The organism is Streptomyces albus subsp. albus, from assembly GCF_000725885.1.
Taxonomy (GTDB): domain Bacteria; phylum Actinomycetota; class Actinomycetes; order Streptomycetales; family Streptomycetaceae; genus Streptomyces; species Streptomyces albus.
In genome coordinates this window covers 56,136-168,832 of the sequence record NZ_JODR01000004.1, presented here as the reverse complement: position 1 = coordinate 168,832, position 112,697 = coordinate 56,136, and the positions used below count along the sequence as shown (strand labels likewise).

The window sequence follows — 112,697 nt, the reverse complement described above, 5'->3', positions numbered from 1 at the left end:
CTGGCGGCGGGGTGTCGGCATGACCCGGCGGGGTCCCAAGTTCGACACGGTGGGCGGCCCGTCGACGTACGCGGTGGAGCTGACGAAGCGGTATTCGGAGCTGTCACTGACCAAGCAGGGTGCCGACACGGGCAGCATGCGGGTCAACCTGTCGTGGCGGATGCGCAGTTCCGACCTGGACGGCAGGCCGCGGCGCACCGCCTCGCTGCGGCATCCGCTCCGGGCGCTGAAACCCGAGGTGGTGCAGGCGCACACGCAGGGTGTCGTCAATGTGGACCTCGACCTTGCGTGCATGTACGAGCTGGCGGACGGCAGCAAGGGCGTCGTCCAGCCGCTCGGCAACTTCCTGGGCGACTGGAACGGGCCGCCCTACGTCAAGCTGACCGGTGACGACCGCTTCGGCTCGCCGTCGGGGGAGACGCTCTACGTCAACCTCGACCACCGCGACGAGATCAAGCGCCTGTTGTTCTTCGTCTACATCTACGACGGCACCCCGGCGTTCGACCGTACGCATGCCATCGTCTCGCTCTTTCCCAGCAGCGGGCCGCGGGTCGAGGTCGGCCTCGACGAGCGGGCCCCGCAGGCGCGTTCGTGCGCGGTGCTGTTGCTGGAGAACAACAAGGGCGAGGTGAAGGTGCGCCGCGAGGTGCGCTACGTCTACGGGTTCCAGGCCGAGTTGGACCGCCTCTACGGCTGGGGCCTCCAATGGGGCCGCGGCTACAAGACGCAGAACGTGTGAGGCAGGACGTCTGAGGCAGGACATCCGGGGCGGGCCAGCGTGACACGGAACGCCTGAGTGCCCGGGAAGGGCCGCCCGGGCGCATCCGTGATCCGCGGACGCGTCCGACCCGTGGCGCCCCACGGACAGCCCGGGCCCGCAGACGGCTCGGGTCCGGCGGCCTGCGGGCGGGGTGCATCCGCCGCCCCGCGGACGCGTCGGACGCGCGCCACGGCGTGCCCGCCGTTGCCTGGCTGCCCGCCTCCCGGGGCTGGACGCGGGAGCCCCGTACGTACCGCCTTCCGGGTGAACGAGAGGGCCCTGGCCGTATGCGCGGCCAGGGCCCTCTCGTGCTGCCGCGCTGTGGCGGCCCGGTGCACGCCGTACGGATTCCGCTCAGCGCTGCTGGGCGAGGAACTGCGGGCCCTGCGGCGGCAGCGTGAAGGACGGGTCCGGCTGCGGGTAGCCGTAGGTCGGCTGGGGATAGCCGTAGGCGGGCCCGGTGGCCGGGGGCTGCTGGGGCGGCTGGGGGTAGCCGTAGGCGGGCTGGTGGGCCGGTGGCGCCGGGATGCCGGGCAGGCCCGGCGGGGCGAACGCCGGCGCTCCCTGGGGCGGGGGCGGCGCCACGACGGCCGTCACCGCTCCGGCCGGGTCCGGCTCCGGTGCGGGCGGCGGCGGGCCCGGGTCGGGCGCGGGCCCCGGGCCGGGGGTGGGTCCGGGCGGCGGGCCGGGCGGCACCGGCTGGGGGCGGGGTCCGGGACCGGGTGGTACGGGCTCGGGCTCCGGGGAGGGTTCGGGCTGCGGTTCGGGCGGCACCGGGTGCGGCGAGGGCTCGGGGTGCGGTTCGGGCGGCGGCTGCGGCACGGTGCCCGAGGGTGGCCGCAGCCGGAAGTCGTCCGCGCCGACGGTGTCGGGCCCGGGGACGTGCGCGACGGTGGCGTCCGGGTCGTGCTCGGGGCCCGGCCGGGTGCCGGCGCCGGTCGTCCGGCCGGCCCCTCCCTCGGTTCCGGATCCGGCGGCCTCGGCTTCGCTCTCGTCCACCGAGATGCCGAACTCCGTGGCCAGTCCGACCAGGCCGGTGTCGTAGCCCTGGCCGAGCGCGCGGAACTTCCAGCCGTCGCCGCGCCGGTACAGCTCGCCGCAGACCATTGCGGTCTCGGCGCCGGTCTCCGGCTCGATGTCGAAGCGTGCCAGCAGCTGTCCGCCGCCGTCCGGGCCGCCGGCGGTGCCCTCGCCGCCGCCCGCGTCCTGGAGCAGCAGCCGCAGCTCGCGGACGCCGGCGAAGGTGCCGCCGTCGGCCGATGCGGCCAGCAGCACCCGTTCGACGGAGGGGTCCAGCGCGGCCAGGTCGGCCTCGACGGTGTCCCGCAGTCCCTCGGGCTCCCGCTTCTTGGCCAGGTGCCGCACCAGCCCGGAGGGGTGCCGTGGCTGGTTGTAGAAGACGAAGTCGTCGTCCGTTCTGACCTGGCCGTCGGTGCCGAGCAGCAGCGCCGAGGCATCGACGTCCGGCACGCCGGTACCAGGCGTCCAGCAGAGCACGGCCCGTACGGCCGTGGTCTCCAACTGGATGTTCGATCCCTTCGTCATCGCGTGCGTCATGTCTTCATCCTGCCCCCGGACGGACGGCATCGACAACGCGGGACACCGCCACCGGCCGAATGTGTACACGACACCCAGTGCCGTTCCGCCCCCGGTCGGACGGCTTTCGGGCGGTCCGCACGGTGGTCCCGGAGGCCCCCGCACGGCGGTCCGGGAAGCGCCCGCACGGCGGTCCCGGACGGCGTGCCAGGAGGGCGGGAGGTGCCGTGCGGCCGGGGCGCCCGGGTGGACGCCGGGAACTTGTGACCGGTTCTCGTACGTACGATGAGCAGCCGTGCGGCCACCGCGGCGGCCCGGCGGGACACCGCGCGGGCAGCAGCGCGGCGGCCGCCAGGAACGCACGACGGTGAGACGGGGATCCCATGCGGCACTTCCGGCAGCTGACGCCTGAGCGCCTCAGCGCGCTCTTCCACCGGGCGCCGGCCGAGTTCACGCCCGACGCGCCCGCGAGCACTCTCGCGGTGGCGCTCGGCGCCACGCTCTACAGCCCCGCCACCAGACCGGCCCTGGCCGAGGACGTGCGCAAGCAGGCGGCGCGCGGGGTGGTGTCCATGGTGCTGTGCCTGGAGGACTCCATCGCCGACAGCGAGGTGCCGGCCGCCGAGGACAACCTGGTGCGCCAGCTGTGCGCGCTGGCGGACGAGGGCCGGGACGACGAGTTGCCGCTGCTGTTCGTCCGGGTGCGGGACGCCGGTCAGATCCCCGCACTGGTGCGCCGGCTGGGCGCGGCGGTGCGGCTGCTGTCCGGTTTCGTGCTGCCGAAGTTCACGGAGGACCACTCGGTGCCGTTCCTGGAGGCGCTCACCGAGGCGGAGTCGTCCTGCGGGCGGCGGCTGTTCGCGATGCCCGTGCTGGAGTCGCCGGAGCTGCTGCACCGCGAGACCCGCACCGACACGCTGGCGGGCATCGTGCGCACGCTCGACAAGTACCGCGACCGGGTGCTGGCGCTGCGCCTGGGCGTCACCGACTTCTGTTCCGCGTACGGGCTGCGTCGTACGCCGGAGATGACCGCGTACGACGTGCAGATCGTCGCCTCGGTGATAGCCGACGTGGTGAACGTGCTGGGCAGGGCCGACGGCACCGGATTCACCGTCACCGGACCCGTGTGGGAGTATTTCCGGCCGCAGGAGAGGATGTTCAAGCCCCAGCTGCGGCAGAGCCCGTTCCGCAGCGGCCGTGCCGAGGACGTGCGGGCCGCGCTGATCGAGCACGACATGGACGGACTGCTGCGCGAGATCGAACTCGACCGTGCCAACGGTCTGCTGGGCAAGACCTGCATCCACCCCTCGCACGTGGCTCCCGTGCACGCGCTGTCGGTCGTCAGCCATGAGGAGTTCTGCGACGCGACCGACGTGCTGCGCCCCGAGCGCGGCGGCGGCGGAGTGCTGCGCTCCGCCTACACGAACAAGATGAACGAGGTGAAACCGCACCGGGCCTGGGCCGAGCGCACACTGCTGCGCGGCGAGGTCTTCGGGGTGGCGCGCGAAGGCGTGAGCTTCGTCGAACTGCTGGCGGCGGGAGTCAAGTGAACGGAAGCGTACGGGAGCACAGCAGCCAGGCCACAGGCGGTGACCCGGCACAGCCGTCCGCGCCCTGGTCCGGCACCTGGGTGGCCGAACGGCTCGGGGTGCGCCTGACCGGCGACGGGATGCGGCAGCTGCTCGGACTGGCCCTGCGCCGCAACCCCAAGCGGGCGCATCTGCTGGTCTCCACCGTTCTGGGCAAGCACGTCCCGCAGCGGCCCTCGGTGGTGCTGGAGGCCGGCACCCGGCTCGGCGCCCGGGTGCGCGAGCTGCTCGGCGCAGGACAGGCCGCCGACGCCGTCGTCCTCGGCTTCGCGGAGACCGCCACCGGGCTCGGCCTCACCGTCGCGTACGGAATGGGCAGCCGCGCCGGAGCGCTGCACTCGACACGGCGCGCCGTCGCGGAGGTGGCCCGGTTCGGCGCCTTCGAGGAGGAGCACAGCCACGCCACCTCCCACCTGCTGCTGCCGAAGGACCCCGGTCTGCTGCGCGGGGACGGCCCCCTCGTCCTGGTCGACGACGAGCTGTCCACCGGGCGGACGGTGCGCAACACCATCGCCGCGCTGCACGCCGCGCACCCGCGCCAGCGGTACGTGGTCGCAGCTCTTGTGGACACCCGCGGGGGCGACGACGTCGCGGAGCTGGAGAAGTTCGCCGCCGACCTCGGCGCCCGTATCGACGTGGTGGCCCTGGCCGCCGGCCGCGTGCGGCTCCCGGCGGACGTACTGGAGCGCGGCAGCACACTGGTCGCCCGCCACGGCGGCACCCCGGCACCGGCGCCCGCCGCGGAGCGGGGCACCGTCGAGCGCGTGGAGCTGGGCTGGCCCGCCGGGCTGCCCGACGGCGGACGGCACGGCTTCGGCCCCCGCGAGCAGATCCGCCTGGAGGCGGCGCTCCCGGCCATGGCCGCACGCCTCGCGGACGCACTCGGCCTGCCCGCCGCCGGCGACAGCACGCCGGGAGAGGTGCCGCGCGTGCTGGTCCTCGGCACGGAAGAGCTGATGTACGCGCCGCTGCGCCTCGCCTGCGCCCTGGAAGAGCGCACCGGAAGCCGCGCGGAGATCCGTTTCTCCACCACCACGCGCTCGCCGGTGCTGGCCGTGGACGACCCCGGCTACGCCATCCGCACCGCCCTGCGCTTCCCGGCCCACGACACACCGGACGCGACACGGGACGCGACTCGCACAACGGCGAGTACAACGGCGGCGGACCCCGCGACCGAAACGGCGCAGCCCCCCGTGGCGGGCGCGGCGCCGGAGGACCGTTACGTCTACAACGTGGCCGGTCAGGGCTTCGACGCCGTCGTCGTGGTGACCGACAGCGTCGGCGACACCCCCGCCCTGCACGCCCCCGGCGGGCTGCTCGACCAGCTCGCCGGCTGCACCCCGGCGGTCCTGCTGGCCGTCGTCCCCTCCTACGTCCCGGCCCCCGACGAGCCGGCCCCGCCGCCCGCACCGCTGCACGGCCCCGCGTTCTCCTCGTACGACCCCGAGGACGTCGCATGGCTGCTGCGCGATCTGTCCGACGTCCCCCTGGAGGCCCCCACCGAGGAACGCGAGGAGGCCATCCAGGCGGGCGGCGCCCACTACGCCGAGTCCCTGCCCGTCGAGTACCAGCCCTCACCGGAGTACCAGCGGCTCTTCCACAGCGCCCTGGAGTCCTCCGCCGCGCGGCTGGCCCGCGCCGTGGGCACCGTGACCGAGACGGTGCTCGCCGAGCGCGGCCCCCGCCCCGTCCTGGTCTCGCTGGCACGGGCCGGCACGCCCGTCGGTGTGCTGATGCGGCGCTGGGCGCGGCAGACCCGCGGCCTGGACCTGCCGCACTACGCCGTCTCCATCGTGCGCGGCAGGGGCATCGACACCAACGCGCTCGCCCACCTGGCCGCCCACCACGACCCGGCCGACATCGTCTTCGTGGACGGCTGGACGGGCAAGGGCGCCATCACCCGCGAACTGGCCCAGGCGCTGGCCGCCCACCCGCGGTTCGTCCCCGAACTGGCCGTCCTCGCCGACCCCGGCTCGTGCGTGAGCACCTTCGGCACCCGCGAGGACTTCCTCATCCCCTCCGCCTGCCTCAACTCGACCGTCTCCGGGCTGATATCGCGCACCGTGCTCCGCGCCGACCTGATCGGCCCGCACGACTTCCACGGCGCCAAGTTCTACCGCGAGCTGGCCGGCAACGACGTGTCCCGGCACTTCGTCGACACCGTCGCCGCGCACTTCACCGAGGTCCGGGACGGCGCTGTCCGGGACGCCGCCGCGCTCGCCGCCGCCGACCGCACCCCCAGCTGGGCGGGGTGGCGCGCGGTGGAGGAGATCAGCGAGGCGTACGGGATCGGCGACGTCAATCTGATCAAGCCGGGTGTCGGCGAGACGACGCGCGTACTGCTGCGCCGCGTCCCCTGGCGCATCCTGGCCCGGCGCGGCGCCGGAGCCGACCTCGACCACGTACGGCTGCTCGCCGAACAGCGCGGCGTGCCCGTCGAGGAGACCGACGAGCTGCCCTACACCTGCGTCGGCCTCATCCACCCCCGCTACACGCGCGGTGCCACCGGCGCCGACGGAAAGGCAGCCCGGTGACCCGCCCCCCGGCCCCCGGGACGCACGGCCGCACCCTCGTCGCCAGCGACCTGGACCGAACACTCATCTACTCGGCGCCCGCCCTGGAACTGACCATGCCGGACGCGAGCGCCCCACGGCTGCTGTGCGTCGAGACGTACGAGCACAAGCCGCTCTCCTTCATGACGGAGGAGGCCGCCCGGCTGCTGGCCGCGCTCGCCGACGAGGCACTGTTCGTCCCCGCCACCACCCGCACCCCCGAGCAGTACCTCCGCGTCCACCCGCCCGGACCGCCGCCCCGCTACGCCGTCTGCGCCAACGGCGGCCACCTCCTCGTCGACGGGGAGAGCGACCCGGAATGGCGGGAGCACGTCGCCGGGCGGCTGACCGAGTGCGCACCGCTCGACCAGGTACGCGCCCACATGCTGGAGGCCGCCCGCCCCGAGTGGCTGCTCAAGGAACGCGTCGCCGACGGACTGTTCGCCTACCTCGTGGTCGAGCGCTCCCTGCTGCCCGGCACCTGGGTGAAGGAACTCGCCGAGTGGGCCGGCGACCACGGCTGGAGCGTCTCCCTCCAGGGCCGCAAGGTCTACGCGGTGCCGCACCCGCTCACCAAGAGCGCCGCCGTCGCCGAAGTGGCCCGCAGAACCGGGACCGGCCGCACCCTCGCCGCCGGCGACTCCCTCCTGGACGCCGACCTGCTCCAGTACGCCGACGCGGCCTGGCGGCCAGGACACGGTGAACTCGCCGACAGCGGCTGGGCGGCCCCCCACCTGCGGGCCCTTGCCGACCGCGGCGTCCTGGCGGGCGAGCGCATCCTGCACGAGATGACGGCGGCCCTCACCGAGGAGGCCGCCACCCCGCCCCATTCGGTGGTCAGCGGCCCTGGGCCCGCTCCTGCCGTATCCGCTCCACCACCTGTTGCACCGTCTCCCGCACCGCGTCCAGCTCGCTGAGCAGATGCCAGTAGTCGGGGTGGCGGCCGGTCAGCGAGGCGACGGCACGGTCCACCCGCTCCACCGCGTTGTCCAGCGGGCCCGCATGCCGCGGATCGGGCGTACTGCGTCCGGCCATCGCCAGCCGCTGCGCGTCACGGATCGCGAACCGGGTGCGTTCGACCTCCTTGCTGTGGTCGAACGACACCTCGTTCAGCCGTTGCAGCCGCTCCCCGGCGGCCTTCACCGCCTCGTCCGTCGTGTTCAGCAGCGCCCGTACCGTGGACAGCAGCGAAGTGGCGTCCGCCCAGCGCTGCTCGTCCCGCGCCGCGCGGGCCTCCCGCAGCTTCTCGTCGGCCTGCCGCGCCGAGCGCTCCGCCTGCCGCGGAACATCCTGCAAGTCCTGCCAGCAGGCGATGCTGAACCGGCGCCGCAGCTCACTGAGCACCGGCTCCACCTGCCCGGCCCGCGTCTGCAACGCCTCCGTGCGCGTACGCAGCGACGCCAGCCGCTTGTCGATCTCCGCCGCCTTCTGCGGCAGCCCCTCGGCGTCGGCGCGGATCGCCTCCGCCTCCCGCGCCACCCGGTCCGCACGCTTGAGGGTCTCCTGCACCCCGTGGGCGCCCGCCCCCTCGTTCAGCTTCGTCAGCTCCGGCGAGAGCGCGGCCAGCCGCGCCGCCAGATCGTCGGCCTTCAGCCCCTGGCCGCGCACCGCGTCCAGCGCGTTGCTCGCCGCCAGCAGCCCCTGCCGGGCCCGCTCCACGGCGGGTGCCAGTCGCGACAACTGGTTCTCCGCCCGCGTCAGCAGCGGCCCGAGGCTCTGCGCGAATCGGTCCAGCTCCCCCTTGACCCGCTCCAGATCCTGCCGCGCCCGGTCCAGCTCGGCGCGGGCCCGGGTGGCGGCGGAGGCGTCCAGATCGTCACGGTCCAGCTCGTGGGCGTCCACCGTGCTGATGTAGTCATGACTGACGGCGTCGATCCGCCGGCCGAAGTCCGCGAAGTCCGCAGCGGCCTTGCGCCCGGCCGGGGAGGAGTCCACCGCGGTGATCGTCTCGATGGAGATCCGCAGGTCACGCTGAGCGGTGTCCAGCTCGTAGAAGGCGGCTGCCGCGGCGTCCCTCGCGGCCTGCGCGTCGGCCCGAAGGTGCTCCGCACGGCCACCGCCCCAGCCCCAGCGGCGGGTGCCGCCGTTCATCGCCGCCACGAAACCTCTCCCCGAATGTGTGTACCACTCATCGACCCGATGGTCATTCTCCCACCTGGGCTCAACGAACACACGAGCCAGAACGTCCCCGCCGCCGCCCCCGTCCCCGTGTTTGCGCCCCCGGCCCCCGGGCAAGGTACGCTGTCGTCTCATCACTTTCCGGGGCGCATAGCTCAGCGGTAGAGCGCCTGCCTTACAAGCAGGATGTCACTGGTTCGATCCCAGTTGTGCCCACACCGTGAACGCAGGTCAGGGTCCCTCCGAAACGATCTCGGAGGGACCCTGACGTGTGCTGTGCGGCCGAGCGCGCGACCAGGCACTCGAGGCCCTCAGAAAGAGGCCGGAACGGATCCGCGAGTGTACGCCGTTACCCGCCCGAAGACTTGAGGCCGGCTGTCGGGCGTTGCTGCTCACGCAGCTCCGGTGTTGGGCCGCCGTGCCGGTTCGTGACTTCCGGCGCGTCAGCTTCTCTCCGCATCGGGACGACCAGCGCGTGCCTCCGCTCAACGCTCGGCGCCGGTCTCCGGTTCGGGGTGAGCCGGCTCCGGCTCCCCGGTGGAGTCTCGTCGGAGCCGTGCCCAGGGGCTTCTTTCGTGAGTCCGGCGGATCAGCCCACGGAGAGGTTGTGCCGAGCCAGGGAGCTGGCCGCTTCGTCCTCCGGGTGGCTACGCGAGACAGAGTGTCGGGGCATTCCTCTCGCGATGCCATGGGGAGTGGCGTGCTGCGCCGTCCGCCCGACTGAGCGGCAACGTCGATCGTCCGCGCAAAACGGTGTCGCCCGCCTACATGGTGCGAGAACTGCCAGACCGGTGCCCGACTGAGCACACAGCGCGGGGATCCATGGGCCGAGCACCGGAACGCAGTCTCATGGCAGTGCCGGTTTCCCGCAGCCGTGCAATGCGGCCATGTCTGATCCGAATGCCTTCAGCATGGCCCTCTCGAAGTCGGCGCTCACCTTGACCCGGTCCTCCTCACCGAGCCTCGTACTCGCAGCCGTGAAAAGCGCTGTTGGTTCCCCTTGCGGACACTGTGCACTGGCCCAGGCCCAGCCTCCGCCCTTTTCTTCGCGGCCCGACTTGCCCTGCACGTCGCCCAGCACGCTGCTGGAAGAACGGTACCCCTGGGCGAGAGGGCCGCTCAGGGCTGACAGCCGGTATACCCTCTTTCCCTTGTCATTGATGAGCAGGCAGTCCTGAGTCGTACTCTTCTCAGCTAGTTCTGTTCCGATGGCTTGGGTTATGCCCCATTTACCGGCGATCGGAGCAAGCTGTCGCATGCTGCGACACGTCCCTGTCGCCTCGGACAGCGGCTCCGGGTGGCTTCTGAGCGGGTCGGCAGGCGCTTGGCGAATCTTCTTGCCCAGCTGGGCTCCGCACTTCCACTGTCTGTCCGCTTCGCTGCTCATTGAAGCAGCTGCCTGGGCCAGCCTGAGTCTCTCCTTCTTGCTCCGGGAGAAATAGGTGCCCGCGTCAGAAAGCAATGACTTGACATTGAGGAGCAAGTAATCATGCTCGCCGGAGCTGCACTTGAGTACCACAGTCGCGTGTGCGATACCTGGACTCTCCACAGTGAAAGTTCCTGGCCACTCGGCTCCCAAAGGGGAGGAAATATCTCCGGTGAACAAATTGTCATGGAGAGTCCGATCGAGAACGTCCGGGGCGAAGTCGGAGTCTCCCACCGAGAAGGTCACGTGCCGTGACCGGTCTTCTGCCCTGGCTTCACACTCCACGGACAGTCCGTCGGATCTCGGCGAGCCGGAATCGTCGGAACTGACGGTTTCAACTCCTCCACCACCGATAGCCAAACGAGCCGTCTCTTCCTGAACGGCACCACGGCAAAGCGGCTTGAATCGGCCGTCCTTCGCCTCACGAGCCACGAGAAGCGCACCCACCAGGACGCAGCAGAAGGCAACCAAGGACGCCGCCACAACACGGTTACGCTGCATCGTTCATCCTTCGCCTCACTACTTCAAATATTGAGAAACATCACGACGTGCGTCATTGCGCTGGCCCATGGCTTCCCGGGACTTCAGGGTGGTCACGCCGGAGTCATCCTCGGCGTACCCGGAAGAAGTGGCCCAATGATTCACCATATGGCGGATTTGGAAATCGGAGGAAAGCCACTGTTCAGTGTTCTTTTCATCCAGCGCCTTTTTCACACTCGCACTCTGCTCGTTGGCGTCATTCCAGGCCCACGTGTCGACGAATCGCTGTAGGGGGTCCCCAAGGCCGCCTCCAACAGGAGTCAGAAACCCGCCGATGACATGGTATTTGATCTTCGACTTCCATTGGATCTTGTCCAGTTCACCGCTTGCCTTGTCGCCAACGATGTCCTCTTTTATCGCCTCCATGGTGCCTATCCCCGCACCGGCGCGCCGCATCCGGTCGACGACATCGTCGTGCTTGGGCCCCAAGCCATCAGGGAGCTCGTTTATTCCCTGATTTATTTGCGCACGCTCCGCATCGTGAATTTTCGAATATGCGTCAGGTGATTCCGATGCCCCTCTCATGACGCGCGCTAGTTTCTCCCGACTGGCGGAAAGCTGGGCATCGTTACAGAACGATCCCGCTGAGCGGTGAACCTGCCGGTTGGTGCGGGGGCTTTTTCGTTACAGCCTAAACGGATCTTGCGCAAGCGCGGCGCGCACACCGTCAAGAGAGTCACGAAGGTCCGCTGGGGCTGCGCTCGTATCGCGACTCAGCACCCTTCGTAAGTTTCCCAGCGTTGCACGCGACGACGTTTCACGTACTGCCAGTACCAGCGCTTCGGCCGTTTCCTGGGCATCCCGCCATGCCTGCACTGACAACAAGCTGTCCAACAGCCAGACAGCGGCGGCTTGCCGGTATCCGACCGCTGGGCTTTCCGGACTCCCATTGGTGGCACGCCGCAGAACGGGAATCGCGTCATTCCAACGTCCCGTTGTGCTCCGTACCCTGCCCTCTTGTCTGTCGATTTCTGCGGGGGATACCCACCATGCCCATTCCGGGCCGTCAGAGGGGGCGGCTTCCTGTAGGAGCGAACGCGCACGGGCGAACGCCCGTGCAGAACGCGTGTGGTCGCCAGTACGGCCTAGCCCCTGACCCTCACGAGCCCGGAACATGGCCTCAACCCGGGGGTGCAGGGCCCTGTCCGCGATAACCGTCTGAGCGATCGTCAGTTCCTCATGCGGCTGGTCAGTCCATCCGGCGAGCATTGCAAGGTTCTGCAACGTCAGCAGCTCAATACCACGGTCCCCGGATTCACGAGCCAAGCCCAGCGCCTCACGTGAAAACAGGCCGGACGCATCTGTGTATCCCTCGTTGAAACACGCCCATCCTGCAATTTCCGCTAGCTCCGCCGCCGCTGCCTGTACGTCCCTTTCATAGGCAGAGCCAATTCCGCCTTTCAATCGGCGCCGGGCGGCCTTGAACGCCCGAGTAGCAGATTCGGCGATAGGCAAGCCGTGAAGTTCATTATCGAGTGTGATCAAGCGACGGCTGAGTCGCCGGATCGTGGGCGCAAGCTGTGCCTCATCAACGCTGTGTATGCCTGGCAGAGGGGCCAATCCACCATCCGGCGAACCGGCGGGCGTGCGCCCCTCGTACAGCGCCACAACGGCGCCCCCCACCCCCAGGTACCTGTCTAGCTCCTGGGCAAGCTTGGCGCTTGGCCGCTGTCGGCCCGACAGCACGCGTGACAAGAAGGCGTGGTTGTAGTGGGTGCGGGCCGCCACCGCCTTGACGCCCACGCCGCGCCGTTCCATCTCCCGCCGAACCGCTGCCCGGAAGTCCCCGTACGCGTCCATGCACCCAGGGTAGCCAGTCACCAGTAGTCACCGGCGAGTGACTGCCCAACTGCTGGACACGCGGCCAGACTTGGTTTCGCTCGCATGAAGGTGCCCCAGCAGCGCGCCACACGCTCTGGGGCCGGTCGGCGCACGAGTAAGGAGCACGCCAACAGTGAGTCACCGTAACGGAGTACAGCCCGACACGGGGAGCCCCCGGCCATGCGGGGTGTGCCAGTGGTTCGAATCCTCCGTCGCACGAGCCGCACTCAGCCCTGATGAACTCAGGCAACTCACCGACCTGTTCCGCACGCACCGCTTCCCCACCCACGGCGACCGCAAGGAGGTGCGCCGTGTGGAAGAAGGATGACCGGCTCCTTGACGCGCAGACCCGCACGCCGTGCGTCGTCGTCAGTGTGAACGGTCCGGCGCCCTACCTGTATGGCATCCAGCGCGACGGATGCCAGGCAATCGAATACCGGTACGCGAAGGATCTCCGGCGCATTTCGCGTTTCCGGGAGGAGGGCGCCAAGTGACAGCCACCCACCGGGCGCAAAGGCGTACGAGGCCGCTGCGAAGCATTATCCGCCGATTCGGCGCGGCAGCGGGCCCGCTTTTCATCATCACGGTCAGCGGCGCATGCGGATTCGTTCTCGGAGTAGCTACCCGAGGCGCATAGACCCCCGGTGCGGGATGACGTGACGGACAGCCCCGCGCCGGGGTGAACAAAGAGCAGCACCACCGACGAAGGGAGGTGACAGCATGGGAGGAGACGGCAATGAGGTGAACGGTTACGACGTGTACGAGAACGAGACTGTTGCGGCGCCGGACCCCGAACCGGAGCAGGAGGACGGCAACGATGAGTGATGAGCCGCTGAGCAACCGACAGCGAATCGGAATGCTGATCAAGCGCGATCTGCCGGACCGCTCGGGCCCCTCCAAGGGGTGCGGAATGCACCCTCCGGAGAGGACGCGACTCATCGCACGCACGTGCTGGGTCTGTCTCGACTGTGTGCGAGAGCAGAGCCAGTAAGAAGGACCGGTCCCGTCCGTGTGTCACTCCCCCAAGACGCACGGACGAGGCTGGTCGTTGGAATTCCATAGCAGACGGTAATGAGAAGAACAGTGCCGGACAACGATGAAGTGTTCGATGACGCGCGGGAAATGGGCGCGCTGTCTAACGAGTACCACGACCCCAACACGTCTGAGGAACGGCAAGACGAGATCGCAGACGCGGCCGGGGAGATCATGAAGCGGTACGCGGAGTACCGCGAACCACGGGAGTGATGAGCCGGTAACGCTCCCACGTACCGGACCCGACGCCCCGTCCGTGTGCCTACCCCGTGGCGCACGGGCCGGGGCCCTTCTATGCGCTGACCAGGGGGTTTCCTGCAGATTTGCTAGTCTGGCGTGTTCGGGTCGGCGAGGACGGCCCAGCCCCAGCCGACAGGTTTGCGGTGACCGACGGCCAGGGAGGCGCCCAGTGCCAGCAGTCGTTCGACTTCCGCGTCCCGCGAGGTGTTCGGACGTAGGCACAGAGGGAGTCTGTTCTTCGCCGGCTTCGGCTCCGGGTCCTCTTTGGAGTGCAGGGCCGTCCCGCCGGGCATCATGATCTCGGTCTCGTCGTCCCCCGGTCCGTCCTCGGGATGCAGCGGGTGTCCCGTCACCGCGCTCCAGAACAGCGCAAGTTGGTAGGCGTCCGCACAGTCGATCGCTGTGTTCGTCACCGTCGAGGCCATGCGGGCGATCATGTCCGAGCGGGACCCCTCCGCCACCGGGAAAGCGCCTGCCCTGCCCGCCAACGTGACGGTCACTTCCCCTTGTTGCCGTGGTGGCGGGGCTTGGGGTACTTCGGGTGTTCCGGGTACGACGTGGTGTTGGTGCACACCTTCGGCGGGCCTGTGCCCCTGACGGCCTCTGCGACCGGAGTTCGGCACAGCTCGTCCCCCTCGGCACAGGGCCGGAGCGCCCGCGCGGCGTTCCCGTGCGGAGGGGGCCGTAGTGCGGGCCGGTCCCGGTGGGTGGGGGTGGTCAGTAGTTGCCGTTGGAGAGGACCTGGCCCTCTGCGTCGTAGACGGTGACGAGGCCGTTCTTGGAGTGCTTCCAGGTGGCGAACGCCGAGGCGAGGAGTTTGCCGTCGCCGTTGTGGGGGCCGGTGAGTCCTCCGGTGTAGTCGGTGTGGATCTCCGCGGAGTCCATGATGTCGTTGCGCTTGTCGGCGCCGGTCACGCTGGTGACGTACTTGGCGGCTTCCTTCTGCTGCGCGGTGCCCGTCTCCTCGATGTGCGCCTTGAACTGCTCGGTCTGGGACTTCGCCGACTGTTTGCCGTCCTCGGCGGCGCTGCCGGCCTTCGCGCCGCTCTTGGCGCCGCTCTGCGGTTCGGCGTCCTCGGCGGGGGCCGCGGCCTTCTTGTCGGGCTTGGCCTCCGTCGTTCCCTCCTCGCCGCCCCGGACCGAGGCGATGCCGCCGACGACGACGAGTGCGGCGAGCAGGCCGAGGGTGATCTTGAGGCCGGTGCGCTTCTTCCGGGGCGGTGGCGGCGGCTGGGGCTGGTACTGCTGCGGCGGGTGCTGCTCCGCCCTGTGCTGCTCCGCGCCGTACGGCGCCTCGCCGTAGGGCTGCTCGCCGGGGTGGTGCCCGTACTGCGGTTCGTGGTGCTGCGGTCCGCTGTACTGCTGTCCCCCGTACGGCCGCTCCGCGTAGGACTGCTCCGCGTAGTGCTGCTCCGCGTAGGGCTGTTGCTCCCCGTACTGCTGTGCCCCGAACTGCTGGGGCGGATAGGGCTGGTGCTGCGGCTGGTGCGCGTGCTTGCTCATGTACCCCCCTGAGTGGATGCGAGCCGGATCGTAGCCACGGGTAACGGGGTGGGTCAGGCAGAGCGGTGGACTGATGGGATGTGGTCGTACTCGTGAGTTTATGTGTACTGGGTGTGGCGGCCACGTGAACGTCGCGTGCCCTGCCCGGGGCGAGGGGGGGAGTGCTGGGCCGGTTGCGACCGGTGCGGTCATCACATCGTAGGAACGGGACGGGTGGGCCGCACCGTCCGTCGGCGGGCCGGACAGGGATGGCCGTATGACCGGGACCCCGACGCCGCGGAGCCGGCCGCCCCGCCCCCGTCTCATGCGTGCCCTCGCGCTGCCCCTGCTGGGCCTCGCCCTGCTCGGCGCGTCCCTGCCCGCAGCCGGCCAGGACCGCCCCGTCGGCCGGCACCACGGCGGTGAGCACCTCGCTGCCGTCCCCGTCCCCGTCCGTGACGGGGCGCGTGGTGGGGGTGCCTCGCGGGTGGCGCGGCCCGCGGTGAGTCCGTATCTGTCGCTCGGCTGGGGCGATCCGCCCGCTCCGGGCGTACTGCTGCGGGCGACCGGCGTGGACGGCTTCACGTTCGCGTTCGTGCTGAGCGCGGGGCACTGCGAGCCGCGCTGGGACGGGGTGCGGCCGTTGCGGGGCGGAGCCGACGAGCGTGCCGTGCGCGCGGTGCGGGCGGCGGGCGGGGAGCCGGTCGTCTCCTTCGGCGGCGGCACCGGCCGCAAGCTGGAGCAGGACTGCGCGGACGCGGCGGCGCTCGCCGGGGCGTACCGGAAGGTGATCGGCGCGTACGGGCTGCGGGCGATCGACGTGGACATCGAGACCAGCGCGTACGCGAGCGCGGCGGCCCGCCGCAAGACGGTGGAGGCCCTCGCCCGGTTGCGGGCGGCCGAGCCGGGGCTGACGGTCCATGTGACGCTGCCCAGCGGGCGTACCGGCCCGGACGCACGGCTCATCGACGCGGCGGCCCGCGCCGGGGTGGAGCCGGACAGCTGGACCATCATGCCGTTCGCCTTCGGTTCGCCGCCCAGGAACGAGGCGGAGGTGCAGGAGGCCCGCCGGGTGGACATGGCCCGCGCCACCGTGCGCGCGGCCGAGGGGCTGGCCGCGCGGCTGCGGTCGGCGTACGGCTACGACGAGGCCACCGCCTGGGCGCACAGCGGGATCTCCACCATGAACGGCATCACCGGGCATCAGGAGGTGCTCGGGCCCGGGGACTTCCGCGTCATCGCGCGGTTCGCCCGCGCGCACGGGCTGGCCCGGCTGGCGTTCTGGTCCGTCAACCGGGACCGGCCCTGCGGAGGGCTGCCCTATCCGGCGCAGGACCGCTGCTCGGGCGTACCGCAGCGGCCGTGGGAGTTCACGCGGGCGCTGACCCGGCCGGAGCGCCCCCGGTGACGGCGCTCTCCCCGAGGGCGGTGTCGGGGGCGCGGCGTGAGGTGGGGACGGCCGTGCCGGTGCCGTGGAGGCCGACGACGCGCAGGGCGGGCAGTGCCGGCGGCAGCGCGGCGAGTGTGGCGGGGCCGGGCAGAACGGTTTCGGCGGCCGGTACCGGCTCGTCGTCCGTCCCGTCGGAGGCGGGACCGGGCGGCTGCTCCGCGCGCTCACGCCGTATCAGATACGCGGCGAGCCCGCCGGCGAGGACGAGGGCGAGGACGGAGACGGCCGTGCCGAGCCAGCCGGCGCCCAGCCACTGTCCGCCCAGGTAGCCCAGACCCACGCTGTAGCCGGCCCAGGCGACTCCCGCCAGCGCCGACCAGGGCACGAAGTCGCGGGCGCTGCGGTGTGCGGCGCCGGCGGTGAGGCTGACGACGGAGCGTCCGGCGGGTGCGAAGCGGGCGAGGACGACGAGGGCGCCGCCGCCCTTGGCCAGGGCGAGGCCCAGCCGTTCCTGCGCGGAGGCCAGTCTGGGGGAGCGGGCGACGGCACGGTCGAAGCGGTCGCCGCCGCGCCAGGCCAGCCGCCAGGCGACCAGATCGCCGACGACGGAGGCGCCGGACGCGCACAGCACCAGCCACAGCACTTCGAACAACTGACCGCTCTCGGCCGCGTGCCGGGCGGCGGCCCCGGACAGACCGGCGGCGGCGTCGGCGGTCCCGGCCGCGGCGGTCGCCGCGGTGATCACGAGGACTCCGCTGGGCAGCACGGGGACGAAGACGTCGAGCAGCACGGAGGCGGCGATGACCGCGTAGACCCATGGGGATCCGGTCACCGACCCCAGGATTTCCGGCACTGCTGTCCCCGTTTCTCCCCTGCCGGCTCACGTCGGCTGGCGGTTTACCGCCGTACAGCGTACGCCCGGGTCCCCCGCTCAGGGCCGCTGGGTGGACATGGCGACACTTTTGCGGCGCCCGTGGTTACAGATGCACCGAATCGGACCATAGGACAACCGGGAAACAATGGAGGCCGGCACGATGAGGGCACGTACGCGCAGGGCAGGTGTGGGAGGAGTGGCCGCTGTCACCATGGTGACGGCGATCCTCGCGGGCAGCACGTCGAGTGCGGCGAGCGGGGTACCCGAGAAGGACTCCGGGGACCGGGTGGTCCGTGCGGACCGCGGCGAACTGGCCGATCTGATGGCGCTGCTCGACACCGACGCGCTCGACGCACTGGTCGTCGCCGGCCGCGCCGTCGAGGGGAAACCGGCCGTGAAGAAGGCGCTGGCCGGTCTCGACCAGGACGACCTGGCCGCACTCCGCCGCCTGGACCGCCTCGCCGCCGCCGACCGCGAGGACACCGCCGACGGCGGGAACACCGCCATCGCCCACCGCGCGGACACCGCAGCAGACCGCGCGGCGCGTTCCGGCGACAGCGGACTCCGTATCCTCCGCGCCCTCCAGCAGGGCAAGGAAATCCGGGTGGGCGGGGTGCGGCTGCGGCCGGGCTCCGGCCAGCTGGAGTTCGCCGACACCGCGCGGCGCACCGGCAGGGTGGACGTGGCCGACCGGGGCGGCGAACTGATCCGGCTCGGCGGCGAGCGGCACCGGCTGACCCGGGAGCTGCGCGTCACCGACGACAGGGGCGGTGAGCGCGTCTACCGGATCGCCCGCCGCGCCGCCGACGCCGACAACGACAGCACCTACCGCTCCGTGCTGGTGCGCTACGGCCGCTTCGCCCCGGCCAACGCCTTCCTGCGTCCGGAGGCCGTCACCTACGACCGGGCCAAGGTGCCCTCCGGCGCGAGCATCGCGGTCACCCGCGAGGTCGAGGACGACGACACCACGGTGCGGCTGCGGGTGAGCGGCCTGCTGCCGAACCGCACCTACGGGGCGCACGTCCACACCGGGCAGTGCGGCGCCCGGCCCGCGGACTCCGGACCGCACTACCAGCACCGCAAGGCCCCCGCCAAGTCCGTCGCCGACCCCCGGTACGCCAACCCGCGCAACGAGGTGTGGCTGGACTTCACCACCGACGCGGAGGGCAACGGCGAAGCCGTCTCGGAGCAGGACTGGACGTTCCGGCCGGGCGAGGCCCGCTCGGTCGTCCTGCACGACGAGCGCACCGGCACCGCACAGGGCAGCGCCGGGGAGGCCGGGGCCCGGCTGGCCTGCTTCACCGTGCCGTTCAACGGCCGCTGAGCGCTTTCAGCGGCCGTCGGCGCCGTCGGACGGCCGCTGACGGCCGGGCGCCGGCCGGGCGCCGGCCGGCCACCGGCGCCCTGGTCACCCGTCCTCGACGGCCGGTTCCGCCGAGCTGAGCCGGCCGTCGAAGACCCGTTCCAGAGCGGAGCGCGGGGTGCCGTCGGGCGCCGAGGTGGCGGGGCGGGCCCGGTCGAGCGCATAGGTGGCGTCCCGGCCGTGCAGCGTCAGCGTCATCAGCATGTTGCCGAACCAGGGGCCGCCGGTGCGGCGCCAGCGGAACGGCGGCGCCTCCGCGCTCACGTGCCGGGGCATGGCCCGCCCCAGCCACCGGCCCGCGCGGCTCCAGCCGAACCGGAAACCGGCCCGCATGAACGCCGGGATGCTGTTGTGGATGGGGGAGCACGTCAGCTGCACCACCCGGGACCGCCGGCCGCCGCCGGCGACCTTCAGATCGTCGAAGCGCGGCTCGGTCACGTACGCGTGGTGCACATCGCCCGAGAGCACGCTGACCGATGCGGGCGCCTCCTGGTCGGACGCGACGCGCTGGATCAGTTCGGTGAGGGCCTGGAACGAACGGGGGAAGGCCGCCCAGTGCTCCAGGTCGGCGCGCTGGCGCAGCTTCTCGCCGAACCGTGCCCAGCGCGCGCCGCGCACCCCCGCGCACAAGGCCGCGTTCCAGGTCTCCAGCCCGTGCACGGCCGGCGGCAGCAGCCACGGCAGCGAGGTGCCCAGCAGCAGGTGGTCCACGGCGCCCGGCCCGCCGTCCAGCACCTGTTCGTGCAGCCAGTCCATCTCCTCGTCGTCCACCATGCGGCGCTCGCGCTCCGGCAGGACGCGGGCCGCACGGGTGTCGATCATCACCAGGCGGACGCGTCCGAAGTCGCGGCGGTAGCTCCAGCGGACGGTGGCCGGGTCGGCGTCGGCGCGCTCGGCGAACTCGTGCAGCAGCGCGGCGCCGTCCTCCGCGCGGCGCACGGCGGTGAACAGCGGGTCCTCGGCCAATTCGGCGGGCGAGAGATTGCCCAGGTGCTGGTAGACCCAGTACGAGGCCAGGCCGCCCAGTATGCGTGCGCGCCACCAGGGTGTGGCGCGCATCTCCCGCTGCCACGCCTCGCTGGTGTTCCAGTCGTCGATCACGTCGTGATCGTCGAAGATCATGCAGCTGGGAACGGTGGACAGCAGCCACCGCACCTCCGGGTCCAGCCACGACTCGTCGTACAGCTCCGTGTATTCCTCGTAGTCCGCCACCTGGCCCCACGGCGGCTCCGACAGGTCGCGGCGGCGGGCGAGCCGGGCCCTCACCGGCTCCGACGTCTCGTCCGCGTACACCTGGTCGCCCAGCAGGAGCAGCACATCGGGGCGGGAGCCGCCGGTGAGTGCCTGCTGCGCCAGCGCGTCCAGCGCGTCGGGGCCGACCGGGTCGTGTCGGGCACCGGCGGGGCGGGCCGCCCAGCGGCAGGAGCCGAAGGCTATCCGCAAGGGCTCCGTCTCCCGGGGGTCCGCCTCGGGCGGCGGCAGCGTACGGATGGTGCTGGGCGGGTACGGCGAGCCGGGCTCGGGCCACACCTGGCGGCCGTCCAGCGTCACGCGGTACGGCGTCTCGCTGCCCGGCTCCAGGCCCACCACGGTGACGAGCGCGTAGTGGTGTCCGGCCACCTGCCAGGTGCGGGCCGAACCGCCCGCGCTCGATCCCTCGCAGTGCACCTCGGCCTCGCAGGGCCCCTCCGTCTCCAGCCACACGGTGGCCGTGTCCTGGTCGACGTAGCGCAGCAGCGGGCCCAGTCGGAGGCCGGTCATGCCATCTCCCTCGCGTCCTCACGCCCGTAGCGCCGTACGGTGCGGGCTGTCGACCCGCACCGTACGGAACGAGGGAGCGCTCCGACCAGTTTCCGGACCGCTCACCGGCCGGTTCCGGTCGCCCCGGCCGGCGGCTGTGTCGCGGGGCCCTCTTCGGACCCGCGAGCGTTGCGGCGGACTGCTTGGTCCGTGCGTGAGTGTTACGGCGGGCACCTGCGGTCCGGTCGCGACCGTTGCGGCGGACCGCTTCGGCCCCGCGGCCGTTACGGCTTGACCACTCGGCCTGCGAGCGTTGCGGCGGACCGCTTCGGCCCCGCGGCCGTTACGGCGCGACCACTCGGCTCGCGAGCGTTGCAGCGGATCGCCTCGGCCTCGTGGCCGTCACGACGAGGCGCGCGGTGGCCGACCGGCGTCCGGCCGGACCTCGGGCCGGACGCGGCATCGCGGCCCGGGGCCTGAGCCGACCGATGGTGCCGGAGGTGGCCGCGGGGCCTGGGCCGGCCGGTGGTGCCGGAGGTGGCCACGGGGTCCGCGTCAGCTCCTGGGGCCGGTGGCCGGCGGGAGCGGCCAGGGGAGCGCGCCGTTGCCGGGCCCGGACGGTGCCGGGCCCGGCAACGGCGTCAGCAGGTGCCGAGTGCCTTCTTGAGGGCGGTCTTCTCGTCCGCGTCGGCGGTCAGGTCGTAGGTGTGCTTGACCCAGATCCACATGCGGGCGTAGGTGCAGTGGTATCCGCTGGACGGCGGCATCCACTTGGCCGGGTCCTGGTCGCCCTTCTCCTGGTTGACGTTGTCGGTGACCGCGAGCAGTTGGGCGATCTTCAGGTTGTTGGCGAGTTCCTTGCGCTTGTCCTGCGTCCACTTGGCGGCGCCGGAGCGCCACGCTTCGGCCAGCGGTACGACGTGGTCGATGTCCACGTCGGAGGGTTTCGTCCACTTCTGGCCGTCGTAGGGGCTGGTCCAAGTGCCCTTGGTGGGGTAGCAGTCGCTGCCCGTCTCGACGCCTTCGCCGTCCCGTTTGAGGACGGCCTCGCGCGTGTTGCAGTTGTTGCCCTGGTCGGTCCAGTGCGGGAATTTCGAGCGCGAGTAGCCGTCCATGGAGCCCTCGGCCCGCTCGGTGAGGCCGGAGAGCATCGTGGCGGCTTCCTGGGCGCTGGGCGGGGTGGGGGGCTGGGCGGCGGCGGGCGAGGCGCCCAGGGTGAGGGCGACCAGCAGCCCGGAGACGGCCGTCGCGAGGGCGGCGGCCGGCGCGGGCCGGGGTCGACGCGCGTAGCGGCGGGGGCTGGTCCGGTGTGCGTGCGGCATGCGAACTCCCGTTGTGTGGGGGGATGTCGAGCGTCGTGCCGAGAATTGGTGCCGGTGGTGCGCCACACAGCCTGACGGTCGTGTGCACGTCACATCAAGAGCCTGCCCGGGGAACACCCGGGCGCCACACGCGATACACCCACGAGGCGGAAGCCGTACGGGAGTTGGCCACCCGCGCACTCCTCACCGGTCTCGTCCGGCACATGAGCCCCACACGTCCCGGCCGGGACGTGGCGTACGGCACCCCGGCGGACGATCGCGGCGCGGCGGCGGTATCGCGTACCCTCGTGAGCGTCTGAAGGGGAGTAGCTCTTCGCCGGACCGTCGACACACTGGCCCGCCACGCGCGGGCCCGGCGCCCGGAGCGAGGTGCCCGCCACACGGTGGCGGCGCCGCGCCAGCGAGACCTTCGGCCGCAGTGTCCGCGTCCGTGCAGCCGTGCACGGGCAGCCCATGACGCTGCCGTGCCGAAGAGTGCTCAAGCGGTGCGGCAGCCCCGACCACGGAGGAACCCCGTGCTCAGCCTCACCGTCGCCGCCGTCGTCTTCGGCGTCGTCTTCCTCGCCGAGCTGCCGGACAAGACCGCTCTGGCCGGGCTGATGCTCGGCACCCGCTACCGCGCCAGTTACGTCTTCGCCGGAGTCGCCGCCGCCTTCCTGGTGCACGTCGTGCTCGCCGTCGCCGCCGGCAGCGTCCTCACCCTGCTGCCGCACCGGCTGGTGCAGGGCATCGTCGGCATCCTCTTCCTGATCGGCGCGGCCATGCTGCTGCTCAAGAAGGATGACGACGAGGAGGAGCAGGTCCGCAAGCCCGCCGACCAGTCGTTCTGGAAGGTCGCCGGGAGCGGGTTCATGCTGATCCTGGTGGCCGAGTTCGGCGACCTGACGCAGATCATGACCGCGAACCTCGCCGCCCGCTACGACGACCCGCTCTCGGTGGGCCTCGGCGCCGTCCTCGCCCTGTGGGCGGTGGCCGCGCTGGGCATCCTGGGGGGCCGCACCCTGATGCGGTACGTCCCGCTGCGGCTGATCACCCGCGTCGCCGCGCTGCTGATGCTGGGCCTGGCCGCCTTCAGCCTGTACGAGGCCCTGGCCTGAGGCGGGACCCGGCCCGGGCCCGCCGGCCCGGGCCGGGCACCGTCCCCGCGGGTCCCCCCAACGGCGGCGGCCGACGGGCCGGGGCGCGGCCGTGGCCCCACCGTGGAGGCATGAGCGGGGAAGACGCGGCGGCACCGGCGGCCTCCGGCACACGCGGAGTGCTGCTGCCCATCGGTGCGCTCCTGCTGGGCCTGCTGCTGGCCGCGCTCGACCAGACGATCGTCGCCACCGCGCTGCCCACCATCGTCAGCGACCTGGGCGGCATGGAACACCTCTCCTGGGTGGTCACCGCCTATCTGCTGGCGGTCACGGCGGTCACCCCGCTGTGGGGCAAGCTCGGCGACCAGTACGGGCGCAAACGCCTCTTCCAGACGGCGATCGTCATCTTCCTGGCCGGCTCCGCGCTGTGCGGCATCGCCCAGAGCATGGGGCAGCTCATCGCGTTCCGCGCCGTGCAGGGGCTGGGGGGCGGCGGACTGATCACCCTGTCCATGGCGATCGTCGGCGACCTGGTGCCGCCCCGGGAGCGCGGCCGGTACCAGGGGCTGTTCGGCGCCGTCTTCGGCACCACCAGCGTGCTGGGCCCGCTGCTGGGCGGATTCTTCACCGAGCACCTGGACTGGCGGTGGGTCTTCTACATCAACCTGCCCATCGGGGCCGTCGCCTTGGTGGTGATCGCCCTGGCGCTGCACCTGCCGGTGAGCCGGCACCCGCACACCATCGACTACCTGGGCACGGTCCTGATCGCGGCCGTCGCCACCTGCGTCGTCCTGGGCACCTCGCTGGGCGGTACGTCCTGGCCGTGGAACTCGGGGCAGACCTACGGGCTGGCCGTGCTGGCCGCCGTGCTGCTGGCCTGCTTCGTCGTGGTCGAGCGGCGGGCGGCGGAACCGGTGCTGCCGCCGAGCATCTTCGCCGTGCGCAACTTCACGCTGAGTGCGGCGATCAGTTTCGTCGTCGGCTTCGCCATGTTCGGCTGCATGACCTACCTGCCGACGTTCCTCCAGGTGGTGCACGGGATCACGCCGACGATGTCCGGCGTCCACATGCTGCCGATGGTGCTGGGCGTGCTCGTCTCCTCCACCGTGTCCGGCCAGCTGATCACCCACACCGGGCACTGGAAGGTGTTCCCCGTCCTGGGCACCGCCGTCACCACGGTGGGGCTCGTCCTGCTGCACCGGATGACCCCCGGCAGCTCCGAGTGGGAGATGGGCACCTACTTCGCCGTCTTCGGGCTCGGCCTGGGCATGGTGCTCCAGGTACTGGTGCTGGTGGCGCAGAACGCCGTGCGCTACGCCGACCTGGGCGTGGCCACCTCCGGCGTCACCTTCTTCCGCTCCGTCGGCGCCTCCGTCGGCGTCGCGGTCTTCGGCGCGATCTTCGCCTCCCGGCTCGGCGGCAAGCTGGCCGACGCCCTGCGCGGCATGCGGCTGCCCCGGGGACTGACGCCCGAGGCGCTCAAACACGACCCGCACTCCATCGGCCGGCTCCCGCCCCCCGCCCGGCGCGGGGTACTGGACGCCTACTCCACCGCCATCACCGACGTCTTCCTGTACGCCTCGCCGCTGGCCGCCCTCGCCTTCCTGCTGACCTGGTTCCTGCGCGAGCAGAAGCTGCGCCGCAGCGTGCAGGTGCCCGACGAGAGCGAGACGCTGGGCCCCTGCCCCGTGGACCGCACCTCCGCCGACGAGGTCACCCGCGCCCTCTCCCGGCTCGGCACCATCGAGGGACGGCGCGACCTGTACGCGCGCACCGCGCAGACCGCGGGGCTCGACCTGGCACCGGCCGCCACCTGGCTGCTGCTGCGGGTGCACCACGACGGACCGGTGGAGCCCGCCCTGCTGGAGGACACCGGTACGGTGCCGCGCCGGGTCGTCGCCGACGGCGCCCGGGAGCTGGAGGAACGGGGCCTGGCGACCAGGGAGGGCCTGGAACTGGTGGCGACCGCGCGTGGCGAACAGGCGGCGCGGGCCCTCTCCGACGCCCGGCAGCAACTGCTGGCGGACCTGCTCGGCGACTGGTGGACCCCGGACCGGCCCACCGACCTGACGGAACTGGTGCGCCGGCTCAACGAGGAGACGGGCGGTACGCAGCCGCCGCGGGCCGCCTAGCGGGCCGGGCCGGCCCCCTTGTGAGGTTCTCCCCACGCGCTTGACCCTGACCGACCTGGACGGCGTATGGTCCACCACTGGACAGTTGCTGGCGATTCGGGCACGGCCGCCGTGAGCCCGACGACGGGGCGGTGCCAGGGGAGGGGTCGGGATGACGGGGGACGAACGCTGTCCCGAGTGCGGGGGAAGCACTCCGGCGTGCGGACACGGGCCCCGGGCCGCGTCCGGGCGCGGCACCCGCGAGGACGGGGGAGCACACCCGTGGCGGCAGGACACCGGACCGTCGCCGAACCCGGTGGACGGCGCGGAGGCGCACGACCGTGAGCAGCACCGGGCGGCGCCCGCCCCGGAGCGGTACCGGGCGGCGCACGCCGGGGGAGAGGGCGGAGTGGCGCACGGCCAGGAGGACGACGGAGCGGCGCGCGCCCCACAGGAGGCCGAACGCCCGCAGGACGCCGTACCCCCACAGAGCCCAGTACCCCCACCGAGCCCCCACGTCTCGCAGAGTCCAGGAGCCCCACAGGACCCCAAAACCCCACAGGCCCCCGAAGGGGGAGGAACCGGGCGTCCCCCGGAAGAGGGCGGAGCGGCGCACCCGGCGGACGATCCGCTGCACATACGTCCCTACGTGCGGCTGCACGAGGCCGGGACGGCCGCCGCGGCGGACACCCCGCCGGAACCGGACCCCGCCGCCGAACCGCCCCGGGTGACCCTTCCCGGCGTGGGCGACGGTCAGAGCCCGCCGCTGCCGGACCTGTCGCCGTTCGCGGCGCACGGCACGGAGGAGACCGCCGAACTGCCCGCCGTCGTCGGTGACGGTGGCCGGGCCCGCGGCGACCGCCGTACCCGGGCCGGCCGTCGCACGGGGGACGGCACGGGGGAGACCGCCCCGCCGTCCGGTTCCGGCGCGCCCGCCGTGCACCGCCGCCCGCAGGAGCGCCGCAGACCGAGCACGGCCGTCTTCGCGGGGGTCGGGGTGGCCGCCGTACTCGGTGCCGGCCTGCTGACGACGCAGATCCTCACCGACCGGGGCGGCCACAGCGAGGACGGCCGCGCCCTGCGGACCCTGCCCACCGACGCCCCCACCCACGCACTGCCCACCGCCTCCCCGTCCCAGGGGCCGACGGCGCCGCCCAGCGGTCCGTCCGCCTCCGCACCGTCGCGCCCCGACGCCGGGGGCACCGCCCGCGCCGACCGGGACAGCGACGCACACGTCGCGCCTCCCTCGCCGTCCCGCAGCCCGGAGGCCTCCCCGTCCCGCCGCGACAAGGGCGAGGACCGGGACGACGAGCGCGGGGACCGCGGGAGGCCGGACCGTACCTCCGGCGGCACGCTGCGCCCCGGCGACTCGGGCGCGCAGGTCGCCGAGTTGCAGCGGCGGCTGAAGGAGGCCGGGTTCTACGACCGCGACGCGGAGGAGGACGGCGTCTACTCCACCCGCGTCCAGGAGGGCGTCTTCCGCTACCAGGCGCGCTACCACATCCAGGACGACACCCCCGGCGACTACGGCCCCGCCACCCGCCGTCATCTGGAGGCCCGAACCTCCGGGTGAGGAGGGGGCACGGCCGGGCGAACGGGGCTGGCCGGGTGCTGCCCCCGGTTTGTATGATGAAGAAACAAATGGTTCCGCCCGTGCCCCTCGCCCCGCTGCGGGCCGCGCGCCCGGTGGGCCGCGCCGTACGGGAGGGGCGTCCCTGACCGGCGGGCGGGCCATCTGTTTCTCGTCCGTCACCCGCGCGTACCCGTCGGGCCGTACGCCGGCCGTGCCCCAGGGAGCCCCGCATGCCCACACCGCCGATCACCGTTCGCGGGCTGCTGCTCGACATGGACGGCACCCTCGTCAACTCCGACGCGGTGGTCGCCCGGGTCTGGCGGGGCTGGGCCGTCGAGCACGGACTCGACCCGGAGGAGGTGCTGCGCGTCGCCCACGGCCGCCAGGGGCACGTGACGATGGCCACGCTCCTGCCGGACCGGCCCATGGAGCGCAACATCGCCGAGAACCGGGTGCTGCTCGCCGCAGAGAACGCCGACACCGAGGGCATCGTCCCCGTGCCCGGCGCCCCGGCCTTCCTCGCCGCGCTCCAGGATCTGCCGCACGCCCTGGTCACCTCGGCGCCGCCCGACCTGGCCTCGGCCCGGATGGTGGCGGCCGGACTGCGGATGCCGCAGGTGCGGATCACCGCCGCGGATGTGAGCGCCAGCAAGCCCGACCCGGAGGGCTTCCTCAAGGGCGCCGCCGAACTCGGCTTCCCGGCGGCGGACTGCGCCGTCTTCGAGGACTCCGCCGCGGGCATCGCCGCGGGTCTCGCCGCCGGGATGCCGGTGGTCGGCATCGGCCCCCGCGCCGCCGAGCACGGCCCGACGGTGCACGTCCCCGACCTGGAACACGTACGGGTGACGCCCCTGTCGGACGGCCGCCTGCGCCTCACCTTCACGGACTGAGACCGGACTTCCGGTAATGGGCCTTCCGGGAATGGGGCCAGACCTTCCCGGAGCCGGGCCGGACCTTCCCGGAACGGGAGCGGCCGGCCCGGAGAGGATGCGGGCCGCGCCGCCCGCTCGGGGCGGCCGGGGCCGGTGGCGGGGCGGCGCTCGCGCGGGTCACGCGCTCACCGCGTCACTTCTTGGGCGGGGCCTGCTGGACGACCTCGAACGACCAGACCTCCGAACCGGTCGCGGCCGGCCTGGGGCGCTCGGCGCCGCCGTCGGTGCTCTCGGCGGCCGTCCCGCCGCTGTCGTCGCCCTTGCCGCGCTGGTGCGCCTCCTTCATCGGGCCGTTCATCCACGCCTGGAAGGACTCCTCGTCCCGCCAGCGGGTGTAGACGAGGTACCGGTCGGTGCCCTCCAGCGGGCGCAGCAACTCGAACCACTCGAAGCCGTCGGCGCTCTCCACGAAACCCTTGCGGGCCCCGAAGCGCTCTTCCAGCACCTCACGCTGCTCGGCCGGTACGGTCAGCACGTTGATCTTGACGATGCTCATGGGCCCATCCTGCCTCACCCGTCGGGGCGGTCCGTGCCCCGGCGGGTGGCTTGTCCTGGTCTGGTCAACCGACCGGACACGGCTGTCAGGTAGCGAGTAGGTTTCTCGCGTCTGACCAGAAGGGCCGCCGGCGAGCACCGCGCGGCTCCGGGCGAGAGCGGGAATCCGGCGGGGAAACCGGACCGGCGGACAGGACGGAGACGGCGGGGCGTGGCGGCGGAGACGGTGGCGGACGGGCCCAAGGGGCCGGACCGGGGCGGAAAGTGGGGCCCGGACGGGAGCGGCCCCTGGTGGCGGGCTGTCCGGCAGTGGGGCCGGCTGGGGCCGCGCTCGGGCCTGGCCCTGGCGGGCCTGTGGGCGCTCGCCCTCGCCCTGGCGGCCCGCCAGGTGGCCGCCGTGCTCCGCCTCCCGCAGGAGGAACGGCTCGTCGACCTGTTCACCTGGCTCGGCGACAACGGCGTACTGCGGCTGCACGGCTCCCTCTACGACGGGAACGAGCCGTTCACCGGCACGCCCTTCGCGGGCCTGGTACTCAAACCGCTGACCCGCGCCGCCGAGCAGGGCCTCGGCGTCATCTGGACGTTCGGCACCCTGCTGCTGGTGGCCGCGCTGGGCATCCTGGCCGCCAGGGCGCTGCCCGGACCGGTCTCACGGCGTACCGCGCTGTGCGCCCCGCCGGCCGCGCTCATCCTGCTGGCGCTCTCCGTCCCCGTGCGCAACACCTTCCACCTGGGCCAGACCAGTGTGCTGCCGATGCTGCTGGTGCTCGTCGGCTGGCTGCTGGGCGGTGCACGCGGCGAGCGGGAGACCACCGCCGGGACCGCCGCTGCGGCGGGGGCGGGGGCCGTCGTCGCACGCCCCGCCGCGCCGCTGGGCGCCCGGACGAGCGGGCTGCTCATCGGCATCGCCTGCGCGCTGCAGCCGGCGACGCTGCTGTTCCTGCCGCTGCTGTGGTTCACCGGGCGCCGCCGGGCGGCGGTCGCCGGCGCCGGTACGTTCCTGGTCTGCACGCTGGCGACCTGGGCCGTCATGCCGGACGACTCGTGGACGTACTGGATTCACCACCTCGCCGGCACCGGCCTGGGCGATCCGGCGGACGCCACCGCCAACCAGTCGCTGCACGGCGTCCTGCTGCGCGCCGGACTGCGCGGACCGGCCGAAGTGGTGCTGCTGGTGGTGCTGGTGGCCGGGATCGGCTGGCTGGCGCTGCGCCGCGCCGTGCGCTACGCCCGGGACGGGCAGTGGCTGCTGGCCGCCGCGATCACCGGCTGCGCCGTCGTCCTCGCCTCGCCGGTCGCCTGGCAGCACCAGCAGCTGTGGGTCCTCCTGGCCGTCGCCGGCCGCGTGGGGCGGCGCACCGGGGACCGGCTGGTGTGGCCGGTGTTCGTCGCCATGGTGATGACGCTGGACGGCAGCGCACTCGTGCCGAAGATAGCCGTCTTCGGGTGGCTCGGTGACAACGCGGTGCTGCTGGCGGCCCTGCTGGCGGCGTGCGTCATCCCCTTCCTGCGCCGGGACGCGGCCGGCTGGGACGCGCCCGAGCCGATGACCGCGGGCAGCCGGCCCAATCTGATGCTGGAACTGCTGCTGATCCGCGTCTGGTACTGGGCGTACTCCTACGTGCGCGGGCACGCCCCCGACTCCCGGTCCCTGGCGGAGGGCCACGGCGACCAGATCATGGCTGCCGAGTCGTTCCTGCACATCGACATCGAGCACACCTTCAACAGCCTGGCCGTCCGCACCCCGTGGCTGCGCCACGCGTGCGACTTCTACTACTCGACCTTCCACTTCCTGGTGCCCATCGCCCTGCTGGCCTGGCTGTACGTACGCGGCGCGGGCCGCTACCGGGGGGCTCGCACGGCGCTGGGCTGCGCCACCCTGCTGGGGCTGGTCGGGTTCTGGCTGTACCCGCTGGCGCCGCCGCGGCTGATGCCGGGTGCCGGCTTCGTGGACACCGCGCACGGCCCGCAGGACCTGTCCAACCCCGACTTCGGCGCGTTGACGGAGCTGTCCAACCAGTACGCGGCGATGCCGTCGCTGCACGTGGGCTGGTCGCTGTGGTGTGCCGTGATCGTCTTCCTGCTGACCCGGAACGTCTGGCTGCGGACGCTGGGCGCGCTCTACCCGCTGGCCACGACGTTCGTGGTGATGTCCACCGCCAACCACTACGTGCTCGACGCGGTGGGCGGGGTACTGGTCGTCACGGTGGGATTCGCCGCCCAGCGGTGGTTCGACAGGCTGCGTGCCCGCCGGGCACCGGCCGCCCGCGACGCCGGGTCCGCCGCCACCCCCGCACCGCAGGACGGCACACCGGACGAGGAGGCGACCGCCACCGGAACCGCCGCCGCCGCGGGCCGGGCCCCGAGTCCGGACGGCGGCACCGCCGAGGGGGAGGTCCCCCGGGCGCGGTCCGCGGCACCGGGGGAGGACGGCGTCAGCCGTGCAGCTTCAGCCCCTTCACCGCTCGGTCCACCGCGTTCCGGGGACCGTACAGCCCCAGCCCGGCGAGAGTGAGTTTGTCCGCCTCGACGGCGCGGACGACGGCACGGTTGTCCGCGTCGTTGCCGGTGGCGAACATCTCGTCGGTGTAGACGGCGGTGGCCAGACCGCGGCCCAGGGCCCGCCGGTGTGCGGTGGCGAGCCCTTCCGCGTCGGCGGCGAAGCACAGTACGGGCTCGCGCACCAGCGGCAGATAACGGTTGTCCGAAGCGTCCTGGTACGGCTCGCCCATGACGGTGTCGGAGGCGTGGGCGATACCGCTGGCCAGGAAGGCGGTGACGTTCAGCTTCTGCCAGTCCGCCAGGTCCGCGCGGACGACCACGGCGATCTTCGTGTCGTAACGCATGCCCTCACCCTGGCCGACGCCCCCGCCGCCCGTCTTGAACGCTGGTGCGCACCCGGTGAGCAGGACCGTGCGGCCGGGGCCGGGCGGGCCGGCGGGACGGGGCGCTGGCAGACTGGCCGTCATGGCAGGGCGCGACCGGGCTCAGGAGCGGCCCGGCGGGAGCGCGCCGGGGGACTGGGTGCGCTACTGGCGGGACCCCGACCGCCCGCTGGAGGCCATGCGCGCCCACTTCACCGGGCACGTCTTCCACCGGCACAGCCATGACGCCTACTCGTTCGCCGTGACCGAGACGGGCGCCCAGCGCTTCCACTGCCGGGGCGACGACCACACCAGCGGCGCGGGCATGGTGATGGCCTTCAACCCGGACGACCCGCACGACGGCGAGGCGGCCGTCCCGGCGGGGTTCACCTACCGCATCGTCCACCTGGGCCCGGACCTGGTGCGCTCCGTGCTCACCGACGCGGCCGGCCGCCGGGCTCCCATGCCGCTGTTCCCGCAGCCGGTACGGGAGGACCCGGTGCTGCGGCAGGCGTTGCTGCGGCTGCACGCGGCGCTGCTGGGCGGTGCGGCGGCGGGCCCGCTGGTGCGCGACGAGCGGCTGACGGAAGCGGTACTGGCCATGGTGCGCAGGGGCGCGCGGACCCCGGCGCGGACCATGACGGCGCGCGCCGGGTCGGCGGCGGTCCACCGGGCCCGGCAGCTGCTGGCCGACGAGTGGGCGCAGGAGGTCACGGCCGAACGGCTGGCACAGGCCGCCGGGTGCAGCCGGTTCGCCCTCTACCGGGCCTTCCGGGCCGAACTCGGCATGCCGCCCAGCGACTTCCAGCGGCAGCTCCGGCTGCGCCGGGCCCGCCGGATGCTGGCGGCCGGCGCCACGGCGGCCGAGGCGGCGGCCCACTGCGGCTTCGCCGACCAGGCCCATCTGCACCGCTGGTTCGTCCGCTCCTACGGCATCACCCCGGGGGCCTACGCGCGCGGGCCGCACGCCCCGGGGCGCGAGGCGGACGGTGCCCCGCGCCCGGGAGGCGCTCCGGTGCGCGGGACGGTGCCCCTCACCCGTAGTGGACCCGCAGCTCCTTGATGCCGTTGATCCAGGCGGAGCGGAGCCGGCGCGGGTCGGGACCGGCCAGCCGGATGCCGGGCACCAGATCGGCGATGGCGTTGAAGATCAGGTTGATCTCCAGCACGGCGAGGTTCTTGCCCAGACAGAAGTGCGGGCCACCGCCGCCGAAGCCCAGATGCGGGTTGGGGTCGCGGGTGATGTCGAAGACGTCCGGCGCGTCGAAGACCTCCGGATCGTTGTTGGCGGAGGAGTAGAAGAGACCGACCCGCTCCCCGGCGCTGATCTTGCACCCGCCCAGTTCGGTGTCCTGGGTGGCGGTCCGCTGGAAGGACACCACGGGGGTGGCCCAGCGCACGATCTCCTCGGCGGCGGTCTGTGGCCGTTCCGCCTTGAACAGCTCCCACTGCCCTGGGTGGGTGAGGAAGGCGTGCATGCCGTGACTGATGGCGTTGCGCGTCGTCTCGTTGCCGGCGACGGCCAGCAGGATGACGAAGAAGCCGAACTCGTCGGCGTTCAGGTTGCCCTCGCCCTCGGCGGCCACCAGTTTGCTGACGATGTCCTCGCCCACGCTCCCGCCCCCGCCCGACGGGCCGGCGTAGTGGGCGGGGCACTCCTTGCGGGCCTCGGCCATCGTCATGGCGTACGAGACGAGCTCCGCGGCCGACTGGGTGCCGACCTCCTCCGTGATGGCGTACTCGGGGTCGTCGTAGGCGACCATCTTGTTGGACCAGTCGAAGATGCGGGAGCGGTCCTCCTGCGGGACGCCGATGAGTTCGGCGATGGCCTGGAGCGGCAGTTCGACGGCGATGTCGGTGACGAAGTCCCCGCTGCCGCTCTCCTTCGCGGTGCGCACGATGCGCTCGGCCCGCTCGCGCAGGGCCGTCTCCAGGGCGCGGATGGCGCGCGGGGTGAAGCCGCGCTGCACGATCTGGCGGACCCGGGTGTGTTCGGGCGGGTCCATGTTGAGCATGATGAGCTTCTGGATGTCGATCTGGTCGCGCGTCATGTGCTCGGCGAAGCGGATGACGGCCGTGTTGACGTTGGAGGAGTACAGCTCCGGGTGGGTGGAGACCTCCTTGACGTCCGCGTGCCGGGTCACCACCCAGTACCCGTCGTCCGCGAAGCCGGCCACGCCGTGGGGCTGGCGGTTCCACCACACGGGCGCCGTCTCGCGCAGCAGGGCGAACTCGGGGAGGGGGACGCGCTCTTGGTAGACGTCCGGGTCGGTGAAGTCGAACCCGTCGGGCAGCGCGGGGCAGGAGGACATCGGCAGCAGCTCCACTCCGTCTGACGACCCATCAGAACCGTGCCGAAGGTAGTAACGGGTTCTACAAGTGGCAAGGCTCACGGCGTGAGAACTTGCGTACGGAGCGTGCACCGGACTCGTGCACGCCCCTTGCGCCGCGGGGAAGAGGCTCCTCACACTGTCCGAGGAACTAGAACGCGTACTAGTTGTGCTGGTGGCGAGCCAGCCGGGCTGGAGGACAGGACTCATGGCCGCCGAACCCGTCATCGTCGAAGCGGTACGCACCCCCATCGGCAAGCGCTCCGGCGCCCTCGCCACCCTGCACCCCGCCTATCTGCTGGGCGAGACCTACCGCGAACTCCTCGGCCGCACCGGCATCCACGCCGACTGCGTCGAACAGATCGTCGGCGGCACCGTCACCCACGCCGGCGAACAGTCGATGAACCCCGCACGCAACGCCTGGCTCGCCGTGGGCCTGCCCTACGAGACGGCCGCCACCACCGTCGACTGCCAGTGCGGCTCCTCCCAGCAGGCCAACCACATGGTCGCCAACATGGTCGCCGCCGGCGTCATCGACATCGGCATCGGCTGCGGCGTCGAGGCCATGTCCCGCGTACCGCTGGGCAGCGGCTCCAAACACGGCCCCGGCAAGCCCTGGCCCGACGAGTGGAACATCGACCTGCCCAACCAGTTCGAGGCCGCCGAACGCATCGCCCGCCACCGCGGCCTCACCCGCGAATGCGTCGACGCCCTCGGCCTCCTCTCCCAGGAACGCGCCGCCCGCGCCTGGGCCGAGGAACGCTTCAAACGTGAGACGTTCGCCGTCCAGGTGCCCACCACCGAGGAGGAACAGGCCGCCGGTCAGGGCATGTGGCGCTCCGTCGAACGCGACGAAGGACTCCGCGACACCTCCATGGAAGCGCTCGCCGCTCTGAAACCCGTGCTGCCCGCAGCCGTGCACACCGCCGGCAACTCCTCCCAGATCTCCGACGGCGCCGCGGCGGTCATGTGGGCCTCCAAGCGCATGGCCCGCGCGCTCAAGCTCCGGCCCCGCGCACGCATCGTCGCCCAGGCCCTCGTCGGCGCGGACCCCCACTTCCACCTCGACGGGCCCGTCGACGCGACCCGCGCCGTCCTGGGCAAGGCCGGCATGTCGCTCAAGGACATCGACCTCGTCGAGATCAACGAAGCCTTCGCCTCCGTCGTCCTGTCCTGGGCGCAGGTCTTCGAACAGGACCTGGAGAAGGTCAATGTCAACGGCGGCGCCATCGCCCTGGGCCACCCCGTCGGCGCCACCGGGGCCCGTCTCCTCACCACCGCGCTCCACGAACTCGAACGCACCGACAAGGAGTTCGCCCTGATCACCATGTGCGCGGGCGGCGCCCTGTCGACCGCGACCATCCTCCAGCGCCTGTAGGGGGCTGCGGGGCCGCGGCGGCGCTCAGACCGCGGCGGGGGCCTCCTCGACGGCCGCGCCGCGCAGCAGCGTCCTGGCGGCGGACCGGGCGTGCCGGGCGGGGTCGGGCGAGTCCGTGATGGAGGCGTTGCTCATCGCCCCGTCCAGCAGGACGGCCAACTGGCCCCCCAGCCAGTCGGGGTCGGCGGCGCCCGTCTCGTGAGCGAGGTTGCGCAGATAGGTGCGGACCGCCGTCTTGTGGTCGCGCACCGCCTCGGCGACCGCCTGCGAGTCCGCACCCAGCTCGCCGAACGCGTTGATGAAGGCGCAGCCGTGGAAGTCCGGGCCGTCCACCCACTCGTAGAGCCAGTCGAAGACGGCGAGCACCCGTGCCTCCGGATCGGTGTACCGGGCCACCCGCTCCTCCAGCGCCGTCCGCGCCCACTGGTCACGACGGCGCAGATACGCCTCGACCAGCGCGCCCTTGGAGGGGAAACACTGGTAGATCTTCTTGAGCGAGACGCCCGAGGCGTCCCGGACGCGGTCCATCCCCACGGCCTGCACGCCGTGTTCGTAGAAGAGTGCGTCGGCCGCGCTGAGGATGCGAGCCTCGGTCCCGGTGCTGTCCTCGCCGCTCATCGTCCGCTCTCCCAGCATCTTGAGAACCGTCGTTCTCTACGATACTCTCTCGCTACGGCGGAGAACGCGCGTTCTCCTGCCGCACGGGGGAACGGGGGGCGAAGCATGTTCGAGCACGTCATATCGCCTCGGGCGCGCTTCGAGGAGCCGACGGGGGCCGGGCCGTACGCGGCCCCGGCCGTCGTCGGCCGAACCTGGACGGCGGCGGAGCACCGCACCGGCCCCGCACCCCGCCGACCGCGTACGACACTGCGCGCGTCCGCCTCTGCCGCGGCGACGTTGCTGCGCGCGTCCACCCTTGCCGCGGCGCTCTCGCCGACGGCGTCCCACCGAATACCCCACCGCCGCGCCGGCCGCGCCGGAACCCCCGGGCGCCAGCGCACCGCCCGTACGGGGATACCCGGTCTGCCACCCGCCGCCCCGGCCGCCCTGGTGCAGCTCACCGGCCACTGAACCGCGGGACCGCCGCGCGGCCACGCCGCCGGAGTCCGCACCGCACGCCGCGTTCCTGCCCGTCGGGGTCGGGCAGGAACGCGGCAACCTCCACAGCCGTTCGCTGCGCGACGCTCGGCTCTCCGGTGCCCCGGACTGCCGGAACCGCGGTGCCGGTTGTCCTCGGTGCTGCCGTGCCCCTGCCCCTCGCCGCTCGCGGCGCTGCCCGGCTGGGCACGGGGGTCGGCTAGCTGCTTCCGCCCGGCCGCTCACTGCGGGCCGGCTCGCCGCTTCGGGGCTGTTCGGGGGCTGTGGCCGGCTCGCCGGTCCGGGGCTGCGTGTGGGGGGCCGTGGCCGGTTCGCCGGTTCGGGGCTGTGCGGCGGCCGTGGCCGGCTCGTCGCTTCCGGTCGGCACGGCGGTCGTGGCCGGCTCGCCGCTTTCTGCTCGTCCCGCGTCTTCGGGCCCCTCCGCGAACGCGGGGGGCGCGTCGAAGGCGGCACGCCGGGTGGCCCGGCGCAGCGCCCGCAGCACCGTCCCGCCCAACGTCAACGTGAGCACGACCGTAAGCAGCGCCCGCGGCACGTCCCAGCCGAGAGAGGTGGCCAATACGTATGCCCCGTACCGGGCCAGGTTCTCCCCGAGCGGATCGCCGGGCACGAACGACATCCCCGACCCCAGCCCCGCGATGTACGGCCAGCCCTGCATGTTCATCACCAGGCCGTACAGCAGCGCGGACACCGCCCCGTAGCCGGAGAGGAGCAGCAGCTCCCACCGGCCGCGCACGGTGGCCGGCCCCGGCAGCAACCCGGCACCCATGGACACCCAGCCCATCGACAGCATCTGGAACGGCAGCCACGGCCCGACCCCGCCGGTCAGCAGGGCCCCGGCGAACATCGAGACCGCACCCAGCACGAAACCGAAACCCGGTCCCAGCACCCGCCCGGAGAGCACCATGAGGAAGAACATCGGCTCCAGACCGGCGGTACCCGCGCCCAGCGGTCGCAGCGCGGCACCCGCCGCGGCCAGCACCCCCAGCATGGCCACGGCCTTGGCGTCCAGACCGGTCTCGGAGACGGTCGCGACGGCGACCGCCAGCAGAAGGGGCAGGAGCGCGGCGAACAGCCAGGGCGCGTCCTGCGAGTGCGCCAGCCCGGACGTCCGGTCTGCCAGCAGCGGCCAGGCGAAGGCGGCCACACCCGTGGCGCTGGTCAGCACCAGCGCGGCCAGGGACTTGGGGCCCAGCCGGATCGCCCTGACCCGTTGCGCGGAAGCCCGGGCGGAACGAGGACGCCGCGTACGCGGGCTCACAGCGCCTCCCGGACCTGTCCCACCGTCAGCCACGGCTGAGGCGCAAGGATCTTGGAGACCTGCGGGGCGTACGCGGGGGAGGAGGTCACCACCTCGTGGGTGGGACCGTCGGCCACGGGCTCGCCCTGGGCGAGAACGACGACACGGTCGGCGATCTCGGCCACGAGCTCGACATCGTGCGTGGCCAGCATGAGGGCGTGTCCCGCCTCGGACAGCTCGCGCAACACCGTCACCAGCCGGCTCTTCGCCGCGTAGTCGAGGCCGCGGGTGGGCTCGTCCAGCAGCAGCACGGGCGGCTTCGCCGTCAGGATGACGGCCAGGGCGAGCGTCAGCCGCTGCCCTTCCGACAGGTCCCGCGGGTGCGCGGTGTCGGGAATGTCCGGCAGCAGCCGGGAGACCAGTGCACGGCAACTGCCGGGCTCGGCACCCGCGTCCGCGTCCGCGGCCCGGCACTCCCTGGCGACGGTGTCCGCGTAGAGCAGATCGCGCGGCTCCTGCGGGACGAGACCGGCGTGCCGCAGCAGCTGAGCCGGCCGGGTGCGGTGCGGCACCTTGCCCGCCACGGTGACCCGCCCCGAAGTAGGACGGTGCAGGCCCACCAGGGTGTTGAGCAGAGTCGACTTGCCGGCACCGTTGCGCCCCATCAAGGCCACGGTCTCTCCCGCCCGTACGGACAGGTCCACCTCGTGCAGCGCGGTCACCCGGCCCCGCACCAGCGTGAGCCGGGACACCTCGACGAGCGGGCCGGAGGAAGAGGAGACGGCCGCACCGGTGCGACCGGCGCTTTTGTCCCGCACCTGTGCCCCGGCGTCCTCGGCGGCTTCGGTCCTCCCGCGCCGACTCCGCACCCCCGACGGCTTCCGCCCCGTACGGGCCCGCGGCACCGGTGACGGCGGGGGCGTCTGCGATGCCGATGCGGGCGCCTGCGATGGCGGGGGCGCCTGTGCGGGCGCCTGCGACGGCTGGGATTCCTGCGATGGCTGCGGTTCCTGCGACGGCGGGGGCACCCGTGCGGGCACCGGCGAGGGCGGCAGCCGCGCAGCCAGCCGGTCCCGTAGACCGGTCGCCCGGCGACGGGCGTCCCGTACGGACAACGGCAGCGGATCCCAGCCCGCCAACTGCCCCAGCTCCACCACGGGCGGGCGGACGGGCGAGACCGCGAGCAACGCCGCCGGGTCGCCCAGCCGCGCCCCGCCGTCCGGCGTCAGCAGCAGCACCCGGTCCGCGTACTGCACCACACGCTCCAGCCGGTGCTCCGCCATCAGCACGGTGGTGCCCAGATCGTGCACCAGCCGCTGGACGACGGCGAGAACCTCCTCCGCCGCCGGCGGATCCAGCGCGGAGGTCGGCTCGTCCAGGACGAGAACCCGCGGATGCGGCGTCAGCACCGACCCGATGGCCACCCGCTGCTGCTGGCCGCCGGAAAGGGAGGCGATGGGACGGTCCCGCAGTTCGTTGAGCCCCAGCAGATCGAGGGTCTCCTCCACGCGGCGGCGCATCGTCGCCGGGGCCAGCCCCAGCGACTCCATGCCGTAGGCCAGTTCGTCCTCCACGGTGTCGGTGACGAAGTGGGCGAGCGGGTCCTGGCCCACGGTGCCGACGACATCGGCGAGTTCGCGGGGCTTGTGGGTACGGGTGTCGCGGCCCGCCACGGTCACCCTGCCGTGCAGAGTGCCCCCGGTGAAGTGCGGGACCAGTCCGGAAACGGTACCCAGCAGCGTCGACTTGCCCACCCCGCTGGGCCCGATCAGCAGACACAGCTCCCCCTCGGGAATATGCGCGTCCACCGGGGGCAGCGCGGGAGCCGCCGCCTCGTCGTAGACGACCGACACCTGGTCGAAGCTGATCACTGGTCGTTCTCCTCGTCGTGCTCCCGGCCGCGCAGTGCCCGCACGGACCGGTACGCCCCCTCCTCGCCCACCGCGTCACGGCTGTCGGCGCCCCGGCCTGTGCCCGCGTCCGGCCGGGGGCCTGCTCGCCGTGTTGGGGGCGGGGAAGACGGGAAATTGGTGGGGCGGTTGCGGGTGCCGGTGCTGTCGGAGCCTCTGTGGCGATGGGGGCTACCGGGGCCGCCGGGACCGTCGGTGCCACAGGGACCGCCGGTGTGCCGGGGCGCGCCCCCGGAGCGTGCGGTGTCCGGGGCAGGGGCCACTACAGCGGGCAGCAGACCGAGAAGGACGGCGGCGGCCGGCCAGAGGGGGAAGGCCGGAGCACGCAGCGGTACGGCGGGCGGCACCAGCGCTTCGGGCAGAACGTCCGCCGCGACGATCATGCACACGGCGACAGCCGCGCCGGACGCGGACACCAGCCACGCCCGCGCCGCCCACCGGTCGGGCCGGTAACGGGTCCGGGCCGCCCGCCGGCCGCCCAGCCACAGCCCCGCCAGCGCCAAAGCCAGTCCCGCCACCAGTACCGGCAGACCGAACCCGGCGCCCTGCGCGGCCAGCAGCCCGTACGTGCCCGCGCACACACCGAGCAGCCCGCCCAGCGTCAGCGCGGTGGTGATGTGCCGCACGGCATCCGGGACCTTCGCCGTACGGCCGTAACCACGGGCGTCCATCGCCGCCGCCAGCGCGACCGACCGCTCCAACGCGCCCTCCAGCACCGGAAGCCCGACCTGCACCACCCCGCGCAGGCCCCGGTCCGTGCGCCCCCTCAGCCGCCGCGCCGCCCGCAACCGGCGCACGTCCGCCACCAGGTTGGGCGCGAACGTCATCGCCACCACCACCGCCACCCCGGCCTCGTACAGCGCCCCCGGCAGCGACTTGAGCAGCCGCGCCGGGTTGGCGAGCGCGTTGGCCGCACCGACGCACACCAGCAGCGTCGCCAGCTTCAGACCGTCGTACAGCGCGAAGGCCATGCCCTCGGCCGTCACCCTCCCGCCGATCCGCACCCCGCGCGCCCACTCGGGCAGCGGAACCTCGGGCAGCTCCGCGAGCACATGGGTGCCGGGCACGGGCGAGCCGAGGAAGAACGCGAAGACGAGGCGGATGGTGAGCACCAGCACACCCAGCTTCAGGAACGCCGTGTACGAGCGGGCCCAGGGCGCGTCGGTACGGCGCACCGCCACCACATAGCCGGCCACCACGATCAGCAGGGCCAGGAGCAGCGGGTTGGTGGTGCGGGAGGCTGCGGTGGCCAGCCCCAGCGCCCACAGCCACCAGGCTCCGGGATGCAGAGCGGTGCTCCGGGAAGAGAGCGGCGCACGCAGACGGGAGCGGTGGTCAGCCGCTCGGCGGGGCGTCGCGAGCAGTGCTCTCATGCTGGTGCGGTGCTCCGGGGGTGGCGGGGTGAGCGGTGCGGGCGGGGTGAGCGGTGCTCTTTTTTTGGTGCGGCGCTCGTTCTGTCGGAGGGTGAGCGGTGCTCTCGTTTCTGTGGGGTGCTCTCTTTCTCGGAGGGCGAGCGGTGCATGGGTGTCGTCGGTGTGGTGCCCTCTCCCTTGGGGTGTGAGCGGCGCGGCTCTTGTCGTGGTGCGGGGTTCTCTCCCTCGGGGGGTGAGCGGCGCTCGCGTGTCGGTGCGGTGCTCTCCCCATCGGAGGGTGAGCAGTGCTCGCATATCGGTGCGGTGCTCCGCCGCTGGGTGGGGGAGGGGGTGGGAGAGCGGTGCTCGCGGTGTGGTGCGGTGCTCTGCCCTGTGGAGGGTGAGCAGTGCTCTCGTGGTGGAGCGGTGCTCGGTTGTCCCTTGCTGTGTGAGCGGTGCTCTTTCCGGGGAGCGCCGCCCCAGTGCCCCCTGTTGCGTGAGCGGTGCTCTCGCTACGGAGCGCCGCCCCGGTGCCGCCCGCCATGAGAGCAGTGCTCTCAGCCAAGAGCGCCGCCCTTCCAGTGCCCTCCGCCTTGAGAGCAGTGCTCTCAGGGAAGAGCCCCGCCCCGCGGTTGAGGGCCTGAGCGGTGCCCTCGAGAGCGGTGCCCTCAAGAGCAGTGCTCTCGACATGGAGCAGTGCATGAGCTAGCGCTTCCGGCGTCGGGCCTGCCAGAGCGCGGCGCCTCCGAGGACGGCGATGGCCGCGACGCCCGCGCCCACTCCCAGCCCGGTGGACATGCCGCCGTCGCCACTCGCGTCACCGGCTTCACCACTGTCACCGGCGCCACTTTTGCTGCTGCCGTCACCGCCAGCGTCCGCGCCGTCCGTGTCCCGCTTGCTGCCGCCGACCTGTTCCCCGCAGCCCTTGGCCGGGTAGTGGTCGATGGCGCACAGCATGGAATCGGAGCTGTAGCGCAGCGGGGTGGCGACCTTCGCGAGGGCTTCGGCCGCGGTGGCGTTCTCGGGGACGCGGGCGCAGCGAGTGCGGGATGCGGGCGGGTCCTTTTGCTCGCCGTCGGGGGCGTCGGCGCGGGTGCCGAAGTCGATGCGGACGGCTACGCGTTTGCTGCCGGACCCGGCTTCCACGTCGGCGCACGCCGCGGCGAACTTCGGGGTGCCGCGGGGGCGGGTGGCCTGTGCGGAGTCCTCGCTCAGGGCGAAGCGGAAGCCGATGGTGTCCCCGTCCTCGGGGCGTTGGGTGGCCGGGCCCTCAGTCGCGTAGGACCAGGAACCGTCGTCGCCGCGCAGCCAGAACGACCAGTAGCGGTAGCCGCCGTCCGCCGTGGTGCCGACAGCGGTGCGGGTGCCTGCGGCGACGGATGCGGCGGAGGGGGCGGCGGTGGCCGTCACCGGTGCCGTGAAGGTGACCAGGACTGCCAGGAGGGCCGTCAGCAGCATGGCCGCGGCGTCCGGTATCCGTACCCGCGCCTGCGCCCCGGCGGGGCACGCCCGGCCCCGCACAGCCCCGCCCCGCACGGCACCGGTCCGGCCCCACGCGGCGCCCCTCCGGACGCGGACCCGGCCCCGGACCCGCGTGCCCGGTGCGGCGGAGCTCATAGCTGCTGCCTCTTGCGGCGGCCACTGAGCAGGATGCCGAATCCTGCGCCGACGGCGAGGCCGACGATGATGAAGGCCCACACGGGGATGGTGCCGCCGTCGTCCTTCTTCTCGGAGGAGTCGTCCGAGTCGGGCATGTGGGCCGGTTTCGGGCCGGTGGCGACGAGGCGGGCGAGCAGATCGGTGCCGCCGAGTTCGGTGGGGGACCCACCGGTGGCGCGGGAGGCCAGCATGAGCGAGCTGAGCGCGGACGGGTCGTTCTTGGCCTTGTCCCAGTCGTCGAGGTTGTCGGCCAGCCACTTGAGGGAGGCGCGGGCCTCGGTCCGGTGGCCGTCGGCGGCCAGGGCGATGACGGCGTCGGCCGTGTTCGCGTAGTCGGGCTGCGGCTTCTTCGCTCCCGGCTGGACGGTGGAGAAGTGGCCGTCGTTCTTCTCCAGGGTCGCGGCGAGGTAGGCCGCGCCGGCTCCGGCTGCTGCCTTGCGACCACCGGGTACGCCCTGCTTCTTCCCGTCGTTGCTGTCACCACCGCCGTCAACGTCGCGCTCGCCCTCGTCGCCGGAGGGGGTGCCCGAGGCGCACTTGAGAGGGGTCACCGGCTTGCTCTTGGCGTCCTTCGCGACGGGCTCGACCAGTGTGCCCTTGCCGAGGGCGGCGAGGGTGGCTGCGGCGGTGGCGTCGTTGTTCGGGGCCAGCCTGCCCTTCTTGTCGGGCTGGTAGGCGAAGGCGCCCTGCTGCCCGGGGGCCTCCTCGATGCCCTTGGAACCGCAGGTGAGCTGGAAGGCCAGCAGCGCGTCGTAGGGGTTGGCGCCGCCTTCCGCGGTGGTCTCGGCCGGCTTCTTCCCGGTGGCGTGCAGGGCGCCGATGACGACGGAGGTGGAGTTGGCGTCCGAGGGGGAGCGGGACGCCATGCCCCAGCCGCCGTCCTTGTTCTGGACGGAGACGAGCCAGTCCACGGCTTCGCGGACCTCCTTGCCGCGTCCGCCGACGGCCGCGAGTGCCTGTACGGCGAGGGCTGTGGCGTTGGTGTCGCCCGGTGTGGTGTCCGGGTCGCAGTCGTCGGAGGGGTCGGCGCGGTAGGCGGTGAACGAGCCGTCGGCGCACTGCTGGTCCGTGAGCCAGTCGACGGCCTTCTTCGCCGGTACGGCACCCGCGCCGTCCAGGGCGAGCAGCGCCATCGACTGCCGCCACACCCCGTCGTACTTGGGGTCGGCGTCGCCGTAGAGGCCCGCGGGGAGCTTGGCGGGCTTGACGGCCGGTACGGGACCGGCCGCCGCCGTGCCCGAGGGGGCGGCAGCCGCCACGGGTGCGGCTGCCGCGCACAGCACGGTGGCGGCGGCGAGGACCGTGGCGCGGCGGCGACGCGGTGACATGGCGCTGGCCTTTCGGTGACGGGAGCGGACCGCAGCCGGGCACGGCCGCCCCGCCGCCGGGGGCGCGCGTTCACGCGACCCCGCACCGCGGTGCACCGGGCTCGGCTCCGTAAACCTCGACGGTGCCGGTGGCCTGTCGGCCACGGGAGCCCACCTCCGCCCGGGCGCTCCGGCTCACGGCCGTGGCCGCCGTGCGCGGACGACGACGGCGTTCGCGCGGCGACGGTGGTGGGCCGCTCACGGTTGCGGGTCAGCGCCGGATTCGCACCGGCTTCTCCCGGTCGGAGGTGTTGTTCGTCTGCCAGTCACTGTAGCCGCACCGGCCTGCGGGCGATTCCCTCGCCCTCCGCCTCGCCCTCGGCCCCGGGGGGTCCGGTGCGGCCGGGGTACGGGGCGGCGGGGGTCCGCGGGGCGGCCGGGCGGGAGTCAGTCGGTGGCGCGGTAGGTGACGGGGCTGCTGCCGGGCACGGGCTCGACGCGGCCGAGTTTGACCAGGTGCCGCAGATGGGCCTCGGCCTCGGCGACGGCGATGTTGCGGGAGGCGAACGGGATGCGGTCCCAGGGCCGGTTCCAGCGCATGGACTCGGCGAGCTGCCAGGGGGTGAGAGCCCGTTCTGTGAGCAGTGCTCTCAGATCGGAGAGGCGCTCCGCATGGTGAGCGGTGAGCTCGTCCACACGGGCCCGGGCGTCGGTGAACGCGTACTGGTGGGCGGGCAGTACCTCGGCGGGCCGCAGCCGGGCTATCCGTCCGAGGGAGTCGAGGTAGTCACCGAGTGGATCAGTGCTCTCGTCGCTGTCCGGGTCCTCGTACAGGCCGATGTGCGGGCTGATCGTCGGCAGCAGATGATCCCCGGAGAACAACCGCCCGCCCCCCGCCGTCAGCGCGGCTCCCGGACTCGTCCCCGTCTTCCTCTCCGTCTCCGCCCCCGATCCCGTGGCCGTTCCCGTCGCTGCCGCCCCTGCCGCCCGCGCTCCCGGGTGCTCCTCCTCCAGATGGAGGCAGACGTGGCCCGGCGTGTGCCCCGGTGTCCAGATCGCCCGCAGCCGGCGACCCGGCAGGTCCAGCAGTGCGTTCGGCTCGATATCCCGGTCGGGGACGGCGGCCCGGGCGCCGGGCAGTTCACCGCTCCGGCCCCGGTCGCGGGCTGCGCGCAGCGGCGCCGTGTGCGTGTCGGGCGCTCCCGCGGCGGCGAGTTTCTCGGCCAGGTAGCCGAGCCAGACGCGGGTGTCGGACGTGCGGGTGCGGCGTACCACGGCGGCGTCCGCCGCGTGCATGGCGATCCAGGCGCCCGACTCCTCGCGTACCCGCGCCGAGAGGCCGTGGTGGTCGGGATGGTGGTGGGTGACCAGCACGCCGTGCAGGTCCTGGACGGAGGTGCCGCAGGCGGCGACTCCGTCCACGAGCGTCTGCCAGGAGGCGGGGTCGTCCCAGCCGGTGTCGATCAGTACGGGGCCGGCGTCCGTCTCGACGAGGTGGACGAGGGTGTGGCCGAGCGGATTGTCCGGTATGGGGACGGGGATGCTCCAGATCCCACCCCCGTGATCGGTGACCGGTGGCGGGTCGATTGCCTGCGGCGCGTGCGTCATGGGCGGCGGCTCCCCCGTGTCGGGCGCGAATGCGGCCGGCCGAGGGCCGGCAGAGGCATTGTTCCCTACAACTAGAACTGGTACTAGTTCTGAGGCGCTGTCAGATCGGGTGTCCGGCGTCACACATCGCGCCCTGCCGTGTCTATACGGACGGACGACCACGACCGGCGGCGGCACCGGGCCGGGAAGCGGGACGACGACCGGCGGAGCGGCCGGCGAGCGGCACAGGGAGGGCACGGCATGGCGGACGACCAGAAGACGAGCACGGAGCAGGCTGGTTCGGCACAGGCGGGACCGGCTGCGGCGGAGGGCACGGGCGAGGCGGCATCCGGCTTCCCCTTCGTCGAGCACCACCAGCTGTACATCGGCGGCAGCTTCACCGACCCCGCCGGCGACGGAACCATCGAGGTGGTCTCGCCGCACACGGAGCAGCCCATCGGCCGCGTACCGCACGCCTCGCGTGAGGACGTGGACCGCGCCGTGCGTGCCGCGCGGGAGTCCTTCGACTCCGGGGTGTGGTCCGGTCGCCCACTGGCCGAACGCATCGAGACCGTCACCCGCATCAAGGACGCCTTCGCCGCCCGCAGCGAGGAGATCGCCAAGGTCATCAGCGCCCAGAACGGCACCCCGTACACGACGGGGGTGATGGTGCAGTCCCTGGCCGCGATGATGGTCTGGGACGCGGCTCTCAAGGTCGCAGCCGACTACCCGCACGAGGAACGCAGGGCGGGCGCGCTGGGCCCGCTGCTGGTACGGCGCGAACCGGTGGGCGTGGTGGCGGCGGTGGTGCCGTGGAACGTCCCGCAGTTCACCGCCGCGGCCAAGCTGGCCCCCGCGCTGCTGGCCGGCTGTTCGGCAGTGCTGAAGGTGTCGCCGGAGACCCCGCTGGACGCCTATCTGCTGGCGGAGATCGCCGACGAGGCCGGACTGCCACCGGGGGTGCTGTCGATCCTGCCCGCCGATCGGGAGGTCAGCGAGTATCTGGTGGGGCACCCCGGGGTGGACAAGGTGTCGTTCACCGGCTCCGTGGCCGCGGGCAAGCGCGTGATGGAGGTCGCCTCCCGCAATCTGACCCGCGTGACCCTGGAACTGGGCGGCAAATCCGCCGCCGTGATCCTGCCGGACGCCGATCTGGACGCGGCGGTGGCGGGCATCACCCCCTTCGCCTGGATGATCAACGGTCAGGCGTGTGTGGCGCAGACCCGGATCCTGGCCCCGCGCAGCCGCTACGACGAGATCGCCGAACGGTTCGCCGCCACGGCCGACGCGTTGACCGTCGGCGACCCCCTCGACCCCGCCACCGAACTGGGTCCCCTGGTCGCCGAACGTCAACAGAAGCGCTCCCTCGACTACATCGCGCTGGGCCGGAAGGAGGGCGCCAAGGTGCTGGCGGGGGGCGGCAGGCCGGAAGACCCGCCCACCGGCTGGTACGTCCAGCCCACCCTCTTCGGAGAGGTCGACAACTCCATGCGGATCGCCCGCGAGGAGATTTTCGGCCCCGTCATCTGTCTCCTCCCGTACGAGGACGAGGAGCAGGCGGCCCGTATCGCCGACGACTCCGACTACGGTCTCTCCGGCAGCGTGTGGACGGCCGACACCGACCACGGCGTCGAGTTCGCACGCCGTATCCGCACCGGGACCTACTCCGTCAACACTTTCAGCCTCGACATGCTCGGCCCCTTCGGCGGCTACAAGAACTCCGGCATCGGCCGCGAGTTCGGGCCCGAGGGATATGCGGAATACCTGGAGCACAAGATGATTCACCTGCCTGCACAGGGGTGAGCGACGGCCGCAGACAGGGAGCGATGCGGGCAGGGATGGAGCAGACGGGGACCGACGCAGAAGGGAGCGCCCATGGCCGACCGCTGGCACATCGAGGTGGACCGGGACCTGTGCATAGGGTCGGGGATGTGTGTGGGCGGTGCACCGAAGGAGTTCCGTCTGGATGCCGCCCGCCAGTCCCACCCCGTCGCCCCGGACCGCGAACCGTCCGAGGAGGTGCTGGCCGCAGCTGAGGGCTGCCCCGTCGAGGCCATCACCATCACCCTCGCGGGGACGGGGGAGGCGGTGTTCCCACCGGAGGACTAGCGAATTACCGGCTGACGGCCCGAACTGCCCGAACGGCCCGAACGGCCCGGCGGTGCGCGCACCGGGACGAAGAGCTGGGCCCCCGGAGGGCGCGGCCGGTGGGCGGTGCCCACGGCGGCACCCACGCCGGCGCCCGGCGGGCTGAGCGACGGCGCCCGGCGGGGCTGTGGGCTGTGCACCAGGCGTGATGGGCCGTGGCCGGTGAACTGCGCGGACGGTGAACTCTGGACGACGGGCCGCCGGCCGCCAACCGCCAGCGGCTGCAATGCCGTTGCCCGGGGCCGGGGCGCGGGGTAGGAACGGCCCATGACGTCTCTTGGTGTTGTCTTCCGTCCGCAGCTTCCGCCCGAACGGCTGCGGGGCCTCGCCCGCACCGCCGACGAAGCGGGACTGGACGAACTGTGGCTGTGGGAGGACTGCTTCCTCGAGAGCGGCATCGCCAGCGCCGCCGCCGCGCTCGCCTGGACCGAACGGCTCCGGGTGGGCATCGGCCTGCTGCCCGTACCGCTGCGCAACATCGCGCTGACGACGATGGAAACCGCCACCCTGCGCCGTCTCTTCCCCGGCCGCTTCGCCGTCGGACTCGGCCACGGGGTGCAGGAGTGGATGGGGCAGGTCGGCGCCCGCGTCGACTCGCCCGTCACACTGCTGCGCGAACACCTCACCGTTATGAGGGCGTTGCTGCGCGGCGAACGGGTCACGACCAAGAGCCGGTACGTCACGCTGGACGACGTGGCCCTCGACTGGCCACCGCAGGGCGCCGCCGCGCAGCAGTCCACGACCGCAGGACCGGACCACTCCTCCGCAGGACCGGACCCCTCAGCGAAGGCGGACCCCGCGGCGGGGGCGGGGCCCTTCCCGGGGACGGGCGGTACCGGACCGTCGTCCGCCGTGCCCCTCGCCTACCGTGACGCGGCGGTGCTCGCCGGCGCGCGCGGTCCGCGTTCGCTGCGGCTGAGCGGTGAGGCCGCGGACGGTACCGTGCTGGACGCCTCGACGTCCGTGGAGGGCATCCGGCACGCCCGGCACCTGGTCGACGAGGGACGCAGAACGGCCGGACGTACCGGCCCGCACGAGGTCGTCCACTACCTGAACACCGCCACCGGCCCCGGCGCCGCCGAACGGCTCCGCGCCGAACGTGCCCGCCAGGGCCTCGACCCGGTCACCGGCCCGGGCGTGGCCGGCGATGCGGCAGCCGTCGCCGAGGCCGTGGTGCGCGCGGCCGAGGCCGGTGCCGGCACCGTCGTCCTCCAGCCGACCGCGGACGAACCCGACCCGGAGGGGTTCGTCCGCTTCGCCGCACAGGAGGTGCGGCCACTGCTGCCGTGACAGAGCCTGCGGTGGGCGCATTGGTGGCCGCCCTCCACAGGCGCTCCGCCTCAGTCGGCCACGGTCTCGCCCAGGGCGAGCGTGGCGAACGTCGCCAGCCAGTGATCGGTGGTGAAGTCGCCCGAAGTGGTGGCGGGAAGGGCCGCCGCCAGATTGGCCTCGGCCGCGGCGGTGAGGGTGGCCGTACGCGGATCGCCGTCCGGCAGCGCCCCGGCGATGCCGCGCAGCGCGGCGGCCCGGCTGAGGCAGAGGCCCAGCAGATGGCCGATCTGCGGGTCCGCCGCGTCCGAAACACGCGGCGGGGGCAGGAACGACGCTCCGTCCGCCTCGGCCAGCTCCGGCAGGAAAACGCCCAGCCAGGCCGCGAACTCATCCTGCGGCAACACCCGGCGCACGGCGTCCGCCTCGCACAGCAGGGGAGAGAGGAAGTCCTGCCCCGACGGCTCCCAGCGGGTGGCCGCACCGTGGTCGGGTACGTACCACGCGCGGATCTTCTCCGCCACGGGCGCCACCAAACGCTGCTGGCCCGCGCGTTGGGCGCTGTCGAGCACCAGGCCGAGTGCGAACGCGCTGTTGGCGTGGGTGCCGTGCCGTACGGGGTAGGTCGCCTTCGGCAGCCAGGCCAGCAGCAGGTCGGCCACGGCGTCGGCCGCCGGTGCGAGGGCGGCCCTCCACTGCTGGGCGGAGCGCCGCACCGAGAACGGAGCACTGCTCTCGCCGCGGGTCACGCTGCTGCCTGTGAGAGCACTGCTCTCGCAGCCCCCGTCAAGAGCACCGCTCTCCTTGTGAGCACCGCTCGCGGCGCCTCCGCCAAGAGCAGCGCTCCCCCTGTGAGCACCGCTCTCGCCGCCGCTCGTGCCCCCGTTCCCGAGAGCACCGCTCTCCGTAAGAGCACCGCTCTCCGTAAGAGCACTGCTCTCCCCGAAAGCACCGCTCTCCGCGAGAGCAGTGCTCTCGCTTGTGAGCGCCAGCAGCCAGGCCCATCCGTAGGGCCGTTCGAAAGACGGGTGCGCGCGCAGATACGCGGTTTCGACGGCAAGCGCGTCCGGCGTCAGATGGGCGTCCATCGCCCGCACGACAGCCCCACGCCACCCTTCGGCACCGTCCCAGGCGACCGCCGGGCCACCAATGGCTGCCCCGCCAACGGCCGTCCCGCCATCGGTCGTCCCGCCAACGGTGGCCCCGCCATCGGCCGACCCGCCAACGGCCGCCCCGCCATCCGCCCCCTCCGCGAGGGCGCCGCCCCCCACGAGGGCACCACCAGCACTACCAGCACCACTCGCACCATCGGTACTGCCAACACCAACAGCACCGTCAGCCCCACCAGCACCAACAGCGCCACCCAAACCACCCACGCCACTCACCCCCTCCCCCCGCCGCAGCAGCCGCAGCAGCAGCCAGTGCATGTGGACGGAGGAGTGCCAGTCGTAGGCGCCGTAGAAGACGGGGTGGAGGGTGCGCGGGGGCACCAGTTCGTCGGGCCCGGCCAGAAGGTGGGCGGGGGCGTTGGGGTATTCGCGGGTGACGTTGGCCAGGGCGACCTCGGCGAAGTGCGCGGCACGCTCCTCAAGTGCGGGGATCAATGGGTCGCCCCTCCCGTTTCGCGGATGTCGGTGGTGGTGTGCGCGGCCGTGGTGAGGATGGCGGCCAGGCCGGTGACGGCGTCGGTCACCGAGAGGGACGGCGGCACGGGGCGCTGGGCGGCGGCCTGCTGCGGGGTGTAGGGGACGTGGACGAAGCCGCCCCGTAGGTCGGGCCGTTCGGTGGCGAGCAGGTGCGCGAGCCCGTAGAAGACGTGGTTGCACACGAAGGTGCCGGCCGTCTGGGAGACGGAGGCGGGGATGCCGGCCTCGCGGGCGGCGGCGACGCACGCCTTGATGGGCAGGGTGCTGAAGTAGGCGGCGGGGCCGCCGGGCACGACGGGTTCGTCCACGGGCTGCCGGCCGGCGTTGTCGGGGATGCGGGCGTCGTCGACGTTGACGGCGACGCGTTCGACGGTCAGGTCGGGGCGTCCGCCGGCCTGGCCGAGGCAGACCACCAGCCGCAGGGCGGGGCCGGCGGCTTCGACGGCGGTGCGCAGTTCGTCGAGTGCGGTGCCGAAGACGCAGCTCAGCCGGACGGCCTGCACGTCGAGGCCGGCGGGCGGGTGGGCGGCCAGCTGCCCTGCGGCCTCCCAGGAGGGGTTGGTCTGCTCGCCGCCGAACGGGGCGAAGCCGGTGACCAGCACTTTCACGGGGGATGCGGTGGGGGTGGGCTGGGTGGGCACAGTCATGAGGCGGACGGTCCTAGAAGGCGAAGAAGTAGATGATGGCGATGTTGCAGCCCAGCAGTGCCACGGCGGTGGGTGCCTGCGCCTTGATCGGCCCGTACTGGTCCTTCAACTCCAGCAGCGCGGCCGGGACGATGTTGAAGTTGGCCGCCATGGGCGTGCACAGGGTGCCGCAGAATCCGGCGAGCATGCCAACCGCGAGGACGGCGGCGGGGTCGCCGTTCATCTGCTCGATCAGTACGGGCCAGCCGACGGCGGCGGTCATGACGGGGAACGCGGCGAAGGCGTTGCCCATGATGACGGTGAAGACGAACATGCCCGCGCAGTAGAGGGCGACGGCCGCCAGCTTCTGCCCGTCGGGCAGTATCGACTCGGTGAGCTTGCGGACCTGGTCGCCGACGCCGGCGGCCTGGAAGATGGCGCCCAGGACGGCCAGCAGCTGCGGCAGCAGCAGGGCCCAGCCCATCGACTCCAGCAGTCCGCGTCCGGCGTGCAGCGGGACGCTCACCCGGCGCTCGCGCAGCACCCACATGCCCACACCCAGGGCGACGATGGCGCCCAGGCCGAGCCCGAGGATGGTCTCGCTGCCCTTCTCCAGGATCGGGGTGCCGCCGATCTTCCACTTGGCGACCAGGACGGCGCAGACCATCGCGACCAGCGGGATCGTCAGCGCGGGGATGAACAGTTTGCCGCCGAACCGGGCGGCGAGCCCCGCGCGTTCCTCCTCGCTGGTGGTCTCGGGCTTGCCCTTGCCGGTGAGGTTGAAGCCGCCGATGCAGATGAGGACGAGGACGGCGATACCCAGCGGCTCGGCGGGCAGCGACTTCTCGTTGACCCAGGTGCTGTAGAAGAAGCAGGCGCCCAGCAGGCCCCAGAAGGCGGCGGTGCCGTGCCGCTTGGGGTTGGTGCGGTCGAAGAGCATCTGCACCGCCATGACGAGGAAGACGGCGCCGACCAGCCAGAAGAACCACTCGGACTTGATCACTTGGTGGCCTCGCCTTCCTGGGTGCCGCGCTGCGCGTCCTCGCGGGCCACGGTCATCTCGGCGTTCGCGGTGACCAGTTCGCGTTCCAGCTTCCGGTCGAGCCGCAGCAGTCGTCCGCCGTGCACGAAGAAGGCGCACACGGCGCTGGGTATCGCCCACAGCGCGAGGTGGAGCGGTTCCAGGTGGGTGTGGTAGGTGCTGTTGACCAGGCCGGTGATCAGCAGGATGGAGCCGATGGCCAGGAAGCAGTCCTCGCCGAAGAAGAGGCCCACCGTGTCGGTGCCGGCCGCGTGGGAGCGGACCTTTTCCCGGACCTTCTCCGGGAGCCGCCCGCCGTTCCCGGTGACCGCGGGCAGGTGGCCGAAGCGGCGTTCGGCGGCGGCCTCGGCCATCGGCGCGATCATCGGACGGACGCTCTGCGCGGGGCCGCCGATGGTCTGGAGGCCGACGGCGGCGGTGAGCTGCCGCAGCAGGAGGTAGAGGGTCAGGAAGCGGCCGGTGGTGAGCTTGGTGCCCAGTTTGCCGATGAGGGTGCGGGCCTGCTGCTGGAGTCCGTTGCGCTCCAGCAGGCCGATCACCGGCAGGGTGATGGCGAAGATGGTCACCGAACGGCTGGACGCGAAGCTCTCCCCGAAGGTCCGGAGGATCTCGACGGGAGAGAGCTTGCCCAGCAGTCCGGTGACGATCCCGGCCACGCCGACGACGAGCAGGGGGTTGCGGCGCGTCGCGAAGCCGAGGACCACCACGAGGACGCCGAGCAGAACGATCATGTCGCCTCCGCCTTCCATGGAGCGACTTTCCGCGTAGCGGATGTGTATGAAGCGAATTCCACGGGAGGCTAGAGGATTGTTGAACGATCCGACAAGAGTGAGGCATGTCACTTCGCCCTCCGGGTCGGCCGGGAGTCACACCCCGCACATCCCCCGGAACTCGCCGGCACTGCGAGCGCGCGGGGAGCCGCGCGACAAGCCGCCCGCGAGCCGCAGTCCGTAAGTCACACCTCGCGAGCCGCAGCCCGTAAGTCACACCCCGTAAGCCGCGCCCCGCAAGCCGCACCTCGCGAGCACCCGCCCGGGGGCGCCCCGCCCCCACCGCAGGCGGCCCTACTCCTGTGACGCCTCCCGCGGGTACGCGGCCAGGAGTTGCCGCAGGGAGTCGTCCAGGTAGGCCGCCAGCAGGCGCTCGGCCCGTGCCGCGTCACCCGCCTCCAGGGCGTCGGTGATGGCCTGGTTGCGGGACAGGTACGGGTCGTGGAAGCGGCGCGGGTCCTTCATGATGTGGAAGGCCAGTCGCAGTTCGGCCAGTACGCCGCGCATCATCTCGTCGGTGCGCGCGCTGCCCGCCAGTGCGGCCAGCGCCTGGTGGAAGCGGATGTTGGCGGTCGAGCACGTGTGCCACCGGCCCTCGGCGGCGGCCCGCTCGCCCGCCGTCACCGCCGCCCGTACTTCGGCGACCGCGTAGGGCGGCTCGCCCAGACCGCGCAGCGCCGCGCACTCGACCAGGCGCCGCACGCGGTATATGTCCACGATGTCCGCGGCGGTCAGTACGCGCACGAACGTGCCCCGGTTGAGCCGGTGGACGAGCAGCCGCTCGTGCGTCAGCAGGCGGAACGCCTCGCGCAGTGTGTTGCGCGAGACGCCCAGCGCGGTGCAGATGCGTCCCTCCGAGAGGCGGGTGCCGGGCGGGAACGAGCCCTGGGCGATCCGCTCGCGCAGGACGGCGGCCACGCGCTCGGCCGTGCTGGTGCGGCCCAGCAGCGCCCGGTCGGCGGCGAGGTCCGACAGTGCGGCGGACAGGTCCGCGGCCGGGACGGCGGTCATGGTGGTCTCCCTGTGGTGCGTACGTGCCCTGGCCGGTCCCGGAACGCGCTGCGGCCGTTCCGGCCCGTACGTGTCCCGTGCGGTACCGGCCGTATGCGTCCCGGCCGGTCCCGGCTGTGAGCGTCCGGGCCGGTCCCGGAGGACGCGGCGGCCGTTCCGGCGGTTCCGGGGCCGGTGGCGTCCGGGGGACCGGTCGCCGGGCCCTCTTGCCGGATTGTTCAACAATCGCTTACGTTGCTGCCGATGGACCGGATGATCGACCTTAACGCCGACCTCGGCGAGGGCTTCGGCCGCTGGCAGCTCACCGACGACGACGCGCTGCTGGCCTCCGTCACCAGCGCCAACGTCGCCTGCGGCTTCCACGCCGGCGACCCCGCCACCATGCGCCGCGTCTGCGAGCTCGCCGCCGCGCGGGGCGTCCGTATCGGGGCCCAGGTGTCCTACCGCGACCTGGCCGGTTTCGGCCGCCGCGCCATGGACGTGCCCGCCGCGGAACTGGCCGCCGAAGTGGCCTACCAGATCGGCGCGCTGGAGGTGTTCGCCCGCGCCGCCGGAGCCGCCGTCGCCTACGTCAAGCCGCACGGTGCGCTCTACAACCGCGCCGTCCGCGACGCCGAGCAGGCCGCCGCCGTCGTCGAGGGCGTACGGCTGTCCGGCGCGGCGACCGGTGAGGGCGGGCCGCTGCCCGTGCTCGGCCTGCCCGGCTCCCGGCTGCTGGCCGCCGCGGCCGAGGCCGGACTGCCCACCGTGGAGGAGGCGTTCGCCGACCGCGCCTACCGCCCCGACGGCACCCTGGTGCCGCGCACCGAGGCCGGTGCCGTGCTCCACGAGCCCGAGCAGGTCATCGAACGGGCGGTGCGGCTCGCGCGCAGCGGGGAGATCGTCGCCGCCGACGGCAGCGTGCTGCCGTCCGGGGCCCGCTCGCTGTGCGTCCACGGCGACACCCCCGCCGCCGCCCAGCTCGCCCGCCGCGTCCGCGAGGAGCTGACCGCGGCCGGCCTCACCGTCCGGGCCTTCGCATGAACCGGCCCGCCGCAGCCGACGGCTCCCCCGCGTCCGCCTCGCCCGAGCGGGGCACACCGCCGCTCGTCCGCCCGGTGGGCGACCGCGGACTGCTCGTCGAGCTGCCCACCGCCGGGCGCACCGAGGCGCTCCACGCCGAGCTGCTGCGCCGGCGGGCCGCCGGCACCCTGCCGCCGGTGAGCGAGATCGTGCCCGGCGCCACCACGGTGCTGCTCGACGGCCTGCCCTCCGCGCAGGCCGCCCGCCGGCTGGCGGCCGAACTGCCCGGCTGGGACGTGCCGCCGCTGAGCGGCGGCGCCGAGAACGCGGTCGAGATCCCCGTCCGCTACGACGGACCCGACCTCGCCGACGTGGCAGCCCTGTGGGGAGTGTCCGAGGACGAGGTGGCCCGCATCCACGCGGCCACCACCTTCCGCGTCGCCTTCTGCGGGTTCGCCCCCGGTTTCGGCTATCTGACGGGCCTTGAGGAGCGGTACCACGTGCCGCGGCGGTCCGACCCGCGCACCCGGGTCCCCGCCGGAGCGGTGGGACTGGCCGGGCCCTACACCGGCGTCTACCCCCGCTCCTCACCCGGCGGCTGGCAGCTCATCGGCACGGCGCCGGGGACCGTGCTGTGGGACCCGGACCGCACCCCCGCGGCTCTGCTGGCCCCCGGCACCCGTGTCCGCTTCGTCCCGCTCGGCGACGGCGGCACCGACGGCGACGGTGACGCCGAGGATGACGGCGGCGTCAAGGGTGACGGCGGCGCCGACGGGGACGGCACGGCCGGGGCGTCCGGCGCACCACGCACCCCGAACCCGAAGGAGCGGCCGTGATGGCAGACGGGCTGGAGACCCTGCGCCCGGGAGCGCTCACGACCGTCCAGGACCTGGGCCGCGCCGGGCACGCCCACCTGGGCGTGCCCCGTTCCGGCGCGCTGGACATGGCCGCGCACCGGCTCGCCAACCGGTTGCTCGGCAACCCGGAGACGGCCGCCACCTTGGAGACGACCCTCACGGGCTGCGCCGTCCGCGTCCTGCGGCCCACCGTCGCCGTGGTGACGGGGGCCCCGTGCCCGGTGACCGTCGCCGGCCGGCCCGCCCCCTGGGGGCAGCCGGTGCGGGTGCCGGCCGGGGCCGTCCTCGACGTGGGTACGGCCACCCACGGCGTCCGCTCCTACCTCGGGTTCGCCGGCGGTGTGGACGCCGACCCGGTGCTCGGCAGCCGCGCCACCGACCTGCTCTCCGGGCTCGGGCCGCAGCCGCTGGCGGCGGGCACCGTGCTCCGCCTGGGGGAGCCGCAGGCCGGCGGGCCGCCGCCCGTGCCGGACGCGGCACCGTGGGCGGCGCCGCCGCGCGAACTGGTGCTGCCCGTGGTGGCGGGGCCGCGCGACGACTGGTTCACCGCCGAGGGGCTGCGCACCCTGCTGACCGGGCGCTACCGGGTCTCCGCCGCCAGCAACCGGATCGGTCTGCGGCTGGAGGGACCCGCCCTGGCCCGCGCCCGGGAAGGCGAACTGCCCAGTGAGGGGATGCCGTTGGGGGCGATCCAGGTGCCCCCCGAGGGCCGGCCCGTGATCTTTCTGGCCGACCATCCGACGACCGGCGGCTACCCCGTGATCGGCGTCGTCCCGCCCGCGGCCCTCGACGCCGCGGCCCAGGCCCCGCCCGGCACCCCCGTACGCTTCGCACCCGCCACCCCCTGAACACCGCCCCGGCACCGGGCACGCCACTCCGGCGCGCACGCGCCGCGGTCCGCCGACTGCTGCCCCGGTGCCGGGGCTCCAGTACCCACACCCGGGTACGCCCCGGCACCCGACACCCCCCCGCATGCCGGGCAGCCCCCGCATGCCGGACACCGGCCCGGTGCCGGGCGCCGGGGCGCGTGCCGCGTCCGTCGTCCGCTGCCTGCCGCGTGCGGGCTGGGCGGCCCGTCCCGTACGTCGTGCCTTCCGCCTGCCGTCTGCCACGCCCTGAGTACCGCCCCGGTACCGGGCACGCCGCTGCGTTGCGCATCTGCCGCCCGCCGGCTGCTGCCTCTGTGCCGGGGTTCCAGTCCGCACACCGCTGGGCGCCGGGGCGCGTCCGCTGCCTGCCGCGTGCGGGCTCGGCGGCCCGTATCCCGCGGGTGTCGCGTCCGCCGCCGTCGCCCGCCGGCTGCTGAGCGTCGTCCCGCTGCCGGGGACATCGCCACGTCCCCGTGCCCGCGGCCCGCCGGGCATCAACCCAGGCGCCCGGCATCCCCGTGCGGGCATGCCGCCAGGTGGGTGCCGTCTCCGAGGGGCGGCTCTCGGCGGAGGCCGGGCCCGGCCGGGTTAGGGTCGCGGCCATGCCTGCCGCTCCGATCCTGCGCGACGTCTTCCATGCCCTGCGTGCCGAGTGGGGGGAGGAGGACGACGGCGTGACCTTCGACGGTGGGCCGCCGCCGCTGGAACGGCTCGATGTGATGCTGTACCGCCCGGCGCGGCCCGACGGTGTCACCGCGTTCGCGACGGTCGGCATGGCCGCCCACCCCATGCCGCCCGGGGGCGGCCGTCCCGGCGGGGGTGCGGGCGGCCGGGCGGAGCTGCGGCTGCTGCGCCGCGGCCCGCTGGGGCGCGAGGACGAGCACCGTCTCGCCACGCGGCTGGCGAACCTGGCGGCGTATCCGTGGACGCGCGGGGTGCCGCTGGGTCCGGGCGAGATCGTCGGGTTCGACGACGAGCTGCCCGCCTTCCCGGGCTGCCGCCGGGTCTTCCTGGCCGGCCCCTGGCCCGGGGGCGGGCCTGGTGTCGTCGAGACGCGCGTCGAGCCGGTGCGGGTCCTGACGGCCGTGCCGCTCGCCGAGGCCGAACGGGCACGCGCTCTCGCCCTGCCGCCGGAGACCTTCTTCGCGGAGCTGCTGCGTTCCCGGGACGTGTGCGCGCCGCCGCCCGACGGGCGCTGAGCTCAGCCGCCCCGGGCGCCGGCACGGGAACCGGCCCCGGCGCCTCCGCCGTTGCCGTCGCCGTCGGGGGAGGTGATCTCGATCAGCCGGCAGACGGTCTCGATGTCGATCTTCACCTGGGCGATGGAGGCCCGGCCCGACAGCCAGGTGATGAGCGCGGAGTGCCAGGTGTGTTCGATGACGCGGACGGCGGACAGTTGCTCGGGGGAGGGCGGCCCCTCCAGCCCCATGGCGTCCAGGATGATGGCGGTCGTCACCCGGGAGACGGTGTCCACCTCGGGGCTGACCGAGCGGTCGGCGAAGTTGAGGGCGCGGACCATGGCGTCGGCCAGTTGCGGTTCGCGCTGGAGGGAGCGGAAGGCCCGCATCAGGGTCTCGGCGACCCGTTCCGAGGCCCGTTCCCTGAGCGGGGGCCGCTTGTGCAGGGTTTCGTGCATGTGCTGCAACTGGTCCTGCATGGTGGCGACCAGCAGGTGCACCTTGGAGGGGAAGTAGCGGTAGAGCGTGCCGAGGGCCACGTCGGCGGATTCGGCGACCTCGCGCATCTGCACCGCGTCGAACCCGCCGCGCCGTGCCAGTCGCGCGCTCGCCTGGAGGATGCGCCTCCGCCGGGCTTCCTGACGCTCCGTCAGCGGCGGGGTCTGCGACGACGGGGCGGCCGGCTGGGCGCGCTGCGGGCGCGTCGTTCCGGTGGCCGGTCGTCGGGTGGGCTTGGGCTGCGGAGGTGTCGGCATCGCGTTGTCGGTCCCGTTTCCGTGGCGTTCTCGAAGCCTGCGGGGAGCCGTGCATTGTGGCAGGCGCCGCGGGGGTGGCGCGAATCACCTGCTGAGACGGCTCGCCCGAAGTGACTGGCCGGTAAATTCTGTGGTCCGGGTACGAGTCCGCGGCGGTGCGTCCCGTCCGGTGTCGTCCCTGTGAAAGGCAATCCTGAAACTTGTTCTAGGTTAGCGCGAGCGGCTACGCTCCGGCGGAACGCAGTGACGAAGGGGGCCGCGAGTGACCGGTCAGGCCGAATCCGACCGCCCGCTGCGCATCGCGCTGCTGACGTACAAGGGGAATCCTTTCTGCGGTGGTCAGGGCGTCTACGTCCGTCACCTCTCCCGCGAACTCGCCCGCCTCGGGCACAGCGTCGAGGTCATCGGCGCCCAGCCCTATCCGGTGCTGGACGAGGTGCCCGGAGCGGCCGGCCGGCTCAGCCTCACCGAACTGCCCAGCCTCGACCTCTACCGCCAGCCCGATCCGTTCCGCACCCCCTCGCGGGACGAGTACCGCGACTGGATCGACCTGCTGGAGGTCGCCACGATGTGGACCGGCGGCTTCCCCGAGCCGCTCACCTTCTCGCTGCGCGCCCGCCGTCATCTGGCGGCCCGGCGCGGCGAGTTCGACGTCATCCACGACAACCAGACGCTCGGCTACGGACTGCTCGGCGGCCCCGGCGCGCTGGGCGCCCCGCTGGTGACCACGATCCACCACCCCATCACCGTGGACCGCCGGCTGGAGCTGGCCGCGGCCACGACCCGGCGCCGGCGGGCCTCGGTCCGCCGCTGGTACGGCTTCACCCGGATGCAGGGCCGGGTCGCCCGCCGGTTGCCCTCGGTCGTCACCGTCTCCGGCTCCTCCCGCCAGGAGATCGCCGACGACCTGGGCGTGCGGACCGACCGCATCCACGTGGTGCCCATCGGCGCCGACACCCGGCTGTTCGCGCCCGACCCGGCCGTGCCCGAGGTGCCGGGCCGGATCGTGACCACCTCCAGCGCGGACGTGCCGCTCAAGGGCCTGGTGTTCCTGGTCGAGGCGCTCGCCAAGGTCCGTACCGAACAGCCCGACGCGCATCTGGTCGTCGTCGGCAAGCGGCCGGCCACCGGACCCGTCGCCGACGCGATCGACGCACACGGGCTCGCGGGCGCCGTCGAGTTCGTCAAGGGCATCACCGACGCCGAACTGGCCGACCTCGTCCGCTCGGCACAGGTCGCCTGCGTGCCCTCCCTCTACGAGGGGTTCTCACTGCCCGCCGCCGAGGCCATGGCCACCGGCACCCCGCTGCTGGCCACCACCGGCGGTGCCATCCCCGAAGTCGCCGGGCGCGACGGCGAGACGTGCCTGGCGGTGCCGCCGGGCGACGCGGGGGCGCTCGCCGCGGGACTGGCCAGGCTGCTGGGCGACGCCACGCTGCGCGCCCGGCTCGGGGCCGCCGGACGGGAGCGGGTGCTGCGGAAGTTCACCTGGGAGCGGGCGGCGCTGGGGACCGTCGCCTGCTACCGCGCCGCGATGCGGGCCGCCTCCCACCGGGCGGCGCCGTCCCCGTCCCCGCGCGCGTCCGCCGAGCCGGTGCCCGCCGCCGACAGCCGGTGACCGGCGTGGGCCCCTGCCGCCGCCCCGCACCTCTCCCCGTCTCCCCGATGCATGACTGGAAGGCTGATTCTCCGTGCTGACCGTGGACTTCTCCCGTTTCCCGCTCGCCCCGGGCGACCGCGTGCTCGACCTGGGCTGCGGCGCGGGACGGCACGCCTTCGAGTGCTACCGGCGCGGGGCGCGCGTGGTGGCCCTCGACCGCAACGCCGAGGAGATCCGCGAGGTCGCCAAGTGGTTCGCGGCCATGGCCGAGGAGGGTGAGGCCCCGCAGGGCGCGACGGCCACCGCCATGGAGGGCGACGCCCTCGCGCTGCCGTTCCCGGACGAGAGCTTCGACGTCGTGATCATCTCCGAGGTGATGGAGCACATCCCCGACGACAAGGGAGTGCTGGCCGAGATGGTGCGCGTCCTCAAGCCGGGCGGGCGGATCGCCGTCACCGTGCCCCGCTACGGTCCGGAGAAGGTCTGCTGGGCGCTCAGCGACGCCTACCACGAGGTGGAGGGCGGCCACATCCGCATCTACCGCGCGACGGAACTGCTCGCCAGGATGCGTGAGGCCGGGCTGCGGCCGTACGGCACCCACCACGCGCACGGGCTGCACTCGCCCTACTGGTGGCTCAAGTGCGCGTTCGGCGTGGACAACGACAAGGCGCTGCCGGTGCGCGCCTACCACAAGCTGCTGGTGTGGGACATCATGAAGCGCCCGCTGGCCACCCGGCTCGCCGAGCGGGCCCTCGACCCGCTGATCGGCAAGAGTTTCGTGGCGTACGCGACCAAGCCGCACCTGCCGCGCCTCGGCGAGCCGGCCGCGGCCTCCGGCGAGCGTGCGGCGGCGGCCAAGTGACCAGCCCGGAGCGGACCGAGCGGCTGGTGCTGCCGGGCGTGCTGACGGCGGCACAGGCCCGGCAGACCGTCGCGGGCATCGCCGCCCAGCAGCGTGACGACGGCGCCATACCCTGGTTCCGCGGACACCACCTCGACCCGTGGGACCACGTCGAGGCGGCCATGGCCCTGGACGCCGCCGGTGAACACGCGCGTGCGGAGGCCGCCTACCGCTGGCTGGCGGACCACCAGCTGCCCGACGGCTCCTGGTACGCCGCCTACGCCGACGGTGACGCGGCCCGCCCCACGGACCGCACCCGCGAGTCCAACTTCTGCGCCTATCCCGTCGTCGGCGTCTGGCACCACTACCTGGCCACCGGCGACGACGCCTTCCTCGACCGGATGTGGCCCACCGTCGTCGCCGCCGTGGAGTTCGTGCTCCGCCTCCAGCAGCCCGGCGGGCAGATCGGCTGGAAACGCGACGCGGACGGCACCGTGTGCACCGATGCGCTGCTGACGGGCTCCTCCTCCGTGTACCAGGCCCTGCGCTGTGCGCTGGCGCTGGCCGCACACCGTGAGGAGCCGCAGCCCGACTGGGAGCTGGCCGCCGGCTGGCTGGGCCACGCCGTGCGCCGCCATCCCGAACGGTTCCTCGACAAGAGCCGCTACTCCATGGACTGGTACTACCCGGTGCTGGCCGGCGCCCTGCGCGGGGAGGCCGCCAGGGAGCGCATCGAGGAGGGCTGGGACCGTTTCGTGGTGCCCGGTCTCGGCTGCCGCTGCGTGGTGCCCAACCCGTGGGTGACCGGCGGCGAGAGCGCGGAGCTGGCGCTGGCGCTGTGGGCGGCCGGGGAGTCCGACCACGCGCTGGACGTGCTGACGTGGATGCAGCACCTGCGCGCGGACGACGGCATGTACTGGACGGGATACGTCTTCGAGGACGAGGCCGTCTGGCCGGTGGAGCGCACCACATGGACGGCGGGCGCGCTGCTGCTGGGGGTGGCGGCGCTGGGCGGCGACGAGGCGACCGTCCAGGTCTTCGGCGGCGACGCGCTGCCCGGCGGACTCGACCCGGACTGCTGCTGAGCCGGCCGGACCCGGCCGCAAACCGGCCGGGCGGCCCGCCGGGGTGCCGGGCCGGCCGGTCAGCTGTTGAGGTCCGCCAGCACCCGCAGGGTGTGCGGGTCGGGCGCCAGCACCAGCAGGTCCGTCACCGGGCCCGACCGCCACCTGTCGAGCCGTTCGGCGATCCGCTCCCGGGGGCCGACCAGGGAGATCTCGTCGGCGAACGCGTCGGGCACGGCGCGGACCGCCTCCTCGCGGCGGCCCCGCGCGAACAGCTCCCGCACGTGCGCCGCCTCGTCGGCGTACCCCATGCGTGCCATCAGCTCGGCGTGGAAGTTGCGCCGGGCGTGCCCCATGCCGCCGACGTAGAAGCCCAGCATGGCCTTGACGGGCAGCAGGCCCTCGGTGACATCCGCGCAGACCCGGGCCTGTGCCAGCGGGGCGACCAGGAACCCCTCCGGGGCCTGTGCCAGCGCCCCAGCGTGGTCGCCGGCCCGGTCGGGCGACCAGTACAGCGGGAGCCAGCCGTCGGCGATCCGCGCGGTCTGCGCGATGTTCTTGGGGCCTTCCGCGCCCAGCAGCAGCGGCAGGGTGCTGCGCAGCGGGTGGGTGACGGACTTGAGGGGCTTGCCCATGCCCGTGCCGTCGGGGCCCGTGTAGGGGTGCGTGTGGTAGCGGCCGGCCAGCCGTACGGGCCCCTCGCGGCGCAGCACCTGCCGCACCACGTCCACGTACTCGCGGGTGAGGGTCAGCGGCGAGGAGGGGAACGGCCGCCCGTACCAGCCCTCCACCACCTGCGGCCCGGACAGGCCCAGCCCCAGCATCATCCGTCCGCCGGAGAGGTGGTCGAGGGTGAGGGCGTGCATGGCGGTGGCGGTCGGGGTGCGGGCCGCCATCTGCGCCACGGCCGTTCCCAGCCGGATGCGGGAGGTGTGCGCCGCGATCCAGGTGAGCGGGGTGAAGGCGTCCGAGCCCCAGGACTCGGCGGTCCACACCGAGTGGTAGCCCAGGTCCTCCGCCGTGCGGACGAGGTCCAGATGGCGGGGGTCGGGGCCGCGGCCCCAGTAGCCGAGCGCCAGTCCGAGCCGCATCCTCGTCCCCCTCCCGCACCCGCGGAACTGACGTACCGTCAGTCATGGTCCGGTGCAGGGTACGGCAACGGCTCCCCCGCCCGGAAGGGCGAGGGGCCGAGGCGCGGGGCGCGGTGCCGGCCGGTGGACGGCTCAGCCGCGCTGGATGTTGGAGGTGTCCTGGAGGATGCCGCGGCGGCCGTCCTGCGTCTGGGCGACCAGCGCCTGGCCGCGCTGCTCGACCGCCAGGTACCAGGTGCCCGGTGCCAGTTCGGCGATCGGCTGCGGCGAGCCGTCCTCCGGGAAGAGGGGACGCGCCATCGGGACGGCGAACCAGAACGGCTGGAAGTTGGGGTCCGGGGCGCCGGCCGCGGCACCCTGCGGGCCGCCGTGCGACTGGGCGTCCTGCGGCTGGCCGCCCTGCACGGGCTGGCCGCCGTAGGGGCCCGGCTGACCGCCCTGCGGAGCACCGGGGTAGCCGTAACCGCCCTGCTGCGGGGCGCCCGGGTAGCCGTAACCGGCCTGCTGCGGACCGCCGTAGGGGCCGGGACGGGGGCCGGCGGCGGGCATCAGCGGGGCGGAGAGCGCCGGGACCGTCGGGCTGACGAGTGCCGCGACCGCGCCGATCAGTGAGGCGATCAGCGCGATGATCGCGCCGGCGCCCATGCTGGCCTGGTCGGGGGCGACGATCATCGCCCACACCGCCGACCACAGCGAGACGACGAGCAGACTGGTGCCGAACTGCGGCAGCGTGACGGCACCGAACTTGCGGCCCTCCGGCAGGAAGCGCCCGATGATCAGCAGTGCGGCGCCGATGATGCCCGTCAGGAAGACGGTGGGCAGGATGAGCTGGAGCTTCTCCGTGTCCCAGGCGTTCGGCATCTCGATCTTGTCGCAGAAGGAGCCATCGCAGTCTGCGGAGAAGTAATCGAGGAACGAAGCGATGAACAGCAGCACCGCTGCTCCTATCACCGCGCCGTCGCCTCGCGTGAGCGAGCGGATGTTCACGTGGGGTCCTTAATCGGTCTGGTCATGGTTGGAGTCTGCCGGGGGTGAGCACCCCATCGTACGGATGACACTACGGGCCGCTCCGGGGGGTTCGCTCCTCGGTTTCATGATTTCCCGCCCTCTGCGGCCAGGAAAGCCGTGATCCCGTCCGCGACCCCGCGCGCCGCCTTTTCGCGCCACTTCGCCGAGGTGAGGTGCGCGGCATCACGCCGGTCCCGCATGTTGCCGCATTCGAGGAAGACCTTGGGAACACGGCTCAGGTTGAGCCCGCCCAGGTCGTCTCTTGTGTCCAAACCGTTGCCGTCGCCCAGATAGTTGGCAGGGGGTTCGCCGGTGGCCTCGCGGAACGCGTCCCGCAGCTCCTTGCCCAGCCGCCGGGAGGGGCCCGCGATCTTCCGGGTGTCCGCGGCGCCCTTGTGCACGGATGCGGGAAGAATCACATGGAAACCACGGCTTCCACTGGGCGCACCGTCCGCATGGAGCGAAATGGCGGCGTCCGCTTGTGCCTGATTTCCCTTTTCCGCGCGTTCATCCACGCATGGGCCGTACGGTTCGTCCCCGTCGTGTGTAAACCGTACGGTCGCTCCGCGTTCTCGAAGCTGCGTACGGACCCGGTGCGCCAGATCGAGTGTGAACTCCGCCTCCGGGTAACCGGAATTGGTGGCGGTGCCCGTGGTGTCGCATTCCTTCTTTCCCGTGCCGATATCGACGGGCCGGGAAATCGCGCCGGGCTGGTCGCGGTTGTGCGGGTTGTGGCCGGGGTCCACCACGACCACCATGCCGCGCAGCGGACGGTCCGCCGGGCGGCTGCGGCCCTGCCCGGCCCCGTTGTCCCGGTCGTCGTGCCCGGAGCCCGTCTCCTTCGACGGCCGCGGCGACGCCGTCGCCGCCGGGGAGCGCTCCCCGCCCTTACGGCCGTCCTCGTCGCCGGCCGGCCCGGACGCCCCGCACCCGGCGGCACCCAGGCACACGGCCCCGGCGGCCAGCACGGCCACCACCTGTCGGCCGCCCGTCCGCCGCCGCTTCACGAAGCATCCATTCGACACGGCCGTAGATGGTAGGCCCTCGGGGGTGCGGCGGCCCAGGACGGCCTCCGGGGGCGGGGCGGTGCTCCGCGTCGCGACCCGCCCGCCGGGCCGTCCGTGGCCGCCCCGGACCTGCTCGCCGCCCCGGGGCCGCCTGTCGTCCCGGGCCCGACCGTAGCTCCGGGCCCGTCCATCGTCCCGGGACCGCCCCTCGCCTCGAATCCGTCCATCGTCCCGGGGCCGCCTGTCACCCCGAGCCTGCCCCTCGCCCCGAATCCGTCCGTCGGGCCCGGGCCGTCCGCCGGCTCAGCGGCGGCGCAGCACACGCAGCGACCCCGTCGCCGGGCCCGGGGTGTACGCGCCCGACGCCAGGGCGCGTTCGTGGATGTGGTGCGGGGCCTGGCCGCCGTCCGCCGGGTCGGGGAAGACGTCGTGTATGACCAGCAGCCCGCCCGGCGCCAGGTGCGGCGTCCAGCCCTCGTAGTCGGCGGTGGCGTGCTCCTCGGTGTGACCGCCGTCGATGAACACCAGTCCCAGTGGCGTCCCCCACACCGCCGCCACCTGCGGGGACCGTCCGACCAGGGCGACGACGTGCTCCTCCAGCCCTGCGGCGTGCAGCGTACGGCGGAAGGTGGGCAGCGTGTCCATCCTGCCCACGACCGGGTCGACGACCTCCGGGTCGTGGTACTCCCAGCCCGGCTGCTGCTCCTCGCTGCCCCGGTGGTGGTCCACGGTGAGCGCGGTGACGCCCGCGCGGCGCGCCGCGTCCGCCAGCAGCAGGGTGGAGCGCCCGCAGTAGGTGCCCACCTCCAGCAGCGGCAGCCCCAGCGCTCCCGCCTCGACGGCCGCCGCGTACAGCGCCAGCCCCTCGTCACGCGGCATGAAGCCCTTCGCCGCCTCGAACGCGGCGAGCGTCCGCGGCTCCGGTCGGGCCGCCGTCCTCGTGACGGGTTCGTCAGTGGCCTGGTTCATCGCTCGTCCCTCACCTGTCCTCGGCCGTCCTCATCTGCCGGGCGCCTGCGGACGCCCGTCGTTCCGCGCTCCATCGCGGGCCGGCGCGGCGTGCGGCCATGCTGCCCTACCGCCGTCCGCCCCGCGGGTGGCAGGTGGCCTCCACGGGCCACCCCGGCCCCCGGCGTGCCCGTTCCGCGCGCGCCTTCCCTCTTTGTGGAACGTGTTCTACCGTGCCCCGCATGACCAACCGCAACGCGGACACACACGGCGGCGGTATCGGAATCACCCAGGAGCAACGGGAGTTGGCGGCCTCCGTACGGGGCTGGCTGGCGCGCGCCGTACCCGACAAGGAACGGCGCGCCGCGCTGGACTCGCCACCGACCCGGGGGCGCCCCGCCCACTGGGACGGCCTCGTGCGGCAGCAGTTGTGCGGCATCCACCTGCCGGAGAGCGCGGGCGGCGCAGGCGGTTCCCTGCTCGATCTGGCGGTCGTGCTGGAGGAGACCGGCCGCGCCGCCCTGCCCGGCCCCTTCCTGCCGCACGTCCTCGCGGCCGGACTGCTGCACCAGGTGGGAGCGGACCCCCACCTGGTGCGCGAGCTGGCCACGGGCGCGCGGATCGGGGCCGTGGCCCTGGGGCCCGGCACCCTTGCGGCCACCCGGCGCGACTACGGCGACTGGACACTGACCGGCACCGCCCCGCCCGTGCTCGGCGGCGCGGAGGCTGGTCTGCTGGTCCTCGCGGCGCACGTCCGGCCGGACACGGAGGCGGCGGACGGGGGCCCCGGCACGGCGGACGGGCGCGGCCCGGGAACGGAGCAGGGCCCCCAGGACCCCCACGGCCCCGGCACCACCGTGTGGTTCGCCGTGGACGCCGCCGCGCTCGACGTGCGCCCGCACACCGGCGCCGACCCGCTGCGCCCCACCGCCGAGGTCACGGCCCAGGGCGTGACCGTGCCGCACTCCCGTCTGCTGCCCCTGGACGACGCGGACGTGACCGACCTGGCGTATGTGCTGCTCTCCGCGGAGGCGTGCGGGGTGGCCGCCTGGGCGCTGGCCACCGCCACCGGGCACGCCCGCGTACGGGAACAGTTCGGTCGCCCCATCGGCCAGTTCCAGGCCGTCAAACACCTGTGCGCCGACATGCTCCTCCGTCTCGAAGAGGCCCGCGCCCTCACCTGGGACGCGGCGCGCGCGGCCGGGGAGGCGGACGGCCGGGTGCGGGGCCTGACCGCGGCGCTGGCCGCCTCCGCCGCGCTGGAGGCGGCCCACAGCTGCGCGAAGGACTGCGTTCAGATCCTCGGCGGCATCGGCTTCACCTGGGAGCACGACGCGCACCTGTATCTGCGCAGGGCGCTGGTGGCCCGGCAGTTGGCGGGCCCCGGCCGCGTCCACCGGCTGCGGGCCGCACGCCTGGCGGGCGAGGGGGTGCGCCGCGCGCTGCGCACCCAGCTGCCGCCCGAGGCGGAGGCGTACCGTGCCGAGGCCCGCGAGGTTATCGCCCCGCTGCGGGGCCAGGACCCGGCCGCGGTGCGCCGCGCACTGGCGCCCACCGGCTACGCGGCCCCGCACCTGCCCCGCCCCTACGGGCTCGACGCCGGGCCGGTGCGGCAACTGGCGATCCAGCGGGAGCTGGAGGAGGCCGGGGTGAAGGTGTCCGACCTGGGCATCGCCACCTGGGTGGTGCCCTCCCTGATCGCCTTCGGCACCCCGGAGCAGCGCGACCGCCACCTGCCGCCGACCCTGCGCGGTGATGTGCTGTGGTGCCAGCTGTTCTCGGAGCCGGGCGCCGGCTCCGACCTGGCCTCGCTGCGCACCCGTGCGGAGCGGACGGCGGACGGGGGCTGGCGCGTCGACGGGCAGAAGGTGTGGACGTCGGCGGCGCAGTGGGCGGACTGGGGCATCCTGCTGGCCCGCACCGACCCCGAGGCGCCCAAGCACAAGGGGCTGACGTTCTTCCTCGTCGACATGAAGAACACCCCGGGCATCGAGGTGCGTCCGCTCACCGAGATCACCGGGGACGCCCTGTTCAACGAGGTGTGGTTCGACGACGCCGTGCTGCCGGCCGACGCCGTGGTCGGGCAGGTGGACGACGGCTGGCGGGTGGCGCGGCACACCCTGGGCAACGAGCGGGTGCACATGGCCGACCAGGTCGCCTTCAGCACCGGACTGGAAGCCCTCGTCGCCCGGCTGGCCGAGGGGGACGGGGACGGCGGCGTCGACGACACCGTACGGGAGCGCGTCGGCGCGCTCGCGGCGCAGGCGCACGCGCTGGCGTGCATCGGGCTGCGCACCACGCTCCAGCAGGTGGCGGGCCTCGACCCGGGCGCCGGCGCCAGCGTGCGCAAGCTCCTCCAGACCCCGCACCAGCAGAACGTCGCCGAGCTGGCCCTGGAACTGCTCGGCCCGGCCGGTGCGGTGCGGGAGGGCCCGGGGGAGCGGGCCGTGCACGGATTCCTGATGTCCCGCTGCCTGACCATCGCGGGCGGCACCACCCAGGTCCAGCTCAACGTGGTGGCCGAACGGCTGCTGGGCCTGCCGCGCGACCCGGAGCCGCGACCCTGACCCGTCCCGGGTGCCCGGGGCACCGGGGCGCCCGGGCATGCGACCGAGGAGCAGCCATGACCGGAAAGGCGTTCGTCATCGGCGTCGGGATGACCCCCTTCGTCAAACCCGAGACACGGGAGTGGCCGTACTGGGAGATGGCGCGGGAGGCGGGCGAGGCGGCCCTCGCCGATGCCGGCGTCCCCTACGACCGGGTGGGGCAGGCGGCCGTGGGCCACTGCCACCAGCCCTCCACCGCCGCGCAGCGCGCCGTCTACCAGCTCGGCCTCACCGGCATCCCCGTCTACAACGTCAACAACAACTGCGCCACGGGTTCGAGTGCGCTGATGCTGGCCCGCCAACTGGTGGCCTTTGGCGTCGAGGACTGCGTACTGGCGCTCGGCTTCGAGAAGATGAAGAAGGGCGCGCTGGGCGCCGGCGCGGGCGGCGGGGACTTCGCCGCCTCGCCCGTGGCCCGCCACTACGGGGTGATGGCGGCCCGGCACGGTTTCAAGGACACACCGCCCACCGCGCAGATCTTCGGCAACGCCGCCCGCGAGCACATGGAGCGGTACGGGACGACGCGGGAACAGCTGGCCGCCGTCGCGGAGAAGAACCACCGTCACTCCGCGGCCAACCCCAACGCCCAGTTCCGCGACGTGTACGCGCTCGGCGACATCCTCTCCGCGAAGACCGTGCACGATCCGCTGACCAAGCTCCAGTGCTCGCCCACGTCCGACGGCGCCGCCGCGGCGGTGGTCGTCTCGGAGCGGTTCGTGCGGGAGCGGGGGCTCGCCGACCGCGCCGTGGAGATCGCGGGCCAGGCCATGACGACCGACACGGAGGAGTCCTTCGCCTCCGGCTCCTGCATCGACGTCGTGGGCCGCCCCATGTCCCGCGACGCCGCCGCCCGCGCGTACGAGGAGAGCGGGCTGGGCATCGAGGACGTCGACGTGGTCGAACTCCACGACTGCTTCTCCGTCAACGAGTTGCTCACCTACGAGGCGCTCGGCATGTGCCCGGAGGGGGAGTCGGGCGAACTGGCCGCCTGCGGGGCCACGACCTACGGCGGCCGGTGGGTGGTCAACCCCTCCGGAGGGCTCATCTCCAAGGGACACCCGCTGGGCGCCACCGGCATCGCCCAGTGCGCGGAGCTGGTGTGGCAACTGCGGGGGGAAGCCGGCGAACGCCAGGTGGACGGCGCCCGCGTGGGCCTGGCCCACAACATCGGCCTGGGCGGCGCCGCGGTCGTCACCGTGCTGCGGCGCTGAACGTCCCGCTCCCCGCGCGGCCACCCGAAAACGCGGAGGGGAGGACGGGGCCGAACTGCCAGACTGTCGGCATGCCGCAACCCGCACCCGACGCCGCCGCCTCGTCCGCGATATCCGGGGCCGCCGGGGCTCCCCGCCTGTGGGCGGTGGTCCTGGCGGCATGCGCCGGCCAGTTCCTCGTCGTCCTCGACGTCTCCGTGGTGAACGTCGCGCTCCCGTCCATGCGGGACACCCTCGCGCTGTCCGAGACGGGTCTCCAGTGGGTGGTCAACGCCTACACCCTCACCTTCTCCGGCCTGATGCTGCTGGGCGGCCGGGCCGCCGACCTGTTCGGGCGCAAACGGGTCTTCCTGGCCGGGCTCGCCCTGTTCACGGCGGCCAGCCTCGCCGGGGGGCTCGCACAGGAACCGTGGCACCTGCTGGCGGCGCGCGGCGTCCAGGGCATGGGCGCCGCGATCCTGGCACCGGCCACGCTCACCCTGCTGACGACGTCCGTGCCGGAGGGGGCGGCCCGCACCCGGGCCGTGGCCACCTGGTCGGCGGTCGGCGCGGGCGGCGGCGCCGCGGGCGGCCTGGTCGGCGGGGTGCTCACCGACGCGCTGTCCTGGCGGTGGGTGCTGCTGATCAACGTGCCCGTCGGCGTGGTCGTCCTGGCGGCGGCTGCCGTGTGGCTCACCGAGAGCCGGGCGACGGCCGTGCGCCGGCTCGACGTGCCCGGCGCGCTGCTGGCCACCCTGGGCCTGGGCGCGGTGGCCTACGGCATCGTCCGTACCGACACCGCCGGCTGGGCCGCGCCCAGTGCGCTGGGCCCGCTGGCCGCGGGGCTGGCGATGCTCGCCCTGTTCGTGGCGGTGGAGGCGCGGGCCGCCGAGCCGCTGGTGCCGCTGCGGCTGTTCCACTCGCGCGCCGTCTCCGCCGCGAACGTGGCCATCTTCATCAACGGCCTGGCCATGTTCGCCATGTGGTACTTCCTCTCCCTCCACACCCAGAACGTGCTGGGCTACACCCCGCTCCAGGCCGGTTTCGCGCTGGTGCCGCACTCGCTGACCATCGTGCTGGGCTCCAAGATCGCCCCGTACCTGATGGCCCGCGTGGGCGACCGCTGGCTGGCGGTCGCCGGGTCGGTCATGGCGGGCCTCGGCTATCTGTGGCAGAGCACCATGGGCGCGCACGGCGACTACGCCACCACGATCCTGGGCCCCGGCATCCTGATGTCCCTGGGCGCCGGACTGGCGGCGACCCCGCTGGCCACCATCGCGACGGCCACCGACGACGCGGACGAGGCGGGGCTGCTGTCCGGGCTGTTCGGCACCAGCCGCACCATGGGCGGCGCCCTGGGCCTGGCGGTGCTCTCGACGGTGGCCGCTGCCCGTACCGACGGCCGCCACGATCCGGCCTCGCTGGCCGCCGGCTACGGCATGGCCTTCCGCACCGGCGCGGCGCTGTTGGCCGGCTGTGTCCTGTTCATGATCGTCGCCCTGCCCCGTACCACCGCGTCCCGCACCTCCGGGTCCCGCCCCGGACCGGCGCCCGAGGCCGGCTGACGGGCGCGGGCTACAGCCAGCCGTTGCGGCGGGCGGCGCGGACGGCTTCCATCCGGTTGCGGGTGGAGGTCTTGCCGATGGCGGCGGACAGATAGTTGCGGACGGTCGCACCGGACAGATGCAGGCGGGCGGCGATGTCGGCGACGGTCGAACCGTCGGCGGCGGCGGTGAGCACCTCCTGCTCGCGGCGGGTGAGCGGATTGGGGCCCGCGCTGAGGGCGGCTGCCGCCAGCGCGGGGTCGATGACGCGCTCCCCGTCCAGCGCTCTGCGGATCGCCCCCGCCAGCTCCTCGACGGGGCCGTCCTTGACGAGGAAGCCACCGGCGCCCGACTCCATGGCGCGGCGCAGATAGCCGGGGCGGCCGAAGGTGGTGAGGATCAGCACCGTGCAGGAGGGCAGCCGCTCGTGCAGTTCGGCGGCGGCGTCCAGACCGCTGCGGCCGGGCAGTTCGATGTCGAGCAGCGCCACGTCGGGCCGCACCTCCAAGGCGGTGGGCACGATCTCCTCCCCGGAGCCCAGCCGGGCGACGATCTCGATGTCGTCCTCCAGCTCCAGCAGCAGGGCGAGCGCGCCGCGCATCATGCCCTGGTCCTCCGCCAGCAGGACCTTGATCACCGTGTCGTCCTCTCCGTGCCCGCCGTCGCGGCGGCGGTGGCCGTACCGGGCGGCTGCCCGGCGTCCTGGTCCGGCTCCGCGGGCAGTTCGGCCACCACCCGGAAGCCCCGGCGCCCGTCGGGGCCGCCGTCGAGGGTGCCGCCGGCCGCGCCCAGCCGCTCGGCCAGCCCCCTTGAGCCCGGTGCCGCCGGAGCCGCCCGTCGTTCGGGAGGGGGAGCCTACGGCACCCGGCGCCGCCGGGCCGTGGCCGTCGTCGGTGACGGTCAGCCGCACCCGGTCCCCGGTGGCCCGCACCTCGATCTCGCAGCGGGCCGCGCCGCTGTGCCGCACCGTGTTGGTGACGCTCTCGCGCACCACCCAGCCCAGCAGGGCCTCGGTCTGCGGGGCCAGGGGCGGGCCGGAGCGGCGGACGACCACCTCGACGGCGGCGGCCTCCAGCACGGATCGGGCCCGCTCCAGCTCGGTGCTCAGGCTGCCCTCGCGGTAGCCGCTGACCGCCTCGCGGATCTCGGTGAGGGCCTGGCGGCCGACGGCCTCGATGTCGGCCGCCTGGGCCAGGGCGGCGTCCAGGTCGCGGCGGCCCAGGCGCCGTACGGCCTCCGCCTTGACGACGACCACCGAGAGGGTGTGGCCGAGCAGGTCGTGCAGGTCGCGGGAGAAGCGCAGCCTCTCCCGTTCGACGGCGGTGCGGGCCAGCTCCTGCCGGGTCTCCTCCAGTTGGCGCACCGTGTCGAAGAGGTTCAGCACGGCCGCGGTCACCATGCCGGAGACGAAGGTGCCGTAGCCGATGCCGAGGGATTCGGACGCGTCGCCCTGGTCCCAGCCGGTCAGCACCCCGGCGGTGCCGCTGAGGAGGATCAGCCACAGGCCCAGCCGTTTGCCGTGCAACTGCCGCACGGCGCCGGAAGCGAGGGAGAGCAGCGGGAAGAACAGCATCCACGAGCCGCCGTAGCCCAGGGCGACGGCGAACGTGACGGCCGTCAGTCCGGCGAGTCCGTACAGCGGTGTGCGCCGGTCGCCGTGGCGCGGGTCGAAGGCGGTGAAGACCACGAAGATGTACAGCGAGTTGAAGGCGAGCAGCGCCGCGCCGCCGATCCACGGGTTGCCCGCCTCGCCCTGGATGACGTGGGAGAAGGCGCCCACGCCCATCAGGAGCCACGGCAGGAAGGTGTATTTGCCGGGCCCCTTGCCGCGGGGCACGGTCCGGGTGCCGCTGCCGGCGGTGCCGGGGACCGCCTGGGTCGTCGTCATGCCCACGACGGTACGGGCGCGGACCCGAGCGGGGCAGATGCGGATGTCGGACGTCGGGCGGGACGAATGTCACGGGTGGCCGTGGGCTGACGCCCCGTCAGGTCTTCCCAAGCGCGGGGCTCTGCGTTATACAGGTAGCGCCCAGCGGTTTAGAACACGTTCTTGTTCCGGCTCCCTGGCCCGGCCGACGGTGCGGACGGCCGGGCCAGGGTCCGTCCCGGGACCCGGCGAGGATGCGAGGAGCCCACCACCCCATGCCCATCGACGCAGCGAAGGCACTGGCCGCCGAACCCCGCAGCACCGAGATCACCTGGGACCACAAGGACATCCAGCTCTACCACCTCGGCCTGGGCGCGGGCGTCCCCGCGACCGACCCGGCCGAACTGCGCTACACGCTGGAGAGCAAACTCCACGTCCTGCCCTCCTTCGCCACCGTGGCCGGCGCCGGGATGGGCGTCGTCGGCGGACTGTCCGCACCCGGCATCGAGGTGGACCTGGCGGCCGTGCTGCACGGCACCCAGTCCGTCACCAGCCACCGGCCGATCCCCACCGCGGGCCGCGCCACCTCCACCTCCCGCGTCGCCGACGTCTACGACAAGGGCAAGGCCGCCGTCCTCGTCCTGCGCACCGACGTCGCCGACGAGGACGGCCCGCTGTGGACGAGCGAGGCCCAGCTCTTCGTCCGCGGGGAAGGCGGCTTCGGCGGCAAACGCGGGCCCTCGGTGCGGCAGGATCCCCCCGAGCGGGAGCCCGACCTGGTCACCGAACGCGGCATCCGCGAGGAGCAGGCCCTGCTCTACCGCCTCTCCGGGGACTGGAACCCGCTCCACGCCGACCCCGAGTTCGCCCGGCTCGCCGGCTTCGACCGGCCGATCCTGCACGGCCTGTGCTCCTACGGAATGGCACTCAAGGCCGTCGTGGACGAACTGCTCGGCGGGCACGTCACCCGGGTGTCGTCGTACGCGGTGCGGTTCGCCGGGATCGTCCACCCCGGCGAGACCCTCCGGGTGCGCGCCTGGCACCTGGACGAGACCCGCATCCAGCTCACGGCCACGGCCGTGGAACGCGACGACGCCCCCGTGCTCGGGGACGGCGTGCTGACCCACACCTGACGGCCCGCCCCTCCCGCCCGCCTCCGGCACCGCACCACCCCTGGGACCCACCGCACCCGGCAACGCACCGCACCCTCGACCACCGCTTCCGAAGGGAGCCCCACGTGCGCGCAGCGGTACTGCTCGAAACCGGTCAGGACACACTCGAAGTGGTCGAGGACGCCGAACCCGCCGGGTTCGGCCCCGGCAAGGTGCGGGTCCGCATGCGGGCCACCGGACTGTGCCACTCCGACCTCTCCGCGATGGGCGGCATCCTCCCGCAGCCCGCCCCCTTCGTGCCCGGCCACGAAGGCGCCGGCGAAGTGCTGGAGGTGGGGGAGGGGGTCACCCATGTGGCACCCGGCGACCGGGTGCTGGTGTGCTGGCTGCCCGCCTGCAACAACTGCCCCGCCTGCCGCCGCGGGCAGCGCCATCTGTGCCTGGCGGGCTTCATGAACGCGGGCACCCCCAACTTCCGCCGCACCGGCGGCGACCTGTTCGGCTTCGCGGGCACCGGCACCTTCGCCGAGGAAGTCGTACTGGACGCGCCGTGCGCGGTGCCCGTACCCGACGACGTGCCGTTCGACATCGCCGCGCTCATCGGCTGCGGGGTGACCACCGGGCTGGGCGCCGCCTTCAACACGGCGCGCGTCGAGGCCGGTTCGTCCGTGGCGGTGATCGGCTGCGGCGGCGTCGGCATCAGCGTCGTGCAGGGGGCGCGGGCGTGCGGGGCCGCCCGCATCGTGGCCGTGGACCCGGTGGCCGCACGGCGGGAGGCGGCCTTGCGGTTCGGCGCCACCGAGGCCGTCGCACCGGACGGACTCGCCGCCGCCAAACGGGAACTGACCGGCGACGAGGGCTTCGACTACGTCTTCGAGGTGGTGGGCAGGTCGGCGACGGCGCGGACCGCCTACGAGACCACCCGGCGCGGCGGCACCCTGTGCGTGGTGGGCGCCGGCGCCATGGACGACCAGCTCCAGTTCAACATGTTCGAGCTGTTCTTCGACGAGAAGCGCATCCTCCCCTCCCTCTACGGCGGCGGCGACGTCCTGCACTCCTACGACCGCGCGATCGCGCTGTGGCGCGCGGGCCGCATCGACCTGGAGGGGCTGATCACCCACCGGGTGCCGCTGGACCGGATCAACGACGCCGTCGAGCAGATGCGCACGGGCGAGGCGCTGCGCACCACCATCACCTTCTGAGCACTTGAGGCGCACCGTACCGCCGGGCACGCGGGTGACCGCCCGTGCCCGCGGGCCATCGTGAGGAGCGTGAGGAGACGGCATGTCTGAGCACAGTCTGCGGGGCAGGACGGCGATCGTGACCGGTGCGGGACGCGGGCTCGGCCGCGCCGAGGCGCTGGAGCTGGCCCGGCACGGCGCCCGCGTGGTCGTCAACGACTACGGCAGTCCCGGCAGGGACGGCAGCGGCGGCGCCTCGGCGGAGCCGGCCGAGGAAGTGGCCGCCGAGATCCGCGCCGCGGGCGGCGAGGCCGTCGCACACCAGGGCGACGTGGCCGACTTCGCGCAGGCCGGCGAACTGGTCCGGCTCGCCCTCGACACCTGGGGCTCGCTGGACATCCTCGTCAACAACGCGGGCATCCTGCGGGACCGCATGATCTTCTCGATGAGCGAGGAGGAGTGGGACACGGTCGTCCGCGTCCACCTCAAAGGCCACTTCAACACCACGCACTTCGCCGCGGCCCACTGGCGCGAACGGTCCAAGGCCACGGGCGGCCCCGTCTACGGCAGGATCGTCAACACCTCCTCCGAGGCGTTCGTGGCGGGCTCGGCGGGCCAGCCCAACTACGCGGCGGCCAAGGGCGGCATCGTCGGCCTGACCACCTCGACGGCGGGCGCCCTCGCCAAGTACGGAGTGACCACCAACGCCATCTGCCCCCGCGCCCGCACCCGGATGACCGAGGACGTCTTCGAGGGCTTCGAGGTGCCCGCCGACGGCCCCGATCCACTGGCACGCGAACACGTTTCGCCCCTGGTGGCCTACCTCGCCTCCCCGGCCGCCTCCCACGTCAACGGCCAACTGCTCGTGGTGCACGGCGGCATGGTGGCCGTCCTCGACCGGCCCCGCGTCGCGGCCAAGTTCGACACCGCCAAGGACGTGTTCACCCTCGACGAACTCGACGAGAAGCTGACGCCCTTCTTCGCCGGCCGCTCCCCGCGCGAGACCTTCGCGGCGACCGAGGTACTGGCCCTCAAGAAGGACTGACCGGGGCCGCCTCGGATGCCGGGGCAGGCCCGGCACCTTGCGAACACGACGGAGCCCCGGCCACCGCGGGTCGGGCGGCGGCCGGGGCTCCGGTGTCGTGGCACGGTACGCCGTACCGTGCGGGGCCCGCCTGCCGGACGGGCCCGGCGGTCACTGTGCTGCGGGCTCGGGACGCCGGTGGCGCCCCTGCGCGGGTACGGTCTGTTCCTCGTGTGCGGCGGCCTTCCCCCTGTGCTTCCCCCGGTGAGTCCCCTCGCCGGCCGTCTGCGTGTCGCTCGGCGTCTCGGTCTGGGCGTCGGACATCCCGATGTCACTCCGTCAATCTGTCGCTGCCGTCGTACCCGGCGGAGTTTATCGACCATGACCGACACCCTCCCGGCCGTTTCGGCGCGCGGTCACGCCCTCCCGCCGGTCAGCGGGGCCTCCTGGAGCGGCACCGGTTTCGCCGCGGGCCCGTACCCGGCCCCCAACGACCGCCCGCCGCCTGCGGAAACGGACCTGCGGACCAGGGAAGCCAGCAGTCCGGTAGCCGGTCCTCCGTGACCGTGATGTTGCAGAGCCGTAATGCCGTGCGCGCCACCGCCCACGCCGGCCACCCGGCCCGCGAACCGCACACCCCCCGGCTCCTCCGCACCGCCGGCACCCTCGCCCCGGCCCCGGACGCCGGACGGCCGCGCCGGCCCCACCGGCCACGGCACCGTGGCCGGATGGGAGGTCACCACGGGGGGCCGCACGGAGGCCGGGGTCGCGGGTGCGGTCGTCGCGGTCGGGGTCGGGGGCGTGGTCGTGGGTGCGGGTGCCGGCGGCGGGGGTGTGAGGGGCGGCGCGGTCGCGGTCGCAGTTGGGGTCGCGGGTGCGGAAGCGGGCACCTGAGCGGGTGCGGAGGCGGGCGCCCGCGTGGGTGCGGGCGGCGGAGGCGCGGGGGGCGGCGTGGACGCGGGTGCCGAGGCGGATACGGGGACGGCCGCCTCGTGTCCGGCCGTCGGCCTTGGGTCCGCGCCCCGGAAGGCCGTCGGCCCTGGGTCCGTTGCCTGTCCGGCCGTCGGCCTTGGGCCCGTTGCCTGTCCGGCCCTCGGCACCGGGTCCGCCACCCGTCGTCCGGCTGCCGACCCTGGGTCGGCCACCCGTCCGGCTGCCGATCCCGGGCCCGCCATCCGTCCGGACACCGGCCCGGGAACGGTCACCGGTCCCATCACCGGTCCAGGGCCCGTCACCAGTCCGGGGCCCGTCACCTGCGCCGGGCCCGCCTCGCGGTTCCGGTCCGTCGTACGGTCCGCCGCGTGTGCCGTCTCGCGGACCGTCGCGCGATCCGGCGCGGATCCGGTGCCCGACGCCGTCGGCAGGGTGTCCGCCGCGTCCGGCAGCGGGACCCGCATCCGGGCCAGGCCGCAGGGGTTCTGCGCCGTCGAGTACGGGACCCGCAGCTCGCCCTCGCGGGTCCACAGGCCCTTGCCGGCCAGCCAGCCGGGCGGTCCGGCCAGATGCCGCAGCTCCTTCAGCCCGGGCCGCCAGACCGCCGGCCAGGTGCCGTGCGGGGCGTCCACCCGGAGGGCGACCGCGCACCGCTCCGGCAGCAGCACCTGCCCCGGCTGGACGGCGATCGGCGTCAACCGGGCGTCCCTGGGGTGCAGGACCTCGGGGAAACGGACCGGACGGTGACTGCCCAGCACCCCCCAGCCGAGCCGCTCCTCGCCCGGCGCGTCCGAGCGCACCAGCAGCAGACCGCTGTCCGGATCGGCCAGCAGCAGCCGGTCGTTGCTCTCCTCGGTGATCTGGAGGAGCGGGGAGACGGCGCCGGTCACCACGTCCACCGTCACCGTCTTGACCGGGCCTGCGCCGTCGGGCCGGGTGACGTCCAGCGCCAGCAGCCTGCCCTCCGGGTCGAGCCAGGCGCCGCCTGAGCAGCGGCCCTCCAGCCGGGCGACCCGTTCCGGTCCGCGCACGGTGCCGCCGGCCACCCGCCACACTTCGGTGGCGCGGCCTTTCCGTCCGTCCGTCAGGGCGTAGGCGCGCATCCCGCACGGGGCCGGTGGCAGCAGTCGCAGCCGGCCGGTCTCCACGGTGCCCAGCGGTACCTCCCCGGTGTCGGGGCCCGAGGGGTACAGCAGTGCCAGCGCGCAGCGTTCCGGTGCCGGGCGGGCGACCAGTACGCGCCCGTCGGCGAGCGGCAGGACGCCGCCCGCGGGGTTCTCGGACCGCGCCGCGGGCAGCGGTACCGCGTACGGTTCGGGGCCGTCGAGTGTCCAGCGCTCGGGGTACCAGCGTTCCGTGCCGGGGCGCGTGGTGAGCCGGGCGGCGTACGATCCGTCGGCCGCGACCGTGAAGCTGTCGTTCATGACCCTCGCGACACTCACCGTCATGGTTCGGTCACCTCCAGTGACCGAAGCTAGGTGGCGGCCCCGTGCCGGGCCGACGGGAGCGGAACCGCTTCACGCATAAGGATGACCGGGGGCGGCTTCCCCGTGCCCCACCCCCCGAATGTGCTGCACCGCCCCGCGCCACCCCGCCCACCCGGCCGCCGCGGCGGTGCCCGAGCCCTCTCCTCCGCCGCGCTGCCGGCACCCCCGGCACAGCCGGACCCGCGTCCGACCGGCATCGCACCCCCGCACCGGTTCACGGCGCACGGCACCCCTCCACACCGCCGCCCCGCCCCCGCCCCCGCACCCGTCGCCCGCGGCACCGTCCCGTGGCCCGCCCCGACCCGCCGCGTCCGCCCCCGTCCCGGAGCCCGTCCGAGACGTTCCCCGGGCCCGGCCCGGACGCTCCCCCGGCCGGGCCCGGAGTGCTGCACCGGCCGGGCGGGAGGCGGCCCGTCGCTGGCCCGCCCGGCGGTGCGGGCGGGCGGCGACCGGGCTGGGGTCGTCCCGGCGGTGGGCAGGTAGCCTTGCCCCGTGCCAGCACAGCCCTCCCTCTCCGAAGTCATCGCAGCGCTCGACGACCTGTGGCCGCGCGACCGCGCCGAGCAGTGGGACGCCGTCGGCACCGTCTGCGGGGACGTGACCGACCCGGAAGCCCGCGTCGGCCGCGTCCTGTTCGCCGTCGACCCGGTCCAGGAGATCGCCGACGAGGCCGTGGCCAAGGGCGCCCAGCTCCTGGTCACCCACCACCCGCTGTATCTGCGCGGCACCACCACGGTCGCCGCCGACACCTTCAAGGGCCGCGTCGTCCACACCCTGATCCGCAACGGGGTGGCCCTGCACGTCGCCCACACCAACGCCGACACCGCCGACCCCGGGGTCTCCGACGCGCTGGCCGCCGCGCTCGGTTTGCGCGTGCTGCGTCCCCTCGTCCCGGACGCCACCGACCCGGCCGGGCGTCGCGGGCTCGGCCGGATCTGCGAACTGGACCGGCCGCTGGCCCTCGGCGACCTCGTCGAACAGGCCGCCGCCTCACTGCCCGTCACCGCACAGGGCATCCGCGCCGCGGGCGACCCGACGGCGACGGTGCGGACGGTCGCCGTGTGCGGCGGCTCGGGCGACAGCCTCTTCGACGCCGTCCGCGCGGCCGGTGTCGACGCCTACCTCACCGCAGACCTGCGCCACCACCCCGCCTCCGAGGCCCGTGAGTACTCCGGCCTCGCGCTGCTGGACGCCGCCCACTTCGCCACCGAGTGGCCCTGGTGCGAGCAGGCCGCGGCACAGCTGGACGCCGTCGCGCAGCGGAACGGCTGGGACCTGCGGACCGACGTCTCGCGCACCGTCACCGACCCGTGGACCGCGCACGCGCCCTCGCTGCCCCAGCACAGCCCGCTCGCCCCGCCGTCCACGGCCCAGCAGACCGCACTGACCGACAACGACCTCACCCCGGGAGCCCCCAACTGAACGCCGCGCCCGCCGATCAGATCCGCCTGCTCGACGTCCAGGCACTCGACACCCGCCTGTCGCAGCTCGCGCACAAGCGCAGGACCCTGCCCGAGCACGAGGAGATCCAGCGGCTGGAGACCGACCTCGCCCAGCTGCGGGATCTGCTCGTGGCCGCGCAGACCGAGGAGAGCGACACCGCCCGCGAGCAGACCAAGGCCGAACAGGACGTAGACCAGGTACGCCAGCGCGCAGCGCGCGACCAGCAGCGCCTCGACTCCGGTGCCGTGACCAACCCCAAGGACCTGGAGAACCTCCAGAGCGAGATCGCTTCCCTGGCCAAGCGGCAGGGCGATCTGGAGGACATCGTGCTGGAGGTGATGGAGCGCCGCGAGTCGGCTGCCGCGCGCGCCGCCGAACTGGGCGAGCGCGTCGAGGCGGTGGCCGCCAAGGTGCAGGACGCCACCGGCCGCCGGGACGCCGCGCTCGGCGAACTGGACGCCGAGGCCGACAGCGCCCGCAAGGAGCGCGAGACCATCGCCGCCGCCGTCCCCGCCGACCTGCTCAAGCTGTACGACAAGATCCGCGAGCGGGAGGGCGGTGTCGGCGCCGCCAAGCTCTTCCAGCGCCGCTGCGAGGGCTGCCGGCTGGAGCTGGACATCACCGGCCTCAACGAGCTGCGGGCGGCCCCCGCCGACGAGGTGGTCCGCTGCGACAACTGCCGCCGCATCCTGGTGCGCACCCCGGAGTCCGGCCTGTGAGTGATGTCCGTACCGGCCGCCGGGCCCGGGGCGGCGCTCCGGCCCCGGGCGGGGCGGTGGACGGAGGAGCGGCGTGAGCGGCAGCGTGCGCCGCACCTTCGTCGTCGAGGCCGACGGCGGGTCGCGCGGCAACCCCGGGCCGGCCGGTTACGGGGCCGTCGTCCGTGACGCCGCCACCGGCGAAACCCTGCGGGAGGCCGCGGAGTTCATCGGCCGGGCCACCAACAACGTCGCCGAGTACCGGGGTCTGCTCGCCGGGCTGCGGGCGGCCCGGGAGCTGGACCCGGACGCGGCCGTACTGGTGCGGATGGACTCCAAGCTCGTCGTGGAACAGATGTCGGGCCGCTGGAAGATCAAGCACCCCGACATGCGGCCCCTGGCGCTGGAGGCCGCCTCCGTCTTCCCGCCGGACGCCGTCACCTACGAGTGGATCCCCCGCGAGAAGAACAAGCACGCCGACCGGCTGGCCAACGAGGCGATGGACGCGGGCGGGCGCGGCGAGCAGTGGCAGGAGGGCGCCTCCACCGCCGAACCGGACGCGGGCCCCGCGCCCGCGCCGGTGGCGGCGGCCCCCGGCGCCGGCCCGGCCGCCACCGACCCGGGCCCGACGGCGCCCGCGGCCCGTGCCGGCTGGGGCCCCGACCTGGGCACCCCCACCACGTTCGTCCTGCTGCGGCACGGCGAGACGCCGCTCACGCCCGAGAAGCGGTTCTCGGGCAGCGGCGGCTCCGACCCCGACCTGTCGCCGGCTGGACGGCGACAGGCCGCCGCCGTCGCCGAGGCGCTGGCCTTGCGCGGCACGGTGCAGGCGGTCGTCGCCTCACCGCTGCGCCGCTGCCAGGAGACGGCCGCGGCGGTCGCCGGCCGGCTCGGACTCCAGGTCCGTACCGACGAGGGGCTCCGCGAGACGGACTTCGGTGCCTGGGAGGGCCTCACGTTCGCGGAGGTCCGCGAGCGGTACCCGGAGGACCTGGACGCCTGGCTCGCCTCGCCCGCCGTCCGCCCCACGGGGGGCGGCGAGTCCTTCGAGGAGGTCGCGCGGCGGGTCGCCGTCGCCAGGGACCGGCTCCTGGCCCGCTACACCGGCCGGACGGTGCTGGTCGTCACCCATGTGACGCCCGTCAAGACCCTCGTCCGGCTCGCCCTCGGCGCCCCGCCGGAGTCCCTGTTCCGGATGGAGCTGTCGGCCGCTTCCCTGTCGGCCGTCGCCTACTACGCGGACGGCAACGCCTCGCTGCGCCTGCTGAACGACACCGCGCACCTGCGCTGAGCCTGGGCGCGGGTGCGCCGGGACACCCGCGCCGAAGCCCGGCCGCGGCTGTGCCGGCACTCTCGGCGCGGCTGCGCCGGGCGGCTCACCACGGCACGGGTGTGCCGTCCCAGGAGAAGAACTCCCCGGTGGGGCCGTCGTCGGGCAGGAGGGCCAGCCGGACGGCGCCCTGTGCGGCCTCCGCCGGATCGCCGCCGGCGGCGGCCCGCGCGTTCAGATCGGTGGCCCGCAGCCCCGGGGCCAGCGCGTTGACCTTGAAACCGCCCTCGGAGAGCGTCTGCGCGTACAGGACGGTCAGGGCGTTGAGGGCGGTCTTGGACGAGCGGTACGCGGCGGCTGCGCCGCTGCCCGGCGTGAACTGGGGGTTGGGGCTCACGCTCCAGGTCAGCGATCCGGTCCCGCTGGACACATTGACGATGCGCGGGTGCGGCGACCGGCGCAGGACGGGCAGGAAGGCGTTGGTCACCGCGACCACACCGAACACGTTCGTCTCGTAGACCTGCCGGAACTCCTCGGCCGTCGCCACGTCCGGCGCGGCCGGCGAAGCACCGATGCCGGCGTTGTTGACCAGCACGTCCAGGCGGTCGACGTGCCCGGCCGCTGCGGTGATGCTGTCCTGGTCCGTCACGTCCAGGACCAGCGGGCGGGCGCCCCCGCCGATCTCCTCGGCGGCCCGCCGCCCGCGCCCGGCATCCCGGGCGCCCACGTACACGGTGAAGCCCTCCGCGACGAGCAGACGGGCGATCTGGTGGCCGATGCCCTTGTTGGCACCGGTGACGAGAGCTGTGCGATCGTTCATGACAGCGATGGTCCTGCGGCGGCGGTGGCCCTGCCAGGGATCACCTGTACCAGGCGAGGGGGCGAGCAGCATGGCGCGAGCGGAACTGGCCCGCTTCCTGCGCAGCCGCCGGGCGGGGCTGCGCCCGCACGACGTGGGTCTTTCCGCGGGCGGCCTGCGCCGGACACCGGGTCTGCGCCGCGAGGAGGTCGCGGAGCTGGCCCATGTGTCGGTCGACTACTACACCCGGCTGGAGCAGGCCAGAGGCCCCCGCCCGTCCGCGCGCGTCCTGGACGCGCTGGCCGGGGCCCTGCGGCTGACCCCGGCCGAGCGCAGCCATCTGTTCGGCCTGGCGGGCACACCGGCGCCGCCACCCGGCCCCGGCGTGGTGCGCCGGGTGCGCCCGCATGTGGCCGGGATGCTGGAGCGGCTGCCGGCGACCGGCGCCATCGTCACCGACGCCGCCTACGACGTCATCGCCTGGAACCCGCTGGCCCGCACGCTGCTCGGCGGGGACCTCGCGCAGGGCACGGTGAATCTGGCCCGGCGCCGTTTCCTGTGCCCGGAGCACCGGGAGACGATCTCCGGCGCCGAGGAGTTCGGGCGCATCGCGGTGGGGCGGCTGCGCCGGGCCGCGGACCGCTACCCGCACGATGCGCGGCTGGCCGCGCTGCTGGCCGAACTCCACGCCGGAAGCGGGGAGTTCCGCCGGCTGTGGGAGACCCGCCCGGTCCACGCCCCCGGTCACCGCACCAAGACGCTCGACCACCCGACGGCGGGCACACTGCGGCTGAACTGCGACGTGCTCCTCGTGCCCGAGGACGACCAGGAGGTCGTGCTGATCACGGCGGACCCCGGAACACCGTCCGCCCGCACCCTGGAGGAACTGGCAGCCCGCGCGGCGTGACGGCGCCGGCTAGCGGGTGGGCAGCTGGTCCGCGTAGCCGCCCTCCGTCCACACGAACCGCCGGAAGTCCTCGGGCGTCATGGTGCCCGCCCACGGCACCCCGCCGGGGCAGAAGACCGTTTCGCAGCCGTCGCAGTAGTGGGCGGGCTCCCACACGCGGGAGGCCCGCTGGTCGCCGGCCTTCTCGGCGGCGCGTTCGCGGCGGTCGCTCCGTACGACGCCGAGGGTGCCGGCGAAGCAGAGCACCGCCAGGGCTATGCCGCCGAACAAGTAGAGCGGCTTGTCCTGTTGGTGGCCCGTCCAGGCGAGGGCGACGCCGATGCCGGTGAGGACCATGCCCTCCAGGAAGTGGAGGCAGCCGTCGCCGCCCTTCTCGGGGCCTTTCGCCAGGCGGGTGGTCAGGTCTTTGCGCATGGAGCCCTTGGCGTACCGGGCTTCGGAGACCGGGCGGACCGCCGTACCGCCACATGTGGGGCAGACCGCCCCGAGTCCCCCGTGTGTCTCAGGAGTTGCCATGGAGGCAATCTACTCAGTGGACCTCACTTGAGAGGCTTCGGCCGCCAAGGCACGCACCCGGTCCCAGTCCTTGGCGGCGAGCGCGTCGGCGGGCAGCATCCAGGTGCCGCCCACGCAGGCGACGTTGGGCAGGGCGAGGTAGGACGCCGCGTTGGCGGCGGAGACCCCGCCGGTGGGGCAGAAACGGGCCCGGGGCAGGGGCGAGGCCAGCGACTTGAGGTAGGCCGTGCCGCCCGCCGCCTCGGCGGGGAAGAACTTCATCTCGTGCACGCCGCGCTCCAGCAGGGCGACGACCTCGGAGGCGGTGGAGACGCCCGGCAGATACGGCACTCCGGAGGCGCGCATGGCCTCCAGCAGGGTGTCCGTCCAGCCGGGGCTGACCAGGAAGCGGGCGCCCGCCTCCACGGCGGTCCGCACGTCGTCGCCGCTCAGCACGGTGCCGGCGCCGACGACGGCCTCCGGCACGGCGTCGGCGATGGCCCGGATCGCCGCGGGTGCCGCCGGGGTGCGCAGCGTCACCTCGATCGCGGGCAGCCCGCCGGCGACCAGCGCCCGCGCGAGGGGTACGGCGTCCTCGGCGTCGTGCAGGACGACGACGGGCAGCACAGGGGCGAGGTCGAGGACGGAGGGCGCGGGGGAGGCGGCAGGACTGCTCATGCGCGTATGCTGCCCGCCCCGCCACATCACACGCAACAGGCGTTGCACAACTTGCAACGCCACTCTCGCCTGCGCCGTCGCCGCCTGCCGTCCCCGGGTCCGCCCTGGGGCGGGCCCCGGCCGGGTGCGGCCCGCCGCCGGGCGCCGCACGTGTCGGCCCCCCAGTGCCCGGCAAGCGCGCCTCGGCCGTGGCCGTGTCGGCGCCGGGCGTTCCCGGCGCGGCGGCACCCTGCCGTGCCGGGCCGGGCCCGGCTGGTGCCCGGCGTGCCCGGCGTGCCCGGCGGGAGGTTTCCCGTGCGGTGGAACGTCCGCACGGCTGGCCGGTCGCGTATCTCGTGCGGCCCCGCGACGCCCCCCGGCGTCGCGCTCCGCCGTGGTGCCGGGCACGCCCGGTGCGGACGGCTCCGTGCTGTGCGGGGCCCGGCACGGGCGGCGCGGTGTGCCCGCCGGTTCCGCGATCCGGCGCGGTGTGCCCGCCGGGCCGGTGACCCGGCGCCGTCTTCCGGCCGGGCCTGCGGAGTGGTGCGTCACGCCTGCCCCGCGGCACCGGTGCCGGGCCTCCGCGGCGTCGGCGGGGACGCCGGGCACGCCCGTACGGCGCCGGCCCCGCCCGTGCAGGGCCCGGCGCCGGGCGCCGCCGGTTCAGTGGGCCCCGCCGGGCGGGGCTACAGCTCTGTGACCACCACGTCGAGTGCCGTCGGGCCCTTCGCGCTGTCGGCGTCGTCGCCCTCCACGACGTACCCGAGTTCCCGCAGCGTTGCGGCCAGCTCGCCGGGGGTCGCGGGTTCGGCGTCCGATTCCAGCAGGGCCCGCAGCAGGCGGCCCTTGGTGGCCTTGTTGAAGTGGCTGACGACGGACCGCTTCTCCACGCCGTCCACCACCTTCGACTGGAGCACCCGCACGGTCGCCGTGCGCCGGGCCGTGGGGCCCTTCGGCTTCCACATGGCCGCGTACGCCGATGAGCGCAGGTCCAGGACCAGCCCGTCGCCCGCCGCCTCGGGCAGTACGGACTCCAGCGGGCCCCGCCAGTAGCGGCCCAGCGGTCCGGCGCCGGGCAGCTTCACCCCGCCGGAGAGCCGGTAGGAGGGGATGGGGTCCTCGATGCCGACGGCACCCCACAGCCCGGAGAAGACCAGCAGTTGCCTCGCGGCCCGGCGCCGGGCGGCCGGACCGAGGGAGGCCAGGTCCAGCGCGTCGTAGAGCACGCCGGTGTAGATCTGGCCGGCGGGCCGGGTGGGCGCCTCACGCAGGCCGGCGTTCTTGGTGACCTCGCCGCGCAGCCCCTGGCTGAGCCCCAGCACCTCGCGTGCCTTCTCCTCGTCGGCGCGGCAGAGGGTCACCAGCTCGTCCAGCACCGCCTCCCGGGCCGGGTTCAGCCCGGGGAGCGAGAGCGAGTCCAGGTCCAGCGGGCGGCCCTGCCCGCCCTCGGCCTTCCCCTCGGACGGCGGCAACAGCACGAGCACGGCTCTTCTCCTGTCTTGCGGCACCCCGGCCGGGGCCGGGGGAGTACGGCGACGGTGCGACCGCCAGCGTACGGGCCGCCGGGCGGGCCGGCTCACGGCCCGCCGGGCTCAGAGGGCCTGCGGGAAGCAGAAGACCCGGTCGGGGTCGTACCTGGCCTTGACGGCGGCGAGCCGGCCGGCGTTGGCGCCGTAGTAGGCGTGCCGCCAGTCGCGCAGTGCCGGGTCGGGGCAGTTCTGGTAGGCGTGGCCGCCGGCCCAGGGGCGGAGCGCGGCGTGGGTGGCGTCGAGCCAGCCGCGGTAGCCGGCCACCTGTTCGGCCCCGGCGGCGTCGGGCCAGTGGATGAGGTAGCGGGCCAGGAAGCGGGCGCCGCGGTGGGGGAAGGCGGTGGCGTCGGCGCGTGGCCGGTTGACGGCGCCGCCCAGCGCGTCCAGCGCGACACTGCCGGCTCCGCCGCCGCGCAGCCCGGACAGCCGCTCGACGCGGGTGAGAAGCGTCCTTATGCCCGCCGGCGGCAGCGGCCGGACGTAGAAGTCGGACCGTACGGCGTACGACTCGCGGGGCACCCGGCCGCGTCTGGTCCGGCCCGGCAGGGTGCCGCGCTGGTGCGCCTGGGCCAGGGTCCAGCCGGAGACGCCGCCCATCACCTTCATCGCGTCCAGGTAGGAGTGCCGCCGCAGGGCGAGGTCGCAGGAGCTCTCGCCGATCCGGCCGGCCAGCCGGTCGAGGTGGTTCTCCACCTCGCGGCGGGCCCCCAGGGACAGACCGCTCATCCGTACGCTGCCGGGCCGGCCGCCGGCCGGTGCCGACAGATGCAGGCTGGTGCCCATTTCCTCCGGGGCGACGGGGGCCCAGCGTTGCCACTCGCGTACCACGCCCGCGGCCCGTTCCCAGGGCCAGCTGAGGAAGAACGTCTGGCAGGAGGGCGCCACCTGGGTGCGGAAGTCGAGCGCGGTCACCACGCCGAACTGTCCGCCGCCGGCGCCGCGCAGCGCCCAGAACAGGTCCGTCTCGCTGTCCTCGGCGACCCGGCGGAGGCGGCCGTCGGCGGTGACGACGGTGGCACCGGTGAGGCTGTCGCAGCTGAGCCCGTAGGCGCGGGAGACGGGCCCGATGCCGCCACCGAGCGTCAGCCCGGAGATGCCGACGGTGGGGGCGGCGGCGGCCGGAATCGTCCGTTTGTGCGGGGTCAACTGGGCGTGGACGTCGATGAGTTTCGCGCCGGCCCCCACGGTGGCGGACCGCCCGGCGGGGCGCACCTCGGCCATCCGCTGGACGTCGATGACCAGCCGGCCGGTGCCGGTGGACCAGCCGGCGGCGGAGTGGCCGCCGCTGCGGACGGCCACGGGAATCCCGTACCGGCGGGCGAAGGCGAGGCACTCGGCGATGTCGCCGGGCCCCGCGCAGTAGGCGACGGCGGCCGGGCGCACCCCGTCGAACCGGGGGTTGGCGAGTTTGCGGGCCGCGGTGAAGTCCCGGTCACCGGGCCGCAGCAGCGTGCCCTCCAGCCCGGCGCCCAGCGCCGTCCAGGCGCTCGCGGGCTGCTGCGCGTCGAGCGCCGTGCGGTGGGTCATCCCCGTCGCCCCCCAGTGCGGTGCCGGTCACCGACGAAGATCATTTTTGCGCAGGGCGGTGGGGGACTGTGCGGTGGGGGCATGCGGGAAGCCAACCAGCAGACGCGGGCAGCCGCCAGCCGATTGTGGTTACAGTCGGCGGCATGACTGATGTGACGGGATTTTCCGCACGGGGAGACGTCCGGCCGCCCAGGACGGCGGGCGGCGAGAAGGAGACCCTCGTGGCCTTCCTCGGCTATCTGCGCGAAGCCGTCGTCGCCAAGGCGGCCGGTCTGAGCGACGAGGTGGGCCTGACCCCCGGGGTGCCCTCCGGCACCAGCCTGCTCGGCCTGGTCAAGCATCTGACACGGGTGGAGCACAACTGGTTCGTATGGGCGTACGCGGGCCGCGGCGGCGAACGCCCCCTCGACGACGACGAGCCGCCCGCGGCGGGCGAGACGGCACAGACGCTGATCGCCGCCTACCGGGAGGCGGTCCGTGCCTCCGACGAGATCATCGCCGCCTGCGACGACCTGGGCCGCCCCGGCGCCCGCGCGCTCGGCGGCACCGAACCGCCGACACTGCGCTGGATCCTCGTCCACATGATCGAGGAGACGGGCCGGCACGCCGGACACGCCGACATCCTGCGCGAGCAGACCGACGGCGCCACCGGCCGCTGACCCGGCCACCCGTCAGAACGATCCGAACGCGGGCCTGCCCGCCGGGACGTAGGTCTGCGCCACCACGCCCGAGGACAGGGCGTCGCATTCCGTCAGGCGCAGCGCCGCCGGCCCGGTTCCCCCCGCGAACAGCCGGCGGCCCGCGTCGAGCACGACCGGGTGGACCAGCAGCCGGTACTCGTCGATCAGACCGTCGTCCATCAGCGAGCGGGCCAGCACCCCGCTGCCGTGGATCTGGAGTTCGTCGCCCGGCCGCTCCTTCAGCTCCCGTACGGCGTCGGCCACCTCGCCGCGCAGCACCGTGCTGTGCTGCCAGTCCGCGTGCGTCAGGGTGGTCGAGGCGACGTACTTGGGCAGCCCGTTCAGCCTGTCCGCGATCACCGGTTCCGTCTCGTCGCCGACGTGCGGCCAGTACCCGGCGAAGATCTCGTAGGTGTGCCGCCCCAGCAGGAAGCCGCCCGCGCGGGTGAACCAGCGGGTGATGCGCTCGCCCACCTCCTCGTCGGCGTAGGGGACCACCCAGCCGCCGAGGGCGAACCCGTCGCGGCGGTCCTCCCCGGGGCCTCCGGGGCCCTGCATCACGCCGTCGAGCGACAGCATCGTCGTCAGTGTCAGCCGCATCCGCCCGTTCCTTCGTGAGAGACCGCCCGTGTGAGGGGTGCGCCGTGCGGCTCCGCACACGGCGCGGCTCCGGTCCCTTCTCGGGATACGGACCGGAGCCTTGGGCGGACATCATCGCCGTGCGGCGCGGCGCCTCACGAGACCGGCGCGCCCTCTTCCGCCGGCAGGGTGTCCATGAAGGAGCTGACGGAGAAGACCGCGCGGCCCGCGCCCGCCGGACCGTATCCGGGCGGGGAGGACAGCCCGTGCCGCTGCATCGCGCTGCGGTAGGCGTCCAGCAGCCGGATGTGGTACTCCAGCGGGGCGCCCAGCGGGTTGGTCTTGCCCAGCGGCGTCGTCGGCTCCGGGCACCAGGTGGTGAAGCGCGGGGTGATGCCGTGCGACATGAAGAAGTCGAGCCCCTCGGTGGTGGAGGCGATGGCCTCGTCCACGGTGCCGAAACCGTACGGGGCGGCCATCTCGACACCCGCGACGAAGTTCGGGATCACGTTGCGCGGCCCGAACACCTCCGCCGAGTCGAGGATGCGGCGGTGCCACTCCTCCCGGCCCACGTACCGCTCCTTGCCGGGGCAGTACAGCTCGAACAGCCGCTTGTCCCACACCTCGAAGTTGGGGTGGTAGATGCTGATGCCGTAGTCGTGGAAGCGCTGCACGTCCTCCTTGGGCAGCGCCTGCGCGACGACCTTGCCGGTCCAGCGGCCCGGGAAGCGCTCCTCGATGGCCTTCGCGTACTGCCCGTAGAAGTCGGCCTCGTCCTTGCCCTGCACCCGCGAGGTGATCGAGCCGCCGGTGAGGGTGTAGGCCCGCGAGGCGCCGAGCGTGTCGTGGTCGGAGATGATCTGGAGGGCCTCCAGCACCTCCTCGACCGGCTTGACACCCGTGTACGGGCGCCCGGCCGCCTTGTGCTGGCGCCAGTTGTGGTTGATGTCGCAGTACTGGCACTCCTCCTTGGCGCCGAAGTACTGGCACACCCGGAAGACCGTCAGATAGATCAGGTAGCCCCACTGGATGGTGGGCGCCACCTCCATCACGGACTTCCCGTTGGCGAGCGCGTGCCGGTAGTAGTCCGGCATCGGCGGCAGACCGACGTCCGCGATCCGCTCGCCCTCCAGGTAGAGGCCGAGCGAACCGTCCTCGCCCGCCTGCACCCGGTAGGGCGAGTCCGGGTTCACCCGTACGGAGACGACGGTACGGCGCAGCTCCCAGGGGCCGCCCGTCAGGACGACCTCCTCCGGCGGGCGGCGCAGCGCGGCCTCGCCCAGCTCGGGAAGGGTGCGGTGGTCGAAGGAGAAGATGAAGTACGACTTCGGCTTGACCTCGCCGGTGGCCTCGTCGGTGGTGTCGCTCAGGGCCGAGTCGTCGAAGGCCATCCCGCCGCGCAGCAGGTCCTCCTTCAGCACCGCCTCCCGCGGAATGTGCGGGAAGCGCTCCATCAGATCCTCGACCAGAGCGGTCCGATTGCCTTGCTCCTGCTCGTGCTGCGGGGGCCGGCCCGACGGCAGGCGGGACGGCATCGGCAGGGGAGTGGGCGTTGGCATGTGCGATCAGGCTCCTCACTTCACGGCCCGGGGGGGCTCACCCGACGGTACTCCCGCGTCCGAATCGGCCGCACACCTGCCCTCTTGGTTGGTACGCCCGGCCGCCCGGAGCCGCCGCCCGCCGCCGCGCGCTACGTGCCCGTCGCCGGCAGGTCCCACACCTCGGGCCCGCCGCCCCGCCACTCGATCAGACAGGGGTCGTCGAGCTGGATCTCGGCGGGGTCGAGACCCGCCCGGCGCAGGAACTCGATGACGTCCTCGGGGCGGTGGGCGACCCCGAGGCTTTCCGTGTGAGCGGTCACTCTCCGCCCTCCCGCGGGGGACGGAGGGTGCACGACTATGGGTGGGGTCATACTTCCAGCCTGCAACCTCGGCCCACGGCACGCACCCGGCCGCCCCCCGCCGGCCGCCGGGCGCAGCAGGCCCGAAAACCGGTTGGTGCGCCCCGTACCCCGCGCCTACAGTGCGCCCCATGTCCGCCTGCTGTTGCGCCTGCGCGTGCTGCGCCTGCGCCGCCTGCGCCGCGTTCACGCGGCTCCGCCGCCCCTAGCGGCGGCCCTCCTCCACGGAAAACCGCCGCCCCAGCGTGTCCACGCCGGGCGGTCCCCTTGTGCTGCCCGGCTCCCCACGAAGCAGCGGAGAGCCCGTGCCCAGGCACACCCACACCCACCGCGACCACTCCACCCCTCGCACCTCCCACCCCGACGAGCCCGCCCGCGGCGGGGCCCACGGCCCCGGCACGCCCCGCACACCGCGCCGGAGGGGCGCCGGCCCCGGCGACCGGCCAGGCGGCCGGCCCGGCGGAAGGGACGCCGAGCGCGGCCGGAACGCCATTGGCACGCCGCCCGGCGGCGCATGGGGAGGGCGGCACGAACTGGGCCAGAACTTCCTCACCGACCCGGCGACGATCCGCACCTTCGTCTCCCTCGTGGCCCGCACCCGCGGAGCCGTGGTCGAGATCGGCGGCGGCGACGGCGCCCTCACCCTGCCCCTGGAGAGGCTCGGCCGGCCGCTCACCGTGCTGGAGGTGGACGCCCGCACCGCCGAGCGGCTCGACCGCCGTACGGCCGCCTCCACCACCGTCCTCCGCGCCGACTTCCTGCGCTGGAAGGCCCCGGCCGGTCCGTATGTGCTCTGCGGCAACCTCCCCTTCCACCGCACCACCGCGATGCTCCGCCGCATCCTGCACGGCACCGGCTGGACGGACGCCGTACTGCTCGTCCAGTGGGAGGTCGCCCGCCGCCGCGCGGGGGTGGGCGGCGCCACGATGATGACCGCCCAGTGGTGGCCCTGGTACGACTTCCGGCTTGCCGGACGGGTACCGGCGACGGCCTTCCGGCCCCGCCCGGGGGTGGACGGCGGTCTGCTGACGGTCACCCGCCGCACCGAGCCCCTGCTGGCACCCGCGCACCGTCAGCGGTACCAGGACCTCGTGCACCGGGTCTTCACCGGCCGGGGCCGGGGCCTGGCCGAGACCCTTCCCCTCGCCGTCCGGGGTCTGTCCCGGCAGCGGGCCGCTCGCTGGCTGCGGCAGCAGGGCCTGCGCCCGGCCGCCCTGCCGAAGTCCCTGACAGCCGGACAGTGGGCGGACCTGTACCGCCTCGCACACGACACCGACTGACGGCCGCCCGCCGGTCCGTCCGCCGGGCCGCCGCCGCTGGGCTGCCGGCCGGTCCGGCGCCGGCCCGTTCGCCGGGCCGCACGGCGGGGGCCGCGCCCGGTGCGGGAGGGGGTACCAGGGGCCGGGCCTCGGGGCGCGGCGGCCCCCGCCGGCTTGCCGGGCGGGCGGGGGCCGGTGTCAGTGGGCGGTGCCAGACTCGTTCCGTCCGTAACCACCATGCTGGCTGCGTGTGGACGGAAGGCCCCGCCGACAGCGCGGCGGGGCCGCTCGGACGGGTGCCCTCACCCGCGACGGTCGCCCGTGACGGGGACCCGGGCCGCCGGGCGCCGGCGCGCGGGCACGGTGCCGCCGCCGCCCGCCGGGCGCTGCCTGCCGTCGAGTTCCAGGGCCAGCGGTGTGGCGGTGAACACCGACGAGTAGGTGCCCACCAGCAGACCGATGAGCAGGGCGAGGGCGAAGTCCGTGAGGGAGTCGCCGCCCAGCAGCGCCAGCGCCGCAAGGATGAAGACCGCCCCCAGGCCCGTGTTGACGGTGCGCGGCACGGTCTGGAGGATCGCCTGGTTGGCGAGCTGCGGCAGCGGTGTGCCGCGGTGCCGCCCCACCAGTTCCCGCACCCGGTCGAAGACGACGATGGAGTCGTTGACGGAGTAGCCGATGACGGTCAGCAGCGCGGCCAGGAACACCCCGTCGATCGGTTTGCCCAGCCAGGCGAAGACCCCCACGAGGATGATCACGTCGTGGATCATCGCCACCACCGCGGCCGTTCCCAGTACCCAGCGGAACCGCGCGGCCAGATAGAGCAGCTGGGTGCCCAGCGCCACGCCGAGGGCGATGAGCGCGCCGCGTCGCAGCTCTTCGCCGAGGCTGGGCCCGACCACCTCGTCCCGGAGTTTCTCCGCCCCGCCGGCCACGTCGTCCACCGTGCGGGTGACCTTGGTCTCCTCGGAGTCGGTCAGCCGGTCCGTGCGCACCGTCAGTCCGCCGTCGCCGGAGGACTGGACGACCGCACGGGGGAAGCCGGCGTCGGCGAGGGCGGCGCGGGCCTTCTCCGGGTCGACGCTCTCGGTGGTGGTGTACTCGATGAGACGGCCGCCGGTGAACTCGACACCGAAGTCGAGGCCGCGCACGAACAGGCCCGAACCGGCCAGGACGAGGGCGACGAGGGAGCCGGCCAGCCACCGCCGCGGCCGGCGCATCAACTGCGGGTCGCGGCGCAGCAGCCGCTCGCGCACCACACCGATGCCCGCGATGCCGGAGATGTGGGGCCGCCGTCGTACGAAGCGGCGGGCCGCGGCGTACTCGGCCAGTACGCGGGTGATGACCAGGGCGCTGACCATGGAGGCCAGCACGCCGATGCCCAGGGTGACGCCGAAGCCCCGTACCGGCCCGGAGGCCAGGAAGAACAGCAGGCCGGCGGCGATGAGCGTGGTGATGTTGGAGTCGGCGATGGCGCTCAGGGCGTTGCGGAACCCGGCGACCAGGGACACCCGGGCGCTGGCCCGCTGCTGTTTGGCGTACTCCTCCCGGGCCCGTTCGAAGACGAGCACGTTGGCGTCCACGGCCATCCCGATGGCCAGTACGAACCCGGCCAGCCCCGGCAGGGTCAAGGTGGCGCCGAGCGCGGCCAGCGCCGCGTAGGACAGCAGCCCGTAGCAGCCCAGCGCGACCACGGCGAGGGCGCCCATCAGCCGGTAGACGACGAGGACGAACAGCGCGGTCAGGCCCGTGCCGATGACGGCGGCCCAGGCGCTGGCCTCGATGGCCTCGGCACCCAGGGTGGGGCCGACCGTGCGCTGTTCGACGGTCTCGACCGGCACGGGCAGGGCGCCGCCGTTGATGAGCAGGGACAGTTCGCGGGCCTCGGCGTCGCTGAACCGGCCGGTGATCTCGGTGGAGCCGCCGGTGATGCCGGTACGGCAGGCGACCGACGGATCGATCTGCGGCGAGGAGATGATCTTGTCGTCGAGGACGATCGCCACCCGCCGGGCCGGATCGCCCGGGGGCCGGCAGGCCGCCTCGCCGGTCAGCTTCGCCCAGCCGGAGCTGCCGCCCTTCTTGAAGTCGACGGTCACGTGCCAGCCGGAGCCGCGCTGCTGGTCCAGCCGGGCGTCGGCGCCCTTGACGTCGTTGCCGGTCAGCGAGGCGGGGGCCAGCCGCAGCCGGTCGCCCGACTCGTCCTTGAGCACCCGCTCCTTGTCCGGCCCGTCGTTGGCGCTGTCCTTTGTGCCGTCCTTGCCGGGTTTCTCCTTGGAGCCGTCATCGGAACCGTCCTTGGCGGAGTCGTCCCTTCCGGAACCCTCCTCGGCGGAGTCGTCCTTGGTTGAGCCCTTGGTGCCGTTCTCGGCGGAGCCCTTGCCGGTGTCCTTCTCCGTGTCGGGACCGGCGGGGCCGAGCACCTTGTGGAAGGTGAGCTGCGCGGTGCGGCCCAGGACCTCGGCCGCCTCCTTCGGGTCCTGCACGCCGGGCAGCTCGACGATGATCCGGTTGTCGCCGGACCGGTTGATGGTCGGTTCGGCCACGCCGAGGGCGTCGATACGACCGCGCAGCACCTCGACGGTGCGGTCGGTGGCGGCGCCGTCGGCCTTGGTCGTGGACGTGGACCGGGTCTCCAGCACGATCTGCGTACCGCCCCGCAGATCGAGCCCGAGACGGACCGGTGTGGTCAAAGTGATGAACACCGACAGCGCCACGGTGGCCAGGGCCACCAGCGCCCGCACCCGCGAGGCACGCGAGGAACGCGGGGGTCGGGAGGAACGTGGGGACGGGGATGCCGGGGAACGCGATGAACGCGTCACGGAGCCTCCAAGCAGGCATACCGCAGCGGGCCGCGGCAGGGCGTGCCGCGGCGGGGCAGCGGAAGGGGAAAAGAAGAGAAGAAAAGGGAAGTCAGCTGCTCGGAGGCGGTGGCGGACCCCGCCCGTGGTGGGCGGCGGCATGCTCGGCGGACGCCGCCCGCGGCGCCCCGGCCGGCGGCGCGTCACCCGCGCCGGGCCGCGGAAGCAGCGCGGCCTGCGCAGCGCCGGCCGGCAACGGGGGCGACCCCAGCCGTTTGCCGGCGGTCTCGGAGTGCGTTCGGGCGACCGCGAGATGTGCGGTCAGCCGGCCGTCGTCGGCCTGTGGCGCGTCGTCACCGTGCGCCGCGACCGTCGCGGCGGCCGGCGCCCCGGTGACGGCCGTCGGCGTCTCGTCGGGTGCCGCGCCGGCGAAGAACGCCACCAGCGCGGCGAACAGGACGAGGAGAGCCGCGGCCGGGTGCGGCCGGCCCCGGCGCGGGGCGGTGTACGACGGCGGAGCCATTCCCGCCCCCTCTCCGGATCTCGGTGCGATGTGCCGACGGTCCCGGCGTGATGTGCCGACGGCCTGCCAACGAACGGTCAGGGCTCGATGAGCCCGGCCCGGATGGCGTACCGGGTCAGCTCCAGCCGGTCCCGCAGCCCCAGCTTGTGCAGCAGATTGGCCCGGTGCCGCTGCACAGTCTTGACGCTGATGACGAGGATGTCGGCGATCTCCTTGGAGGAGTGTCCCTCGGCGACCAGTTTGAGGACCTCCTCCTCACGGGCCGTCAGCACCTGGTCGGGCACCTCGTCGCCGTGCCGCACCCGGTCCAGATAGTTGCGGATGAGGGCCGTGACCGCGCCGGGGTAGACGAACGGCTCGTCCCGCATCGCGGCCCGGCAGGCGGCCACCAGATCCCGGTCGGCGACGGACTTGAGGACGTAACCGGACGCCCCCGACTTCAACGCCTGGAAAAAATACTGCTCGTTGTCGTGCATCGACAGCATCAGGATGCGCACCTGCGGCTTGAGCGCCGAGAGTTCACGCGCCGCCTGGAGCCCCGTCATCCGCGGCATGGCCACGTCCAGCACCGCCAGGTCGATCTCGTGGGTGCGGGCCAGCGCGACGGCCTCCGCGCCCTCGCCCGCCTCTGCGACGACCTGGAGATCGGGCTCGCCGTCCAGGATGAGCCGCACACCGCGGCGCACCAGGGCGTGGTCGTCGGCCAGCAGGATGCGGATGGGGGTGTCAGTCATGTTCGGGACGCTTCCGGGAGACGGGAACGGTCAGCCGGATCTCGGTGCCGGCCTGCGGGGCGGGGGAGATGTCCAGATCGGCACCGATCAGCAGGGCCCGCTCCCGCATGCCGCGGATACCGGCGCCCTCCTTGGCCAGGCCCGGGCCGCGTCCGTCGTCCGTGACGGTCAGCACCACCGTGTCGTCCGCCGGCCACAGGCTCAGCTCCACACGGTCGGCCTCGGCGTGCCGGGCCACGTTGGTGAGCCCCTCCTGGGCGATGCGGTAGAGCACCAGCTCCGTCTCCTGCTCCAGGGGCGGCAGCCGGGGCGAGAGGCGACGGCGGACGTCCAGCCCCGTATGGGTGGCGAAATCGGTCGCCAACGAGGTCAGGGCACTGATGAGCCCCAGGTCCTCCAGTACACCGGGGCGCAGCCGCCGGGCCACCCTGCGGACCTCCTCCAGGCTCTCGCGGGTGGTCTCCTGCGCCTGCTGCAACTCGCCCTTGAGCGGCTCCTCGGCCCGGTCGGCGGCGCGTTTGAGCTCCAGCAGCACGGCGGTCATGCTCTGCCCCACCTCGTCGTGGAGTTCCTGGGCGATCCGGCGCCGCTCGGCCTCCTGGGCGAGCAGGGCGCGGGCACTGCTGGTGGCCCGTTCGGTCTCCAGCCGCTCCAGCATGGCGTTGAACGCGCGGATCAGCTCGGCGACACCGCCGTGCCCGTCCACGGGCAGCCGCTGGCCGGGGCGCAGCAGATCGACGGTGGCCATCAGCCGGGTGAGCCGCTCCAGCGGGGCCAGACCGATCCGCAGCAGCGCCGCGTTCGCGACCAGCATCACCGCCAGCCCCCCGACCAGGATGACCGCCTCGGTCAGCACCACCGGCACGGAGACGGTCACCGGAGCCCACAGCAGCAGCGCCGTGGCGGTGCCGAGCACCACGGCGTTGAGCCCGAAGATCCGCCAGAACAGGGACACCGGTGTCGCGCCTCCTTCATCCGTACGCCCCTACTATCGGCCACCGCCGTCGCGGTCCGGGCAGCGGCAGGCGGTCCGGCCCGCGCCGTCGGTACCGGGCACGCACCCGCGCGGGCCTGCGACGACGGTGCCGCGGCGGGGACATGGGCCGCACCGCTGCGGCCGGGTGGCCGCGCCCGGATGGGTACCGCGCCCCCGCCAAGATGGGTGCCAGGGCCCATGGGCTTTCCCGCCCGCTTCGGCCACGGTGAGGGCATGTCCTTCGAGTCCTCCGACACCGCGACGTCCTCCGACGTCGCACCGCCCGTGGCCGCCGCGCGGCTGACCGCGCACGAGGCCCGCCAGCGCCTCGAACACGAACGCGGCTCCCGGCTCACCCAGCTGCGGGCCCTCGACGAAGCCGGCCCCGAGACCGACGAGCACCTCAAAGCCGCGCAGCGGGAGGCGCTGGAGCGGGTCCTCGGCGAGATCGACGCCGCGTTCGGCCGCGTCCAGGACGGCAGCTACGGGACCTGCATGTCCTGCGCCAAGCCCATCCCGGCCGAACGCCTGGAGATCCTGCCCTACGTACGGTTCTGCGTCGCCTGCCAGCGCCGCGCCGGCTGACGGCGCCGGCGCCGCCAGCGGACCCGAGCAACCCTGCCCTGCCCCGAGGGGTGACGTGGTGAACACCCGGACCACCGGTGAGAGCGGGACCCGACTGTCCCCGGAAGACCTCGCCGCGCTCCGTGAAAACCTGAACGAGCAACGGCTCTTCCGCCGCGAACAACTGGCACAGCCGGCCCTGACCGCCGGTGCGGCTGGTGCGGCTCGTGCCGTTGTGGCCGACGCGGCCGGTGCGACTGGTGCTGTTGTGGCCGACGCGGCCGACGCGGCTGGCGCGGCTGGTGCCGTTGCGGCCGAGGCGGCCGATGCCCCGGGCGGCGCACGCGCCGGGGCCGGCGGACGCTCCCGGACCGACGCGCGGGCCGGAGCCGACGCCCAGGCCGGAGCCGGTGCGCGGGCCGGGTTCGGCGAGCATGCTGGGTCCGGCGAGCATGCCGGGTCCGGCGAGTACGCCGGCGTCAGCCCACAGGCCGAGGTCAGCGCCCAGCTCGCCGCCTGCGCCCGCATGGTCCTGGCCGACGTGGAAGCCGCGCTGGAACGCATGGACCAGGGCCGGTACGGACGGTGCCACCTGTGTGGGCGGCCCATCGCCCGGGAACGGCTGATGATCGTGCCGCAGGCCCGCTACTGCGCCCGCTGCCAGCTCGTCAGGGGGGCGGGCAGGTGACCGCGGCGCACCGCGCCTTCCCCGCCGTGGCACCGCGGCCCGCCTGGCCGCTGTGCAGGCGGTGTTCGGGCATCGCCCTGGACCTGGGCAGCGCCCGGACCCGCGTCTGGATGGTGGGCCGCGGCAGGATCATCGACGTACCCACGGTCACCTTCCCCGGCGCCGGGGTCACCCGCCCCATCCAGCGGGGCACGATCATCGACACCGCGGGCACCGCGCGCTTGCTGGACCGGCTGCTGGGCCACCGTCTGTCCCGGCACGCCCGCCCCCTGGTCGTGCTGACGGCCCCGGTGCTCGGCGGAGTCGCCTACCGGGCCGCCGCCCGGGAAGCGGTCGAGGTGCTGCGGCCCCGTACCGTGCTGACCATGCCGACGGCCCGCGCCGTGGCGTACGCGGCCGGTGTCGACCTGACCCGGGCCCTGTTCGTCGTGGACATCGGCGCCCACCTCACCGAGGTGGTCCTGCTGGCGGGCGGCGCGGTCCTCGACGCCCGCCGCACCGCGCTGGGCACCACCGACCTGGAGGCGGAACCCACCGCGGCCCGGCTCGTGGACGCGGTCGTCGCGATGGTGACGAGCATGCTGGAACAGGACCCCACCTCGCACGCCCTCGACGCGTTGCACCGCGGCGTCCTCCTGGCGGGCGGCGGCGCCCTGTGCCCGGGCGTCACCTACCGCCTCGCCGGACGCCTGGACACCCGGGTCACCGCGGTCCCCGCACCGCACACCGCAGCGGTACGGGGCGCCGCCACACTGCTGCGCGCCACCCGCAGCCACCCGGAGAGCGCCGCCCTCCACCCGGAGAGCACCCACCCTGCGGACGACCCCCTCCCCCCGGCCCCCGGAGCGCCCCCGGAGGACGGCGACGGGGTGGGGGAGAGGGGGTAGGGGCGTCCCCGTTCCCCCGGCGCAGCTTTGCGTCCGATGGCCGGCGCCGGGGCGTGCCGTCGCCGAGCCGTCAGGCGGGCAGCACCCAGGACGGACCGTCCGGGGAGTCCAGCCACAGCGTGTGCGTGCCGTTCGGGGCCACGGTGAGACCGTAGCGGTCAGGGCCGGGGTGCCCTGCGTGGAACCACGCCTTGATGAGCACCAGCCGCTCGCCCCACAGATTGCGGTGTTCGGGGCCGTCGTGGTCGAGGCGGGCGCCGTGGGCGCCGTGCGGGGCCATGCGAGCCCAGGCACCGGATGCCGGGTGCTGGATGAGGTGCACCGTGCGGCCGTCGTCGCCGACCAGGCTGACGTCGATGGTGTCGTGTTGGAGCATGCCGCTGAGGAAGCGGGGCATGGGCGCGGTGACGTCCCCCGCCACCTGCACGGTCGTCGTGCGCCCTCTGGCGCGCATCAGGCCGGCGATGTCCTCGGGGCAGGCGTTCGGTGCGGAGTCCTCGGGCGAGTGGCGGGCGGTCATGAAAGCCGCCATCTCCGGCAGGAAGCGGCCTCGGAGACTGCCGTCGTCATGGTGGTTGAGGGAGGCCAAACCGTAGCCGAGGTTGGCGACGACGGTGCCGCCGGGGGCGAGCTGGGAGAGCCAGACCGCAGGGATGCGGGGCAGCCCGCAGGTGGCGATGATCGCCGAATGAGGGGCGCGGGGTGTGTGGCCGCGGGTGCCGTCGCCGGTCACGATGGTGGGGGTGTATCCGGCCGTGTGGAGGCGTTCGCGAGCGGCAGTGGTCAGCTCGGGATCGATGTCGAGAGTGGCGATCTTCTCCGCGCCGTAGCGCGCGCACAAGAGCGCGGCGTTGTAGCCGGTGCCGGTGCCGATCTCCAGCACGGTGGCGGTGTCGCGGTCGGGCAGTGCTTCGAGCATGGCGGCCATCACCCGGGGCCGCGTGGAGGAGCTGATCGCCACACCGTTCTTGTCGCGCCGGGTGATGAGGGAGGTGTCGCTGTAGACCGTCTCCAGGTAGCCGGGATCGCCGGCCCGGAGCGTGCGGAAGCCCTCGGCGTCGTGCACCGAGAACGCGGGCGTGAAGTGTTCCCGAGGGACCGTGGCGAAGGCTTCGCGCCAGGCGGGGGTGCGCAGCACTCCCTCGTGCGTGAGGCAGGTGGTCATACGGCGGCGCAGGTCCTCGGCGCTGCCGGTGGTCTCGGCGACGGTCATGGCTGCCTTTCCAGTTCGTCGGCGATGGCGCGGGTGATGGGGGCACGCAGGGCCTCGATCCAGCCGTACTGCCCGGCTGGGTTGATGTCGCACAGGTGCCACAGCCCGGCATGACCAACGAGGAAGTCCAGTGCGGCGTACCGCAGTCCGTAGGTGTCCATGAGGGAGCGGACCCCGTCTGCGACGTCGGCGGGCACGTCGCAGACGGTGTAGGAGCAGGCGTCGTAGTCCCGGCGGAAATCGATCCGGGCCGCTTCGGAGTGGGTGTGGATCTCGGCGGCGAACAGCCGGCCGCCCGACAGCGGTGAGACGGACCTCGTACGCCTTGTCGATCCACTCGGCGAAGTAGTGCGCCGTCACGCCCACGGCGTCGGTGATGTCGTCGGCGCGGACTCGTGAGGTCCACGACGCGTAGGTGACACCGTCGCACGTGACCGGTCCGCCGGCCCCGATGCTCTTGTAGGCCGCCACCCCGCCAGGCAGTGAGGCGACGAACTCGCGGGCGGAGTGCGGGTCGTTGGTGACCAGGCTCCGGGGTACGCGCAGGCCGCATCGGGCCGCCTCGGCGAGGGCGCCCGGGAGCGAGCCGGCCGCTGCGTTGGCGGCGGGGTGGTTGATCCAGATGCAGGGCAGGGCGTCGAGCACGCCGCGGAACCCGGCACGGGCTTCCGCGTCGGCCCACCGCCGCGCGTCCGGCTCCGAGGCCGGCACGGTGGCGCGGGGAGGAGAGGGGCGCCGCCAGTGGACGGCCGTGACGGCGCCCAGGTCCAGGTCCCGGTGCCGGCCGCGCCAGGTGCCCGACCAACCGGCTGCACCGTCCAGGCGGGCGGTGAACACCGAGTGGTCGGGCAGGTCCCCGGGGTCGAGCCGGACGACCGGCGCTCCTCGGGTGTTCAGCTCGGCCACCACCAGATCGGCGACGGGGTCGAGCCGGCGGGTCAGCACCAGGACCGTCATCTCTCACTCCTCTCCCGCTGACCCGTTCAGTCCTTGTCGGTGCCGCCGTTGTCGTCGAAGATCTGGCTGTCGTGACGGGTCTGGGTGACCGTCTGGATCTCCGAAGCCATGGACGGGGAGTCGATGAACGGGGTGCCGGTCCGAGTCACGACGGTGAGCTGCTGCTCGGGGCAGTAGCTCAGAGCGCCGGGCCAGGTACGCGCAGCGGGCGCTTCGACCGGCAGCGCCTGGGTGAGGCCGAACGGCAGAGTGGTCATCGTGGTGCTCCTTCGGTGTCGGGACAGCGGCATGCGACGCCGCCGTCGGGAGCCGCCCGGGCCGAGCGGCCGGGCGTGCAATCACAATGCGAGGCGTGCCCGTGCGAGCGGGAGAGGGAGACGGCCGGGCCGCACACGGTGTGCGAGGCCCGCACACCGTGTGCTTCCGTACGCCCTCCCGCCGCACGCGGGTTTGCCGCTACCGTCTTCCTCCCGCCGTTCCGCAGGAGGACGCCGATGGACGTCGTCAGGTCCCCGCAGGAGTTGGGGGCCGAGCTACGGGCAGCACGGTGCCGTGCACGGCTGACGCAGACCCAGGTCGGCCAGGCGATCGGCTACTCGGCGAGCGCGATCTCCCGGATCGAGTCCGGCCGTATGCGGCTGGGGTACGACCGGCTCCTGGCCTTGGCCGGTTTTCTCGGTGTCCCGCCCGACAGGCTGACTGCCGGATCTGTGTCCGCCGGGCCCGTGCTCGGTACGGTGGGGCGCCCAGGCGAGGAGGATGCGGTGCGTCGTAGGAACCTGCTCACCGGAGCGGCAGCCGTCGGAGTGTCCGCCGCGGTCGGTACCCCCGCGGCGGCCGACGTTCCCGGGGGCGATCCGGCCGCTCCCCTGGAGGAGTGTCTCTTCCATCTCCCTGCCGCCGAGCCCCTGCCGCTCCAACGGCTGGTACGGGAAGCCACGAACGCGCGGTCCCACTTCCGCGCAGCGCGGTACAGCGCACTCGGCCGTGCACTTCCGGGCCTGCTGGCCGCTGCCTCCGCCTCATGGGAAGAGGCGAGCGGTCACGAGCGCAACAAGGCAAGCGTCATCCTGGCGCGGTCCTACGTCCTCGCTGCGGAACTGGCCCTCAAACAGCACTCGGACGCGGCGTGGGCCGCCGCCGACCGCGCACTCGCTGCGGCTCGGGCCTCCGGGCACCCGGTCCCGGTCGGTGAAGCCTCCCGCGTCCTCGCGATCACAGTACGGCGGTCGGGGAACAGTGCCTCAGCCGTGCGGCTCCTCACGCGGGAAGCAGCGGACCTCGACAGCGGTCGGCAGCATGCGAGAGCCGTCCGGACAACGCTCATGCTCACTGCGGCGTACAGCGCGGCGACGGCCAAGGACCGCTCGACCGCACTGGAACTCCTCGACGCGGCCCAGGAGGAAACGGCTCGTCCCGACGCTGCTGTCCCCGGACTCTTCACCGTGGACGCGACGCGGACCCAGGTCGACACCTACCGCATCAGCGTCCTCAACGCTCTCGGCACCCCGGACGAGGGCGTCAGCGTGGCGCGCCGCATCGACATCGACAGCATTCCGTCGCTGGAGCGGCGTGCCCGGGCGTGGACCGACGTCGCCCGCATGTGGCACGCCCTGCGTGATGACCGGAAGACTTTCGACGCGCTGAGGCGCGTCGAGCAGGAGGCTCCGCAGGAGGTGCGCCGGCCTGCGCTCCGGGCGCTGACCGTCGATCTGCTGTACTCCCCGGTCCGCGTGCCCGGGGTGCGGGAGTTCGCGGCTCGCACCGGCGCGCTGCCTGCGTGATCCGCCAGACGCGTCCGGGAGCCGCACGAGTGTCCACATCTGCTCGTCGTTGTGCCGAACAGGACGGCGCGCCCGCAAGGCGGAAAAGGGCTCCGATACCGATCGGAGCCCCAGGGCCGGGACCCCGGCCCCAGGAGGCGGCGGACGAGTCGGCCTGTACGCCGGGTTCTGTGCCTCGGGGGCCTTGCGGCGCCCCGGGGCGGCGGTCATCCATCTAGGACCGGCGTTGCCGCCGGCCTCGTGCGGTCTACCCGCGGACTCGGGCGGGCCGCCCTCGGTCGTCCGCGCAGGAGCACCGGAGTGCTCCCTCTTGACCTTGCTCCGGATGGGGTTTACCGAGCCGCCCAGGTCACCCTGGGCGCTGGTGGTCTCTTACACCACCGTTTCACCCTTACCGGGAGCCGTACGGATACGGCCCCGGCGGTTTGCTTTCTGTGGCACTGTCCCGCGGGTCACCCCGGGTGGGCGTTACCCACCATCCTGCCCTGTGGAGCCCGGACGTTCCTCGGCGAGGGAGTGTGTGCTCCCCCGACGCGACCGCCCGGCCGGCTCGTCCGCCGTGCGGCCATGGTACCCGGCGGCGCGGTGGTGCTCAGCGGTGGTGCAGGTCGTCGGGGGTCAGCTCGCCGGGTGTGCGGTGGCCCGAGAGGCCCAGCGTGAGATCGAGGTCCGCGAGCAGGGAGCGCAGGACGTGCCGGACGCCGTCCTCGCCGCCGTGGGCCAGACCGTAGACGTACGGCCGGCCCAGCAGGACGGCCCGGGCGCCCAGGGCGAGGGCCTTGAGGACGTCGGCGCCGGTGCGTACGCCCGAGTCGAACAGCACCTCCATGCCGGTGTCCGCCACCGCCGAGGCCACCCGCGGCAGCGCGTCCAGCGAGGCGATGGCGCCGTCGACCTGCCGGCCGCCGTGGTTGGAGACGACGATGCCGTCCATGCCCGCGTCGGCGGCGCGGCGTGCGTCGTCCGGGTGCTGGATGCCCTTGAGGACGATCGGCCCCTCCCAGTGCTGCCGCAGGAACGGCAGCCGGTCCCACGATTTGTCGGTGCCGGTGAACATCGGCACCCAGCGCAGCACGGCCGCGGCCAGGTCCTCCTCCGGCGGGCGTTCCAGCCCGGCGCGGAAGGCCGGGTCGGAGAACGGTACGGCGGTGCCGATGCCGCGGATGAACGGCAGGTAGGCCAGGTCGAGGTCCTGCGGACGCCAGGCCAGGGTCCAGGTGTCGAGGGTGACGACGAGCGTGGTGTAGCCGGCGCGGCGGGCTCGCTCCAGGATGCTGACGCACACCTCGTCGTCGTTCGGCCAGTACAGCTGGAACCACCGGGGCGCGTCCTCGCCGGCGGCCTCCGCGACCTCTTCGAGGGTGTGGGAGGAGGCGGTGGACAGGATCGTCGTCAGCCCCAGCGCGGCGGCGGCCCGCGCGGTGGCCAGTTCGCCGTCCGGGTGGACGATCGACTGCACGCCGACCGGGGCGAGCAGCACGGGCGCGGGCAGGGTGCTGCCCAGTACCTCGGTGCGCAGGTCCCGGTGGGTGGCGTCGGTCAGCATGCGCGGCACCAGCCGGTGACGGTCGAACGCCTCCCGGTTGGCGCGGTGCGTGGCGCCGGACCCCGCGGCCCCGGCGACGTAGCCGAAAGCGCCCTGGTCCAGGTGCCGGCGGGCCGATGCGCCCAGTGCCGTGCCGTCGGTGGTGAAGGGCGGGACACGGCCTTCCAGGCCGTGCAGATAGATCTCGTTCTGGTAGGAGGCGTGGGCGGCGGAGGGTGCGGGCTCGGTCATCTGTCGGCTCCTCGGCGGTGACTGCCCGCCGAGTCTGCCCCCGCCCCCGCCCGGCGGACCACAGCCGGGCGGGAGGGCGCCGGGTGATCCGCGTCTCGTACCGGGGCGTCTCAGCGCAGCCGGGTGGCCGTACCGGAGACGTGGACGCGCGGGTCGCCGGCCCGCAGATCGACGGTCAGCACGCCGGGCCGTCCCATGTCCTCCCCCTGGTGCAGCACGAGCCGTGCTTCCTCGGGCACCAGGCCCGCCGCCCGCAGATAGCCGCCGAAGGCCGCCGCCGCCGCGCCGGTCGCCGGGTCCTCTCGTACGCCGCCGACGGGGAAGGGGTCGCGGACGTGGAAGACGCCGCCCGACTCCCGCCACACCAGGTGCACCGTGGTCAGCCCGAGCCGCAGCATCAGCGCCTTGAGCCGTTCGACGTCGTAGTCGAGCGCGGCCAGTCGTTCCCGGGTGGCGACGGCGAGGACGAGATGGTCGTTGCCGGCGAAGGCGGTACGCGGCGGGATGGTGCCGTCCAGGTCCTGCTCGGCCCAGCCGAGGGCCGCCAGCGCCTCGTTCAGGTCCGCCTCCGCCACCGGCTTGTCGTGCGGTTCGACGCTGCTGAGCGTCGCCAGCGGCCGGCCGTCCTCCTCGACGACGGTGACGGGCACCGGCCCGGCCTGGGTGCGGAAGAGCAGTTCGCCGGTGCCGACGCGTTCGGCGAGGGCCACGGCGGTCGCGATGGTGGCGTGCCCGCAGAAGGCGACCTCCGCGAGCGGGCTGAAGTACCGCACGTCGTAGGTGCGTTCCCCGGCGTCGTCGGCCGCCGTCACGAACGCCGTCTCCGAGTACCCCACTTCGGCGGCCACCGCCAGCCGCGCCGCGTCGTCCAGTCCGCTCGCGTCGAGCACCACCCCGGCGGGGTTGCCGCCCGCCGGGATGGCGGAGAAAGCGGTGTACCGCAGTACGTCGGAGGTGAGGTTCGTGGTCCCGTTCGCCGTCATGCCACCACCCAACCATGCGGCGGTACGCGGTGTTCCCGCCGTGGCCCCGCTTGTGTTCCCGCTCGTGGTCCCGCCCGTGGTCCCGTCTGTGCTCGCCCGTGTTCCCGCCGTGGGGCGGTACGCGGGGCGGTCGCGTCTCGGGCGCGGGCGGTACGCCGACCGGTTGCCTGGCGGCTGCGGGGGCGGCTCGCGAAGCGGTCGCGCGGGGCTGCGGACGGTCGCCTTCCCGCCGCGGACCGGCAGTGGTCCCGTCGCGGATCGGCCATGGGTCCGCCGTGGATCGGACATGGGCCCGTCGCGGGTCCGTTGTGGCCCGGCTGATTCTTGCCACGGGGCCGGCGCGTCCGCTGAGGGGGTCCGGGGCCCCGTCGGGATCCGGGTGCCGCAAGCGGTCCCGGGGGTGCCCCGCACCGGACCGTCACGGTCCCGCCGGTCCGCCGGCCCCCGCCGGGGGGCCGGTCTCAGCCCCGCCCGATGTACGGCATCTTCGTCGCGAGGACGGTCGCGAACTGGACGTTGGCCTCCAGCGGGAGGGAGGCCATGTGCAGGACGGTGCGGGCCACATCGGTGGCGGACATGACGGGTTCCGCCGCGAGGGTGCCGTCGGCCTGGGGCACGCCGTGGGGCATGGCGGCGGTCATCTCGGTGGCGGCGTTGCCGATGTCGATCTGGCCGCAGGCGATGTCGTGGCGGCGGCCGTCCAGGGACAGTGACTTGGTGAGCCCCGTCATGGCGTGCTTGGTGGCCGTGTAGGCGATGGAGCCGGGGCGTGGGGCGTGGGCGGAGACGGAGCCGTTGTTGATGATGCGGCCACCACGCGGCTCCTGGTCCTTCATGAGCCGGAACGCGCCCTGGGCGCACAGGAAGGCGCCGTGCAGGTTGACGTCCACGACGGTGCGCCACTCGTCGAAGGAGAGGTCTTCCAGCGGTACGGCGGGGCCGAAGGTGCCCGCGTTGTTGAAGAGGAGGTCGAGGCGGCCCCAGTGGTCGCGGACGGCGTCGAAGAGGGCGGTGACGGCCGCCGGGTCGGTGACGTCGGTGGGCAGGCACAGGGTGGTGCCGCCGGCCAGTCCGGCGGTCTCGGCCAGGGCCGCGGGGCGGCGGCCGGCGAGGGCGACCCGCCAGCCGGCGTCGGCCAGGGTCAGTGCGACGGCGCGGCCTATTCCGGAGCCCGCGCCGGTCACCACGGCGGTCCGGCCGACGGCGGAGGGCTCGCCACCGGTCCCCGGCACCCGGCCGGTGTCCGGCACCCCACTGGCCTCCGCCGTCTCATCGGCCCCCGGCGTTCCCTCACCGGTCTCCGGCGTCCCCTCGACGGCCCCCGGAGTCCCTTCGTCCGCAGCCGCTCCCTGGTTCGCGGTCGCCCCGTGTGTGTCGTGCGTCTCCTGCGTCATGCGCGCAGGGTACGCGCGCGCCGTGCGTGCTCCGGGGCGCGTCCGCATGGCGGCGGCGCTCACCGGCACGTCCGGGGCCCGGCACCGCCGTCGAACACCCCGGACAGGGGAACAAACGTATGGGCGGGTGCAGGAATTGCTGGGAGAATGTTCGCGACCGTGACAATCTCCTGGAGAGGTGCATGACCAATCCCGGCTCCCGGCAACCGGCCGCCTCAGCCGCCGACGCCCTGCCGCCGCCCGAACCGATACCCGCCGTGCCGGCCCAGCCCGTCGAGCCACAGTCCCCTGCCGAGCCGCAATCCGCTGCCGAGCCACAGCCCCGGTCCGCCGGGCCGCAGCCCCCGGCCGACGGTTCCGGCCCGGCCGCTGAGGCCGGGGCCGAACGGGCCGAACGGGCCGAGCCGGCCGCGCAGTCGGCCCGCGGCACCGTACCGCCCGGTGAAAGCACCGCACCCGCCGCCGCGTTGACGCGGGGGCGCCGCGCCGGTCTGCTGCTGACCCTCATCCTCGGCGGGCTGACCGCGCTCCCGCCCCTCTCCATCGACATGTACCTCCCTGCCCTCCCGGAGGTCAGCGGCGCCCTGCACGTGCCCGCCGCCAGCGCCCAGCTGACGCTGACCGCCTGCCTGATCGGGCTCGCGGTGGGGCAGCTCGTCGCCGGGCCGATGAGCGACCGCTTCGGCCGACGGCGCCCGCTGCTGATCGGCATGACCGGTTACGTGCTCGCCGGTGTGGCCTGCGCACTGGCACCCACCGCCGCCACCCTCACCGGCTTCCGGCTCGTCCAGGGCCTCACCGGCGCCGCCGGGGTGGTGATCGCGCGGGCCGTCGTCCGCGACATGTACGACGGGCTGGCCATGGCCCGTTTCTTCTCCACCCTCATGCTGATCTCGGGCGTGGCACCGATCCTCGCCCCGGTGCTCGGCGGCCAGGTGCTGCGCTTCACCGACTGGCGCGGCGTTTTCGTGATCCTCTCCGCGATCGGGCTGCTCCTCGTCCTGGTGGTGCTGCGCAAACTGCCCGAGACGCTGCCCGCCGCACAACGGCACAAGGGCGGGCTGGGCGAGGCGCTGCGCAGCATGCGGGGGCTGCTGGCCGACCGGGTCTTCACCGGCTATCTGCTCACGGCCGGCCTCGCTTTCGCGGCGCTCTTCTCCTACGTGTCGGCCTCGCCGTTCGTGATGCAGGAGATCTACGGCGCCTCCCCGCAGACCTTCAGCCTGCTGTTCATGATCAACTCGATCGGCATCGTCGCCTTCGGCCAGCTGAACGGAAAGGTCCTGGTCGGCCGGGTCCCGCTGGACCGGGTGCTGGCCTTCGGGCTGTGCATGGTGGGCGCCGCCACGGTGGCGCTGCTGGTGATGACGACCGGCGTGTTCGGCAAGGTCGGGCTGGCCCCGCTGGCGACCGGACTGTGCGTGCTGATGTCCGGCATGGGCCTGATCATGCCGAACGCCAACTCGCAGGCTCTGATGCGTACTCCGCACGCGGCCGGTTCCGCCTCCGCGCTGCTGGGCACCTCGCAGTTCCTCGTCGGTGCCGTCGCCTCGCCGCTGGTCGGGGTGGCCGGCGAGCACACGGCCGTGCCCATGGCACTCGTCCAGTTCAGCGCGGTGCTGCTGGCCGCGCTCGCCTTCGTGGGACTCTGCCGCCCATGGCGCGCACGCGACTGAGACGCCCGCCCACGCCGGACGCCGCCGCCCGGCGCCGCTTCCAGGCCAGGGCCGGGCTCGACGGTGACCAGATGGCGGCCCTGACGGAGGAGATCGACGAGCTGCCCGCCACCGGATGGTGCGCGGGCGCCGTCGTGCTGGCGGGGCGCGGCCCCTGCGTGGCCGTCGAGCACGCCGCCGGGTGGGCGCTGCGGTACGCCGCCTGGGACCCCGACGCGGGGCAGCCGGTCGAGCTGCCCCGCGAGCGTTGGCTGCCGATGCGCACGGGCACCGTCTTCGACGTGGCGTCGCTGACCAAGCTGTTCACCGCCGTCGCCGCCCTCCAGCAGGCCGAGCGCGGCGCCCTCGACCTGGACGCGCCCGTCGTGACGTACGCCGACCCGCGTGCCGGTCTCGTCGTCGACCACGGCATCACCGTGCGCCACCTGCTCACCCACACCTCGGGCCTCCGTGCGGAGCTGCCCTTCTACGAGCACAACACCGCCGAGCACGCGGCGCTGCTGTGGGCGGAGAAACCCCTCACCGAGCCCGGCACCCGGCGCTGCTACTCCGACCTCAACCTGCTGCTGCTCGAACAGGTGCTGCGCCGGGTGACCGGCCGCTCCCTCGACGATCTCGTCCGGGAGGGCATCACCAAGCCGCTGGGCATGGACCGCACCCGGTTCAACCCGCCCCGCTCCTGGCGGCCCCGTATCGCCGCCACCGAGGACCAGCGCAAGCCGTGGGCCAAACTCAACCGCGGCCTGGTCCACGGGCGTGTGCACGACGAGAACGCCTACGCCATGGGCGGCGTCGCCGGGCACGCCGGGCTCTTCAGCACCGCCCACGACCTCGCCGTGCTGTGCCGGACGCTGCTGTCCGGCGGCGCCTACGGGCCGGCCCGCATCCTGGCGCCGTCCTCCGTCGCGGCCCTGCTGGCGCCGCCCGGCCTCGGCTTCGAGACAGAAGCCGCCTGGTTCATGGGGGAGCTGGCCGGTCCGGGGCACGGTGCCGCGGGGCACACCGGGTTCACGGGGACGAGTCTGGTGCTGGACCGGGCGACCGACACGTTCCTGGTGCTGCTGGCCAACACGGTGCACCCGGTGCGCCGGCCCGCCGACAGCCGGCCACGCGCGGCGGCGGCCACCCGGCTGGCCCGCGCGGTGCGGGCCGCCAGGTGAACGCAGATCCCGGGGCCCGTGACCCCGGCTGAGGGACCGGCCCGCGCGACGGGGCGGCCGGAGCGGACCGCCCCGGGTGCGGCTCCGGCTCCGGCACCGGAGCGACTGGGCGCGCGCGGCCGGGCCGGGAGGGGACGAGTGCGCGGGGCCGGACAGGACCGAGTCCCGGCGAGCGACACCCGCACCGGAGGGCTGGCTGTGCGGACCCGCACCGGGCTCCCTGCGCGCGGGTCCGGTCCGGGGAGGCCCCGAGTGCACGAGCCGGACAGGGCCGAGCCGGGCGAGCGGGTCCGACCCCCGAAGGACTGGGCGAGCGCGCGCCGGGGCCGCCCACGGGTGTGCGGGTCCAAGCGAGGGCGGAGCGCGGTGGCGGGTCATCGGGGCGGGGCTGTCCACGGGTGTGTGGGTCCAGCGGGGGCGGGGCGCGGTGGCGGGTCATCGGGGCGGGGCTGTCCACGGGTGTGCGGGTCCAGCCCCCGAAGGGACGGGGTGCAGAAGGCGCCGAGTGCGCGGCACGGGACGGGGACGAGCCGGGGTCTGCGGCCCGGCACCCCGGGGGCGCGTCCAGGCCAGGCCCGGGCCAGGTGGGCCGTATGTGCGGGCCCGTACCGTCCCCCCGGCTCCCTCCTACACTGTCGTGGTGATCGAGCAAGAACTGCGCGGCGCGCTCGCCGCCCTCGTGGACGGGCTGCCCGCGCGGCAGGCGTCGGCCGCCGTGGAGCGGCTGATCGCCCACTACCGGGGAGAGACCCCCACCGGAGCGCCGGTGCTCCGCAACCGTGCCGACGCCGTCGCCTACGCGGCCTACCGGATGCCGGCGACCTTCGCCGCCGCCTCCGCCGCGCTGGGGGCCCTCGCCGAGCGGGCGCCCGGCTGGCGGCCCGGCGACCACCTCGACATCGGCGGCGGCACGGGCGCCGCCGTGTGGGCGGCTGCCGGGGTGTGGGAGGGGCCGCGCACCACCACCGTTCTCGACTGGGCGGAGTCCGCGCTGGATCTGGGCCGGGAACTGGCCGGGCGGGTGCCGGACGTGGCCGGCACCGGCTGGCAGCGGGGCTCGCTGCGCGGCGGGGCGCCCCGGCTGGCCCCCGCCGACCTGGTGACCGTCTCCTACGTACTGGGGGAGCTGGAGCCCGCCGACCGGGCCGCCGTCGTCGAGGCGGCGGCCGGCGCCGCGCGGGACGCGGTGGTGCTGGTGGAGCCGGGCACCCCGGACGGCTATCTGCGCATCCGCGAGGCCCGCGACGCGCTGCTGGCGGCCGGGCTGACGGTGCTCGCCCCCTGCCCGCACGACGGCACCTGCCCCGTCGTCGTGGGGCAGGACTGGTGCCACTTCGCCGTACGGGTGGCCCGCTCCTCCCTCCATCGCCAGGTCAAGGGCGGTGAGCTGGCGTACGAGGACGAGAAGTACAGCTACGTGGCGGCCGTGCGGCACCCGCTCGGCGACGGCCCGGCCGCGTCCCGCGTGGTGCGCAGGCCGCAGCAGCGCAAGGGCCAGGTGCTGCTGGACCTGTGCGTCCGGGAGGGCGGGCTGACGCGCCGTACGGTCACCAAGCGCGACGGCGCCGACACCTGGCGGGCCGCCCGCAAGACCGACTGGGGCGACGCCTGGTAGCCGCGCCCGCCCTCCCCGGAGGTCACGCCGCGGGCCGCATCCGCAGTGGTACGCCCAGCCGGTTGAGGGCGTTGATGAGGGCGACCTGCGCAACCAGGTGGCCGCGGTCGCTCTCGTCGGGGAAGTGCGCGCACACCCGCTCCCACAGGGCGTCGTCCACCCGCAGCTGCCGGGTGACCGCTTCGGTGTAGGCGAGGGCGGCCCGTTCCTTCTCATCGAACAGCGCCGACTCCTCCCACACCGGGAGCTGGTCGAGCCGCTGCTGTCCGATGTCCTGCCGCCGGGCCTCGCGGCTGTGGATGTCGACGCAGAAGACGCAGCCGTTGAGCTGCGAGGCCCGCAGCCGCACCAGTTCGCGGACCGTCGGGTCCAGCGGGCCCGTCTCGATCGCCCCCTGGGCCTGGAGGATCGCCTTGTACGGTTCGGGTGCCGCGGTGCCCAAGTCCAGTCGTGCCATGTTCCGCTCCTCGGATCGTCTGCCGTGTGCGCGGTACGGGCACCGCGCACGTGCTCTCGACAGGGAGACGAGACAGCACCCCGGGGTGTCACGCGTCCGCGCGTACGATCAGATGTGCGCCGGCACGTGCGACAGCTTCGAGGGGGTCGCCTGCCGCCAGTAGGCGGTGATCCGCCCGTTCCGCAGCAGGACGGTGTCCACGGAGTGCAGGGCGCCGGCTCGCAGGCACAGCAGGGCCGGCTCGCCGCCGACCTCCACCGGCCGCAGCCCGTCCAGCCGCCACCGGCGGGCCACCCGCAGCAGCACCTCGGCGATGCGCTGCCCGCCCGTGATCGGTTTGCGGGCCGCGAAGACCTCGCCGCCGCCGTCGACGACGTACACGGCGTCCGGGTCCAGCA

The 112,697-nt window shown here is 73.8% G+C and carries 95 protein-coding genes, 1 tRNA gene, 1 other RNA gene and 5 pseudogenes (2 of these 102 cut by a window edge); 46 read left to right on the top strand and 56 right to left on the bottom strand.

The window, feature by feature from the left end:
• Window positions 1-739, top strand: partial view of a TerD family protein gene (locus IO40_RS0105500; protein ID WP_016468791.1) — the 3' portion only. 20 nt of this gene lie to the left of the window's left edge; the window shows 739 of its 759 coding nt (coding positions 21-759); its start codon lies off the left edge, out of view; its stop codon occupies window positions 737-739.
• A 375-nt stretch (window positions 740-1,114) separates the two neighbouring features.
• Here the strand turns inward: IO40_RS0105500 and IO40_RS0105495 are convergent, their stop codons facing one another.
• Window positions 1,115-2,317 carry a TerD family protein gene (locus IO40_RS0105495; protein WP_016468790.1) on the bottom strand — a complete coding sequence of 401 codons (1,203 nt, stop codon included), beginning with the start codon at window positions 2,315-2,317 and terminating at the stop codon, window positions 1,115-1,117.
• 362 nt (window positions 2,318-2,679) lie between these two features.
• Between IO40_RS0105495 and IO40_RS0105490 the strand changes: the two genes are divergently transcribed.
• From IO40_RS0105490 to IO40_RS0105480, 3 genes are read left to right on the top strand one after another with little or no spacing between them, the layout of a single operon-like run.
• A complete protein-coding gene (locus IO40_RS0105490) occupies window positions 2,680-3,846 on the top strand; it encodes an HpcH/HpaI aldolase/citrate lyase family protein (protein WP_016468789.1) in 1,167 nt (388 codons plus the stop codon).
• Entirely contained in the window at window positions 3,843-6,419 is a 2,577-nt protein-coding gene (locus IO40_RS0105485; RefSeq protein ID WP_016468788.1) for a phosphoribosyltransferase, read from the top strand. The genes IO40_RS0105490 and IO40_RS0105485 overlap by 4 nt, the downstream gene beginning before the upstream one ends.
• A complete protein-coding gene (locus IO40_RS0105480) occupies window positions 6,416-7,354 on the top strand; it encodes an HAD family hydrolase (RefSeq protein WP_016468787.1) in 939 nt (312 codons plus the stop codon). Before IO40_RS0105485 ends, IO40_RS0105480 begins: the two co-directional genes overlap by 4 nt.
• On the opposite strand, the gene IO40_RS0105475 is transcribed toward IO40_RS0105480, so the two are convergent.
• The gene (locus IO40_RS0105475; protein WP_031025663.1) at window positions 7,275-8,528 is read right to left on the bottom strand and encodes a hypothetical protein; all 1,254 of its coding nucleotides are present in this window, start codon (window positions 8,526-8,528) and stop codon (window positions 7,275-7,277) included. The genes IO40_RS0105480 and IO40_RS0105475 overlap by 80 nt on opposite strands.
• A 171-nt stretch (window positions 8,529-8,699) precedes the next feature.
• Here IO40_RS0105475 and IO40_RS0105470 point away from each other — a divergent pair.
• Window positions 8,700-8,771: transfer RNA gene (locus IO40_RS0105470), tRNA-Val, on the top strand.
• 631 nt (window positions 8,772-9,402) lie between these two features.
• On the opposite strand, the gene IO40_RS37515 is transcribed toward IO40_RS0105470, so the two are convergent.
• The 3 genes from IO40_RS37515 to IO40_RS35560 all read right to left on the bottom strand — a co-directional run bounded on the left by IO40_RS37515 (window position 9,403) and on the right by IO40_RS35560 (window position 12,321).
• The gene (locus tag IO40_RS37515) at window positions 9,403-10,482 is read right to left on the bottom strand and encodes a hypothetical protein (protein ID WP_137016908.1); all 1,080 of its coding nucleotides are present in this window, start codon (window positions 10,480-10,482) and stop codon (window positions 9,403-9,405) included.
• A gap of 18 nt (window positions 10,483-10,500) precedes the next feature.
• A complete protein-coding gene (locus IO40_RS0105465; protein ID WP_016468784.1) occupies window positions 10,501-10,950 on the bottom strand; it encodes a hypothetical protein in 450 nt (149 codons plus the stop codon).
• A gap of 195 nt (window positions 10,951-11,145) precedes the next feature.
• A complete protein-coding gene (locus IO40_RS35560) occupies window positions 11,146-12,321 on the bottom strand; it encodes a helix-turn-helix domain-containing protein (protein ID WP_016468783.1) in 1,176 nt (391 codons plus the stop codon).
• 332 nt (window positions 12,322-12,653) lie between these two features.
• Between IO40_RS35560 and IO40_RS0105460 the strand changes: the two genes are divergently transcribed.
• Complete coding sequence (locus IO40_RS0105460) at window positions 12,654-12,836, top strand: hypothetical protein (protein ID WP_016468781.1); 183 nt, start codon at window positions 12,654-12,656, stop codon at window positions 12,834-12,836.
• Between the two features lie 607 nt (window positions 12,837-13,443).
• Window positions 13,444-13,587 carry a hypothetical protein gene (locus IO40_RS37510; RefSeq protein WP_158724304.1) on the top strand — a complete coding sequence of 48 codons (144 nt, stop codon included), beginning with the start codon at window positions 13,444-13,446 and terminating at the stop codon, window positions 13,585-13,587.
• Window positions 13,588-13,700: 113 nt separating this feature from the next.
• Here the strand turns inward: IO40_RS37510 and IO40_RS0105445 are convergent, their stop codons facing one another.
• Window positions 13,701-14,039, bottom strand: coding sequence for a VOC family protein (locus IO40_RS0105445; protein WP_041968633.1), 339 nt, complete (start codon window positions 14,037-14,039; stop codon window positions 13,701-13,703).
• A gap of 292 nt (window positions 14,040-14,331) precedes the next feature.
• Complete coding sequence (locus tag IO40_RS38620; RefSeq protein ID WP_234336545.1) at window positions 14,332-15,117, bottom strand: hypothetical protein; 786 nt, start codon at window positions 15,115-15,117, stop codon at window positions 14,332-14,334.
• Window positions 15,118-15,373: 256 nt separating this feature from the next.
• On the opposite strand from IO40_RS38620, the gene IO40_RS0105435 reads away from it, so the two are divergent.
• Window positions 15,374-16,504, top strand: a complete 1,131-nt coding sequence (locus tag IO40_RS0105435; RefSeq protein WP_030406596.1) for a glycoside hydrolase family 18 protein — start codon at window positions 15,374-15,376, stop codon at window positions 16,502-16,504.
• Here the strand turns inward: IO40_RS0105435 and IO40_RS0105430 are convergent.
• Window positions 16,467-17,318, bottom strand: a complete 852-nt coding sequence (locus IO40_RS0105430) for a DedA family protein (protein ID WP_415852735.1) — start codon at window positions 17,316-17,318, stop codon at window positions 16,467-16,469. The two genes, IO40_RS0105435 and IO40_RS0105430, sit on opposite strands and share 38 nt — an antisense overlap.
• Before the next feature lie 238 nt (window positions 17,319-17,556).
• Here IO40_RS0105430 and IO40_RS34700 point away from each other — a divergent pair, with 238 nt between their 5' ends.
• On the top strand, window positions 17,557-18,684 hold the full coding sequence (locus IO40_RS34700) for a superoxide dismutase family protein (RefSeq protein WP_051719263.1): 1,128 nt from the start codon (window positions 17,557-17,559) through the stop codon (window positions 18,682-18,684).
• An 84-nt stretch (window positions 18,685-18,768) separates the two neighbouring features.
• Here the strand turns inward: IO40_RS34700 and IO40_RS0105420 are convergent, their stop codons facing one another.
• Window positions 18,769-20,484 carry an alkaline phosphatase D family protein gene (locus IO40_RS0105420; protein ID WP_031025654.1) on the bottom strand — a complete coding sequence of 572 codons (1,716 nt, stop codon included), beginning with the start codon at window positions 20,482-20,484 and terminating at the stop codon, window positions 18,769-18,771.
• 620 nt (window positions 20,485-21,104) lie between these two features.
• Complete coding sequence (locus IO40_RS0105415; protein ID WP_031174954.1) at window positions 21,105-21,785, bottom strand: HNH endonuclease family protein; 681 nt, start codon at window positions 21,783-21,785, stop codon at window positions 21,105-21,107.
• Between the two features lie 515 nt (window positions 21,786-22,300).
• Here IO40_RS0105415 and IO40_RS0105410 point away from each other — a divergent pair.
• The 4 genes from IO40_RS0105410 (at window position 22,301) to IO40_RS0105395 (ending at window position 27,435) form a co-directional block, all read left to right on the top strand.
• Window positions 22,301-22,882, top strand: coding sequence for a TMEM165/GDT1 family protein (locus IO40_RS0105410; RefSeq protein ID WP_016468770.1), 582 nt, complete (start codon window positions 22,301-22,303; stop codon window positions 22,880-22,882).
• Window positions 22,883-22,992: 110 nt separating this feature from the next.
• Window positions 22,993-24,993, top strand: a complete 2,001-nt coding sequence (locus IO40_RS0105405; protein WP_016468769.1) for an MDR family MFS transporter — start codon at window positions 22,993-22,995, stop codon at window positions 24,991-24,993.
• 151 nt (window positions 24,994-25,144) lie between these two features.
• The gene (locus IO40_RS0105400) at window positions 25,145-26,545 is read left to right on the top strand and encodes a peptidoglycan-binding protein (protein WP_137034530.1); all 1,401 of its coding nucleotides are present in this window, start codon (window positions 25,145-25,147) and stop codon (window positions 26,543-26,545) included.
• Window positions 26,546-26,775: 230 nt separating this feature from the next.
• On the top strand, window positions 26,776-27,435 hold the full coding sequence (locus tag IO40_RS0105395) for an HAD-IA family hydrolase (protein WP_031174952.1): 660 nt from the start codon (window positions 26,776-26,778) through the stop codon (window positions 27,433-27,435).
• Window positions 27,436-27,610: 175 nt separating this feature from the next.
• Here the strand turns inward: IO40_RS0105395 and IO40_RS0105390 are convergent, their stop codons facing one another.
• A complete protein-coding gene (locus tag IO40_RS0105390) occupies window positions 27,611-27,973 on the bottom strand; it encodes an antibiotic biosynthesis monooxygenase family protein (RefSeq protein ID WP_016468766.1) in 363 nt (120 codons plus the stop codon).
• 210 nt (window positions 27,974-28,183) lie between these two features.
• On the opposite strand from IO40_RS0105390, the gene IO40_RS0105385 reads away from it, so the two are divergent.
• Window positions 28,184-30,487: a bifunctional glycosyltransferase 87/phosphatase PAP2 family protein gene (locus tag IO40_RS0105385; protein ID WP_016468765.1), complete on the top strand. Its 2,304-nt coding sequence runs from the start codon at window positions 28,184-28,186 to the stop codon at window positions 30,485-30,487.
• Here IO40_RS0105385 and IO40_RS0105380 read toward each other — a convergent pair.
• Complete coding sequence (locus IO40_RS0105380; protein WP_016468764.1) at window positions 30,408-30,818, bottom strand: DUF2000 domain-containing protein; 411 nt, start codon at window positions 30,816-30,818, stop codon at window positions 30,408-30,410. The two genes, IO40_RS0105385 and IO40_RS0105380, sit on opposite strands and share 80 nt — an antisense overlap.
• A gap of 121 nt (window positions 30,819-30,939) precedes the next feature.
• Between IO40_RS0105380 and IO40_RS33160 the strand changes: the two genes are divergently transcribed.
• Window positions 30,940-31,899, top strand: coding sequence for an AraC family transcriptional regulator (locus tag IO40_RS33160; protein ID WP_016468763.1), 960 nt, complete (start codon window positions 30,940-30,942; stop codon window positions 31,897-31,899).
• Here the strand turns inward: IO40_RS33160 and IO40_RS0105370 are convergent.
• The gene (locus IO40_RS0105370; RefSeq protein WP_016468762.1) at window positions 31,871-33,148 is read right to left on the bottom strand and encodes a cytochrome P450; all 1,278 of its coding nucleotides are present in this window, start codon (window positions 33,146-33,148) and stop codon (window positions 31,871-31,873) included. The genes IO40_RS33160 and IO40_RS0105370 overlap by 29 nt on opposite strands.
• A 226-nt stretch (window positions 33,149-33,374) precedes the next feature.
• Here IO40_RS0105370 and IO40_RS0105365 point away from each other — a divergent pair, with 226 nt between their 5' ends.
• Window positions 33,375-34,544: a steroid 3-ketoacyl-CoA thiolase gene (locus IO40_RS0105365; RefSeq protein WP_016468761.1), complete on the top strand. Its 1,170-nt coding sequence runs from the start codon at window positions 33,375-33,377 to the stop codon at window positions 34,542-34,544.
• Between the two features lie 24 nt (window positions 34,545-34,568).
• On the opposite strand, the gene IO40_RS0105360 is transcribed toward IO40_RS0105365, so the two are convergent.
• Window positions 34,569-35,162: a TetR/AcrR family transcriptional regulator gene (locus tag IO40_RS0105360; RefSeq protein ID WP_016468760.1), complete on the bottom strand. Its 594-nt coding sequence runs from the start codon at window positions 35,160-35,162 to the stop codon at window positions 34,569-34,571.
• 105 nt (window positions 35,163-35,267) lie between these two features.
• Here IO40_RS0105360 and IO40_RS37505 point away from each other — a divergent pair, with 105 nt between their 5' ends.
• Entirely contained in the window at window positions 35,268-35,615 is a 348-nt protein-coding gene (locus IO40_RS37505; protein WP_137017289.1) for a hypothetical protein, read from the top strand.
• 226 nt (window positions 35,616-35,841) lie between these two features.
• Here IO40_RS37505 and IO40_RS0105355 read toward each other — a convergent pair whose 3' ends face one another.
• The 6 genes from IO40_RS0105355 to IO40_RS0105330 form a co-directional block, all read right to left on the bottom strand.
• Complete coding sequence (locus IO40_RS0105355) at window positions 35,842-36,903, bottom strand: ECF transporter S component (protein WP_016468758.1); 1,062 nt, start codon at window positions 36,901-36,903, stop codon at window positions 35,842-35,844.
• A complete protein-coding gene (locus IO40_RS0105350; protein ID WP_031028229.1) occupies window positions 36,900-38,753 on the bottom strand; it encodes an ABC transporter ATP-binding protein in 1,854 nt (617 codons plus the stop codon). Before IO40_RS0105350 ends, IO40_RS0105355 begins: the two co-directional genes overlap by 4 nt.
• Entirely contained in the window at window positions 38,750-40,165 is a 1,416-nt protein-coding gene (locus IO40_RS0105345; protein WP_031174951.1) for an energy-coupling factor transporter transmembrane component T, read from the bottom strand. The genes IO40_RS0105350 and IO40_RS0105345 overlap by 4 nt, the downstream gene beginning before the upstream one ends.
• Window positions 40,166-40,849: 684 nt before the next feature.
• The gene (locus tag IO40_RS0105340) at window positions 40,850-41,602 is read right to left on the bottom strand and encodes an SCO2322 family protein (protein ID WP_078565701.1); all 753 of its coding nucleotides are present in this window, start codon (window positions 41,600-41,602) and stop codon (window positions 40,850-40,852) included.
• A gap of 155 nt (window positions 41,603-41,757) precedes the next feature.
• On the bottom strand, window positions 41,758-43,131 hold the full coding sequence (locus IO40_RS0105335; RefSeq protein WP_016468754.1) for an SCO2321 family membrane protein: 1,374 nt from the start codon (window positions 43,129-43,131) through the stop codon (window positions 41,758-41,760).
• 426 nt (window positions 43,132-43,557) lie between these two features.
• Window positions 43,558-44,718: an MBL fold metallo-hydrolase gene (locus IO40_RS0105330; RefSeq protein WP_031174949.1), complete on the bottom strand. Its 1,161-nt coding sequence runs from the start codon at window positions 44,716-44,718 to the stop codon at window positions 43,558-43,560.
• Window positions 44,719-44,958: 240 nt separating this feature from the next.
• Here IO40_RS0105330 and IO40_RS0105325 point away from each other — a divergent pair, with 240 nt between their 5' ends.
• From IO40_RS0105325 to IO40_RS0105315, 3 genes are all read left to right on the top strand, one after another.
• Window positions 44,959-46,500, top strand: coding sequence for an aldehyde dehydrogenase (locus IO40_RS0105325; RefSeq protein ID WP_016468752.1), 1,542 nt, complete (start codon window positions 44,959-44,961; stop codon window positions 46,498-46,500).
• 72 nt (window positions 46,501-46,572) lie between these two features.
• Complete coding sequence (locus IO40_RS0105320; protein ID WP_016468751.1) at window positions 46,573-46,806, top strand: ferredoxin; 234 nt, start codon at window positions 46,573-46,575, stop codon at window positions 46,804-46,806.
• Between the two features lie 306 nt (window positions 46,807-47,112).
• Window positions 47,113-48,135 (top strand): LLM class flavin-dependent oxidoreductase, encoded by a 1,023-nt coding sequence (locus IO40_RS0105315; protein ID WP_031174948.1) that lies wholly within the window; start codon window positions 47,113-47,115, stop codon window positions 48,133-48,135.
• A 50-nt stretch (window positions 48,136-48,185) separates the two neighbouring features.
• On the opposite strand, the gene IO40_RS39765 is transcribed toward IO40_RS0105315, so the two are convergent.
• From IO40_RS39765 to IO40_RS0105290, 6 genes and pseudogenes are all read right to left on the bottom strand, one after another.
• Entirely contained in the window at window positions 48,186-49,265 is a 1,080-nt protein-coding gene (locus tag IO40_RS39765; protein WP_415852420.1) for a DUF2891 family protein, read from the bottom strand.
• A gap of 252 nt (window positions 49,266-49,517) precedes the next feature.
• Window positions 49,518-49,718 (bottom strand): annotated as a pseudogene (locus IO40_RS38605) (DUF2891 family protein); the annotation flags it as partial.
• On the bottom strand, window positions 49,715-50,407 hold the full coding sequence (pcp, locus tag IO40_RS0105305) for a pyroglutamyl-peptidase I (protein WP_041968624.1): 693 nt from the start codon (window positions 50,405-50,407) through the stop codon (window positions 49,715-49,717). The pseudogene IO40_RS38605 and the gene pcp, both read right to left, overlap by 4 nt.
• Before the next feature lie 13 nt (window positions 50,408-50,420).
• Window positions 50,421-51,389, bottom strand: a complete 969-nt coding sequence (locus tag IO40_RS0105300; RefSeq protein WP_016468747.1) for a DUF979 domain-containing protein — start codon at window positions 51,387-51,389, stop codon at window positions 50,421-50,423.
• Complete coding sequence (locus tag IO40_RS0105295) at window positions 51,386-52,159, bottom strand: DUF969 domain-containing protein (RefSeq protein ID WP_016468746.1); 774 nt, start codon at window positions 52,157-52,159, stop codon at window positions 51,386-51,388. The genes IO40_RS0105300 and IO40_RS0105295 overlap by 4 nt, the downstream gene beginning before the upstream one ends.
• A gap of 333 nt (window positions 52,160-52,492) precedes the next feature.
• Window positions 52,493-53,209 carry a GntR family transcriptional regulator gene (locus IO40_RS0105290; protein ID WP_016468745.1) on the bottom strand — a complete coding sequence of 239 codons (717 nt, stop codon included), beginning with the start codon at window positions 53,207-53,209 and terminating at the stop codon, window positions 52,493-52,495.
• Window positions 53,210-53,461: 252 nt separating this feature from the next.
• Between IO40_RS0105290 and IO40_RS0105285 the strand changes: the two genes are divergently transcribed.
• The 4 genes from IO40_RS0105285 to IO40_RS0105270 all read left to right on the top strand — a co-directional run bounded on the left by IO40_RS0105285 (window position 53,462) and on the right by IO40_RS0105270 (window position 57,136).
• Complete coding sequence (locus IO40_RS0105285) at window positions 53,462-54,232, top strand: LamB/YcsF family protein (RefSeq protein WP_016468744.1); 771 nt, start codon at window positions 53,462-53,464, stop codon at window positions 54,230-54,232.
• Window positions 54,229-55,047 carry a 5-oxoprolinase subunit B family protein gene (locus tag IO40_RS33155; RefSeq protein WP_016468743.1) on the top strand — a complete coding sequence of 273 codons (819 nt, stop codon included), beginning with the start codon at window positions 54,229-54,231 and terminating at the stop codon, window positions 55,045-55,047. The genes IO40_RS0105285 and IO40_RS33155 overlap by 4 nt, the downstream gene beginning before the upstream one ends.
• Entirely contained in the window at window positions 55,047-55,916 is an 870-nt protein-coding gene (locus IO40_RS0105275; RefSeq protein WP_016468742.1) for a 5-oxoprolinase subunit C family protein, read from the top strand. The genes IO40_RS33155 and IO40_RS0105275 overlap by 1 nt, the downstream gene beginning before the upstream one ends.
• Window positions 55,917-56,539: 623 nt before the next feature.
• The gene (locus IO40_RS0105270) at window positions 56,540-57,136 is read left to right on the top strand and encodes a suppressor of fused domain protein (RefSeq protein WP_016468740.1); all 597 of its coding nucleotides are present in this window, start codon (window positions 56,540-56,542) and stop codon (window positions 57,134-57,136) included.
• Between the two features lie 2 nt (window positions 57,137-57,138).
• On the opposite strand, the gene IO40_RS0105265 is transcribed toward IO40_RS0105270, so the two are convergent.
• A complete protein-coding gene (locus tag IO40_RS0105265; protein ID WP_016468739.1) occupies window positions 57,139-57,870 on the bottom strand; it encodes a TetR family transcriptional regulator in 732 nt (243 codons plus the stop codon).
• 262 nt (window positions 57,871-58,132) lie between these two features.
• Here IO40_RS0105265 and IO40_RS0105260 point away from each other — a divergent pair, with 262 nt between their 5' ends.
• The 3 genes from IO40_RS0105260 to IO40_RS0105250 all read left to right on the top strand — a co-directional run bounded on the left by IO40_RS0105260 (window position 58,133) and on the right by IO40_RS0105250 (window position 61,396).
• Window positions 58,133-59,488 carry a glycosyltransferase family 4 protein gene (locus tag IO40_RS0105260; protein ID WP_031174946.1) on the top strand — a complete coding sequence of 452 codons (1,356 nt, stop codon included), beginning with the start codon at window positions 58,133-58,135 and terminating at the stop codon, window positions 59,486-59,488.
• A 73-nt stretch (window positions 59,489-59,561) separates the two neighbouring features.
• Window positions 59,562-60,332 (top strand): class I SAM-dependent methyltransferase, encoded by a 771-nt coding sequence (locus tag IO40_RS0105255; RefSeq protein ID WP_016468737.1) that lies wholly within the window; start codon window positions 59,562-59,564, stop codon window positions 60,330-60,332.
• A complete protein-coding gene (locus tag IO40_RS0105250; protein ID WP_016468736.1) occupies window positions 60,329-61,396 on the top strand; it encodes a prenyltransferase/squalene oxidase repeat-containing protein in 1,068 nt (355 codons plus the stop codon). The genes IO40_RS0105255 and IO40_RS0105250 overlap by 4 nt, the downstream gene beginning before the upstream one ends.
• Before the next feature lie 59 nt (window positions 61,397-61,455).
• Here the strand turns inward: IO40_RS0105250 and IO40_RS0105245 are convergent, their stop codons facing one another.
• The 4 genes from IO40_RS0105245 to IO40_RS0105230 all read right to left on the bottom strand — a co-directional run bounded on the left by IO40_RS0105245 (window position 61,456) and on the right by IO40_RS0105230 (window position 65,450).
• Entirely contained in the window at window positions 61,456-62,466 is a 1,011-nt protein-coding gene (locus IO40_RS0105245) for an LLM class F420-dependent oxidoreductase (protein ID WP_016468735.1), read from the bottom strand.
• Between the two features lie 132 nt (window positions 62,467-62,598).
• Window positions 62,599-63,453: a DUF5336 domain-containing protein gene (locus tag IO40_RS0105240; RefSeq protein WP_030409585.1), complete on the bottom strand. Its 855-nt coding sequence runs from the start codon at window positions 63,451-63,453 to the stop codon at window positions 62,599-62,601.
• Window positions 63,454-63,557: 104 nt separating this feature from the next.
• Window positions 63,558-64,232 (bottom strand): N-acetylmuramoyl-L-alanine amidase, encoded by a 675-nt coding sequence (locus IO40_RS0105235; RefSeq protein ID WP_106963698.1) that lies wholly within the window; start codon window positions 64,230-64,232, stop codon window positions 63,558-63,560.
• A 552-nt stretch (window positions 64,233-64,784) separates the two neighbouring features.
• Window positions 64,785-65,450: a class I SAM-dependent methyltransferase gene (locus IO40_RS0105230; protein ID WP_016468732.1), complete on the bottom strand. Its 666-nt coding sequence runs from the start codon at window positions 65,448-65,450 to the stop codon at window positions 64,785-64,787.
• Between the two features lie 221 nt (window positions 65,451-65,671).
• Here IO40_RS0105230 and IO40_RS0105225 point away from each other — a divergent pair, with 221 nt between their 5' ends.
• The 3 genes from IO40_RS0105225 (at window position 65,672) to IO40_RS0105215 (ending at window position 70,790) form a co-directional block, all read left to right on the top strand.
• A complete protein-coding gene (locus IO40_RS0105225; protein ID WP_016468731.1) occupies window positions 65,672-67,996 on the top strand; it encodes an acyl-CoA dehydrogenase family protein in 2,325 nt (774 codons plus the stop codon).
• 56 nt (window positions 67,997-68,052) lie between these two features.
• Window positions 68,053-69,246 carry a lipid-transfer protein gene (locus tag IO40_RS0105220; RefSeq protein WP_016468730.1) on the top strand — a complete coding sequence of 398 codons (1,194 nt, stop codon included), beginning with the start codon at window positions 68,053-68,055 and terminating at the stop codon, window positions 69,244-69,246.
• Window positions 69,247-69,317: 71 nt separating this feature from the next.
• Window positions 69,318-70,790 (top strand): MFS transporter, encoded by a 1,473-nt coding sequence (locus IO40_RS0105215; RefSeq protein ID WP_031174944.1) that lies wholly within the window; start codon window positions 69,318-69,320, stop codon window positions 70,788-70,790.
• Window positions 70,791-70,800: 10 nt separating this feature from the next.
• Here IO40_RS0105215 and IO40_RS0105210 read toward each other — a convergent pair.
• Together IO40_RS0105210 and IO40_RS33150 are read right to left on the bottom strand one after the other, a co-directional pair.
• Window positions 70,801-71,385 (bottom strand): annotated as a pseudogene (locus IO40_RS0105210) (response regulator); the annotation flags it as partial.
• A gap of 17 nt (window positions 71,386-71,402) precedes the next feature.
• A pseudogene (locus IO40_RS33150) lies at window positions 71,403-72,657 on the bottom strand (sensor histidine kinase).
• A gap of 254 nt (window positions 72,658-72,911) precedes the next feature.
• On the opposite strand from IO40_RS33150, the gene IO40_RS0105200 reads away from it, so the two are divergent.
• From IO40_RS0105200 to IO40_RS0105190, 3 genes are all read left to right on the top strand, one after another.
• Window positions 72,912-73,769 (top strand): MaoC/PaaZ C-terminal domain-containing protein, encoded by an 858-nt coding sequence (locus IO40_RS0105200; RefSeq protein WP_016468726.1) that lies wholly within the window; start codon window positions 72,912-72,914, stop codon window positions 73,767-73,769.
• A gap of 104 nt (window positions 73,770-73,873) precedes the next feature.
• Complete coding sequence (locus IO40_RS0105195) at window positions 73,874-74,950, top strand: Zn-dependent alcohol dehydrogenase (protein WP_016468725.1); 1,077 nt, start codon at window positions 73,874-73,876, stop codon at window positions 74,948-74,950.
• A gap of 82 nt (window positions 74,951-75,032) precedes the next feature.
• On the top strand, window positions 75,033-75,974 hold the full coding sequence (locus IO40_RS0105190) for a 3-oxoacyl-ACP reductase (RefSeq protein WP_031174943.1): 942 nt from the start codon (window positions 75,033-75,035) through the stop codon (window positions 75,972-75,974).
• A gap of 395 nt (window positions 75,975-76,369) precedes the next feature.
• Here the strand turns inward: IO40_RS0105190 and IO40_RS39635 are convergent, their stop codons facing one another.
• The gene (locus IO40_RS39635; protein ID WP_031174942.1) at window positions 76,370-78,334 is read right to left on the bottom strand and encodes a hypothetical protein; all 1,965 of its coding nucleotides are present in this window, start codon (window positions 78,332-78,334) and stop codon (window positions 76,370-76,372) included.
• Between the two features lie 531 nt (window positions 78,335-78,865).
• On the opposite strand from IO40_RS39635, the gene IO40_RS0105175 reads away from it, so the two are divergent.
• The 3 genes from IO40_RS0105175 to IO40_RS0105165 all read left to right on the top strand — a co-directional run bounded on the left by IO40_RS0105175 (window position 78,866) and on the right by IO40_RS0105165 (window position 81,805).
• The gene (locus IO40_RS0105175) at window positions 78,866-79,795 is read left to right on the top strand and encodes a Nif3-like dinuclear metal center hexameric protein (protein ID WP_031174941.1); all 930 of its coding nucleotides are present in this window, start codon (window positions 78,866-78,868) and stop codon (window positions 79,793-79,795) included.
• Entirely contained in the window at window positions 79,684-80,535 is an 852-nt protein-coding gene (locus IO40_RS0105170; protein WP_078616312.1) for a zinc ribbon domain-containing protein, read from the top strand. The genes IO40_RS0105175 and IO40_RS0105170 overlap by 112 nt, the downstream gene beginning before the upstream one ends.
• Window positions 80,536-80,620: 85 nt before the next feature.
• Window positions 80,621-81,805 carry a bifunctional RNase H/acid phosphatase gene (locus IO40_RS0105165; RefSeq protein WP_030407467.1) on the top strand — a complete coding sequence of 395 codons (1,185 nt, stop codon included), beginning with the start codon at window positions 80,621-80,623 and terminating at the stop codon, window positions 81,803-81,805.
• An 85-nt stretch (window positions 81,806-81,890) separates the two neighbouring features.
• Here IO40_RS0105165 and IO40_RS0105160 read toward each other — a convergent pair whose 3' ends face one another.
• Window positions 81,891-82,604, bottom strand: coding sequence for an SDR family oxidoreductase (locus IO40_RS0105160; RefSeq protein WP_016468718.1), 714 nt, complete (start codon window positions 82,602-82,604; stop codon window positions 81,891-81,893).
• Between the two features lie 70 nt (window positions 82,605-82,674).
• On the opposite strand from IO40_RS0105160, the gene IO40_RS0105155 reads away from it, so the two are divergent.
• Window positions 82,675-83,490: a helix-turn-helix transcriptional regulator gene (locus tag IO40_RS0105155; protein WP_016468717.1), complete on the top strand. Its 816-nt coding sequence runs from the start codon at window positions 82,675-82,677 to the stop codon at window positions 83,488-83,490.
• A 9-nt stretch (window positions 83,491-83,499) separates the two neighbouring features.
• Here the strand turns inward: IO40_RS0105155 and IO40_RS0105150 are convergent, their stop codons facing one another.
• The 4 genes from IO40_RS0105150 to IO40_RS0105135 all read right to left on the bottom strand — a co-directional run bounded on the left by IO40_RS0105150 (window position 83,500) and on the right by IO40_RS0105135 (window position 87,698).
• Window positions 83,500-84,006 (bottom strand): hypothetical protein, encoded by a 507-nt coding sequence (locus IO40_RS0105150; RefSeq protein WP_016468716.1) that lies wholly within the window; start codon window positions 84,004-84,006, stop codon window positions 83,500-83,502.
• A 9-nt stretch (window positions 84,007-84,015) separates the two neighbouring features.
• Window positions 84,016-84,663 carry a bifunctional 4-hydroxy-2-oxoglutarate aldolase/2-dehydro-3-deoxy-phosphogluconate aldolase gene (gene eda, locus IO40_RS0105145; protein ID WP_016468715.1) on the bottom strand — a complete coding sequence of 216 codons (648 nt, stop codon included), beginning with the start codon at window positions 84,661-84,663 and terminating at the stop codon, window positions 84,016-84,018.
• Between the two features lie 665 nt (window positions 84,664-85,328).
• Window positions 85,329-86,126, bottom strand: a complete 798-nt coding sequence (gene yaaA, locus IO40_RS0105140; protein WP_016468714.1) for a peroxide stress protein YaaA — start codon at window positions 86,124-86,126, stop codon at window positions 85,329-85,331.
• A 108-nt stretch (window positions 86,127-86,234) separates the two neighbouring features.
• On the bottom strand, window positions 86,235-87,698 hold the full coding sequence (locus tag IO40_RS0105135; protein ID WP_016468713.1) for an FAD-binding oxidoreductase: 1,464 nt from the start codon (window positions 87,696-87,698) through the stop codon (window positions 86,235-86,237).
• A gap of 143 nt (window positions 87,699-87,841) precedes the next feature.
• Here IO40_RS0105135 and IO40_RS0105130 point away from each other — a divergent pair, with 143 nt between their 5' ends.
• The gene (locus tag IO40_RS0105130; protein WP_041968625.1) at window positions 87,842-88,357 is read left to right on the top strand and encodes a DinB family protein; all 516 of its coding nucleotides are present in this window, start codon (window positions 87,842-87,844) and stop codon (window positions 88,355-88,357) included.
• A 12-nt stretch (window positions 88,358-88,369) separates the two neighbouring features.
• Here IO40_RS0105130 and IO40_RS0105125 read toward each other — a convergent pair whose 3' ends face one another.
• The 3 genes from IO40_RS0105125 to IO40_RS37915 all read right to left on the bottom strand — a co-directional run bounded on the left by IO40_RS0105125 (window position 88,370) and on the right by IO40_RS37915 (window position 90,818).
• On the bottom strand, window positions 88,370-88,978 hold the full coding sequence (locus IO40_RS0105125; RefSeq protein WP_031174940.1) for a dihydrofolate reductase family protein: 609 nt from the start codon (window positions 88,976-88,978) through the stop codon (window positions 88,370-88,372).
• 134 nt (window positions 88,979-89,112) lie between these two features.
• Window positions 89,113-90,492, bottom strand: coding sequence for a radical SAM protein (locus IO40_RS0105120; RefSeq protein WP_041968626.1), 1,380 nt, complete (start codon window positions 90,490-90,492; stop codon window positions 89,113-89,115).
• Between the two features lie 155 nt (window positions 90,493-90,647).
• Window positions 90,648-90,818, bottom strand: a complete 171-nt coding sequence (locus IO40_RS37915; RefSeq protein WP_016468709.1) for a hypothetical protein — start codon at window positions 90,816-90,818, stop codon at window positions 90,648-90,650.
• Window positions 90,819-91,348: 530 nt separating this feature from the next.
• On the opposite strand from IO40_RS37915, the gene erm reads away from it, so the two are divergent.
• Window positions 91,349-92,137: a 23S ribosomal RNA methyltransferase Erm gene (gene erm / locus IO40_RS0105110; protein ID WP_033229895.1), complete on the top strand. Its 789-nt coding sequence runs from the start codon at window positions 91,349-91,351 to the stop codon at window positions 92,135-92,137.
• Between the two features lie 281 nt (window positions 92,138-92,418).
• Here the strand turns inward: erm and secD are convergent, their stop codons facing one another.
• From secD to IO40_RS0105090, 4 genes are all read right to left on the bottom strand, one after another.
• Window positions 92,419-94,845, bottom strand: a complete 2,427-nt coding sequence (gene secD / locus IO40_RS0105105) for a protein translocase subunit SecD (protein WP_418952597.1) — start codon at window positions 94,843-94,845, stop codon at window positions 92,419-92,421.
• A gap of 178 nt (window positions 94,846-95,023) precedes the next feature.
• Complete coding sequence (locus IO40_RS0105100) at window positions 95,024-95,434, bottom strand: hypothetical protein (protein WP_016468706.1); 411 nt, start codon at window positions 95,432-95,434, stop codon at window positions 95,024-95,026.
• A gap of 77 nt (window positions 95,435-95,511) precedes the next feature.
• Window positions 95,512-96,168 (bottom strand): response regulator, encoded by a 657-nt coding sequence (locus tag IO40_RS0105095; protein WP_016468705.1) that lies wholly within the window; start codon window positions 96,166-96,168, stop codon window positions 95,512-95,514.
• Complete coding sequence (locus IO40_RS0105090; RefSeq protein ID WP_016468704.1) at window positions 96,161-97,123, bottom strand: HAMP domain-containing sensor histidine kinase; 963 nt, start codon at window positions 97,121-97,123, stop codon at window positions 96,161-96,163. The genes IO40_RS0105095 and IO40_RS0105090 overlap by 8 nt, the downstream gene beginning before the upstream one ends.
• A 255-nt stretch (window positions 97,124-97,378) precedes the next feature.
• On the opposite strand from IO40_RS0105090, the gene IO40_RS0105085 reads away from it, so the two are divergent.
• From IO40_RS0105085 to IO40_RS0105075, 3 genes and pseudogenes are all read left to right on the top strand, one after another.
• On the top strand, window positions 97,379-97,729 hold the full coding sequence (locus IO40_RS0105085; RefSeq protein WP_225843760.1) for a TraR/DksA family transcriptional regulator: 351 nt from the start codon (window positions 97,379-97,381) through the stop codon (window positions 97,727-97,729).
• A 466-nt stretch (window positions 97,730-98,195) separates the two neighbouring features.
• Window positions 98,196-98,396, top strand: a pseudogene (locus IO40_RS0105080) (TraR/DksA family transcriptional regulator); the annotation flags it as partial.
• Complete coding sequence (locus tag IO40_RS0105075) at window positions 98,393-99,283, top strand: rod shape-determining protein (RefSeq protein WP_016468701.1); 891 nt, start codon at window positions 98,393-98,395, stop codon at window positions 99,281-99,283. The pseudogene IO40_RS0105080 and the gene IO40_RS0105075, both read left to right, overlap by 4 nt.
• A gap of 70 nt (window positions 99,284-99,353) precedes the next feature.
• Here IO40_RS0105075 and IO40_RS0105070 read toward each other — a convergent pair whose 3' ends face one another.
• The 4 genes and pseudogenes from IO40_RS0105070 to tgmA all read right to left on the bottom strand — a co-directional run bounded on the left by IO40_RS0105070 (window position 99,354) and on the right by tgmA (window position 101,710).
• A complete protein-coding gene (locus tag IO40_RS0105070; protein ID WP_031174937.1) occupies window positions 99,354-100,496 on the bottom strand; it encodes a methyltransferase domain-containing protein in 1,143 nt (380 codons plus the stop codon).
• The gene (locus IO40_RS38595; protein WP_016468699.1) at window positions 100,493-100,693 is read right to left on the bottom strand and encodes a hypothetical protein; all 201 of its coding nucleotides are present in this window, start codon (window positions 100,691-100,693) and stop codon (window positions 100,493-100,495) included. Before IO40_RS38595 ends, IO40_RS0105070 begins: the two co-directional genes overlap by 4 nt.
• Before the next feature lie 469 nt (window positions 100,694-101,162).
• Window positions 101,163-101,453: pseudogene (locus IO40_RS39630) on the bottom strand (ATP-grasp ribosomal peptide maturase); the annotation flags it as partial.
• A gap of 26 nt (window positions 101,454-101,479) precedes the next feature.
• Window positions 101,480-101,710, bottom strand: a complete 231-nt coding sequence (tgmA, locus tag IO40_RS0105060; RefSeq protein WP_016468698.1) for a putative ATP-grasp-modified RiPP — start codon at window positions 101,708-101,710, stop codon at window positions 101,480-101,482.
• 237 nt (window positions 101,711-101,947) lie between these two features.
• Between tgmA and IO40_RS33140 the strand changes: the two genes are divergently transcribed.
• On the top strand, window positions 101,948-103,237 hold the full coding sequence (locus tag IO40_RS33140) for a helix-turn-helix domain-containing protein (protein ID WP_031174936.1): 1,290 nt from the start codon (window positions 101,948-101,950) through the stop codon (window positions 103,235-103,237).
• A gap of 141 nt (window positions 103,238-103,378) precedes the next feature.
• Here IO40_RS33140 and rnpB read toward each other — a convergent pair.
• From rnpB to IO40_RS0105040, 4 genes are all read right to left on the bottom strand, one after another.
• Window positions 103,379-103,790, bottom strand: an RNA gene (gene rnpB, locus IO40_RS35230) — RNase P RNA component class A.
• 39 nt (window positions 103,791-103,829) lie between these two features.
• The gene (locus IO40_RS0105050) at window positions 103,830-105,014 is read right to left on the bottom strand and encodes a lactate 2-monooxygenase (protein WP_016468696.1); all 1,185 of its coding nucleotides are present in this window, start codon (window positions 105,012-105,014) and stop codon (window positions 103,830-103,832) included.
• Between the two features lie 110 nt (window positions 105,015-105,124).
• Window positions 105,125-105,997, bottom strand: coding sequence for a PhzF family phenazine biosynthesis protein (locus IO40_RS0105045; protein WP_031174935.1), 873 nt, complete (start codon window positions 105,995-105,997; stop codon window positions 105,125-105,127).
• Between the two features lie 461 nt (window positions 105,998-106,458).
• Entirely contained in the window at window positions 106,459-107,391 is a 933-nt protein-coding gene (locus tag IO40_RS0105040) for an SDR family oxidoreductase (RefSeq protein WP_078565659.1), read from the bottom strand.
• 182 nt (window positions 107,392-107,573) lie between these two features.
• Here IO40_RS0105040 and IO40_RS0105035 point away from each other — a divergent pair, with 182 nt between their 5' ends.
• From IO40_RS0105035 to IO40_RS0105025, 3 genes are all read left to right on the top strand, one after another.
• On the top strand, window positions 107,574-109,067 hold the full coding sequence (locus IO40_RS0105035; protein WP_031174933.1) for a multidrug effflux MFS transporter: 1,494 nt from the start codon (window positions 107,574-107,576) through the stop codon (window positions 109,065-109,067).
• Window positions 109,049-110,227: a serine hydrolase domain-containing protein gene (locus IO40_RS0105030; protein ID WP_016468692.1), complete on the top strand. Its 1,179-nt coding sequence runs from the start codon at window positions 109,049-109,051 to the stop codon at window positions 110,225-110,227. Before IO40_RS0105035 ends, IO40_RS0105030 begins: the two co-directional genes overlap by 19 nt.
• Before the next feature lie 640 nt (window positions 110,228-110,867).
• Entirely contained in the window at window positions 110,868-111,842 is a 975-nt protein-coding gene (locus IO40_RS0105025) for a small ribosomal subunit Rsm22 family protein (RefSeq protein ID WP_030407562.1), read from the top strand.
• Window positions 111,843-111,864: 22 nt separating this feature from the next.
• Here IO40_RS0105025 and IO40_RS0105020 read toward each other — a convergent pair whose 3' ends face one another.
• Both IO40_RS0105020 and IO40_RS0105015 read right to left on the bottom strand, forming a co-directional pair.
• Window positions 111,865-112,299 (bottom strand): carboxymuconolactone decarboxylase family protein, encoded by a 435-nt coding sequence (locus tag IO40_RS0105020; RefSeq protein ID WP_031174931.1) that lies wholly within the window; start codon window positions 112,297-112,299, stop codon window positions 111,865-111,867.
• Between the two features lie 108 nt (window positions 112,300-112,407).
• A protein-coding gene (locus IO40_RS0105015) for a sigma-70 family RNA polymerase sigma factor (protein WP_033229883.1) crosses the window boundary here: on the bottom strand, window positions 112,408-112,697 show its end. It continues 619 nt past the right edge of the window; 290 of the gene's 909 nt are visible here — the last part of the coding sequence; the start codon falls outside the window, past its right edge; its stop codon occupies window positions 112,408-112,410.

What these genes read in the sequence shown, in the direction of transcription:
- IO40_RS0105495 (WP_016468790.1), bottom strand. Translation starts at nt 2,317, where the DNA reads ATGACGCACGCGATGACGAAGGGATCGAACATCCAGTTGGAGACCACG.
- IO40_RS0105490 (WP_016468789.1), top strand. Translation starts at nt 2,680, where the DNA reads ATGCGGCACTTCCGGCAGCTGACGCCTGAGCGCCTCAGCGCGCTCTTC.
- IO40_RS0105475 (WP_031025663.1), bottom strand. Translation starts at nt 8,528, where the DNA reads ATGAACGGCGGCACCCGCCGCTGGGGCTGGGGCGGTGGCCGTGCGGAG.
- IO40_RS37515 (WP_137016908.1), bottom strand. Translation starts at nt 10,482, where the DNA reads ATGCAGCGTAACCGTGTTGTGGCGGCGTCCTTGGTTGCCTTCTGCTGC.
- IO40_RS35560 (WP_016468783.1), bottom strand. Translation starts at nt 12,321, where the DNA reads ATGGACGCGTACGGGGACTTCCGGGCAGCGGTTCGGCGGGAGATGGAA.
- IO40_RS0105445 (WP_041968633.1), bottom strand. Translation starts at nt 14,039, where the DNA reads ATGGCCTCGACGGTGACGAACACAGCGATCGACTGTGCGGACGCCTAC.
- IO40_RS38620 (WP_234336545.1), bottom strand. Translation starts at nt 15,117, where the DNA reads ATGAGCAAGCACGCGCACCAGCCGCAGCACCAGCCCTATCCGCCCCAG.
- IO40_RS0105435 (WP_030406596.1), top strand. Translation starts at nt 15,374, where the DNA reads ATGACCGGGACCCCGACGCCGCGGAGCCGGCCGCCCCGCCCCCGTCTC.
- IO40_RS0105420 (WP_031025654.1), bottom strand. Translation starts at nt 20,484, where the DNA reads ATGACCGGCCTCCGACTGGGCCCGCTGCTGCGCTACGTCGACCAGGAC.
- IO40_RS0105415 (WP_031174954.1), bottom strand. Translation starts at nt 21,785, where the DNA reads ATGCCGCACGCACACCGGACCAGCCCCCGCCGCTACGCGCGTCGACCC.
- IO40_RS0105405 (WP_016468769.1), top strand. Translation starts at nt 22,993, where the DNA reads ATGAGCGGGGAAGACGCGGCGGCACCGGCGGCCTCCGGCACACGCGGA.
- IO40_RS0105400 (WP_137034530.1), top strand. Translation starts at nt 25,145, where the DNA reads ATGACGGGGGACGAACGCTGTCCCGAGTGCGGGGGAAGCACTCCGGCG.
- IO40_RS0105395 (WP_031174952.1), top strand. Translation starts at nt 26,776, where the DNA reads ATGCCCACACCGCCGATCACCGTTCGCGGGCTGCTGCTCGACATGGAC.
- IO40_RS0105390 (WP_016468766.1), bottom strand. Translation starts at nt 27,973, where the DNA reads ATGAGCATCGTCAAGATCAACGTGCTGACCGTACCGGCCGAGCAGCGT.
- IO40_RS0105380 (WP_016468764.1), bottom strand. Translation starts at nt 30,818, where the DNA reads ATGCGTTACGACACGAAGATCGCCGTGGTCGTCCGCGCGGACCTGGCG.
- IO40_RS33160 (WP_016468763.1), top strand. Translation starts at nt 30,940, where the DNA reads ATGGCAGGGCGCGACCGGGCTCAGGAGCGGCCCGGCGGGAGCGCGCCG.
- IO40_RS0105370 (WP_016468762.1), bottom strand. Translation starts at nt 33,148, where the DNA reads ATGTCCTCCTGCCCCGCGCTGCCCGACGGGTTCGACTTCACCGACCCG.
- IO40_RS0105365 (WP_016468761.1), top strand. Translation starts at nt 33,375, where the DNA reads ATGGCCGCCGAACCCGTCATCGTCGAAGCGGTACGCACCCCCATCGGC.
- IO40_RS0105360 (WP_016468760.1), bottom strand. Translation starts at nt 35,162, where the DNA reads ATGAGCGGCGAGGACAGCACCGGGACCGAGGCTCGCATCCTCAGCGCG.
- IO40_RS37505 (WP_137017289.1), top strand. Translation starts at nt 35,268, where the DNA reads ATGTTCGAGCACGTCATATCGCCTCGGGCGCGCTTCGAGGAGCCGACG.
- IO40_RS0105345 (WP_031174951.1), bottom strand. Translation starts at nt 40,165, where the DNA reads ATGAGAGCACTGCTCGCGACGCCCCGCCGAGCGGCTGACCACCGCTCC.
- IO40_RS0105340 (WP_078565701.1), bottom strand. Translation starts at nt 41,602, where the DNA reads ATGCTGCTGACGGCCCTCCTGGCAGTCCTGGTCACCTTCACGGCACCG.
- IO40_RS0105335 (WP_016468754.1), bottom strand. Translation starts at nt 43,131, where the DNA reads ATGTCACCGCGTCGCCGCCGCGCCACGGTCCTCGCCGCCGCCACCGTG.
- IO40_RS0105330 (WP_031174949.1), bottom strand. Translation starts at nt 44,718, where the DNA reads ATGACGCACGCGCCGCAGGCAATCGACCCGCCACCGGTCACCGATCAC.
- IO40_RS0105325 (WP_016468752.1), top strand. Translation starts at nt 44,959, where the DNA reads ATGGCGGACGACCAGAAGACGAGCACGGAGCAGGCTGGTTCGGCACAG.
- IO40_RS0105320 (WP_016468751.1), top strand. Translation starts at nt 46,573, where the DNA reads ATGGCCGACCGCTGGCACATCGAGGTGGACCGGGACCTGTGCATAGGG.
- IO40_RS0105315 (WP_031174948.1), top strand. Translation starts at nt 47,113, where the DNA reads ATGACGTCTCTTGGTGTTGTCTTCCGTCCGCAGCTTCCGCCCGAACGG.
- pcp (WP_041968624.1), bottom strand. Translation starts at nt 50,407, where the DNA reads ATGACTGTGCCCACCCAGCCCACCCCCACCGCATCCCCCGTGAAAGTG.
- IO40_RS0105295 (WP_016468746.1), bottom strand. Translation starts at nt 52,159, where the DNA reads ATGATCGTTCTGCTCGGCGTCCTCGTGGTGGTCCTCGGCTTCGCGACG.
- IO40_RS0105290 (WP_016468745.1), bottom strand. Translation starts at nt 53,209, where the DNA reads ATGACCGCCGTCCCGGCCGCGGACCTGTCCGCCGCACTGTCGGACCTC.
- IO40_RS0105285 (WP_016468744.1), top strand. Translation starts at nt 53,462, where the DNA reads ATGATCGACCTTAACGCCGACCTCGGCGAGGGCTTCGGCCGCTGGCAG.
- IO40_RS33155 (WP_016468743.1), top strand. Translation starts at nt 54,229, where the DNA reads ATGAACCGGCCCGCCGCAGCCGACGGCTCCCCCGCGTCCGCCTCGCCC.
- IO40_RS0105275 (WP_016468742.1), top strand. Translation starts at nt 55,047, where the DNA reads ATGGCAGACGGGCTGGAGACCCTGCGCCCGGGAGCGCTCACGACCGTC.
- IO40_RS0105270 (WP_016468740.1), top strand. Translation starts at nt 56,540, where the DNA reads ATGCCTGCCGCTCCGATCCTGCGCGACGTCTTCCATGCCCTGCGTGCC.
- IO40_RS0105265 (WP_016468739.1), bottom strand. Translation starts at nt 57,870, where the DNA reads ATGCCGACACCTCCGCAGCCCAAGCCCACCCGACGACCGGCCACCGGA.
- IO40_RS0105245 (WP_016468735.1), bottom strand. Translation starts at nt 62,466, where the DNA reads ATGCGGCTCGGACTGGCGCTCGGCTACTGGGGCCGCGGCCCCGACCCC.
- IO40_RS0105235 (WP_106963698.1), bottom strand. Translation starts at nt 64,232, where the DNA reads ATGGTGGTCGTGGTGGACCCCGGCCACAACCCGCACAACCGCGACCAG.
- IO40_RS0105230 (WP_016468732.1), bottom strand. Translation starts at nt 65,450, where the DNA reads ATGAACCAGGCCACTGACGAACCCGTCACGAGGACGGCGGCCCGACCG.
- IO40_RS0105225 (WP_016468731.1), top strand. Translation starts at nt 65,672, where the DNA reads ATGACCAACCGCAACGCGGACACACACGGCGGCGGTATCGGAATCACC.
- IO40_RS0105220 (WP_016468730.1), top strand. Translation starts at nt 68,053, where the DNA reads ATGACCGGAAAGGCGTTCGTCATCGGCGTCGGGATGACCCCCTTCGTC.
- IO40_RS0105215 (WP_031174944.1), top strand. Translation starts at nt 69,318, where the DNA reads ATGCCGCAACCCGCACCCGACGCCGCCGCCTCGTCCGCGATATCCGGG.
- IO40_RS0105200 (WP_016468726.1), top strand. Translation starts at nt 72,912, where the DNA reads ATGCCCATCGACGCAGCGAAGGCACTGGCCGCCGAACCCCGCAGCACC.
- IO40_RS0105190 (WP_031174943.1), top strand. Translation starts at nt 75,033, where the DNA reads ATGTCTGAGCACAGTCTGCGGGGCAGGACGGCGATCGTGACCGGTGCG.
- IO40_RS39635 (WP_031174942.1), bottom strand. Translation starts at nt 78,334, where the DNA reads ATGACGGTGAGTGTCGCGAGGGTCATGAACGACAGCTTCACGGTCGCG.
- IO40_RS0105160 (WP_016468718.1), bottom strand. Translation starts at nt 82,604, where the DNA reads ATGAACGATCGCACAGCTCTCGTCACCGGTGCCAACAAGGGCATCGGC.
- IO40_RS0105155 (WP_016468717.1), top strand. Translation starts at nt 82,675, where the DNA reads ATGGCGCGAGCGGAACTGGCCCGCTTCCTGCGCAGCCGCCGGGCGGGG.
- IO40_RS0105150 (WP_016468716.1), bottom strand. Translation starts at nt 84,006, where the DNA reads ATGGCAACTCCTGAGACACACGGGGGACTCGGGGCGGTCTGCCCCACA.
- eda (WP_016468715.1), bottom strand. Translation starts at nt 84,663, where the DNA reads ATGAGCAGTCCTGCCGCCTCCCCCGCGCCCTCCGTCCTCGACCTCGCC.
- IO40_RS0105135 (WP_016468713.1), bottom strand. Translation starts at nt 87,698, where the DNA reads ATGACCCACCGCACGGCGCTCGACGCGCAGCAGCCCGCGAGCGCCTGG.
- IO40_RS0105130 (WP_041968625.1), top strand. Translation starts at nt 87,842, where the DNA reads ATGACTGATGTGACGGGATTTTCCGCACGGGGAGACGTCCGGCCGCCC.
- IO40_RS0105125 (WP_031174940.1), bottom strand. Translation starts at nt 88,978, where the DNA reads ATGCGGCTGACACTGACGACGATGCTGTCGCTCGACGGCGTGATGCAG.
- IO40_RS0105120 (WP_041968626.1), bottom strand. Translation starts at nt 90,492, where the DNA reads ATGCCGTCCCGCCTGCCGTCGGGCCGGCCCCCGCAGCACGAGCAGGAG.
- IO40_RS0105100 (WP_016468706.1), bottom strand. Translation starts at nt 95,434, where the DNA reads ATGGCTCCGCCGTCGTACACCGCCCCGCGCCGGGGCCGGCCGCACCCG.
- IO40_RS0105095 (WP_016468705.1), bottom strand. Translation starts at nt 96,168, where the DNA reads ATGACTGACACCCCCATCCGCATCCTGCTGGCCGACGACCACGCCCTG.
- IO40_RS0105085 (WP_225843760.1), top strand. Translation starts at nt 97,379, where the DNA reads ATGTCCTTCGAGTCCTCCGACACCGCGACGTCCTCCGACGTCGCACCG.
- IO40_RS0105070 (WP_031174937.1), bottom strand. Translation starts at nt 100,496, where the DNA reads ATGACCGTCGCCGAGACCACCGGCAGCGCCGAGGACCTGCGCCGCCGT.
- tgmA (WP_016468698.1), bottom strand. Translation starts at nt 101,710, where the DNA reads ATGACCACTCTGCCGTTCGGCCTCACCCAGGCGCTGCCGGTCGAAGCG.
- IO40_RS33140 (WP_031174936.1), top strand. Translation starts at nt 101,948, where the DNA reads ATGGACGTCGTCAGGTCCCCGCAGGAGTTGGGGGCCGAGCTACGGGCA.
- IO40_RS0105050 (WP_016468696.1), bottom strand. Translation starts at nt 105,014, where the DNA reads ATGACCGAGCCCGCACCCTCCGCCGCCCACGCCTCCTACCAGAACGAG.
- IO40_RS0105045 (WP_031174935.1), bottom strand. Translation starts at nt 105,997, where the DNA reads ATGACGGCGAACGGGACCACGAACCTCACCTCCGACGTACTGCGGTAC.
- IO40_RS0105040 (WP_078565659.1), bottom strand. Translation starts at nt 107,391, where the DNA reads ATGACGCAGGAGACGCACGACACACACGGGGCGACCGCGAACCAGGGA.
- IO40_RS0105035 (WP_031174933.1), top strand. Translation starts at nt 107,574, where the DNA reads ATGACCAATCCCGGCTCCCGGCAACCGGCCGCCTCAGCCGCCGACGCC.
- IO40_RS0105030 (WP_016468692.1), top strand. Translation starts at nt 109,049, where the DNA reads ATGGCGCGCACGCGACTGAGACGCCCGCCCACGCCGGACGCCGCCGCC.
- IO40_RS0105020 (WP_031174931.1), bottom strand. Translation starts at nt 112,299, where the DNA reads ATGGCACGACTGGACTTGGGCACCGCGGCACCCGAACCGTACAAGGCG.